This is a genomic window from Bdellovibrio sp. GT3 (genome assembly GCF_037996765.1).
In the GTDB taxonomy this organism is placed as follows: domain Bacteria; phylum Bdellovibrionota; class Bdellovibrionia; order Bdellovibrionales; family Bdellovibrionaceae; genus Bdellovibrio.
Map to the genome: position 1 here is coordinate 342359 of NZ_JBBNAD010000004.1, position 112079 is coordinate 454437.

General features: G+C 47.3%; 117 protein-coding genes (2 of these 117 running past the window's edge). 44 read left to right on the plus strand and 73 right to left on the minus strand.

Annotated features, from left to right (window positions below):
* The 4 genes from AAAA73_RS03280 to AAAA73_RS03295 all read left to right on the plus strand — a co-directional run.
* On the plus strand, positions 1-44 hold the final stretch of the coding sequence (locus AAAA73_RS03280; RefSeq protein WP_340596735.1) for a hypothetical protein. Its footprint begins 577 nt before the window's first position; 44 of the gene's 621 nt are visible here — the last part of the coding sequence; the start codon falls outside the window, past its left edge; the stop codon is at positions 42-44.
* Between the two features lie 39 nt (positions 45-83).
* On the plus strand, positions 84-1292 hold the full coding sequence (locus AAAA73_RS03285) for an RDD family protein (protein ID WP_340596736.1): 1209 nt from the start codon (positions 84-86) through the stop codon (positions 1290-1292).
* Positions 1289-2230: a rhomboid family intramembrane serine protease gene (locus AAAA73_RS03290; protein ID WP_340596738.1), complete on the plus strand. Its 942-nt coding sequence runs from the start codon at positions 1289-1291 to the stop codon at positions 2228-2230. Before AAAA73_RS03285 ends, AAAA73_RS03290 begins: the two co-directional genes overlap by 4 nt.
* A gap of 110 nt (positions 2231-2340) precedes the next feature.
* Entirely contained in the window at positions 2341-3219 is an 879-nt protein-coding gene (locus tag AAAA73_RS03295; protein WP_340596739.1) for an endonuclease I family protein, read from the plus strand.
* Positions 3220-3304: 85 nt separating this feature from the next.
* Here AAAA73_RS03295 and AAAA73_RS03300 read toward each other — a convergent pair whose 3' ends face one another.
* Positions 3305-3829 carry a transposase gene (locus AAAA73_RS03300; protein WP_340596740.1) on the minus strand — a complete coding sequence of 175 codons (525 nt, stop codon included), beginning with the start codon at positions 3827-3829 and terminating at the stop codon, positions 3305-3307.
* 492 nt (positions 3830-4321) lie between these two features.
* Here AAAA73_RS03300 and AAAA73_RS03305 point away from each other — a divergent pair, with 492 nt between their 5' ends.
* The gene (locus AAAA73_RS03305; protein ID WP_340596741.1) at positions 4322-4684 is read left to right on the plus strand and encodes a hypothetical protein; all 363 of its coding nucleotides are present in this window, start codon (positions 4322-4324) and stop codon (positions 4682-4684) included.
* Between the two features lie 8 nt (positions 4685-4692).
* Here the strand turns inward: AAAA73_RS03305 and AAAA73_RS03310 are convergent, their stop codons facing one another.
* The 4 genes from AAAA73_RS03310 to AAAA73_RS03325 all read right to left on the minus strand — a co-directional run bounded on the left by AAAA73_RS03310 (position 4693) and on the right by AAAA73_RS03325 (position 7346).
* Positions 4693-5394: a hypothetical protein gene (locus AAAA73_RS03310; protein WP_340596742.1), complete on the minus strand. Its 702-nt coding sequence runs from the start codon at positions 5392-5394 to the stop codon at positions 4693-4695.
* Positions 5394-6188 (minus strand): hypothetical protein, encoded by a 795-nt coding sequence (locus AAAA73_RS03315; RefSeq protein WP_340596743.1) that lies wholly within the window; start codon positions 6186-6188, stop codon positions 5394-5396. Before AAAA73_RS03315 ends, AAAA73_RS03310 begins: the two co-directional genes overlap by 1 nt.
* A 134-nt stretch (positions 6189-6322) precedes the next feature.
* Positions 6323-6781: a hypothetical protein gene (locus AAAA73_RS03320; protein ID WP_340596744.1), complete on the minus strand. Its 459-nt coding sequence runs from the start codon at positions 6779-6781 to the stop codon at positions 6323-6325.
* A 130-nt stretch (positions 6782-6911) separates the two neighbouring features.
* On the minus strand, positions 6912-7346 hold the full coding sequence (locus AAAA73_RS03325; protein WP_340596745.1) for a hypothetical protein: 435 nt from the start codon (positions 7344-7346) through the stop codon (positions 6912-6914).
* A gap of 204 nt (positions 7347-7550) precedes the next feature.
* Between AAAA73_RS03325 and AAAA73_RS03330 the strand changes: the two genes are divergently transcribed.
* The 3 genes from AAAA73_RS03330 to AAAA73_RS03340 all read left to right on the plus strand — a co-directional run bounded on the left by AAAA73_RS03330 (position 7551) and on the right by AAAA73_RS03340 (position 9375).
* Positions 7551-8213: a hypothetical protein gene (locus AAAA73_RS03330; RefSeq protein WP_340596746.1), complete on the plus strand. Its 663-nt coding sequence runs from the start codon at positions 7551-7553 to the stop codon at positions 8211-8213.
* Between the two features lie 306 nt (positions 8214-8519).
* On the plus strand, positions 8520-8831 hold the full coding sequence (locus AAAA73_RS03335; RefSeq protein ID WP_340596747.1) for an RNA recognition motif domain-containing protein: 312 nt from the start codon (positions 8520-8522) through the stop codon (positions 8829-8831).
* A gap of 73 nt (positions 8832-8904) precedes the next feature.
* Positions 8905-9375: an FKBP-type peptidyl-prolyl cis-trans isomerase gene (locus AAAA73_RS03340; RefSeq protein WP_340596748.1), complete on the plus strand. Its 471-nt coding sequence runs from the start codon at positions 8905-8907 to the stop codon at positions 9373-9375.
* Positions 9376-9484: 109 nt separating this feature from the next.
* Here AAAA73_RS03340 and AAAA73_RS03345 read toward each other — a convergent pair whose 3' ends face one another.
* From AAAA73_RS03345 to AAAA73_RS03355, 3 genes are all read right to left on the minus strand, one after another.
* On the minus strand, positions 9485-12436 hold the full coding sequence (locus AAAA73_RS03345; protein ID WP_340596749.1) for a proline dehydrogenase family protein: 2952 nt from the start codon (positions 12434-12436) through the stop codon (positions 9485-9487).
* A 101-nt stretch (positions 12437-12537) separates the two neighbouring features.
* The gene (locus tag AAAA73_RS03350) at positions 12538-13125 is read right to left on the minus strand and encodes a fumarylacetoacetate hydrolase family protein (protein WP_340596750.1); all 588 of its coding nucleotides are present in this window, start codon (positions 13123-13125) and stop codon (positions 12538-12540) included.
* The gene (locus AAAA73_RS03355; RefSeq protein WP_340596751.1) at positions 13122-13613 is read right to left on the minus strand and encodes a phosphoglycerate mutase family protein; all 492 of its coding nucleotides are present in this window, start codon (positions 13611-13613) and stop codon (positions 13122-13124) included. Before AAAA73_RS03355 ends, AAAA73_RS03350 begins: the two co-directional genes overlap by 4 nt.
* 87 nt (positions 13614-13700) lie before the next feature.
* Between AAAA73_RS03355 and AAAA73_RS03360 the strand changes: the two genes are divergently transcribed.
* The gene (locus AAAA73_RS03360; RefSeq protein ID WP_340596752.1) at positions 13701-14600 is read left to right on the plus strand and encodes an Hsp33 family molecular chaperone HslO; all 900 of its coding nucleotides are present in this window, start codon (positions 13701-13703) and stop codon (positions 14598-14600) included.
* A gap of 241 nt (positions 14601-14841) precedes the next feature.
* Here AAAA73_RS03360 and AAAA73_RS03365 read toward each other — a convergent pair whose 3' ends face one another.
* Positions 14842-15813: an HNH endonuclease gene (locus tag AAAA73_RS03365; RefSeq protein ID WP_340596753.1), complete on the minus strand. Its 972-nt coding sequence runs from the start codon at positions 15811-15813 to the stop codon at positions 14842-14844.
* A gap of 526 nt (positions 15814-16339) precedes the next feature.
* Between AAAA73_RS03365 and AAAA73_RS03370 the strand changes: the two genes are divergently transcribed.
* Positions 16340-17569: a hypothetical protein gene (locus tag AAAA73_RS03370; RefSeq protein ID WP_340596754.1), complete on the plus strand. Its 1230-nt coding sequence runs from the start codon at positions 16340-16342 to the stop codon at positions 17567-17569.
* 201 nt (positions 17570-17770) lie between these two features.
* Entirely contained in the window at positions 17771-18907 is a 1137-nt protein-coding gene (locus AAAA73_RS03375) for a sensor histidine kinase (RefSeq protein WP_340596755.1), read from the plus strand.
* Between the two features lie 83 nt (positions 18908-18990).
* On the opposite strand, the gene AAAA73_RS03380 is transcribed toward AAAA73_RS03375, so the two are convergent.
* The 3 genes from AAAA73_RS03380 to AAAA73_RS03390 all read right to left on the minus strand — a co-directional run bounded on the left by AAAA73_RS03380 (position 18991) and on the right by AAAA73_RS03390 (position 21468).
* Positions 18991-19905, minus strand: coding sequence for a hypothetical protein (locus AAAA73_RS03380; RefSeq protein WP_340596756.1), 915 nt, complete (start codon positions 19903-19905; stop codon positions 18991-18993).
* A complete protein-coding gene (locus AAAA73_RS03385; RefSeq protein ID WP_340596757.1) occupies positions 19905-20369 on the minus strand; it encodes a hypothetical protein in 465 nt (154 codons plus the stop codon). Before AAAA73_RS03385 ends, AAAA73_RS03380 begins: the two co-directional genes overlap by 1 nt.
* Before the next feature lie 103 nt (positions 20370-20472).
* Positions 20473-21468, minus strand: a complete 996-nt coding sequence (locus AAAA73_RS03390; protein WP_340596758.1) for an isocitrate/isopropylmalate dehydrogenase family protein — start codon at positions 21466-21468, stop codon at positions 20473-20475.
* A 311-nt stretch (positions 21469-21779) separates the two neighbouring features.
* On the opposite strand from AAAA73_RS03390, the gene AAAA73_RS03395 reads away from it, so the two are divergent.
* The 3 genes from AAAA73_RS03395 to AAAA73_RS03405 all read left to right on the plus strand — a co-directional run bounded on the left by AAAA73_RS03395 (position 21780) and on the right by AAAA73_RS03405 (position 23188).
* Entirely contained in the window at positions 21780-22412 is a 633-nt protein-coding gene (locus AAAA73_RS03395; RefSeq protein WP_340596759.1) for a matrixin family metalloprotease, read from the plus strand.
* A 111-nt stretch (positions 22413-22523) separates the two neighbouring features.
* Positions 22524-22766, plus strand: a complete 243-nt coding sequence (locus AAAA73_RS03400; RefSeq protein ID WP_340596760.1) for a hypothetical protein — start codon at positions 22524-22526, stop codon at positions 22764-22766.
* 113 nt (positions 22767-22879) lie between these two features.
* Positions 22880-23188, plus strand: coding sequence for a helix-turn-helix transcriptional regulator (locus AAAA73_RS03405; protein ID WP_340596762.1), 309 nt, complete (start codon positions 22880-22882; stop codon positions 23186-23188).
* A 27-nt stretch (positions 23189-23215) separates the two neighbouring features.
* Here the strand turns inward: AAAA73_RS03405 and AAAA73_RS03410 are convergent, their stop codons facing one another.
* The 3 genes from AAAA73_RS03410 to AAAA73_RS03420 form a co-directional block, all read right to left on the minus strand.
* A complete protein-coding gene (locus AAAA73_RS03410) occupies positions 23216-24499 on the minus strand; it encodes an Hsp20/alpha crystallin family protein (RefSeq protein WP_340596763.1) in 1284 nt (427 codons plus the stop codon).
* Positions 24500-24531: 32 nt separating this feature from the next.
* Positions 24532-24858, minus strand: a complete 327-nt coding sequence (locus AAAA73_RS03415) for a hypothetical protein (protein ID WP_340596764.1) — start codon at positions 24856-24858, stop codon at positions 24532-24534.
* A 223-nt stretch (positions 24859-25081) separates the two neighbouring features.
* Positions 25082-25396, minus strand: coding sequence for a hypothetical protein (locus tag AAAA73_RS03420; protein WP_340597531.1), 315 nt, complete (start codon positions 25394-25396; stop codon positions 25082-25084).
* 183 nt (positions 25397-25579) lie between these two features.
* Here AAAA73_RS03420 and AAAA73_RS03425 point away from each other — a divergent pair, with 183 nt between their 5' ends.
* Entirely contained in the window at positions 25580-26437 is an 858-nt protein-coding gene (locus AAAA73_RS03425) for a PBECR2 nuclease fold domain-containing protein (protein ID WP_340596765.1), read from the plus strand.
* A 4-nt stretch (positions 26438-26441) separates the two neighbouring features.
* Entirely contained in the window at positions 26442-27611 is a 1170-nt protein-coding gene (locus AAAA73_RS03430) for an MFS transporter (protein ID WP_340596766.1), read from the plus strand.
* A gap of 63 nt (positions 27612-27674) precedes the next feature.
* On the opposite strand, the gene AAAA73_RS03435 is transcribed toward AAAA73_RS03430, so the two are convergent.
* From AAAA73_RS03435 to lnt, 7 genes are all read right to left on the minus strand, one after another.
* Positions 27675-28427, minus strand: a complete 753-nt coding sequence (locus AAAA73_RS03435; protein ID WP_340596767.1) for a hypothetical protein — start codon at positions 28425-28427, stop codon at positions 27675-27677.
* Between the two features lie 271 nt (positions 28428-28698).
* On the minus strand, positions 28699-29751 hold the full coding sequence (locus tag AAAA73_RS03440; protein ID WP_340596768.1) for a hypothetical protein: 1053 nt from the start codon (positions 29749-29751) through the stop codon (positions 28699-28701).
* A gap of 311 nt (positions 29752-30062) precedes the next feature.
* Positions 30063-31817: a hypothetical protein gene (locus AAAA73_RS03445; RefSeq protein WP_340596769.1), complete on the minus strand. Its 1755-nt coding sequence runs from the start codon at positions 31815-31817 to the stop codon at positions 30063-30065.
* 96 nt (positions 31818-31913) lie between these two features.
* The gene (locus tag AAAA73_RS03450) at positions 31914-32417 is read right to left on the minus strand and encodes a hypothetical protein (RefSeq protein WP_340596770.1); all 504 of its coding nucleotides are present in this window, start codon (positions 32415-32417) and stop codon (positions 31914-31916) included.
* Positions 32418-32611: 194 nt separating this feature from the next.
* On the minus strand, positions 32612-34048 hold the full coding sequence (locus AAAA73_RS03455) for a lipase maturation factor family protein (RefSeq protein WP_340596771.1): 1437 nt from the start codon (positions 34046-34048) through the stop codon (positions 32612-32614).
* 17 nt (positions 34049-34065) lie between these two features.
* Positions 34066-36399: an endonuclease MutS2 gene (locus AAAA73_RS03460; protein WP_340596772.1), complete on the minus strand. Its 2334-nt coding sequence runs from the start codon at positions 36397-36399 to the stop codon at positions 34066-34068.
* Complete coding sequence (lnt, locus tag AAAA73_RS03465; protein ID WP_340596773.1) at positions 36377-37993, minus strand: apolipoprotein N-acyltransferase; 1617 nt, start codon at positions 37991-37993, stop codon at positions 36377-36379. Before lnt ends, AAAA73_RS03460 begins: the two co-directional genes overlap by 23 nt.
* A 33-nt stretch (positions 37994-38026) precedes the next feature.
* Between lnt and AAAA73_RS03470 the strand changes: the two genes are divergently transcribed.
* The gene (locus AAAA73_RS03470) at positions 38027-38866 is read left to right on the plus strand and encodes a hypothetical protein (protein ID WP_340596774.1); all 840 of its coding nucleotides are present in this window, start codon (positions 38027-38029) and stop codon (positions 38864-38866) included.
* Between the two features lie 39 nt (positions 38867-38905).
* Here AAAA73_RS03470 and AAAA73_RS03475 read toward each other — a convergent pair whose 3' ends face one another.
* From AAAA73_RS03475 to clpS, 5 genes are all read right to left on the minus strand, one after another.
* Positions 38906-40273, minus strand: coding sequence for a S8 family peptidase (locus AAAA73_RS03475; RefSeq protein WP_340596775.1), 1368 nt, complete (start codon positions 40271-40273; stop codon positions 38906-38908).
* Positions 40274-40371: 98 nt separating this feature from the next.
* Entirely contained in the window at positions 40372-42459 is a 2088-nt protein-coding gene (locus AAAA73_RS03480) for a transglycosylase SLT domain-containing protein (RefSeq protein WP_340596776.1), read from the minus strand.
* Positions 42460-42506: 47 nt separating this feature from the next.
* Positions 42507-43406, minus strand: a complete 900-nt coding sequence (htpX, locus tag AAAA73_RS03485) for a protease HtpX (protein ID WP_340596777.1) — start codon at positions 43404-43406, stop codon at positions 42507-42509.
* Positions 43407-43507: 101 nt separating this feature from the next.
* On the minus strand, positions 43508-45838 hold the full coding sequence (gene clpA, locus AAAA73_RS03490) for an ATP-dependent Clp protease ATP-binding subunit ClpA (RefSeq protein WP_340596778.1): 2331 nt from the start codon (positions 45836-45838) through the stop codon (positions 43508-43510).
* Positions 45835-46179: an ATP-dependent Clp protease adapter ClpS gene (gene clpS, locus AAAA73_RS03495; RefSeq protein ID WP_340596779.1), complete on the minus strand. Its 345-nt coding sequence runs from the start codon at positions 46177-46179 to the stop codon at positions 45835-45837. The genes clpA and clpS overlap by 4 nt, the downstream gene beginning before the upstream one ends.
* A 260-nt stretch (positions 46180-46439) precedes the next feature.
* Here clpS and AAAA73_RS03500 point away from each other — a divergent pair, with 260 nt between their 5' ends.
* From AAAA73_RS03500 to dnaJ, 3 genes are all read left to right on the plus strand, one after another.
* On the plus strand, positions 46440-47024 hold the full coding sequence (locus tag AAAA73_RS03500; protein ID WP_340596780.1) for a type IV pilin protein: 585 nt from the start codon (positions 46440-46442) through the stop codon (positions 47022-47024).
* 12 nt (positions 47025-47036) lie between these two features.
* Positions 47037-47738, plus strand: a complete 702-nt coding sequence (locus tag AAAA73_RS03505; protein ID WP_340596781.1) for a hypothetical protein — start codon at positions 47037-47039, stop codon at positions 47736-47738.
* A 153-nt stretch (positions 47739-47891) separates the two neighbouring features.
* Entirely contained in the window at positions 47892-48989 is a 1098-nt protein-coding gene (gene dnaJ / locus AAAA73_RS03510) for a molecular chaperone DnaJ (RefSeq protein ID WP_340596782.1), read from the plus strand.
* A 6-nt stretch (positions 48990-48995) separates the two neighbouring features.
* On the opposite strand, the gene AAAA73_RS03515 is transcribed toward dnaJ, so the two are convergent.
* A complete protein-coding gene (locus AAAA73_RS03515; RefSeq protein ID WP_340596783.1) occupies positions 48996-49343 on the minus strand; it encodes a hypothetical protein in 348 nt (115 codons plus the stop codon).
* A gap of 184 nt (positions 49344-49527) precedes the next feature.
* Here AAAA73_RS03515 and AAAA73_RS03520 point away from each other — a divergent pair, with 184 nt between their 5' ends.
* The 3 genes from AAAA73_RS03520 to AAAA73_RS03530 all read left to right on the plus strand — a co-directional run bounded on the left by AAAA73_RS03520 (position 49528) and on the right by AAAA73_RS03530 (position 51339).
* Positions 49528-49734, plus strand: coding sequence for a hypothetical protein (locus tag AAAA73_RS03520; protein WP_340596784.1), 207 nt, complete (start codon positions 49528-49530; stop codon positions 49732-49734).
* A gap of 143 nt (positions 49735-49877) precedes the next feature.
* On the plus strand, positions 49878-50333 hold the full coding sequence (locus tag AAAA73_RS03525) for an LEA type 2 family protein (protein ID WP_340596785.1): 456 nt from the start codon (positions 49878-49880) through the stop codon (positions 50331-50333).
* 334 nt (positions 50334-50667) lie between these two features.
* The gene (locus AAAA73_RS03530) at positions 50668-51339 is read left to right on the plus strand and encodes a DUF222 domain-containing protein (protein ID WP_340596786.1); all 672 of its coding nucleotides are present in this window, start codon (positions 50668-50670) and stop codon (positions 51337-51339) included.
* 44 nt (positions 51340-51383) lie between these two features.
* Here the strand turns inward: AAAA73_RS03530 and AAAA73_RS03535 are convergent, their stop codons facing one another.
* The gene (locus AAAA73_RS03535; protein ID WP_340596787.1) at positions 51384-51740 is read right to left on the minus strand and encodes a zinc ribbon domain-containing protein YjdM; all 357 of its coding nucleotides are present in this window, start codon (positions 51738-51740) and stop codon (positions 51384-51386) included.
* A gap of 127 nt (positions 51741-51867) precedes the next feature.
* Between AAAA73_RS03535 and AAAA73_RS03540 the strand changes: the two genes are divergently transcribed.
* Both AAAA73_RS03540 and AAAA73_RS03545 read left to right on the plus strand, forming a co-directional pair.
* Complete coding sequence (locus AAAA73_RS03540) at positions 51868-52329, plus strand: hypothetical protein (protein WP_340596788.1); 462 nt, start codon at positions 51868-51870, stop codon at positions 52327-52329.
* A 66-nt stretch (positions 52330-52395) separates the two neighbouring features.
* Entirely contained in the window at positions 52396-52788 is a 393-nt protein-coding gene (locus tag AAAA73_RS03545) for a group II truncated hemoglobin (RefSeq protein WP_340596789.1), read from the plus strand.
* 9 nt (positions 52789-52797) lie between these two features.
* On the opposite strand, the gene AAAA73_RS03550 is transcribed toward AAAA73_RS03545, so the two are convergent.
* From AAAA73_RS03550 to AAAA73_RS03580, 7 genes are all read right to left on the minus strand, one after another.
* Positions 52798-54162, minus strand: coding sequence for an APC family permease (locus tag AAAA73_RS03550; RefSeq protein ID WP_340596790.1), 1365 nt, complete (start codon positions 54160-54162; stop codon positions 52798-52800).
* A gap of 12 nt (positions 54163-54174) precedes the next feature.
* Positions 54175-54801, minus strand: coding sequence for a uridine kinase (udk, locus tag AAAA73_RS03555; RefSeq protein ID WP_340596791.1), 627 nt, complete (start codon positions 54799-54801; stop codon positions 54175-54177).
* A 6-nt stretch (positions 54802-54807) separates the two neighbouring features.
* Positions 54808-55440, minus strand: coding sequence for a uracil phosphoribosyltransferase (upp, locus tag AAAA73_RS03560; RefSeq protein WP_340596792.1), 633 nt, complete (start codon positions 55438-55440; stop codon positions 54808-54810).
* A 20-nt stretch (positions 55441-55460) separates the two neighbouring features.
* The gene (locus AAAA73_RS03565; protein ID WP_340596793.1) at positions 55461-56675 is read right to left on the minus strand and encodes a DUF1688 family protein; all 1215 of its coding nucleotides are present in this window, start codon (positions 56673-56675) and stop codon (positions 55461-55463) included.
* On the minus strand, positions 56662-57924 hold the full coding sequence (locus AAAA73_RS03570) for a GTP cyclohydrolase II (protein WP_340596794.1): 1263 nt from the start codon (positions 57922-57924) through the stop codon (positions 56662-56664). The genes AAAA73_RS03565 and AAAA73_RS03570 overlap by 14 nt, the downstream gene beginning before the upstream one ends.
* A complete protein-coding gene (mmsA, locus tag AAAA73_RS03575) occupies positions 57924-59399 on the minus strand; it encodes a CoA-acylating methylmalonate-semialdehyde dehydrogenase (RefSeq protein WP_340596795.1) in 1476 nt (491 codons plus the stop codon). Before mmsA ends, AAAA73_RS03570 begins: the two co-directional genes overlap by 1 nt.
* A gap of 87 nt (positions 59400-59486) precedes the next feature.
* On the minus strand, positions 59487-59816 hold the full coding sequence (locus AAAA73_RS03580; protein WP_340596796.1) for a DUF1904 domain-containing protein: 330 nt from the start codon (positions 59814-59816) through the stop codon (positions 59487-59489).
* A 109-nt stretch (positions 59817-59925) separates the two neighbouring features.
* On the opposite strand from AAAA73_RS03580, the gene AAAA73_RS03585 reads away from it, so the two are divergent.
* A complete protein-coding gene (locus AAAA73_RS03585; RefSeq protein WP_340596797.1) occupies positions 59926-61383 on the plus strand; it encodes a methyl-accepting chemotaxis protein in 1458 nt (485 codons plus the stop codon).
* Here AAAA73_RS03585 and AAAA73_RS03590 read toward each other — a convergent pair.
* A complete protein-coding gene (locus AAAA73_RS03590; protein ID WP_340596798.1) occupies positions 61380-61928 on the minus strand; it encodes a DUF924 family protein in 549 nt (182 codons plus the stop codon). The two genes, AAAA73_RS03585 and AAAA73_RS03590, sit on opposite strands and share 4 nt — an antisense overlap.
* A gap of 86 nt (positions 61929-62014) precedes the next feature.
* Between AAAA73_RS03590 and AAAA73_RS03595 the strand changes: the two genes are divergently transcribed.
* Positions 62015-62458 (plus strand): DUF2127 domain-containing protein, encoded by a 444-nt coding sequence (locus AAAA73_RS03595; protein WP_340596799.1) that lies wholly within the window; start codon positions 62015-62017, stop codon positions 62456-62458.
* Positions 62459-62536: 78 nt separating this feature from the next.
* On the opposite strand, the gene AAAA73_RS03600 is transcribed toward AAAA73_RS03595, so the two are convergent.
* On the minus strand, positions 62537-62968 hold the full coding sequence (locus AAAA73_RS03600; RefSeq protein WP_340596800.1) for a hypothetical protein: 432 nt from the start codon (positions 62966-62968) through the stop codon (positions 62537-62539).
* 219 nt (positions 62969-63187) lie between these two features.
* Here AAAA73_RS03600 and AAAA73_RS03605 point away from each other — a divergent pair, with 219 nt between their 5' ends.
* Genes AAAA73_RS03605 through AAAA73_RS03615 form a run of 3 tightly spaced genes read left to right on the plus strand, consistent with a single transcriptional unit; the run spans position 63188 to position 66167 of the window.
* Complete coding sequence (locus AAAA73_RS03605) at positions 63188-63628, plus strand: MarR family winged helix-turn-helix transcriptional regulator (protein ID WP_340596801.1); 441 nt, start codon at positions 63188-63190, stop codon at positions 63626-63628.
* A gap of 36 nt (positions 63629-63664) precedes the next feature.
* Positions 63665-64423, plus strand: a complete 759-nt coding sequence (locus AAAA73_RS03610) for a hypothetical protein (protein WP_340596802.1) — start codon at positions 63665-63667, stop codon at positions 64421-64423.
* On the plus strand, positions 64401-66167 hold the full coding sequence (locus AAAA73_RS03615; RefSeq protein ID WP_340596803.1) for a S8 family serine peptidase: 1767 nt from the start codon (positions 64401-64403) through the stop codon (positions 66165-66167). Before AAAA73_RS03610 ends, AAAA73_RS03615 begins: the two co-directional genes overlap by 23 nt.
* A 30-nt stretch (positions 66168-66197) precedes the next feature.
* On the opposite strand, the gene AAAA73_RS03620 is transcribed toward AAAA73_RS03615, so the two are convergent.
* Complete coding sequence (locus AAAA73_RS03620) at positions 66198-66515, minus strand: hypothetical protein (RefSeq protein ID WP_340596804.1); 318 nt, start codon at positions 66513-66515, stop codon at positions 66198-66200.
* A 247-nt stretch (positions 66516-66762) separates the two neighbouring features.
* On the opposite strand from AAAA73_RS03620, the gene AAAA73_RS03625 reads away from it, so the two are divergent.
* Positions 66763-67476: a hypothetical protein gene (locus AAAA73_RS03625; protein WP_340596805.1), complete on the plus strand. Its 714-nt coding sequence runs from the start codon at positions 66763-66765 to the stop codon at positions 67474-67476.
* Between the two features lie 57 nt (positions 67477-67533).
* Here the strand turns inward: AAAA73_RS03625 and AAAA73_RS03630 are convergent, their stop codons facing one another.
* From AAAA73_RS03630 to AAAA73_RS03645, 4 genes are all read right to left on the minus strand, one after another.
* Positions 67534-69117, minus strand: coding sequence for a hypothetical protein (locus AAAA73_RS03630; protein WP_340596806.1), 1584 nt, complete (start codon positions 69115-69117; stop codon positions 67534-67536).
* Between the two features lie 115 nt (positions 69118-69232).
* Positions 69233-70783 (minus strand): sensor histidine kinase, encoded by a 1551-nt coding sequence (locus AAAA73_RS03635; RefSeq protein WP_340596807.1) that lies wholly within the window; start codon positions 70781-70783, stop codon positions 69233-69235.
* Positions 70780-71460 carry a response regulator transcription factor gene (locus AAAA73_RS03640; RefSeq protein WP_340596808.1) on the minus strand — a complete coding sequence of 227 codons (681 nt, stop codon included), beginning with the start codon at positions 71458-71460 and terminating at the stop codon, positions 70780-70782. Before AAAA73_RS03640 ends, AAAA73_RS03635 begins: the two co-directional genes overlap by 4 nt.
* 159 nt (positions 71461-71619) lie before the next feature.
* Positions 71620-72057, minus strand: a complete 438-nt coding sequence (locus AAAA73_RS03645) for a hypothetical protein (protein ID WP_340596809.1) — start codon at positions 72055-72057, stop codon at positions 71620-71622.
* Between the two features lie 268 nt (positions 72058-72325).
* On the opposite strand from AAAA73_RS03645, the gene AAAA73_RS03650 reads away from it, so the two are divergent.
* A complete protein-coding gene (locus AAAA73_RS03650; protein ID WP_340596810.1) occupies positions 72326-72595 on the plus strand; it encodes a KH domain-containing protein in 270 nt (89 codons plus the stop codon).
* A 99-nt stretch (positions 72596-72694) separates the two neighbouring features.
* Here AAAA73_RS03650 and AAAA73_RS03655 read toward each other — a convergent pair whose 3' ends face one another.
* The gene (locus AAAA73_RS03655) at positions 72695-73231 is read right to left on the minus strand and encodes a Dps family protein (protein ID WP_340596811.1); all 537 of its coding nucleotides are present in this window, start codon (positions 73229-73231) and stop codon (positions 72695-72697) included.
* A gap of 114 nt (positions 73232-73345) precedes the next feature.
* A complete protein-coding gene (locus AAAA73_RS03660; RefSeq protein ID WP_340596812.1) occupies positions 73346-74299 on the minus strand; it encodes a hydrogen peroxide-inducible genes activator in 954 nt (317 codons plus the stop codon).
* A 54-nt stretch (positions 74300-74353) separates the two neighbouring features.
* Between AAAA73_RS03660 and AAAA73_RS03665 the strand changes: the two genes are divergently transcribed.
* The gene (locus tag AAAA73_RS03665) at positions 74354-75016 is read left to right on the plus strand and encodes a protein-L-isoaspartate O-methyltransferase family protein (protein WP_340596813.1); all 663 of its coding nucleotides are present in this window, start codon (positions 74354-74356) and stop codon (positions 75014-75016) included.
* A 3-nt stretch (positions 75017-75019) separates the two neighbouring features.
* On the opposite strand, the gene AAAA73_RS03670 is transcribed toward AAAA73_RS03665, so the two are convergent.
* The 4 genes from AAAA73_RS03670 to AAAA73_RS03685 all read right to left on the minus strand — a co-directional run bounded on the left by AAAA73_RS03670 (position 75020) and on the right by AAAA73_RS03685 (position 78461).
* Positions 75020-75328, minus strand: a complete 309-nt coding sequence (locus AAAA73_RS03670; RefSeq protein WP_340596814.1) for a transcriptional regulator — start codon at positions 75326-75328, stop codon at positions 75020-75022.
* A gap of 5 nt (positions 75329-75333) precedes the next feature.
* Positions 75334-76650, minus strand: a complete 1317-nt coding sequence (locus AAAA73_RS03675) for an OmpA family protein (RefSeq protein WP_340596815.1) — start codon at positions 76648-76650, stop codon at positions 75334-75336.
* Between the two features lie 177 nt (positions 76651-76827).
* Positions 76828-77439 (minus strand): Crp/Fnr family transcriptional regulator, encoded by a 612-nt coding sequence (locus AAAA73_RS03680; protein WP_340596816.1) that lies wholly within the window; start codon positions 77437-77439, stop codon positions 76828-76830.
* 2 nt (positions 77440-77441) lie between these two features.
* The gene (locus AAAA73_RS03685) at positions 77442-78461 is read right to left on the minus strand and encodes a hypothetical protein (protein WP_340596817.1); all 1020 of its coding nucleotides are present in this window, start codon (positions 78459-78461) and stop codon (positions 77442-77444) included.
* Between the two features lie 134 nt (positions 78462-78595).
* Here AAAA73_RS03685 and AAAA73_RS03690 point away from each other — a divergent pair, with 134 nt between their 5' ends.
* A complete protein-coding gene (locus tag AAAA73_RS03690; RefSeq protein ID WP_340596818.1) occupies positions 78596-79465 on the plus strand; it encodes an HNH endonuclease family protein in 870 nt (289 codons plus the stop codon).
* A 63-nt stretch (positions 79466-79528) separates the two neighbouring features.
* Positions 79529-80815 carry a putative Na+/H+ antiporter gene (locus tag AAAA73_RS03695; protein ID WP_340596819.1) on the plus strand — a complete coding sequence of 429 codons (1287 nt, stop codon included), beginning with the start codon at positions 79529-79531 and terminating at the stop codon, positions 80813-80815.
* A 70-nt stretch (positions 80816-80885) separates the two neighbouring features.
* Here AAAA73_RS03695 and AAAA73_RS03700 read toward each other — a convergent pair whose 3' ends face one another.
* The 4 genes from AAAA73_RS03700 to AAAA73_RS03715 all read right to left on the minus strand — a co-directional run bounded on the left by AAAA73_RS03700 (position 80886) and on the right by AAAA73_RS03715 (position 83764).
* Positions 80886-81110: a hypothetical protein gene (locus AAAA73_RS03700; RefSeq protein ID WP_340596820.1), complete on the minus strand. Its 225-nt coding sequence runs from the start codon at positions 81108-81110 to the stop codon at positions 80886-80888.
* An 87-nt stretch (positions 81111-81197) separates the two neighbouring features.
* Positions 81198-82658, minus strand: a complete 1461-nt coding sequence (locus AAAA73_RS03705) for a sensor histidine kinase (protein ID WP_340596821.1) — start codon at positions 82656-82658, stop codon at positions 81198-81200.
* Positions 82636-83319, minus strand: a complete 684-nt coding sequence (locus AAAA73_RS03710; protein ID WP_340596822.1) for a response regulator transcription factor — start codon at positions 83317-83319, stop codon at positions 82636-82638. Before AAAA73_RS03710 ends, AAAA73_RS03705 begins: the two co-directional genes overlap by 23 nt.
* A gap of 61 nt (positions 83320-83380) precedes the next feature.
* A complete protein-coding gene (locus AAAA73_RS03715; protein ID WP_340596823.1) occupies positions 83381-83764 on the minus strand; it encodes a hypothetical protein in 384 nt (127 codons plus the stop codon).
* 224 nt (positions 83765-83988) lie between these two features.
* Here AAAA73_RS03715 and AAAA73_RS03720 point away from each other — a divergent pair, with 224 nt between their 5' ends.
* The 3 genes from AAAA73_RS03720 (at position 83989) to pdxH (ending at position 85828) form a co-directional block, all read left to right on the plus strand.
* Complete coding sequence (locus AAAA73_RS03720) at positions 83989-84384, plus strand: response regulator transcription factor (protein ID WP_340596824.1); 396 nt, start codon at positions 83989-83991, stop codon at positions 84382-84384.
* A gap of 145 nt (positions 84385-84529) precedes the next feature.
* The gene (locus AAAA73_RS03725) at positions 84530-85231 is read left to right on the plus strand and encodes an FKBP-type peptidyl-prolyl cis-trans isomerase (RefSeq protein ID WP_340596825.1); all 702 of its coding nucleotides are present in this window, start codon (positions 84530-84532) and stop codon (positions 85229-85231) included.
* A gap of 9 nt (positions 85232-85240) precedes the next feature.
* Positions 85241-85828, plus strand: a complete 588-nt coding sequence (gene pdxH, locus AAAA73_RS03730; RefSeq protein ID WP_340596826.1) for a pyridoxamine 5'-phosphate oxidase — start codon at positions 85241-85243, stop codon at positions 85826-85828.
* A gap of 14 nt (positions 85829-85842) precedes the next feature.
* Here pdxH and AAAA73_RS03735 read toward each other — a convergent pair whose 3' ends face one another.
* The 6 genes from AAAA73_RS03735 to AAAA73_RS03760 all read right to left on the minus strand — a co-directional run bounded on the left by AAAA73_RS03735 (position 85843) and on the right by AAAA73_RS03760 (position 89371).
* Positions 85843-86478, minus strand: coding sequence for a hypothetical protein (locus AAAA73_RS03735; protein ID WP_340596827.1), 636 nt, complete (start codon positions 86476-86478; stop codon positions 85843-85845).
* Between the two features lie 99 nt (positions 86479-86577).
* A complete protein-coding gene (locus tag AAAA73_RS03740; protein ID WP_340596828.1) occupies positions 86578-86787 on the minus strand; it encodes a hypothetical protein in 210 nt (69 codons plus the stop codon).
* Between the two features lie 134 nt (positions 86788-86921).
* On the minus strand, positions 86922-87521 hold the full coding sequence (locus AAAA73_RS03745; RefSeq protein ID WP_340596829.1) for a GNAT family N-acetyltransferase: 600 nt from the start codon (positions 87519-87521) through the stop codon (positions 86922-86924).
* Positions 87493-87804 (minus strand): hypothetical protein, encoded by a 312-nt coding sequence (locus AAAA73_RS03750; RefSeq protein ID WP_340596830.1) that lies wholly within the window; start codon positions 87802-87804, stop codon positions 87493-87495. The genes AAAA73_RS03745 and AAAA73_RS03750 overlap by 29 nt, the downstream gene beginning before the upstream one ends.
* An 88-nt stretch (positions 87805-87892) precedes the next feature.
* Complete coding sequence (apaG, locus tag AAAA73_RS03755; RefSeq protein WP_340596831.1) at positions 87893-88282, minus strand: Co2+/Mg2+ efflux protein ApaG; 390 nt, start codon at positions 88280-88282, stop codon at positions 87893-87895.
* Positions 88283-88339: 57 nt separating this feature from the next.
* Positions 88340-89371: an endonuclease/exonuclease/phosphatase family protein gene (locus AAAA73_RS03760; RefSeq protein ID WP_340596832.1), complete on the minus strand. Its 1032-nt coding sequence runs from the start codon at positions 89369-89371 to the stop codon at positions 88340-88342.
* A gap of 52 nt (positions 89372-89423) precedes the next feature.
* On the opposite strand from AAAA73_RS03760, the gene AAAA73_RS03765 reads away from it, so the two are divergent.
* Positions 89424-90959: a M17 family metallopeptidase gene (locus AAAA73_RS03765; RefSeq protein ID WP_340596833.1), complete on the plus strand. Its 1536-nt coding sequence runs from the start codon at positions 89424-89426 to the stop codon at positions 90957-90959.
* A gap of 103 nt (positions 90960-91062) precedes the next feature.
* Here AAAA73_RS03765 and AAAA73_RS03770 read toward each other — a convergent pair whose 3' ends face one another.
* The 6 genes from AAAA73_RS03770 to AAAA73_RS03795 form a co-directional block, all read right to left on the minus strand.
* On the minus strand, positions 91063-91389 hold the full coding sequence (locus tag AAAA73_RS03770; RefSeq protein ID WP_340596834.1) for a hypothetical protein: 327 nt from the start codon (positions 91387-91389) through the stop codon (positions 91063-91065).
* A gap of 37 nt (positions 91390-91426) precedes the next feature.
* Positions 91427-91753, minus strand: a complete 327-nt coding sequence (locus AAAA73_RS03775) for a hypothetical protein (RefSeq protein ID WP_340596835.1) — start codon at positions 91751-91753, stop codon at positions 91427-91429.
* Positions 91753-93111, minus strand: a complete 1359-nt coding sequence (locus tag AAAA73_RS03780; protein WP_340596837.1) for a hypothetical protein — start codon at positions 93109-93111, stop codon at positions 91753-91755. Before AAAA73_RS03780 ends, AAAA73_RS03775 begins: the two co-directional genes overlap by 1 nt.
* A gap of 133 nt (positions 93112-93244) precedes the next feature.
* Positions 93245-93598, minus strand: coding sequence for a hypothetical protein (locus AAAA73_RS03785; protein WP_340596839.1), 354 nt, complete (start codon positions 93596-93598; stop codon positions 93245-93247).
* Positions 93599-94323: 725 nt separating this feature from the next.
* Entirely contained in the window at positions 94324-95733 is a 1410-nt protein-coding gene (locus tag AAAA73_RS03790) for a hypothetical protein (protein WP_340596840.1), read from the minus strand.
* Positions 95733-96338, minus strand: coding sequence for a DUF502 domain-containing protein (locus AAAA73_RS03795; RefSeq protein WP_340596841.1), 606 nt, complete (start codon positions 96336-96338; stop codon positions 95733-95735). Before AAAA73_RS03795 ends, AAAA73_RS03790 begins: the two co-directional genes overlap by 1 nt.
* Positions 96339-96503: 165 nt before the next feature.
* Here AAAA73_RS03795 and AAAA73_RS03800 point away from each other — a divergent pair, with 165 nt between their 5' ends.
* The 3 genes from AAAA73_RS03800 (at position 96504) to AAAA73_RS03810 (ending at position 100351) form a co-directional block, all read left to right on the plus strand.
* Complete coding sequence (locus AAAA73_RS03800) at positions 96504-98414, plus strand: S8 family serine peptidase (protein ID WP_340596842.1); 1911 nt, start codon at positions 96504-96506, stop codon at positions 98412-98414.
* 120 nt (positions 98415-98534) lie between these two features.
* Positions 98535-99311 (plus strand): SDR family NAD(P)-dependent oxidoreductase, encoded by a 777-nt coding sequence (locus tag AAAA73_RS03805; RefSeq protein ID WP_340596843.1) that lies wholly within the window; start codon positions 98535-98537, stop codon positions 99309-99311.
* 146 nt (positions 99312-99457) lie between these two features.
* Positions 99458-100351 carry a hypothetical protein gene (locus AAAA73_RS03810; protein WP_340596844.1) on the plus strand — a complete coding sequence of 298 codons (894 nt, stop codon included), beginning with the start codon at positions 99458-99460 and terminating at the stop codon, positions 100349-100351.
* A gap of 73 nt (positions 100352-100424) precedes the next feature.
* Here the strand turns inward: AAAA73_RS03810 and mgtE are convergent, their stop codons facing one another.
* From mgtE to AAAA73_RS03830, 4 genes are all read right to left on the minus strand, one after another.
* The gene (gene mgtE / locus AAAA73_RS03815; protein ID WP_340596845.1) at positions 100425-101762 is read right to left on the minus strand and encodes a magnesium transporter; all 1338 of its coding nucleotides are present in this window, start codon (positions 101760-101762) and stop codon (positions 100425-100427) included.
* A 101-nt stretch (positions 101763-101863) separates the two neighbouring features.
* The gene (locus AAAA73_RS03820; RefSeq protein WP_340596846.1) at positions 101864-103732 is read right to left on the minus strand and encodes an ABC transporter ATP-binding protein; all 1869 of its coding nucleotides are present in this window, start codon (positions 103730-103732) and stop codon (positions 101864-101866) included.
* On the minus strand, positions 103725-105512 hold the full coding sequence (locus AAAA73_RS03825; RefSeq protein WP_340596847.1) for an ABC transporter ATP-binding protein: 1788 nt from the start codon (positions 105510-105512) through the stop codon (positions 103725-103727). Before AAAA73_RS03825 ends, AAAA73_RS03820 begins: the two co-directional genes overlap by 8 nt.
* Positions 105509-106135 carry a 2OG-Fe(II) oxygenase gene (locus AAAA73_RS03830; RefSeq protein WP_340596848.1) on the minus strand — a complete coding sequence of 209 codons (627 nt, stop codon included), beginning with the start codon at positions 106133-106135 and terminating at the stop codon, positions 105509-105511. Before AAAA73_RS03830 ends, AAAA73_RS03825 begins: the two co-directional genes overlap by 4 nt.
* 31 nt (positions 106136-106166) lie before the next feature.
* On the opposite strand from AAAA73_RS03830, the gene AAAA73_RS03835 reads away from it, so the two are divergent.
* Positions 106167-107681 carry a flavin monoamine oxidase family protein gene (locus AAAA73_RS03835; protein ID WP_340596849.1) on the plus strand — a complete coding sequence of 505 codons (1515 nt, stop codon included), beginning with the start codon at positions 106167-106169 and terminating at the stop codon, positions 107679-107681.
* Here the strand turns inward: AAAA73_RS03835 and AAAA73_RS03840 are convergent.
* The 3 genes from AAAA73_RS03840 to AAAA73_RS03850 form a co-directional block, all read right to left on the minus strand.
* Entirely contained in the window at positions 107673-108185 is a 513-nt protein-coding gene (locus tag AAAA73_RS03840) for a hypothetical protein (RefSeq protein WP_340596850.1), read from the minus strand. The two genes, AAAA73_RS03835 and AAAA73_RS03840, sit on opposite strands and share 9 nt — an antisense overlap.
* A gap of 1 nt (position 108186) precedes the next feature.
* The gene (locus AAAA73_RS03845; RefSeq protein ID WP_340596851.1) at positions 108187-109893 is read right to left on the minus strand and encodes a hypothetical protein; all 1707 of its coding nucleotides are present in this window, start codon (positions 109891-109893) and stop codon (positions 108187-108189) included.
* 183 nt (positions 109894-110076) lie between these two features.
* A complete protein-coding gene (locus tag AAAA73_RS03850) occupies positions 110077-110931 on the minus strand; it encodes a hypothetical protein (protein ID WP_340596852.1) in 855 nt (284 codons plus the stop codon).
* Positions 110932-111142: 211 nt separating this feature from the next.
* Between AAAA73_RS03850 and AAAA73_RS03855 the strand changes: the two genes are divergently transcribed.
* A complete protein-coding gene (locus tag AAAA73_RS03855; RefSeq protein ID WP_340596853.1) occupies positions 111143-111655 on the plus strand; it encodes a YceI family protein in 513 nt (170 codons plus the stop codon).
* A 3-nt stretch (positions 111656-111658) separates the two neighbouring features.
* Here the strand turns inward: AAAA73_RS03855 and AAAA73_RS03860 are convergent, their stop codons facing one another.
* Positions 111659-112079: the 3' portion of a hypothetical protein gene (locus tag AAAA73_RS03860; protein ID WP_340596854.1), read on the minus strand. 230 nt of this gene lie beyond the right edge of the window; 421 of the gene's 651 nt are visible here — the last part of the coding sequence; its start codon lies beyond the right edge, outside the window; it ends in the stop codon at positions 111659-111661.

Below are 112079 nucleotides of genomic sequence, written 5' to 3' on the forward strand. Positions count from 1 at the left end.
TCGATGCGGATGGCCGTGTTCAGTCTCTGAGATTTGCTCAATAATTCCTTAAGTACACACTGTTTCAAGCCGATACGATCTGTATGTTATTTCCAGATCTGTCGGCTCCAGAAGTCAATAATTCCAAAGAGTTCAAGGCACAGCCTGCGATAGCGTTCCTTATGGATCGTTTCCTGGCATTCATTTTGGACTTTCTTTTGGTGTCTCCCGTAGTCAGCTTGCTGGTTTCGGGACTGGTTCGTCAGGCAAAAACCTTTTTCCTTTTGAATTCCAGATCTGAAGAGGGTGTCATCGCGGCATTGATGTTGTTTGCGGTGGCAGCGACTGCTGTCGTCGTATTGCAAGTGCTGTCATTGTACTTCCTGCAAGCGACGCCCGGTCAGTACTTTCTGCAACTTCGTGTTGTGTCTTACCCATCCACGCAATCAAGACTGACGCTTTCACAGTGTATTGTGCGCTCTGTATCCTGGTGTGGAACTTTCCTGTTGCTGGGGCTTCCGTTTTTGGGCGTGGTCGGTCATCCATTGCGCAGAGCCTTTCATGAAAAGGCCTCTGACACCATCGTCGTCACTCTGAAGAAACAATTTGATTCCGGTCCTTCGTTGCCTGAACAAAGATTGATGACCTCATGGATGCAATTTAGTTTTGCGATGTTCGCATTGGTGGCCTTTGTGGGTCTTGCCAAAAACTATCAGGCTCTGAATGCAGGAGAGTTCCAAACTGCTTCCACCCACGCCGTAACCTGCAAAGAAATTCCTGATAAGGAACTGACCGGTGCACAACGCATGGATGCCGCAGTTTCGCTTTTCCTGTTGAAGGAAATTACTTCTGATTGCCTCAGTCGTGAATCTGAGAATTCATTGTGGAGTGATCCGGTTAATTCCCAATCGATGGCGTATTTTGCGAAGTACCTGCTAAGCGAAGGTCAGGAACGAAAAGACTATTTGAGCAAAGTTTGTGAATCCCGTACGTCCTCCAGCTGCGTGCTGGCTATGTATCTGGATAATCCTGACGACGTACAGCTGGGAGACGCTTCCCATAAACTATGGGTGACCCAGGTTTTGGAAGCCGACCATCTTTACAGTCAAAAAAACTACGAAGGCAGTCTTGAAGTGATTGAAGGTTTGCAGGCTGTGCCAGCACTGCGAGAGGCGATGGATAAAAAGTATGTGCGTTCCATTTGGGCATTGAAGGAAAGTCTTGGTGCCAAGAAAAATGGACGGGTGCCTGCCAGCTCAGATACTTCGGCTGAGTGGATTGAAGGATTCAAAGAAAAGTACGGTGTCAGATGATCATTCCGTGCCCCGAGGATCTGAAGCAGGTTCAGCGCTTTCCATTGACCATGACCTTGGTTGCTTTGAATGTGTTTATTTTTATTCTGATCTTCAGTGGCGCGCGTATGGATATCTCCGACAGTCGCTTATTTGAAATCGAAGGTTTGAATCTAACGGGCCGCCTTTACTATCAATATCTACAATCAATTTCTCCGGATGCCCTGGCGGAAACACCTCACTGGGTGCAGAAGCTTAAAAGTTCCGACTCGGATCAAATGGTGGTGCTGGGTGCCTATGCGCTTCGGGACTCCCGCTTTTTGGAGCAGGGGGATCAGGGCGACTACCGTGGTGATCAGGTTCAAATCCTTCGCTGGAAGGAAGATTTTTCAAAGTTCCGAACCGAATACAAGGAACAGCTCATGTTCCGCTTCGGTCTTAGTTCATCCATGAAAGGTCCGTTGGCCTGGTTGACCTATCAGTTCTCCCATTCGAATTGGTTGCATCTGTTTTCCAATCTGATGTTTTTGGTGGTAATGGGTGCGGCAGTTGAGGCTTTGGCTGGAAGTACCACGATGTTGCTGGTGTATCTTCTGGGAGGCGTGGCCGGGGGCATGGGCTTCCTGTGGTCTCAGGGAGTGGGAACCGTGCCGATGGTGGGTGCCAGTGCCTCTGTCAGTGCTTTGCTGGCGTTTTACTGTGTGGCTGAAGCAAAGGCCCGGGTTCGCTATCTGTTCTTTGTGTCGCCAATGCCTGAACACTATGGTTATATTTACTTACCCACTCTTTTGATAATTCCTCTTTTTTTAGTCGCCGATCTGGCAAGTTTTTGGGCAACGCCTGAAGGTTTGGGGACGGGAGTGGCTTATGCCGCACACTTGGGTGGCAGTCTTTTCGGTATCTTAGCCGGGGTTATCCATCGTTTTGGATTTCTTACTCACCCCAAGTCCTTAACATAACACTGACAGAGTATTTCTTATAGCCCCGTTGACATTTGTCGGGTGGATTTGCGAAAGTGGTCCGCGACAGAGGCTGAATAATCACCCCCTTTACCGAATGGCGGACCCGAATGAAGCTTACTAAGCTCATTAAGTCAGTGATTGTATTAACATCATTGTTTTTCGCAGGTGCTTTAAATGCAGCGCCGGCATCCCAAGCGATTCCATACTATGGAGTCGAGTTCTATCAGGATCTTGCCGCTGGCAAATCAAATGAAGAATTAACCACGAGAATCAAAAACGTCATGCGCAGTTTTCATATCGTGCAGCAAGGCGATTATGATTTGGTTGTGTCTGACTGCCAGGCCCAAAAGGGTTGTTATTGGCATCAACCAATTGGTTACAACCGTGCTCGTGTTTGGTTGATGGGTAAGTTCTATCTGGCTTACGATCAAGCTTCTCACTCCTATTCAGTTAAGGATTTCTACTGCTCCAACTACAAAACTCGCGATGATTTCCGTCGTGGCGAGCCAGGTCCGGATAAAATTCCAGACAACACGGTGATCAACGTTGAGCACACATGGCCACAAAGCCGTTTCAGCCGTCGTTTCCCTAAAGACACGCAAAAATCCGATCTTCACCATCTGTTCCCGACGGATTCACAATTGAATTCGATCCGTGGTAACCAGTGGTTTGGTGAAGTTCATGAAGACACTCAAACTTTGAAATGCCCGGTTTCCCGCTTCGGTGTGGGTGAGGGTGACAGTGATGAAGTGTTTGAACCACCACAGGAGCACAAAGGCCGCGTGGCTCGTGCGTTGTTCTACTTCTCACTTCGTTATGATTTGTACATCCCACCTGACCAGGAAGTTGTTTTGCGCAGATGGAATACCGAAAATCCGCCGGACGCAGAAGAGATCGAAAGAAACAATCAGATCTTCGCGGCTCAGGGTAACAGAAACCCATTCGTGGATTATCCAACGATGGTAGACTCAATCAACGACTTCTAAGCGGTCGTTGAAAAAGGCTCGACTGCTGCGTTGTCGGGCCTTGTCTTCGCTCCAACGTGCCTAGGGCACGCCTATTGGTTCCCGGTTAGGGTGGGGGCCACTCCTGGTAACCCAGTATTCCGATTCTTGGAATCACGCCCAAATCTTTCAGCAAATCTATTGATACATAATTTTTCAGGCTGTGTTTCGCCTTTTCAAGCTGTGCTGTGAAGGGGCGGAAGTCCCAGAATTTCAGTGCGTTCTTTTGGTTGCGGTTGGCGCCGGTCACTTTGAGGGCGATGGCACCAGTCAGTGAGCGAATGAATGGAGCGTAGTTGTTTTTGTTTTTCAGTCGGATCGACAGGTGCAGGTGGTTGCCGCCGTTCGCGAAGGTTTCAATTTTGATCTGATATTTTTGCGCAAACTTGCGGCACAGGGTCTCGATCTGTTTCCAGTTCTTGGCCTTTCTAAAACTCAAAGAGCCAATGGCCTGACTTGATCGCAGTACGACTTGCATCGGTTTTTTCGTGCTCAAAGGACGGCGACATCGGTAGCGCGCTTTTTTAAACAGCGTGCCACCATGAGCATGAGTTGCATGCAGTCGCGGGTCATCGAGACGGAGTTTCTTCATGAACGATGGTATAGTAAAATACTTAAAGCGGGGCAAGTAAGTTGTTGGAAATACTGCGCTATGAGATAGGTTTCGAAGTTGGTGGTTGAAGTTTTACTTGAGGTTTTTGCGAGTTGCTTTTGTGGCAGAAAAACAGGGGCGAATCATGCAAACAGTGTGTTCCTTAAAAAATCTTAAAAAAAGTGGAACAACCCTCTTGCAATGTGTTCAACAACAATGTCTAATTATTTCTACGGGAGGGGTGATACCAAGGAAGGTACTCGGGTGCATGATGTGCTCACCTCTATTTTTTAAAAAGATTATAAAGGCCGGAGTTCACTCCGGCCTTTTTCTTTTCCAAAATCCATCGAAATTCTCCATCTTTAGTACTAAAAAAGTTCCACTGAAAATTTTGAGGGAACGGTATTCATTTGTCTTAAATCATTGAAAGGTGACCCCACGCTGGGCTCTGGTAGGTTTGGTGTTCTCAAATTTCTCGTGGAGGTCGGTCTTATGAAACTATTGGCTGTGGGTTTTCTTGTCTTTGGAATGTCTTCGTTCGCGATGGCGGCGGGGTTGAATTGCAAAAATGAAGCAGCGGGTTATGCGATCACCCAGGTAGTGGCCGAGATGATTAAGACCGAAAAATCCATCTCTTCCTATAAGTTTAAAGCTGAGCGTCCGGTGACTGATGATGCCATTGAACTAAAAGGCGGCAACATCCGCGAGTTCTACAATGTCGACATTCAGCTTTTTGAGGGTCAATCCGAGATCGATGTGGAGCACCCGGCGACTCGTACCGTACGTGTGCAAATTCTAAATACCAACTCGGGCGCTTGTGAACTGGAGAAGGTTTCCAAGTCTGATGGCGAATAGCTTAATATTTAAGCAATTTTGAATACTAAAACATCCGATGAGTCGTGACGCTGGTACTGTAGGCAGATACTGGCTCCGCTTTCGGTGCTTTCTAAAATCACGGGGCGGGTGGTGATACCCAATGGTCCCTCGGTGATTCCTTTAATCCAAATTTCATCTTCAGCACAATGAACCACTTCCGCGAAGGTACCAATGCCTTCAAAGTCGATGGCGCTGCCTTTGGTGATCGCAAACTCCACAACGTGCTCAGGACGAAGCGCCACAACAGGCGCAACCGGTTCTGGGTTGGGTGGAGCTGCTTTGGCTGCGCGAGCAGCTTTTAGTTTTTCATTGAGCTCGCGGTTGACCTGAATTTCGGCATTCAGAACCATTCCAAACAGAGTGAAGTTCATCAACAAGGACAGCACCGTTTGGACGCTGCTGGTTCTCCAGTCCTTTGAGAAAGTCAGGAAGTTATGGGCAATGGTGACTGCCAAAATAACCAGAACGGGGAGCCATGCGGAACTTTTCGCGCGGATCATCAGGTAGCCGACCACGATTTTTGAAATGCGCAGAGCCCATTGCATCGGAGTAGCAGCCATAAGCACGGCACTCAAATAAGCCCAGGACCATTTATGGGGACCTGCCGGCAACATCGCAATACTAATAAAAAAATTTAGAAACGGGGAAAGTAAAAGCAAAACACCGGCAATGCGCAGAAGGCGGTTCATTATCCCACCTCTTTGTGAGATCCCGATTCGCTTTTTTCAGTCTTTTCGGCAAAACGCATCTTAAGAGGCGCCGTTGTGGATGCAGTGGGTGTGACTTGGTCTTTGCGACCACGGCGAACCACGGCATCACTCAGGGCGATGACCAGGCAGATTGCCAACGGGTCAAAGACCGCAACGAAGACCATGATCAGGTACTTCACGACGTTGTCGATTTCCATATTGAAGGCCTTGGAGATGTATATCAAAGGACCGACTTTTTGTTTCTCGTCGATCAATTTGATTTTCGCCTGGGCGATCTCGCCTTCAAGGTTATTAACCTGTGCTTTCAATTGTTGAATCAATGGCTCTGCTTCCGCGCGGGCCTGAAGCTTGCGGGTGATACGGCCCGCCGGGATTTCCTCAATACCGCGATTGATACGATCGATTTCGGCATTGGCAAATCTTTGCTCGTTATGAAGTTTATCGATTTTGATTGTTTCAGCCTCAAGAGTGGAGGCGGAGATCAGGTAGGCATCGGATAAGAATCCGAAGATGCCCATACTGGTGATACCACTTAAAACCACCACGCAGATCACCATATAGGATTTCATGACCAGGTTGATACTTTTCCAGGTTTGGTGAAGGTAAGCCGCAGCCACGAACTTTGCCAGTTCCAGTGCTCCGGCCATCAACCAAACGGCAAGCACCGCGCCGGAGAATAACTTCCCCAAACCCGCAATAGAAAACGCCGCTCCCAAAACGGAAATCGCGATTGCTGAAAGTGCCAAGCCTATAATTACCCAGAGCTGAACCATATGGTTATCTCTTCGGATAAATATGAAGAAAGATTGACGATGATGTTCGTTGAAACGGTCATTGGTCCAGCGGGGAGCTGAGTGCGGGTCTTTAAAACGAAAAAACCCGCTTTCGAGGCGGGTTTTTTGAGTGGCTACTGAGGGTAGGTCCAGTTGTTGTAAGCGTCTAAAAGCTTTCTGTAGTCTTTAGGAAGAAGGCCCTCGTTCAGATCAGCCAGAACATCCTGAACCAAGGAAACATCCATCACGTAGGCTTTGGAGTTTACCAAAAGGCCACGCGCCGTTTTCTTGCGATCCCATGGAGACCAGAATTCCGGATAGCATTTTAGTTTATCGCCCAATTCCAATGTGAATTCACCAACAGTGATTTCGGGATTTTTAGCGATGATGTTTTTGATTGTTTTTACTTGTTCTGCATTCAAAGAAGCGCAGTAGTTGGATCTTTTTTTAGCAGCAGTTCTTTCTTTGTTCGTGTAGTGCAGACGGCGATTCGCCTGGTTCACGAAATCAGAAACAAATTCCTCTGCGGTTACAGACGCGAAGGCTTGGGTTCCAGTAAGTAGAGTTGTAAGGATGAGTGCGAAAATTTTCATCGGGAGTTTCTCCAAATGATCATTTTCTATTTGAGAATTGTCGATTGCTCAAGGAGCCAGGGGAGGACTTGAATCTTTTGCAATAACTTGACGAAAGGGGGCGCCGGCTGGGCCCCGCTTAAGAGGGGACTTATGGGTTCATTACGTCCAAAAGTTTTGAATCCATAGCATCGTGATTGCTGTATCCAAGGTCACGAAGGGTGTCTCTGATCAGATCGATGTCCATCCAGTAAGCCTTGGTGTTCACCAGAACGCCCCATCCCTCACGCTTAAGTGGGGGAAAGAAGATCGGATAGCATTTAAGCTCCGGAGAAAGCTTGGTCCAAAACTCACTTGCGGTTTGTTCCGAGTTTTCACGAACCACAGTTTTGATAGTTTCAATCTGAGTTTGGCTCAAACCTGTGCAGAAGGGTCTTTTTTGAGTGGCAATACGATCCTGGTTAATAAACACCAGGCGGCGGTTCATTTGCGCCACAAACTGGCTGACGAATTCGTCCTGAGAGACAGAAGCCTGCGCCTGCGCGCCGATGATAAGTGTAGTCAGCATCAAAACCAGATACTTCATAAGTGGGACCTCTTGGTTAAAGATATCCCCATTTTTAAGGCACCCGGCTCTGTTCCACAAGGGGTGGGGGGAGACCTTTGAACCTTTTGCAGCCCGGAGCCCAAAAGTGTCACCCTCAACCCATTGAGGTGCAATTTAACAACGGATGAGTGGGAGTCTTTTTAAGGTCAGTGCCGGGTGTTTAAATACCTTTTGGGGGTGGCTATGGAAAAACTGGGGGCCTATCTGAAAACCTGCTTGTTAGCGGCCGCCGGTGTAATATTGCCGGTGATTTTGGTGCTGATGCTGGTGGTGAAAGTCGTTTCAGTAGTGGGGAAAGTCACCTCCCCATTGGCGCAGGGGTTGTCGCCTCGATTCTTTAACGAATATCAATACGCTTCGGAAGTGGTGGCTTTTGGCTTCTTGGTTTTATTGTCGCTGGCTTTGGGGGCTTTTGCGCAAACGAAGGCAGGCCGTGGGATTGGGAATTGGATTGAGAGCACTGTTCTGATGCGCATCCGGGTGTATAGGGCTTTACGGGAATTTGCGGAAAGATTGATCCCTTCGCAGGACGATTTTTTGTTTCAGCCGGCTTTGTTGATTCGTGAAGATGAGATGAATGCTTTGGTGTTCGTCGTCGAAGAGCTTGAAGGCGGGCAGAGTGTGATCTTTACCCCGAGTGCTCCGTCCACTTTTAGCGGTTCTTTGTTTATTGTTCCGACCAAGGATATTAAAAAATTGGATGTGCCGGTCGGTGCTGTCGCAAAAACCTTTTCGCGGTGGGGAGTTGGAACGCAAGAGGTCTTAAAAAAAGGTCAAGGCATCGAATTGCTGCAAGGAACGGAACGGTCGGCAAATCCGGATTCACCGAATTTGCCGATGCATTAGCGGCGATGCCAACATTAGCCAATCTAATGTGGAGTGCAGACTAAAGATATTTTTACTTAAACGTAAAAATTAAAAATGGCTGAAAAATACCAACTTTTCATCGGAATAGATCTATTCGTTCACTGTGCATTTGAGTTCTATCACCTTCGATCTCTGTGAGATCGATCACCGTCGACTTGGAGAATTTAAAACTTAGGTGGATTTTACTAGCCGTGGTAGGGTCCATTTAGTTACTGCTAATTTTGAGTCCATGTTCAATTCTGTTCATTCCCTCCAAATAGCGCTCGTGCCTTTAGGAGGTAATAAATGAGTAAAAAAATATACGTCGGTAATCTGCCTTATTCTGCAAACGATCAGACATTGGCTGATGCTTTCGCTGAATGCGGAAATGTTGATTCTGCAAAAGTAATCACAGATCGTGAAACAGGTCGCAGCAAAGGCTTTGCCTTTGTTGAAATGTCTACTGTTGAAGAAGCTGCTGAAGCTATCAAACGCTTCAATGGCGCTGAACTTGACGGTCGCGCGGTAAGTGTTATGGAAGCAAAACCACAAGCTCCACGCACTGGTGGTGGCGGTGGTTCTCGTGGGGGTTACAACAACTCTCGCCGTTCTTACTAAGACTTTTCAAACTCAGTTTGATTTTAAAACCGGCCTCTAGGGGTCGGTTTTTATTTTTCAAGATAGGATTCCCATGGCTGTACAGGTTATTTCTTTCAACTGTCTTTTGAAAAACAAAACGGGCCAAGTGATCAGCACAACAATCAATCGTGATGTACTAACTTCTCAAGCAAATTCTGACTCGATGTTGAGTGGCCTTTCAAAGGGGCTGCAAAATATTAAAGCAGGCGAGAAAAGAACGATCACTGTGACTGCTGAAGAAGCGTATGGTTTTTATGATCCCAAAAAAGTGATTCTGTTTCCAAAGTCAAAGTTACCCAAGAACATGGTGGTGGGCCAAACGGTTTCCATTGCGGGAAAAAGTGGAGCTATTCGTACTTACAAAATTTTGGAATTCCATGATGGGATGGTCAGCCTAGATGGAAATCACCCCTTGGCAGGTCAAGATCTGATATTTGAAATAGAAGCGATCGATGTGAGAGATGCAACTCCTGAAGAAATCGAAGAGTCTTCGAATGTTGTCTCAAGCCAGCTTTTGCATTAGTTAAATTCGAAAATAAAAAGGCCGATCGATAAGAACGGCCTTTTTATTAGTTTGCTTGCAGTGCAAAACCGATCGGTTCTGCGCCGCATACGTAAATAGGACCTGGCACCTATTCGCCTTCGGCGGGGGCGAAGCCGCGGCGAAGGGTGTTTTCGGTGACGGCTGCGGGTTCCATGTATTGCTTGATATAATCTGGACCGCCGGTTTTTGAACCGATACCAGACATTTTGAAGCCGCCAAATGGATGACGGTCTACCATCGCACCCGTGATACCACGGTTGATGTACAGGTTACCCACTTCGAATTCTTCCTTCACGCGAGCGATGTTGGCAGGGGATCTGGAGAACATACCACCTGTCAGTGCGTACTCTGTGGAGTTTGCGATTTCGATGGCTTGATCCAAGTTTTTCGCGCGGATCACGGCCACAACTGGTCCGAAGACTTCTTGTTGCGCTAATTTTGCGTCGCCTGGAACATCACCGAAGATTGTTGGCGGAACATAGAAACCGTTGTTTGGTGCAGTTCCTTTGAACAACAATTTGTTCGTCTTTTCAGTTTCAGCAATCGTATTCAAGATACGTTCGTGAGCTTCTTGGTCCACAACGGGGCCCATGTAAGCTTTAGGATTTTCTGCAGACTTAACTTCAATTGAACGAGCGGCTTCCACCAAACGCTCTGTGAAACGATCGTAAACTTCATCCAAAACAATCACGCGGCTTGCCGCTGAACATTTTTGACCCGAGAATCCAAACGCGGAGTAAAGAACACCATCAACTGCTTCGTCCAAGTCCGCATCGTTATCGATGATCACGGCGTTTTTACCACCCATCTCGATAATGCATCTCTTAACGTGTTGTTGACCTGGTTGAACCATCGAAGCGCGATTCAAGATGTGAAGACCCACAGCTTTAGAACCTGTGAAAGCGATCGTCGTCGTGAATTTGTGATTCACGATGTATTCGCCAACTTCTTCACCCAAACCTGGCAAGAAGTTGATAACACCTGTTGGGAAACCAGCCTCTTGGATCATTTTCATCAAGCCCCAAGAAACCAAAGAAGATTGCTCTGCAGGTTTCATCACGACTGTATTTCCAGTCACTGCAGCTGCAGTCACCATGCCGGCTAGGATCGCTAATGGGAAGTTCCAAGGAGCGATAACCGCTGTTACGCCACGAGATTTATAGATGTAGTGAGAAAGCTCGCCCGGCAATCCGCCCACGCGAAGTGGTTTTTGCAAAGCGCGCATATCACGAGCGTAGTAACGGCAGAAGTCGATCGCTTCGCCCACGTCACCATCAGCTTCCGCCCATGGTTTACCCACTTCAAGAACTTGAGTCGCGATCAATTGGAAACGATCACGTTGCATAAGATCTGCAAGTTTATCAACCAAAGCAGCGCGATCATTTGCTGGAACGTTTTTCCAAGTTTTGTAAGCAGTTTGTGCCGCCTGCATAGCTTGTTCAGCTTGCTCGATAGTTGCCATGTGAACTTTAGCTACAACTTGTGAGCTTTCAGAAGGATTCACGCGATCAAAGATCTTAGCAGATGTTTGTTCTTTGTTGTTGATCATCAAAGGAACATTCACTGGAAGAGTCGCGCGCAATGAAGCGATCGCCTTTTCCATTTTTTCACGGTCTGCTTTAACAGCGAAATCCAAAAGGGGCTCGTTATAGAACTTGCCTGGTTTTTGCGGGATGATCGCAGATGTCGGAGTCAAACCGGAGGCTGGATCTTTTAAAAGCTCCGCCGTGGTTTTGTTGTCTGCGAATTTTCCACGAAGCCATGATTCATTGGAAGAGTTTTCAAGCAAGCGACGAACAAGGTACGCCATACCTGGGATCAATTCACCGACAGGAGCGTATTCACGCATGCGGTAACCCATCTCGACGATAGTTTTTTTGATTGGCTCTGCCATTCCGTAAAGCATTTGGAATTCCAAAGCGTCTTTAGGGATGTTCAATTGTTCAGCGTAAAGCATACAAGCCGCGATGGTTCTTACGTTATGGGAAGCAAAAGCCGGGCGGATGTGTTTGATGTTTTCCAGGAAGTATTTTGCGCACACTTCGTAGTTCGCATCGGATTCCGCTTTGTTCGTGTAAACCGGTACCGGCCAGCCACGTTGTTCAGCTTCGATAGTTTCGTAGTCCCAGTAAGCGCCCTTAACCAGACGAACCCAGAATGGTGTGCCACGTTTTTTTGCGAAGTCCGTCAACATTTTGCAATCTTCGAAGGAATCACGCAGGTAAGCCTGAATCACGATGCCGAAGAATTTGTAGTTTTTGAATTCGTCTTCGTTGATAAGTTCTGTGAAGGCTTCAAGTGTCAGGTGTTTGACGGAGTACTGCTCCATATCCAAATTAATGAAAACACCTTTTTGCATACCCAAACGGAAAATAGGGCGCATGCGATCTTTTAGGATCTTTTTGGATTCATCCCAAGCAGAGTCTTTGATTTGCGAATAAAGTGCCGTCATTTTCACAGACACGTTTACTTTTGGAATAGCACCTTCGTGATCGCGATCGATCTGCGGAACTTCGTCCCATTTTTCAGCGTCTTTAGCGAGCCAGTTCACAAGCTCGATGCATTTGTTGGAATATTCCTGAGCTTCTTTTTCAGACAAGATCGCCTCGCCCAAAATATCCACTGTGAAAGTCATTTTGTTTTTGCGGGCTTTTTTAAGCACTGGCAAAGCATCATCCGGATTTTCACCGGTGATAAACATTTGCGCCATACCGACAACGTTTTTCTTAATCGCGCCGGCCATCAAGCCCGGAGCCAAAGAACCAAGTCCAAGTCCCACGTTGAATACTGGAGGAAGTTTTCCGCCATCTTCGGCGAAGTATTCTTTCAAGTGGCGAGCAACTTCGTCGCCCGAGTTGATAGAAGGAAGCACGTCCACGAAGCGGAACATGTTGGTTTTGAATTTTTCATTTTTCATACTCCATTCCATGATGGAGCCGTACCAGAAATCTTTGGAGAAGATGGAAGCCTTGGATTGGCTTTCCATGCGTTTCATAATTTCTTCGCCACGAGTGACGATCTTCGATTGGATATCGTTCATAACTTTAGCTTTCTTGTGCCGGCGAAATAGGCCAGCAACTTTACCATGTGAGTGCTGGAATATTTACTCTGTGGCCCAAGAAATTCAAGCTATTTGCAGGGCTATTTGACGCTCCATTGGTGGGTGATTTTTCCCACGATTTCCGCCAATAAAACGTCACCGGGTTTGATCTGACCAACTCCGGCAGGAGTGCCTGTCAAAAGAAGGTCTCCGGCTACCACTGGGAAATGGTGACGCACATAGTCTATCTGTTCTTCAAATGGGAAAATCATCAACGAGGTGTTGCCGTTTTGGCGGAGCTCGCCATTGACGGTCAATTTTATGCCGATGTTGCGAAGCTCATCCAGGTTTTCCACGGGAAAAAAGCGGGACAGCGGGCAGGCTTCAGTAAAACTTTTTGCCAAAGTCCAAGGCTGCCCCTTGGATTTTAGTTTGGATTGCAGTGTACGCTCCGTCAGATCCAACGCCACGCAGGCGGCGGATATTTGTAAGTTCTCGTCAAATTGCAAAGCAATTTCGACTTCGTGGTGCACATCCGTACTCCATTTTGGCAAATGAATCTCTGGGGCTGCGATGGTTGCGCAGCTGCCGGCCTTTAAAAATACCAGGGGTTCTGAAGGAACTTCATTTCCCAGTTCTTTGGCGTGTTCAACATAATTGCGACCGATTGCCCAGATGTTTTGAATCATGGATTGATCCTTTTTAAATCGAGAAATTTATAAAAACCGTCTTTCGCGACTTCAAAACCCACGCACTGGCACGGTGACCAATGGGAAAAGCGGTCCTCGCTTAGATCTGTCTCGCACGGAATTACTGACATGGCTTCAATCACCCAGTCGTAATGGGAGCACAGATAAATCACATCGTTTTTGGATTCAGAGGCTTTTTCCAAAAGTTTGGAGATGCGTTTGCGGAATACTTGAAGGGACTCGTCACCGTGTTGCTCCAAAAGATCCTCCTGGTTTTCCAGAGGGAGTTTGAAATGTTCAGACAACGGGCGAAAGGTGCTGTGGGTGCGTTTGCGCGGCGAAACCCAAAGGTGAGTTGGCTGGGGTATTTCTTTTTTTAGAACCAAATCCAATAAGGTGGAGGCTTGATTGTGGCCCTCGGCCGTCAAATCCGGGTCTCCCGAGAAATCCATGGCTTTTTGGGCGTGGCGAAAAATATAAATCTTCATAATTCTGACTCTGCTATTGAAGCTTGAATTTATGACGCTGCTTTGCTAGTTTCGGCTGTTATTTTCCATCTATTTCAGGAGTTTGTCATGGGTAAAGAACGAGTTCACCGCTATGTCTCCAAAGATCTGACAGTGCGTATCGCCGCAGTTAATGCGACGGAAGTCGTTCGACACATGCAGGATTTGCAGGACACTTATCCATTGGCAACTGTGGCAGTCGGTCGTGGCATGGTGGGTGCTCTTTTGATGGCAGCACAACTTAAAGACGGTCAGCAAGTGGGACTTTTGTTCCGTGGTAATGGACCACTTAGCAGCGTTTATGCTGAAGCCAGCTACGAAGGCCATGTGCGTGGCTACACTCCGAATCCTCACTATCAGCCGGAAAGTTACGAAGGCGGCTTGAGCCTAAAAAAAGCCATCGGTATCGGACTTTTGACAGTGGCTCGTCATCAGCCATTCCAAAAACAACCGTTTCAAGGAACTGTTGAATTGGTCAGCAGCGAAATCGGCGACGATATCGCTCACTACTTGCATCAGTCTCACCAAATTCGTTCTTTGGTTTCTTTGGGCGTTTACCTGGATGCCAACGGCAAAGTGCAATCTGCCGGTGGTGTGCTGATCGAAGTGATGCCGGGTGTGGAAGAAAGCATGGTTGAAAAAATCATCGCCAACTACGAAGGCAAAAAACCAAATATCTCAAAACTATTGAACGAAGGCGCTTCGTGCATGGACCTTGTGGCTCCATTCATGGAAGGCATTCCGTTCGAAGAAATCGAACACAACCAAACTGTCGAGTACTCTTGCCCGTGCACAAAAGCCCGCGTAATGCGCGCCCTTGAAGCAATGGGTGAAGCAGAACTTCAGGACATGTTGGACAAAAAAGAAGAAGTCCACGTGACTTGCCAGGTGTGTGGCAAGCCCTACGATGTGTCTCTGGATGAAGTGGCCGAGCTGAAAAACCTACTTCACCGCGAGTCGATGAATTAGATTTAAAGGGAGCCTTGTGGCTCCTTTTTTTCGCCGCCACAGTGGCGGTGACATCGGCAGCTTGGTTTTTCGATCTGTAACGCCTGATTTGCCATCCTGGCAGATGAGGGCCGCCCGCCCTCATACTCCGGGGAAAGATCACCCATCCGGGGTGATCTTTCATTCACCCGATCGTTTATCAGTCTACAAAAAGGTCGCCCAAAGACGTGGCATGACCATCCGAAATCCCGTTTTCGTTTCGTTAAGATAGATATTTTATTGCTGTTTCTTTGCGATATTTCATTTTGTTGTGTCCCGCGCAAAGGATTTGTAAGTTCTGAAATGAATGATCGCCGCCGGCCCATTGACTGTGTTTGTGATCGATTTGCAGTTTCCAAGAGCTGTTACATTGGCGTCCTGTTTTTGGGTCAATATATTGGCAGCATTTTTGTTCGCCGTGAAGCAGGCGCTTAATCTTTAATGAGGGCCGATTGGCTTCTTTTGCCGCCACTGTGGCGGTGAGCTTTGGCTCGGCCACAATTGAAGTGTTTGAGCTTTGACGACAGGTTGCTTTAGTCGTCACGGGATCAGCATTTTTTGCGGATGATTTGCTTCCGGTTTTTTGAGCGATTACTTTGTCTGCTAAAAATTCAAAAAATTGCCCCAGGTCTGCATTGGAGACTGTATGCGACAGCAGTTCTTGGGCGCGTTTGATTTTAGCAAAGGCCTCCTTGGATAGAGTGAGTTCAAAACGAACACTTGCATCGGCTTGAACTGTTTGTTTCGTGGCTTCAATGACCGGCAAATCAAAAAACTCCGTAACCTGCTGTTGGGATTGGGTGTGATTTTTGTGGCAAAGACTTGCCAAAATTTCTATTTTTTCTTGGGCACTTACTTTTTTGGATTGTGTTTTAAATACTTCCCGCGAAGCCTTTTGCAGCATGGAGATTTGATTGAGTTTGATTTCGCCGCTTTGAATTTTTACTGCGATATCGGGAATTTCTTTAAGCAGGCGAGCGGCATCGATACGTCGTTGCGCGCTTCCCTCAGAGTAGCCGACACCCTGAACCAGATAGTCAAACAAACTTCCAAAGCCCAACTCAAGATAGGTGCGGCGGCAGTCGATTTCTTTAATGGTCAGTAAAACTTCATAGAGCAGGTCGCGCTCTTTTTGCGCCAGCGATTTGATTCTTTGATCTAGTTCGGTTTGGTTTAGCATTTTTAAATTCATCATCGTTGTCTCCTGAATGTGGAGACAACATAACACGGGATTTTATAGGCAATATTTTGGAAGATACCGGAGGTATTGCGAACTCATTCGGTATGTGCGTAATTGCCGTCTGGTGGAGCGATAATTCGAAAAAGCATATTTTAAAAAATAAAAGCCAAATCGCTAATCCTGGCTAAATTGGTGGATTGGTTTTTTCCGTCAATGACTATTTTCTGTGTTTTTCTTTTGTAATTGTCGCGAAATTTAGTCGCCTATTTGAATAAAAAAAGAGAGGTCGGATTTGCATCTGGGACTTTGGCGCTTAAAATCAAGATATCATTCAGCGAATACTAACGGTACCGCCACCGTGGCGGTGAAGCGGTTTTTTTGCCGGCGGTCGGGTGACTGGCAGTACCTTTTAAATAGAGAATAGGGAAATAAGTCATTCAGGAAGGAAGGATCTGCGTAGACAAAATACAGTTTTGAATCTTATTCCTGTCAAAAAACCTGACAGTGGAGGTTTTCAGTTATTAGCACTATAAAGGTGTTTATGAAAACCAATGCGAAGTTTTATTCGGCGTTTCTATTAACAGGCTTTATTCTGATGTATGGAATTGGTTGTTCTTTTAAAAAGGACGGAGCCGAAGAGGATAAAGACCAAAGCGTAGCAACGGCTGAAGAAGTCGCGAATGAGCTTGAGCGTATTAAGCAAGAGGCTTTGAAAAAGCAAACGCTTACGGCGAAGGATTTTGTATTTGAGGTTCGCGAAGGGAAAGCACCAAATCAATATTCGGTTTCCATTAACTATCCGACTGTCGAGGGTGTGGTAGTGTATATTAGCCAGGGTAATGTAATCCCAAATTCGCACTCTGGGATGGTTATCGAGACTGTTGGCGGAAGGTCGTTGAACTTTACTATTACTGCATTTAATAGCGCTGGTGTCATGGTTTTGAATTCTACTGAAATAGTTGAAGTGCCCTTGGATATGGTGATATCTGAACTTTATCCCCTAAGTAAAGATACGAATTTAAAGTTAGGTCGCCTGTACCTAAATGATGAGTCAACATTGCAAACCAACGGCTTCCTCCTATCCATCGAAGCAAACAAAATCTATGCTCGTCCGAAATCAAGAATTATCAATTTCAATTCCGGTGAATCCCTGACTCAAGAATCACAAAAAACCGGAGGTTCCATCACCCTTCGTGCGAAGCATGCCTCTGGCTTTCTATCAATCAACCTAAATGGTGTTGACGGTAAGAATGGTCGGTCAGGTGCAGAGTTGCAATCTATCACTCGAGCCTTTTCGGGTCGTGACGGATTTCCGGGTGAAGACGGTGAGTCAGACGGAGACGGTGATTGCAGTGATGCGTACGATGGAGGTCGGGGCAGCTGTGGCGTAATTAATATTCGCTGCCTTAAACAGCCTACGAATGGCGAAGATGGAGAAGACGGTGAAAACGGTGCGGATGGTGAAAATGGCGCCCGCGGTGGCGACACCGGTAATCTGTTCGTGCAAATTGAAGAGCATGACAGCTTCGCATTGAAGGTTTCATTGAAGCCAGGCCAAGGTGGCAAAGGCGGCGAAGGAGCCCCTGGTAAACCGGGTGGCAAAGGTGGTTCTCCGGGTGATTTGGATGGTTACAAAGTTTGCAAGCCTGCTGTTAAGGGCAAGGATGGTGCCCCTGGGAAATCTGGCAAAACCGGTGGTAAGGGAGCTCCTGGTGGCTGCGGACTAGTAGAGCTTAATGGTCTAAAAAACGCCTTAGTTGAAAAGCCTTAGATATTTCCGAGTACCGCCACGGTGGCGGTATAGTTCCCTATACCAATCTCAAATTGATACGTCATTCACGAAATGGCACCTGTCTATCCTTTGAGCGCCCAAACCCACGGTGGTTTCGGGCGGGGTGGAGCAGTCCTTGCTTTACCATAGGGTATGATAAAACCGTCCCTAAACCTTATTAAACGCAGCTCTTTACCTTGGATGACCGCTTTCATTCTGGTGGTGGCGGCAATTTCAGTTCTGAGCTTCGTTCTGGAAGTGAATAGAGCTCAAGGGTCGGTGGCGCAGTACTTTTCTATCTGGGAAGAGGACATCGCGAAATCCCTTTTAGTAAAGCAGGATTCAACTCTTCTGGATAAGATTCTTGGACAGCTTAAAGAGGTTCACAGTTCAGTTGCCAATGTTTCTGTGAAGCCAACCGAAGGTCTTTGCTCATTTCAGAACAACATTCCAATTACATTGTACTCTTTGCCGGCAGGTCAGGTGCAGGTCTGCTATAGCAGCACGGATCTGGCTTTAAAAACTGTGACTTCCCCGATCTTTTTGATTGGTGTTTTTTTGGGCTTGATGTTTGTGTCCTTCGGTTCCCGCCGTGAACTATTGAATCGCATGCAGGAACAAAAGCTTCAGTCAGAACTTGAGCGTAATAAAGAAATCTCTGAAATTTCCCGTCAAGTCGCTCACGACATTCGCGGCCCATTGATGGCCTTGACCACATTGACTCAGCTTTCCCATGAGATGAGCAATGAAAAGAAAGAACTTCTAAGTCTGGCTGTGGGCAGAATTCGTGGTATCGCCGATGACTTGTTGTTGCGTGGCAGATCAGGTCACGAAAAAAATGAAGTTGCAATAAAGGCAAGTAAACCAGCAGGGGACCAGACGGATATTATTCAAGTCGCAGATCGCCTGTTGAAAGAATATAAGTTTTCTTATCCACAAATCGAATTTACGTGGCATCAGCATGTGAAAGCTGAAAAGTTGCAATTGCCACTGGATGAAATGAAACTGCTTCGTGTATTGGGCAATATTTTGAATAATTCAATTGAAGCAGCCCCTGAATCTGAGGCTTCAGTTAGTATTTCTTTATTGGATCGCGATCAAAACTGGCTTTTACAAGTCATGGATAACGGCAGTGGTATTCCCGAGGAAGTTCTTCCTCAACTTATGAACGAAGGCAAAAGCTTCGGTAAAGAAAACGGCAATGGTTTAGGTTTGTATGATGCCCGCAAAACATTGCAGGCCGTCGGTGGAGATTTGCAAATCCGCTCTCGTGTGGGAGTCGGTACTCAAGTGATCATGGTCATTCCAAAAATCACAGCTCAAATGTCAGTATCATAAAAGGTGCCAGGTCCTAGTTTTCATAAAAGGTGCCAGGTCCTAGTTTTTATCGCAGAGTGATAAGAACTAGGACCTGGCACCTTTTAATTTTCTACTTCAATTCCTAAAACATTCTCAATGGTCTTATCGTAGCGATCTTTCTTTTTGGGCTTACCAGCTCCAGAGTCCTTACGGACTTGGGCGACGTCGACAGAGAATGCTCTGAATACGTCAGCCGTTTTGTCTGCGGCACTCACTTGGAAGTGATATTCTTTGTCCTTGCAGTAAGCGGTTAATTTAACCATTTCGCTTAGCTTATTGGCCGAGTTGATCTGAACTTCAGAAATATTAAGAGTCGTGATTTTTGTTTCCAGGACCGAGTCCGGCTCGCCCTGGATGTTTTCAATGGCGCAGGGGAAAGTGATGATCAGAGGTGTCTTTTCACGCAATGCCAATGTATTTGCCGCTGCAGGCGCCGCCGGTGAAGTCTGTGGGAACTCCAATTTTGTGATCATAAGTCCCCACGGGTTTTCCAGTGTTCTTTCGGTGCTTTCGATTTTAAGGGAGGCATTAACGTAGAGTGTGTTCACACGTCCCGGAGCTTCGCTGATCTGCACTGCCAGAAGGGCGGAGTAATGGCTGCGATCGGTTTGATTCAGCGTCAGTAGAGTGCTTTTTTGGTTCAGGGATTTGCTTTGGATTTTATCGCGCAGGCGTTGGATTTCCTGAATTCGTTTTTCGCGCAACTCCGGCGCCATCAAAAAGGTCAAAGAAGTTTGCGACTGCCAAAAATTATTGGAATCGTAAGTGAAGTATCTTTCCAGGTACTGGCGCAGGAACGTGCCTTTTTCCATCTCGGTAAGCTGGATTGTTTGCGGTTGGGTATTATCGACACCGGCCATGTCCGTGGTGATGGCGACGACTCTGGGATTTGATTTTAATTGCCAGTAAAGGACGCTCACCACTGAGGCCCAGATAACACTCGCTGCAAATAAAATCTGCCAGAGATGTTTTTTCATTACTGGCCCTTTTCAAGGGGCAGAATTTCAATCATTTGATCGCGGTGATATTTCTTATTAGGTCCGTCGTCGACCCATTGGTCGATTTTGTATAGACGGATCTGCGCTTTGCCGCTTTGGAAGTAGCGCTTGTCGGCGCTGCCTTTGGTTTCTTTTAAAAGCGTGGCCGTGCCACTTTGGAAGAAGTCCAACTGCGCCTTCAGTTTGTCGTTTTCCATCTTGGCCATGTCGAGCTCTTTGTTGTCATCAAAGTACATGTTGGCAGCAACAGCGGCGATAACTCCCACGATACCACCCCAGTACATGGCATGAAGCTCCGGGCGTTCGTCGTCAGGTGCAGTCGCAGCTCCGGCAATGGCACCGACGCCCACACCGGTCAGTGTCGTTGCAAGTCGACTTTTTTGATTAGTGGCACAGGCGGAAAAGAGAAAGCATAAACTCAGCAGCAAACAGGATTTTTTCATACCATAATGCTAAGGATGTTTAGGTCTGGAGGAAAGTAAAAAAACAAAGGCCGCTTAAGTTTCCCTTAAGCGGCCTTTGTTTTTATAAAGATAAATTTACGGATTACAGTTTTTGGATGATAGCGTCTGTGAAGGACTGAGTTGTCCCTTTACCGCCCAAGTCACCAGTGCGAGCGTTGATATCAGACAAAGCTGCGATCAAAGCCTTCATGATAGAGTCAGCTTTAGCGCCTTCACCCACGTGTTGCAGCATCATCACTGCAGATTGAAGCAAAGCTGTTGGATTGGCTTTGTTTTGACCAGCGATATCTGGTGCGGAACCGTGAACGGCTTCAAAGATAGCTGCTTTTTCACCGATATTGGCACCTGGGACAACGCCCAATCCACCAACAAGGCCTGCGCAAAGATCAGAAAGAATATCGCCGTACAGGTTCTCAGTAACAATTACGTCGAATTGCTGTGGGCGAGTCACTAGCTGCATGCAGGCGTTATCAACGATAACATCTTTCGTTTGGATGTTTGGATACTGCCAGCCAACTTCCTGAGCGACTTTCAAGAACAAGCCGTCAGACATTTTCATGATGTTGGCTTTATGAACGATCGCCACTTGTTTGCGACCGGTTTTTTGAGCCAGGTCATAAGCGTAGCGCGCGATTCTTTCAGAGCCACGGCGAGTGATGCGTTTGATGCTCTCCGCAGTGTTTTCATCAACCATGCGCTCGATACCAGCGTAAAGGTCCTCAGTATTTTCACGCACGATCGTCAAATTAACGTCAGAAGCGACACACTGAACGCCGGGAAGGGAGCGAACTGGTCTGACATTGGCGTAAAGGTCAAATTTTTGTCTCATCGTCACGTTGATGGACTTGTGGCCACCGCCCACTGGAGTGGTCGTAGGTCCCTTGATCGCCAATTTGTTTTTGTTGATGGAATCAATGGTGTTTTGAGGAAGAAGGTCGCCCAATTTAGCCAAAGCGATTTCGCCGGCTTGGTGCTCTTCATACTCAAATGGAGCATGAACGTGTTTAAGCACGCGGATTACTTGGGACATGATTTCAGGGCCAATGCCATCACCAGGGATTACAGTCAGTTTCATCATAGTTTCGCCTTTCAGAATGAAACAGACTTATCAAGTTTGGGCTCAAACCTCAATAAATTGGTTTTAAAACTCCCCATTTGCGGCGACGGGGTGTCTAAAACTTTTACGACAAATAATCCAGTAAAAACAGATATTTAGCTCTGAAACCCGGGGTTGCCTGTGATCTGGACAGGGGAGTGCCTGTCTCACGCGCCGAATGCCGAAAACTGTAATTATTTAAAAACTATGGAATTTCAACGTGTTATCGGTGTCCCGTCGGTGGAGCAAGGTGGTCCTGACTTTGTAATAGGTAAGGTCAGGAGGACACGCTCATGTTCAGATATATTGGAGTTGCAGCACTTGTGGTTATGGCTTTGTTGTTAGAAGCCTGTGCTCCTAAGTCTCAGAGTGACTGTGGCTTTGTACAAAACGTTTATGGCGAGCGTGTTTCCTGGAAAGCTGACGTTCCAGTGACGATGTACTTGCATGACTCTGTTCCAAATGAATTTATTCCTGCTATCGTTAGTGCCGCTCAGACTTGGGAGCGTAAATCCGGTCGCAGACTCTTTAATATCGTAACGACTCCTCGAGTGAGTGGCCCCAATCAGCCCCGTACCGATGGTAAAAACGTCATCTATTTCATGAATACCTGGGAAACAGAAAAAGCCTCTGAGCAAGCCAGAACCACGATCCTGTGGACGGGTGATCAGATTCGCGAAACAGACATCCGTGTAAATGCCAAAGTTGACCCGGAAACCAGCAAGCCATTCTTTAGCTTCTATTGGAATCAGGGGACGGGCTCTGGTGTGAATATCGAAGCTTTGATTTTGCACGAGATGGGACATGTTTTGGGACTCAAACATAATGACGACGGCGGATCTGTAATGGCGACGTATTTGAAGAACAACGACGATCGCACGGAGCTGTCAGAGCAGGATACAACGGATCTGAAGTGCGAGTACTAGTGACTCGGCTTGTAAAAGTTTTATGTAAGTTAATTTAAGTTGAGAAGTGATTTTTTAGAAATAGACTTTTATGTCGGCGCCTTGAAAGGCGCACAGAATCAGGAGTTCGCGATGAGAGTGATTGGAAAAAACGAAACAGTACAAGTTCAAGAAACTGCGACTACTGAAGCATTCGTTGGATCATTTGCTCCGTCAGAAACTGTTTCTCATACAAGTTATCACGAACTTTCAGATAAACCTGTTCAGGAAGTCGATGCTATCAATCAATTGCATGCTAATCTTGAGATGCTTAATGATATGCAAACTAGATTTAGTTTTGTTATGCGCGAAGTGCGTTATCTTTTGAAGGCCTAAACTCCGTTTAATTCACTCTGAGTAAATAAATACCTATTTTTATATGTCACCAAACACATGTTAGATGACATATAAGAAATTTTCGCATTTGATGTTCTCTAGAGGAGAACTCCATGCAGGACATCATCAAGTCAAATTGTGCACACGTATGTATCCCCACTGGCGGACTTCATCCTGTTGTTCAACGCCAATTTCAAAAATGGGGGCTTACGAAGACCGAAGGTGACATCGGTTTGTTGCTATTGAAGGGACTGAGCTTGCGCGCTATTTCGCAATCTCGTGGAACTTCAGAGACTACTGTTCGACAGCAAGCATTGATTCTATACAAGAAAGCAGCCGTAGAGGGACGTCATCAGTTAGCGGCATTTTTCCTGGAAGATCTTTTGAATCCGTGCCAAGTGCCGAAGTTCGAACTGTCATAAGGGACCGCAAGGTCCCTTTTTTTTTGATTAAGCTTTGCGGTTAAATCCCATGGATGTCATTTTCGGAATCGTATAAACCACCCAGTCCCCATCGCGCTCGCGGGTCATGCCCTCGCTGACGATGGGTTTTTCGAATGCAAACTCCTCACGGAATGTCTGGAAGCTGCTGCTGGTGGTTTTCTTGTTCTCATTTTCAATTTTATCTTTGAAAGAACGCTGGCCGGAAACAGTGGCGCGGTCATTTTGAACCGTCACGCGCACGGAATCCTTTTCGTGCTCAGGGACGAAGGCTCTTAATACGTAATAGTCGGAAGTCTCCTGCATTTGGCTGCCACGATTTTCGACCTTATAAAAAGGATCGTGCTCTTTGCTTTCGTACTTGGCTGCCTGCTTGGAGAACTTTTCACGAGTCACCGCAAGTTCTTTTGCATACATATCCTCTTGGATATTCAATGACTCTTTATTGGCTTCGTTGTTTTTCAAGTAAGTGCTTTGAAAATGCTGATTCTGAGTCTTCAGTTCCTTTTCATAAGCTTTCTTGTTTTGCATGACTCGTTGGCTGTACTGATTATTCAAATTCTTTTCTTTCGAATCCCAGTGCTTTTGTTGCTGCTCATAGTCCTTTTGGAACTCGGTCTCCGAACGGGTCAATTGCTTTTGTTGTTGTTCTTGTTGAATGGCGATTTTCTTTTCGCCAGTGGAGCGTTGTTTCGAGAAGTCCTCTTCCTGATTGGTGCGCAGTTTTGTCTGCGCAAGCTTGCCGCGCTCTATTTCATTTAATAGAGACTTCTCGTTTTGTTCATGGGCGCTATCCAGGCGCTTTTGGCCGAAGGTGTTTACCTCTCGGATGTCTTTATTGTAGCGCTCTTTGGATTTTTGGATTTCGCTGGCCGAACGCTCACTGATGCCGGCTATTTGTTTTTGAGCGTGATCCTGAGTGTCTTTGATTTTTTGATTGGATTCCACTTGAACCGTTTCCAATTGTTCACGACGCTTGTTGCGAGTGTCAGTGACTTTTTGGTCGTAGTCTTTTTGCAGAGTTGCTGTGCGCGCGTTGTAGTTATCTGAAAGGGCAGCGCGCTTCTGGGCGGAATCCTCAACCATTTCCTTTTGGCGGTCGCGGATGTGATTGATCGCAGCCTCATTGGATTCGCGAACGGATTCCTTTTTATCGGCGTAGTATCCACGCAGGTCTTCAAGCTGACCTTCATTTTCCTTGGTGATCTGTTTCTTCTTACGATTGTGCTCGGTCTGAAGTTCAGACAGTTCGGCTTGATTGGATTTGCGTGTGGAATTGTCGATAGATGACATATCCACTAGTGTATCAAAAAGAGGCAGTGGTACTAGGGTCCTGGGTTTTCTTCGGAGGGAATCTGGCCCTTAGGGTTGGGGCACAAGGGTTTCATGCCGCCAGTGCGGCCATAGCAGCGCCAGGTATCGATGTAGGTGATGGTTTCATCGGCTGCGACCGGGTAGAAGGCGCGATACTGTTCAGGATCCAAGGTGCTTTCAACCAGACGAAAGGCGGGTTCGGTGTTCTCGGAAGCGTCTTGTCCTTCCGAAGGCTTGGCGGAGGTGGAGATCTTCAATACGAAGACTCGATACTCAGCTTGTGCAAGCATCGGGATCAGGGAAAAAAAGAAAGCCGATAAGAGACGTCGATATTTCACAATATCCCCTATCGGCTTTGCGGTGGGAAAACATGAAATCAGGATATCATCGGAATTCCGCGTTGCATTATTTTTCGGTGTTGATGTCGATTTAGGACTCTAAGAGATCGACACAAAAATCAAGATCCCGGATTTGTCCTGAAATGTTGGGTAAATTGAATAGGAATTAAACACTTTCCCTCGAGAAAGTGTCATAAAAAAACCGCTTAACTGGAAGCGGCTTTTAGTGAGAGTGCTCGTGATTCGCGCGAACCGTATTTTCCACAATGTGAAAATAGGCGCGGATCAGCATTTGATGGGAGTCTGAGTCCAAAGCCTGCAAATACGCCATTTTTTCAAAATAGGTTTTGCGCGCAATGAGCTCGGTCATCACGTCTTGGACCTTCTTCATCTTATCAAAGCTGTAGAAGTCCTTGTCGTCTGTGACTTCCTTCAGAGCCTTCGCGATGGTTGTGTTATCAAACAGAACATGAACACCCATTGCGGAGTGTGAGAGAAGTGCTTCCATTCGTTCAAGACTTGTCTCTTCAATATTCACCAAGATCGCCTCCTTGCACCTTGGAAAAACCATTTAATGGCACAACATAATTTGAATGTTGGGGAAGAAAATGGAGAGTTGCAAGAGGAAAACGCATGGTCATGACGGGGCTTGTCGTGTCAGATTTTTTTCCTGTTGTTGGCAGGGTGGATTTCTCTCCATAATAGGCAATAAGGAGCCACGATGGCCAAAGCTAAAACTCGTCCTGTTAAGTCAAAATCTATCACTGAAAAAGAATATATCGTCGTCGATGAAAAAGCCGGTCTGATTTTCGAAACCGAAAAGGACCTTTATGGCTACTTTGAAACAGCGATTAAAAAGTTTCAGGATGAGTATCAATCCTACCGCACACCGGATGATTTTACTGACGAAGAGCAAATGGCCCGGGAAAATTATTTGGAGTCCACATTGGATGATCCGGATGAAGTTTGGATGGATAGCGAGTCCATAGAAGATTACGCAGTTTACTATTTCATTCGTGAGTATGAAGAGGGTGCAACGGCCTTTAAGTACATTGCGATCGCGTACATGGTTGAAGAAGAAGAGTATCCCACTTTCGTTTTCATGCATTTCCCAACCCGTGACTCCAACGTTTGGCATCATTACCAAAAAGGTGAGATGGTTTACGACAGAAATTATGCCGAAGCTTCCGCAGGCGCCATCGAAGGTGATGCAATGCTTGAAGGTGATCCTTTGGCTGTGGGTCTTTATCAAGCGATGATGAAGGTGCGCACAGACAAGGACATTGCGCAGGAGCAATTCCAGGACTACGCAGAATTACGTGAGGAAACGATCGAGTCCGCAGATGAAATCTGGAGAAAAACCGATACCGAAGGCCACGTGCTGGTGAGCTTCATCAAGGAGTTCCCGGATCACGAGACGAAGGATCTGGTTTATGTGGCCATCACCCAGGAAGACGACGAAACCAATGTTCACTCATTGCTGTTCTCGTTCCCGACGACGGATGAGGCTTTGGTGGATCGTTACCGACAAGGTGAAAACCTACAGGCCGAGGAAGTAAGCCAGGAATCTTCGCACTAATCCGATGATCTGGCCTTACATTATTCTGTCCTATATCAGTCTGTTCGTTTTTGGCCTGAGCGACAATGTGCGCGGGCCACTATTTCCTGAAATTATGAAAGAGTTTGCGGTGAACGACTCCATGGGATCATGGATGTTCGCCCTGAGTTCTATTTCAGGGTTTCTTGCCAGCTATCTGGCGCGCTTTCTGCTTCGCCGCTTTGATCGCCTTAGTGTTTTGCGCAGCGGGGCGATTGCATTGATTTTTTCTTTGATAGGTCTGGCGACGGCTCCGCACTTTTATGTTTTTCTGTTTTTCTCTCTGACATTCGGGATGAGTCTTGGGATTGTGGGATTGATTCCCAACGTATTGGTGCCGTTGGGCTCAAGCGAAAATCGCAAGCAACAGCTGCTTTCGGGCCTGCACGCGATGTATGGGGTGGCAAGTTTCTGCTCGCCCTTGATTGCAGCTTCTGTGGAGCATGTGACCGGCAGCTGGCGCTGGACATTCGGGATTATCACGGTGGTGCCGTTGGGATTGTTGCTTTATACATTCCACGGCAGTCATGAAAATCTTCATAAAAAGGCCGAGTTTGTTCCGGAAAATCATAAACTAAACAAAGCACGCAATTTCAAGCCCCAGATGTTTTTGGCGTTTATGGTCAGCTTCTGCGTGTGTGCGGAAATCATGGTTTCGTCGCGATTGGCTTTGTTTATGAGACGGGTGATGAACTATGACATGGAGATGTCGGCCTTGTACGTCACTTACTTTTTTGTTGGTATGTTGATCGGCCGAACGTTGTTTGCATTGATTAAACTTCCATTTAGTTTACGTGTGCAGCTTTCGGGAGCAGTAGTGCTGAGTTCAATCTGTATTTATGCCGGAGTTCACTGGAATCCGATTTTTCTTCCGATCACGGGGTTTACGGTGGCTCCATTTTATCCGCTGGCCATCACTTGGATCTCTTCTAAATTTCCCACAGACTTGGATTCGGCGGTTTCCTATATGATGGCAACAGACTCGATGATGCTGGTTGGAATGCATTTGCTAGTGGGGTACTTGACGGATCTTAAAGGCATTGCCTTTGCCATGTTGCTGGGACCATTTTATTGTCTGCTGTCTTTTCTTCTTATCAACAGCTACGAGTACTTCTTTGAGCGACACAAACCTCAAGAGGATTCAAACATCGCCTAAAAGAAAAACGCCAACCGTGGGGGACAGCTGGCGTCTTAGGGGGTTGTTCAAATAAGGTTAAAATTAGAAGCAATAATTTTTAGCCATGTCCTGGTACTGAGTCGTTGTGTAACCAGAGCTTTTATAAGAGTAAAATGGATGAAGCTTTTGCAGAACCGAAGCGCGAGCGGCACCGGAGCTTTCAGTAGCATATGCATTTGGATTGGCCGTGAACATTGGCAACAAGCCGTTGATTTCAGTGATGGCTTTGTTTGTGGATGAGCTATAGGCCGTGATTTTCAAAACATCATAATCACCATTATAATCCTGAAGATTCGCAAGTATGATCACGCGGCCAAAGAAAGACGCCGGTTCACCGTAACCCATTGACAGAGCCAATGCAGAGATCGAAGTCCAATTGATGGATGTGCCCCAGGAAGTGATAAATTTTTTCGCTTGAGTATCATAAAGAGCCAAAGGCACTGCTGAGGAATTCAAGTAAGTGGTGCCGTTGGAGTTCGCATACCATTTCCACATCGAGATATAAGAGGAGCCTGCAGCAAAACCTGTAGGAAGAGTTGTGAGTTTGACCCAAACCAAATCCATACGGTAGCTGCTGCCTTCTGTGTAAGCCATTTGGCGGGCAGCAAGGCCTGCAGTGGAAGTGGAGTTACAAACAGCAAGGGCTTTTTTGTCGGCGTCAGTAGTTGAAGTGATGACTTCACGACTTGCAAAATCAGTTGATTGTGCACCAGATGATCCGCAACCTGTTAGAGCCGCCGCACCTGCAATCAAAAGAACCGTCATTAAACCATTTTTCAAATTAGACATTTTCATAAAGCCCCCGTGCACCTGTTCTACAGATCTATTAAGCAACTGGGATGCCATATTTCATTTAGAAACACGCCATTTAGCACAGCATTTTCAGAGAGTTAGAAGGGGAGTAAGGTGGGGTTTGCTCAGGTCTCATTTGCATACGACGAAGCTGACAAAATAGGGCTGACAGTTTTGAGTGGTGTCTCAGAAAAAAACAAAGCCCAACCACCATGGTTGGGCTTTTAGGGAAACTCCGGTTTTTTCAACCGAGGTTTATTAGATTAATTCAAGATTACATCGCGCAACGGTAGTCTGCTTTATAGTTACCGTTTACCAAGGAAGCCTGGAACGTTACGATATTACCGCTTACAGAGTAACCGGAAGAGATCACGTTGCCAGCAGAGTCTTTGATTACTAAATCAACTTTACCATCGTTGTCTGCATCAATCGGCTTACAGCTTAAGGACACAGATCTTGTCAATGATACCGCAGCGTCACCGGCATTTTTCAAGATCGCAGTATAGTCTGTTGCGCAAACTGAACCTACGATACCACCAGTCATCTGAGCCAGGGAAATCAGTACTGGAGCAGGCTGATTGGAAGTCGTGCAGGAGTTGTCGCCTGGAGACTTAACAATCGTATCAACCATCATGACTTTTTCAGAGCCCAGTCTGGAGCGGACAAGGCTTACAAGGTTTGAAGGTTGAGATTTTGATACATCAAAACCAGTGGTACATTGACCATTACTGCACTCATCCTCATCCGAGATAATAACCACGACAAGGTTGGAATCAGTACGGAAGAATCTGTCTGCTGCTGGCAAGGCAACGTCACGCTCGATAGCACGGTAGATACTATAGATAGGGCGTTCGTCACCATTACCTTTATCACCCAATTTAATAGCGTCAGCCAAAGCAGCCTGTGCTTGTGAAGAGCCATCGGCATTGCTTAAAAAGCGTTTGCCATTCATTAATCTCATTTGTCCGTCACCCCAAGCGGCATTCATGCCACTGGAGTCGGCAGTATTGATACGAGGGTCTGTCGTCGTTAAAGCGACTCTCCAGTCCAAATGATCCACCAAGCCCATGAAGCCATTGATTCTGGATGACATGTTAGCTTGTTCTTCCGCCATCGAACCGGAGTTGTCGACTACGAAAAGAATATCAATTTTGGAATTCTCCTGGATCCTGAAATCCTGAGACAGTCCGCGTGAAGGAATAACTGTATCCGACTGACCTGGACTTGAGGAAGCCAGCGTGGATTGTGTGAAACTCATGTCCTGTGGAGCACAAGCAGATAAAGCAGCTAGAGAGAGAATCGAGATGTATGCATTTGTCTTTTTCATAATTACCCCTATGCCAGACGTTAATGCATCGGTTGTGCCAACCGGAAAGGGCTTAAAATCGTCGCCGCTGTAAAGCTGAGTAACACTGTAAAAAGAGTAGTTAACAATCAGGAAAATTCTCATCTTTTGGAGTCAATGAAACATTCTCGAATGAGACAGTGAGCGAAATTTCCCCAAGGAATTCAACAGGGAACCGTCGAACGATTAACATAAGAATGAAAAATGCGATGGATCCTGTCTCGATTTGGATCATCATCGCATTTTTTCTTTACTTCAAATTTTTGGAAGCGAAGTTATTTAAAATTTTCTGTTTACTTTATTTGCGCTTTTTTCAGGTCATCGTCTGACACCAGAGACCAGGTCTTGCCATTGTTCTCAGAACGCAGAAGAGCGTTGTTAAGATACGGGGACACAAATGACGGTTGTCCCTTTGCATCCTTCACCTGATATGGTGGGTACGGTCTCATGTTGCTGTATTCAACATATATATTGTCTTTGCGATCCACAGTCATCACCTGATACCAGTGTGTGTACTCTGGAGCGTTAGGATACACAAGAACGCGAGCAGGATTCCAGCGGAAGGTTTTCGTTTTTCTGTCGAAGTTTCCGTTCTGATAAACCAGGGCGCCGAAATATTCGAAATCGAAAACCTTTTTGTCATGCATCCACTGGCGATAAATGGTGTGAACTGTGTCGTTCGCATCAATCATCATGGAGATATACGTTTGACTGCCTCCACCCCATACAGGTGAGCTGTAGTTGCTCTTATATCCTGTGTCCACGGTGTTCATCGGGACTTCCTTGCTCCAATCTGCAATGGAATCAGGCTTCAGGGAGTAAGTGGACATGAAGTGAGATCCATGGCCTCCGGAAACAACAATCAAGTTGCCATTCCAGGTGCGAACGATGCCCGGCTGATTGTGAGTGTCGTTGACCGGCCAGGATTTAAGAATCGGCTTTTTACTGACCTTTTTTGTTTTAAGGTCGTATTCAGCAATCCAGATTTCAGAATAGGGCTGATTGTTGGCGTCGGGCTTAGGGATGATCGCACGTCCCGCGGAGTTCATTTTCGGTTTGAATTCACGATTCGCCTCAAGCCAGACAACGAAGTACTTGTTGCCGGAGCGAATGATCTTGGGCGAAGATCCGCTGCGGTAGCCAATCTCCTGGGCGCTAAGGCTTAGGAGTACGGGCTTTTCAGCCTCAAGTTGTCCTTTGGAATTCCTGGAGATTGGTTGCAGGTAAAGTTTTCCGACAGTTCCCAACCAGGAGTAGTCTTTTTCAAAGCCCGGAAGTTTTCCGTCGCTTAAATAGTAAAGCATTGCTGGAGGACCTTGAAGAGGAGCGCGGCTGTGCGGGCGTTCCAAATCATACAACTGTGGAAGTGGACAGTCATTCGTGCCAAGGACTCTGAAGATGCAAGCGGTGTCTTTGGTTCCCACCAAAGGCAGTCCCTGCCAGTTCAGTCCCTTGTCGTCGGAGTACATCATCACATACGAAGTGTCTTTGTTGAAAACAGTGGTTTTCATGCGAAGCACCGTGTACATGCGATCGTTTTTATCAAAGACCGCCATCTTGGGATCCCACAAGATGTCCTGTTTTGATTGCATAATCAAATCAGCAGCTTTGCTGTCGTAAAATGGAAGCAGTTGCTCGGCCATAAACGGGTAGTGAGTCCATGAGTTTTGGCGCAATGTTTGGAAACCATTGGCTACGGGGACAGTTTGCTCGCGGTCGTTGTAACGAAAGTAAGGTCTGTTTTTGGAGTCGAAAGAGGGCGCGGACACAGCATATGATGGTGACCACTTAAAATCATGGCGTTCATGGAATGGCTCCACGAATTCATCCGCCGCGCGCAAGGAAGAAAACTTTTTTGCGGCAAGTACTTCAGCCTTCGGGAAGGGCTTAAGCTTTAAGGTTTCAAATTCCACTTTGTTCGTGGAGGACAGGTCCTGGGTTTCCACTTTTCTGGTGGTTAGATCTGAGTATTGAAGTCCGGAAAAGTATCCAATAAAAAGAGCGATACCAATACTTGCAGCTGTATATCTGGCTTTACTTACGATCACGATCAAAGTCTCCCGATTTGAAACACTTATCGGTTCATTTTGATCGATTTTTAAGTAAAAAGCCCCCTCAAAAGAGTTTTGAGGGGGTCTAGTTATTTATTCATTTGTACTTGTCGGTTCCAGCAAGCGAACAGTCAGGTTGTACACCGAATCACTCTCCGAGGGTGCTTCGAGGTCCTTTGCTAATTGCTCCTGGAAAGTTTTGATCTTTTCCAGTGCATGAGCGTACTGTTCGCGTTTTACCTGGATGGCGATATGCGCCCCATCTGATAAACCGCTGAGATCCCGGCTGTCGATCGTTTCGATCAACTCCGTTCGAGCCTTGACTCGACGTAGAGCCATCTCTTTCATAACCGCACTGCGTGCGTGTTCTGAGAGTGCCAAGTCGATAAAGTACTCTTTCTCTGGTTGAGTCAGATTCAGTCGCTCGGCAAGATTGATCGCCCGTGCCTCTGAAAGTCCCATTTTACGATTCAGAATTTCACTGAGTCGTGAGCTGGGCATTTCCAGATCTCTGGCGAATGCTCTTAGCGAGTAAGACGGATTCTTTTTCTGACGTTTTTCGAGTTCGCGTAAAATAAAGTCCCGATAGTTGTGCATGACTACCTAGCCTTTGGTTTGAATTTCCCCTAAAAACAAGTTTGCGAGATTCCGCGAAAAATCTCCAATTTATTTTTTATTCTGGCTACTCTTGAGACGCGGTCTGAAATTTCACTGTCTAACTTTTTTCAGAGAGAAATTAGCGCGTTTTCACTTAGACAGGTGTCAAAACTTCAGGCAGTAGTTTTGGATACTTAGGGCTCTTCATCACGTTCAAACACAGGCGAGTACATGGAAAAATGATCGCGCTTCCACCAATGTCCGGTGTTTTTTAGCTCTTCCCAGTTGCTGAAATGGTACTGGTACTTCACGAAGCGCATGAATTTGGGGGATTTTCCCTCGAAAGGATCATGTTTAAATAACTCCTGTACCTCAGGGCATTCATCAAGCAGACGAGTCGCAAGATTCTGCAGCCAGAGATTTTCGTTGAATCCCTCGAGAGCCGCGAACCACATTTGCCAATCCAGGCGGGGCTGAAAGGGGGCGATCAAAGTCGGACGATGAGAGAGCTTTGTCGGCTTGTGTTTGAATTCGTACTCGAGCCAGGTATTGTTATCGTTACTGCCTTCAAGCACGATTTCAGGGCGGGTTTTGGTCATGACTGCAAATAACCCGTAAGGATTGGTGATACGGAATGGATAGAGGGCTCGCATCCACGGCAGCATGAAGTCCAAGGACTGACTTTTTTCAAAAGCCGTTTTAAATATCCAAAACAAATTTCCTGGAAGCAAAATGACCAGCACTGCCACAGCTATTTCTGTGGAGACACCTACCGGCAATATCCAGGATGTGTCAGTGAAGATCCAGAACCGGTCAGGAATCACTGACAGGCACATGCCCAATGTGATGAGGTTAAAGAATGCAAAGTTACCACTGAGGATAATCAGTACCTGCAACAGGATCAAAGCCAACGCACCACTGAAGCTTGCCAGGCCCGGAATGAAGATTAAAAATGGCACGGCAATTTCAATCACAAACATGAGTGCGCAGCTAAGCTTTTGCAAAGGCAAAGGAAGTTTGTCAGCAAACCAGGCCAGGGGAGTTGGCAGGGGTTGAGTCCAATAGTGGTAGCGGAGAGCGGTAAGGTTTTTCCAGTCAGGATCCTTGTTGGTTAGTTTAACGAGGCCTGATGAAAACATCAGTTTAAACAGAAGCAGCCAAACCAGTGCGAATATCATGGGGTGGATGGCATAACTTGCATAGGGAATCCACTCGATGGCGAAAGGCGCAAAGAACAGTCCTATGAGCCCCAGTTCCAATAGCAAATTGTCCCATTGATAGGAAAGGAAAACCTGCCCACAGGAGCAAAAAGACAAATACAAAAGCCAACATAGCAGCAACATCCAGCTTTGGCTGAACCCCAACAAAGCCAAGGACGAAGCCAGCATTCCAATAAGGCATGCGGCCTTTAAAGTAAAATCTCCGGAGGCAAGCCAAAACACCGAAGGAAAGTGCCGGATTCGTGAGACGCCCAATTCCTTATCCAGAAGATTAAGCAGATGATCAATGGACAGAATTCCACGGGATCCAAAAAGACCCAGCACCTGTGTGGAAAGAGACAAGAATGCGATGAAATATGACAGAGCGAGGGCCTTGGAGATTACCCAACTACCAAAGAGATAGGATTCCAATAGACCCTCCTAAAAAATCAAGCTTCGCCAATCTCCGCCCACGTGATGCCATCGCCACCGTGTTCAGGAGATCCCGCTTTCCATTTTTTTACATAAACAGAACGAGACAGGTATGTGCGGACGGCCTTTTTCAACGCCTCCGTGCCATGCCCATGAATGATCTTCAGGCGATCTTCGCGGGTGGTGGCAGCCTTGTCCAAAGCAATCTCCAATTCCTGTAGTGCTTCTTCGACGGTTTTGCCGCGTAAATCCAATGTGCGATCCTCGTCGGCCATCGAGGCTGAGAAGCCACCTGAATTTTTTCTTACCAGTTGGGAAGTGGGGTTCTGTGGTTTACCAGGCAGTCTTAAATCCTGCCAGTTTACCTGCAGGCGCACTGAGCCTGACAAAATCAACAGATCCCCTTTGTTGTTCGGTGCACTTTGCACGATGCCGTCCTGATTCAAAGTAGGTACGAACACTTTCGAACCTGGAGGGAATTTTTTTGCAAACTCATCCGCTGTCTGTGGAGCTCCGGCTTGCACGACCGGTTTGGCTTTGACGATTTCAGGAAGCTGATACTTGATTTCCTGAAGAGCCGCGTGCCGCTTGAAAGTTTCTGCCACTTTGGCTTGTGCAATAGCGTCCTCCACTTTGCGTTCAGCTTTCTTCAAAGTGCGTTGCAGCCACTCATCTTTGTCTTTGTTGAATTGCGCAAGCAATCCATCGTACTTGTTTTTGGTTTCGACAGCCTTTTTGGTTTCTTTGCGCAAATGATCCTGAAGAATTGAGATATCACTTTTCAACTGTTCAATCTGTTCAAGGCCTTCCAGGCGTGCGCGCGTGGCTGGTGCCAATACATCCATGGCTCTTTGAACGATGGATTGGGCGACGCCAACACGTTTTGCAGTTTGAATCGCCAAGGAGTCACCAGGTATCCCTGCCAAAAATCCATATGTAGGGCGGCCGGTTTTAGGATCGTATTCCATGCTGCCGTTAAGGACGCGGGAGTTTTCATCCCAGCCGGATTTCAAAGGGCCCAAATGCGACGTTACGATGGCAAAGACATCGTTCGCAGAGAATTCCTCGATGAAGGCACGCGCCAGGGCACTTCCTTCTTCGGGATCTGTGGAGCCACAGATTTCGTCGATTAAGATCAGATTTTGATGGCCTTTGACGGAAGCGGCCTTGCCCAGAATTTTCAAGTGGGCTGCAAATGTGGAGAGTTCCTCGTCAACACTTTGGCTGTCGCCGATCCCGATCAGGACATCTTTAAAAAACGGAATGCGCGAAGTTTCGCTGGCGCAAATAGGAAGTCCGCAGCGAGCCATCTGGGCAGCAAGCCCAATTGATTTTAGCAATACGGTTTTACCGCCGGCATTGGGACCGCTTAAAAGCAGGATGCTTTTTTTGCCATCCAAAAGGACCGTGTTTGAAATAACTTTTTTGCCACTCAGTTGTAGCAGCGGATGGCGCACTTCGATAAGTTCCATTGTGTCTGTGGCGAACTCAATCGGATGTCCGTTGATTTGGTTTGTGAACTGGGCCTGGGAAAAGCGAATATCGCCTTCCTCCATCAAGACACGCGAGCTTTCAATGTCTATCACCTGTGATGAAAGATAGTGAGAAAGCTGGGTTAACAGTCTTTCGATCTCGTCCTCGATTTCCGCTTCAACCTGTCTGAGGCGGTTGTTGGTCGGAATGACTTTTTCGGGCTCAATGAAAACGGTTTGCTTACTTTGTGAAGAACCGTGAATCACGCCAGGAAGTTTGCTTTGCATGCCTGCGCGAACGGGTAGAACCCAACGTCCTTCGCGGGTTGTGACGAATTTATCCTGAATGACGGTTTCCATCTGATGGTCGCGCACCAGGCGATCCAGGGTGTTCTGGACTTCGCGGGCCAGGCGTTCTTTCTCTTTGAACAAGTTGTACAAAGTCTCGCTCGCGTCAGAACGGATTTCTCCGCCGGGAGTCAGGATCTGATCGATGGCTGAAAGAGGTTCTTCCGCATCCATCAGGCTGTCATGCATTCTTTTTGCCCAAGAGTTTTCAATGGGTTCAAGCGCTTCCTTCAAGGCCAGGGCTTCCATGCAGAAGCTGCGAACGTCTTTAATTTCCAGAGTTTTAAGGACGGCTTTCTTTTTCAGACGAGCGATCCATGTTGAATACAGATCCAGGCTCTGCATGTAGGGGCGGAGTCCTTGATTCAGAACTTCAGTGGCATCGGCAATTTCCTGGAAGCTGACATATGCTTCTTCGGCGGAAGACAGCGGCTTGATGTCGAGTACAGCTTCACGGCCCACATCACTTGTGGCGTGGGATTTTATTTTTTCTAAAATTTCAATCCAATCAAGGACGACGAGATCTTGCATTCAGGGCTCCAATTAGAACAATGCCGAAAAGCGCGAGCAGTAAAACGAACCAATCATAGTGGCCCCATTTAACATAGGCGGTGGCTGGTGCATTTTTCAAATACTTTACCGTAAACTGTCCTGTCCACTCTTCATGAAGTGGGGAAGTTTGTTGAAGGTCACCGTTTGCCAGCATCACCGTGCTAATCCCGGTGTTGGTTGAACGAATCAGTGGGCGACGGACTTCAATCCCTCTCGCCAGCGTCATGTACATGTGTTGTAAGGGCTCAAAGGTGCGCCCGAACCAAGAGTCATTTGTAACATTCACCAGAATGTCAGAATTCGCTGCCGCCAAGCCGCGGGAAAAGGCGGGATCCAATCCTTCATAGCAAATCTGACCACCCAGGCGAATGGTGTCGTCTTTGTGATTCCAATTCAGGGCCCGCGGACCTGTGCCGCGTCCAAAGTTTGAAATGAAAGGCAGCCATTTAAGCATGATCGGGAATTTTTCGCTTAACGGAAGATACTCTCCAAACGCCAGAAGGTTCGTCTTCAAATAAGGAGAATCGAGGTTGTTTCCACGTCCATCAATCAGGAACAGGGCATTGAAAGTGGCTTCATCGCGATGCGGATCAACAACCGGGCTGCGCGAGTAGGCCCCGGCCAGAATTGGCTGCTGCAGGTTTACCAGTTCGCGAGCCAGAGTTTGCGAGTGCTTGCGATTTAAGAGGCGTTGATCCAGGTAATCGGGGAAAGCCGTTTCCGGCCAGACAAACAATTCAGTGTCAGGGAACTTTTGTGCAGCTTCCAGAGTCATCGCCGTGAATTTGCGCGTGATGAAGTCCTGGGCGCCACGGCCTTGCTCGGCCTGAATCTTGTCGGAGTTCCCGATGTTGGCTTGAATGATTGTGGCTTTGAATTCGCGATCGAAATGATCCCATGTGCTCTTATGGAAATGGCCACCTGCGACCAAGGCAATCAAAAGTACAAGCAGTGCGGTGATCTGGCCAAAACTGTGAAAAGACTTTTTGAAGCCGACCCAAATTGAAGCCACCCAGGCATTTAGTAGCAAGACTACTGCTGACAAGCCGGCAAAGCCAATCACGTCGGCCCATTGATAGGCCGGAATATGGGCCGCAAGAAGTGTGTAGCCCAAATTCCAATCAAAAATGACCGGCCAGATGCGCTCCAAAAGAGCATGGGACAAGGCGATCGTGAATAAAGTCTGAGTTTGCGAGAGATTGAATTTCTTTTTTAGAAATACTCCCAAAGTGGTCGCCGCAGGAATGTAGAGATGCATGAAAGCACAAAAAAGCAGCAGTGCTGCGAAGGAAATCACCCAAGGCATTGCGCCGAATTCATGCGCTGTGTAGGCAATCCAGTGAAAACCAATTGCTGTCAGAGTGAATTGCGTGCACCAGCCGCTCCAGAAGGCCTTTTTCAGAGGGGCGGAGGAATTATTTCCAGAGACTGAAATCCACAGAGGAGCATAGCAAAACAGCAAAGCCCATGGTGGAAGCGGGATGTAGCTTGTTCCCACCAAAATTCCCGAGAGTAATGCCCAACGTAAATCGATGGCTTTGTGCTTGAATAATTGAACGGCTTTCTTCATCATGGTATTAGTAACACAAAGAATGAGTGAGTCCACGTGAAATTAAAAGTCCGATGCCCAGGTTGTGCTAAATTATACGAAGTTGCGAGTGATGATATTCATTCGGAAACTCCGGTATTTCAGTGCATTTCTTGCGACAACCGTTTTGGTTTCGAATATCCTCCGATGGATCCTGCGAGTGTGCTTACGTTCTTGGTACCTGTGACTGGTATGGCGCCAACTTCTGATGCGCAGCAAAAACAAGTCACGACAGAGGAAATCCTGGAATCCATCACAAAGCCCGCGGTTGAGCCAACAGTGGAGCAAGTGCAAAGCCAGGAAATGAAGTCATGCCCGAAATGCGGCGCTTTGAATGGTCGTCGCGCTCATGAGTGCTATTCTTGCCACGTTTTGTTTGAGCGTTTGGTAGGGCTGCCTCAGGATGCCAGCCTCCGCGCGCAGCCAAGTCTGGTGCGCAAATGGAAAAACGTTTTGGATAATTTTGAAGATGAGAGCCTTCACGAGGCCTTCATCAAAAGTTGTGCGGAACTTGATGCTCATCGTTTTGCGATTTTGAAATACGAAGAAATTAAATCGGCTCAGGGTGGGGATGCACTTTGCGATCAAATGATCGCGCGTATCAACAGCATGATGATGGTGGGTATTTCTCAAAAGCCAACAACCAGAGTTGCCAACCCAGCGCACGCAAATCGTCCCAAGTGGATGAAGTGGGTCTACATCGGTCCATTCGCCGTCAGTGCTGTGTTGATTCTTTGGGGATTGCTAAATCTTGGAAACCGCAATTTGGTCGGCGTGGGCGTGGCATTAGCCTGTATGGCGACCGGTATGATCGTAATGATCCGCGGACGCTTATCACTTTCAGATTTCATGGATTAAAAAGCAAAAAGGCAGTCGGTGAGACTGCCTTTTTTAGTTTTAGAAGCTTTCGTCGTCTGTGGCTTTGGTGCCCAGACGAGTTGGCTTGGGTTTGCCGTTGCCAATCGCATTGATTAAAGAGCGACCAAAGCGGCTGACCTCGCTGGCGGCATGGCCCGCAGGAGCTTCATTCGGATCAGCACCCAACTTTTGCATGCTATCCACATTTACTGTGACCACGCCTGAAGCCGACACGCCCTGATCCAAAATCGTCAAAGCTTTATATAGATTCAACTGACGGGAAGTGCGTGTTTTGGTTGCAAGCTGAGTTTGCGCATCACCTGTTGCCAGGATGTACTTCTTAACATCAGCCGCCGTGAAGGCCTGCTTATTGGCCATAACCAATACTGCTGCACCTGAAACAAAGGCTGTCGCTTGAGAGGTACCGGTCATGTAGCCGTAAGAGTTGCCAGGCAAGCACGAACGAATGTTTTGGCCGGGAGCTGCGATATCCACGGTTTCGACACCATAGTTGGACGAGCTTAGAACCTGAACTGTCGGGTCCAAGGCTGTCACTGAGATGATATTTTTAAGCTTATAGTCTGCAGGGTAGTAATGATGCTCGTCCGAGTTGGAACGCTCATTACCAGCAGCTGCAACGAAAAGAATACCTTTCTTTTCGGCTTCCTTAACAGCGTCGTGCTCTTCTTGAGAGAACTCGGTGCCGCCACCTGAATAGTTGATGATCTTTGCACCCATTTTCACAGCGTAGTTAATTGCCGCAACCGTGTTTTTCAAGTTGTCGGTATTTGGAACTTTAGGATCGTAGTACTTAAGAACCATCAGGCTGACTTCAGGGGAAACACCGGCGATGCCCTTGCCATTGCCAGCTTCAGCACCAATGATACCGGCGATATGTGTGCCATGTCCGTGATTGTCATCCAGCTTGTTGTTGTTGGAAACAAAGTTCCAACCGTGAACGTCATCCACGAAACCGTTGCCATCGTCGTCGATGCCGTTGGTCGCCTTGTCGCGCCCCAAAGCATCTTTGCCAGTTTCACCTGGGTTCATCCAAAGATTTTTGCTTAAGTCTTCGTGATTAACATCAATACCCGTATCAATAACTGCGACCACGATATCCTTGTCACCACGAGTGACGGACCACGCACGTGCCGCATCGGATTTTTTCAAACCCCAAGCCTGGCTGATGGCAGGGTCATTAAACAAAGCACTGGGTTCGTCTTCAACCTTGTCAGTCTGTGAAGTGATCTTGGAATTCTCAAAAAGACGTCCGTCTTTTTTGCTGAACTTGCTGGAGCTCTGCGAACGAGACGGGGAGGAGTCTGAAATATACAGGTAAGTGCCCAATCCACCAAAGAAGATCACGCCGACGGCACCGGATGCTAACAACCACTTGCGAGAAAACATGAAGAGTTCCCCTTTCTCCAAGGGGCTTATCGGCAGATTTACGTCGAGGTGAAGCTAAAACCGCGCTGTCTCACTCTGAGACAGGCGCTTGGTCGGGGTCACTTTTTGAAATTCAATAGTTCTTCAGGAAAACGAGTGGTTTGGGAAGGATGCAGCAGGCGATTGTAGAACACATAATTGCGCATCGTAAGCTTGATATACGCGCGGGTTTCCTCGTAAGGCACTTCCTCGATAAACTCCACGGCATCAGAGCGGAAGCGAGTCTTCAACCAGCCACGGATAGCGGAGTCATTGGCGTTGTAGCCTGAAACTGCCAGAATGTACTGATTGTCGTACTTCTTCATCAGATTTTTAAGTTCAAAGGCCCCCAAGGGGATATTGATCTCTGGTTTGTACAGGTCTAAGGCTTCTTTGTACTGAAGGCCATAGGTGCTGGCCAGATTCTTAGAAACGCTTGGCAAGAGTTGCATCAATCCAAAGGCATCCACAGGGCTGCGGGCTTCCGGGTCGAACGCTGATTCCTGACGAATGATTCCGTAAATGAACTCCTGAGGAATACCACTCTTCGTGGAAGCTGCAGCCACGATATCGCCGTAGGGCTGAGGGAATAAAAGTTCCGGATGGTCGTTAAGCAGGCGATCTTTAACCTCTGGTTGCAGGGAACCCAGTGTCGAGAAAAGCGGGAGATAAAGTCCCGCACGAGCGTAACCCGAGAACATTGTCAGCCATGTTGTTTCGTCAGTGACATTTTCTTTTTTAAGATCATCAGAAGCCTGGTTCAGGGCTTTTTCTGCAAATTTCTTTTCGTTCACTGTGATCAGCCACTCAATTTGCAGGCGCAGGCGGCCTTGCAATTCATTTATACCTAACACTGTGGCATTGGCTGAATTTTGAGAGCTGGCTTTGATGGCTGGATATTCGCGATTCAACTCACGATAGGCCATCATGCCATAATAACCCAAAGGATCTTCTTTAATCAGGCTTTCCAGCTCGGTTGTGGATTCAGTAGCTTTACCTTGGTTCTTGAGTGACCGGCCCAACCAGAACTTCGCTTTCATCTTGTCAGATGAATCTTTGACAGTATCACGCATTTGCTCAAGGTTTTTAGAGGCCTCGTCAAAGCGTTGCAGCTTGTAGTAGTTCCAGGATTTCATCCATGCGAGCTTATCGCGCAAGCCAGCCTGACTGACCGGTTGCTTGTAACTTTCCTCGTAGAACTCCAGAGCTTTTTCGAAGTTCCCTTTTTCCTCTTCGATGCGACCTTTGATAAAATAAACTTCATCCATCGGATACAAGCCACGAAGTTCGCGGTTGGTTGCTGTCAAAGTTTTATAAGCGAGCGTGGTTTGATCTTCAGTCCACAATGTCTTGGCCAACAAAACTTGAGCGTCGTGGTATCGTGCCAGAGCTTTGCGGTCCTTTTTGTTTGCCAGATATTGTTTCTTTGTGGTGTTCGAAAGCTCCGTCGTAGCATTGACGTAGTCCTGCTTGCGCTGGGCCACCTTGTAGGTCATGCGAACATTTTTGGTTGCTTGAAACTTGTCTTCGTTGCTGGCTTCTTTGTTGGATAGGATTTTACGATAAGTCGCCAATGCCGGGTCAAATTCACGATTAAAGCGTTGATCCATGGCAACCGCACTTAAATCCTTAAACTCCGGAGCAGGATTTAAACGGGGAGAGTTCGCATACAGCTGCTCTTGAGCTTCCGTGATAAGCTCTGGAGATTGTAGTTTCTGAGCGTTCTCCAAAGCCTTTAAGAGGTAGTCCTCTTTTTTCTTTTTATTGGTTTCAACGGCCGCTTTGGCCAGATAGGCCTCGGCATCATCCTTTAGGTCGGTCGTTGCGGCAGAAGCTTTTAGTTTGATATCAGCAAAAAGTTCCGCGTACCACGGATTGATAGTCTCAGGCAGCGGATTTAGTTTTACCTCAGACGCGCAGACTTCATAAGCGCGTAGTAGTGCCAGATCATGAATAGGCAGCTCGTGAAGGCTTGATAACTGTTTATAGTTATCGCATGCCACTTTGGGGTCTGATTTCTTTTTGGTGTTTGCTTCCAGGTAAAGTCGAACCCATTCAGGATTATCCTGGGGGATCAATCTTTTTTCAAAGCGAGTGTCTTGGCGCGAAGTGGTCGCGCAACCCATAAGAACTGATAAAAATGAGAGGGTAATAAAAAAACGAGGCATGAATTAAGCTTAAGCCGTTCATGCCTCGTGTGCAAAGGATTAGAAAATTACAGACGACCACCGCGTTGAAGCGCTTCGATGCGAACCTCAAGCGGTGGATGAGTCATCATAAGTCCAGCGATGCCGCCTTTGTCGCGGTTGGAGATCATCAGCGTTGCTGTCTGACCTTCTTCTGGTGGAATTGGCAGGTCATAAACGGAACGAAGCTTTTGCAAAGCTGCGATCATGTTTTCGCGAGAGGAGTATTTTGCGCCACCAGCGTCAGCACGGAATTCTCTTTTGCGAGAATAGTAGTTCACCACAAATGATCCCAGGAATGTGAATGCGATATCACCAATGATAACGCAGGCAAAGTGCACGATGCCGCGCATTTTCTCGTCCACGTTTTGCGCAATCAAATTTGCCAGGATACGGGAGAAGAACATCGCAAAGGCATTTACGATACCTTGGATCAAGGTCATGGTAACCATGTCACCATTCGCGATATGTGCCACTTCGTGACCAAGCACGCCTTCAAGCTCTTTTTCGTTCATTCTTTGCAGCAATCCTGTGGAAACCGCTACCAAAGATTTACTTTTCGAAGGACCTGTTGCGAATGCGTTGATGTCTGGAGATTCATAAATCCCGACTTCCGGCATTTTTGGAAGTTGCGCGCGACGAGCCAGATCGTGAACTGTGTTCACAAGGTGACGAAGCTCTGGATTTGAGTTGTTTGGTTCAATGATTTTTACACCATGGAACATCTTTGCCATCCATTTGGACATCAGCAAAGAAATGAAAGCGCCGCCCATACCCCAAACAAGACAGAATGCCATCATGAATGGAAGGTAACTGTTCAAACCGGTCAAGCCCAATACGCGGCTTACGATCGACCAGACGATACCGATGGTCACGATAACCATAACGTTCGTCAGTACAAATAATCCGATTCTTTTGAAAAATGCCATTTTTATAACTCCTTTAAGAGACATGTTAATTTTGATGTCTCTCCAGGAATTGTCAATAGGGGCACCTCTTCAAATCTGTTAAGAAGAGGTGCTAAAAACGACTAGGTTGTAACTGGCTGTTTTTGATTTTTTTGGCCCGTGCCGCCATTCGGTGTGGTGCTAAATTGGAACCGCAAAACGTCCTTATCCAGATCCACATTGACACGTCCACCATCCATAAGGCGACCGAATAAAAGTTCATCAACCAGAGCTTTCTTCAAGTGTTCGTCCACAGTTCTTGCCAACGGACGGGCACCATAAACCTTGTCGAATCCTTTTCTCATCAACCACTTGATGACATCCTGAGAAACATTGAGTTCCACTTTTTTCTGCAGCAATACCATTTTCAGTTCGTCGACAAATTTCTGAGTGATTTTTAAAATCATGTCATCAGAAAGATCGCGGAAGGAAACAACGGCATCCAATCGGTTAATGAACTCTGGCGCAAAGGCTTTTTTGATCGCATCCATGGAAAGGCCGCTGCGGCTTTCTTCCACGAAACCGATTGTTCCTCGTGCAGTTTCTGCGGCACCAGCGTTGGAGGTCATGACGATGACGGCATTCTTGAAGTCAGCAACGCGACCGTTGCTGTCCGTCAAGCGACCCGCATCCATCACTTGCAGAAGGATGTTGTTGATATCCGGATGCGCTTTTTCGATCTCATCCAGTAGTAGTACACAGTAAGGGTGTTTGGAGACGGCTTCCGTCAACAAACCACCTTCTTCATAGCCCACGTATCCCGGAGGCGCACCGACCAGTCTTGAAACCGCGTGTTTCTCCATGTACTCACTCATGTCGAAGCGTTCAAAGTGAACGCCCATGATCTGCGCCAGCTGACGGCATACTTCAGTTTTACCGACACCGGTCGGGCCAGTGAACAGGAAGCTGCCAATCGGTTTATTGGGACGGCCCAAACCACTGCGTGCGAATTTGATGCTCGCAACGAGGCGGTCGATGGCCTCGTCCTGACCAAAGATCAGTGCTTTGAGTTTCTTATCCAAATCGCGTAACTGAGTTTTTTCAGTCGAAGAAATGGTCGCGATTGGAAGGTTGGTCATTTTGGCAATAGTCTCTTCGATTTCGCCGATATCGATAGTCAGTTCTTTGTCTGTGTTATCTTTTAAACGGAAATGCGATCCTGCTTCGTCCAGGACGTCGATAGCTTTGTCGGGCAGAAGTTTTCCGTGAATATGCTTTTGCGACAATTCGACGGCAGATCGTAAGGCCGCATCTGTGTATTTCACATGATGAAAGTCCTCGTAAGCCTTGCGCAATCCAGTCAGAATCTTGATGCAGTCTTCGTTGGTCGGCTCGTTGATGTCGATCTTTTGGAAACGACGATTCAAGGCACGATCCTTTTCGAAGTACTGACGGTATTCCTGGTGAGTGGTGGAGCCGATACAGCTGATTTCACCATTCGCCAAGGCGGGTTTTAATAAATTCGAAGCATCCATCGAGCCACCGCTGGTAGCTCCGGCGCCGACGATTGTGTGGATTTCGTCAATGAACAAGATCGTGTGGGGACGTTTGGCGATTTCTTTGACGACGGCTTTTAGGCGTCCTTCAAAATCACCCCTGAATTTGGTGCCAGCAAGCAAGCCGCCCAAATCCAAGGAATAAATCACGGCGGATTTTAATTTTTCAGGAACATCGCCGTTGACTATTTTCTGAGCAAGGCCTTCTGCCACCGCTGTTTTACCAACACCGGGTTCGCCGATCAAAAGAGGATTGTTCTTAGTGCGACGACACAGGACCTGAATCGTTCTTTCGATCACATCCTCGCGGCCAATAAGTGGATCGAGTTTTCCGGATTTGGCTTTTTCGTTCAAGTTCACGCAGAAACTTTCAAGGGGAGATCCGCGACCTTCCTCGAAGGATTCCTGATTGAAGTCCGTTGAACGTGGAGCTGCTGACGGAGGGGAGTCGTGCTCTTTTCCGTCTTTGGTAATTCCATGTGAAACATAATTGATGATGTCGAACTGGGTCAGTCCCTGACGGGCCAGTGCAAATGTCGCATGGGAATCTTGTTCGTAGAACAAAGAAATTAAAAGACTGCCTTCGCTGATTTGATTGCGGCCAGCACTTTTCATCTGAATGGCGGCCCGTTGAATCAAGCGGTGACAGGCCAGCGTGAATTCCGGATTCCAGGAATCAAAACCACCATAGGAACCTAATTGTTCATCTGTGATTTGTGGGATGCCGACCTTCAGGTGTTCGCGCAAGTCCGTGCGAAGTCGTTGCACGTTGACCGCGCAGGCTTCCAGGATTTCAACCATCACCGGAGATTCTGAAAGAACCAGCAGGATGTGCTCCAGGGTTACGAACTCGTGGCGATGACGTTTTGCCAGCTCGGTGGCTTCTGCTAACTTTCGTTCTAGCTCGCGGCTCATCATGGTTCCTCCTCCAGTGTGCTCTTAAGGGGATTCTGATTAAGTTGTGCGAATTGGTTGACCTGCATCACTTTCATCTCAGCTATTTCCAGACTGAAGACTCCTGCAACACCGGCACCTTTCTTATGTACATCTAACATTATTTTCGTGGCTTCTTCTTCTGATTTCGCGAAGAACCGACGCAATACAAGAACGACGAAGTCCATAGGGGTATAGTCGTCATTAAGAAGAATGACCTTGTACATCTTCGGAGTGTCTAGTTTTGGGACGAGCTGGACCCCGGCTTCGCCGTCGGGAGATCCATATGGATAGTTGTTGTTCCGATTACCGTTTTCATCAGCCATGGGTTTATTCTACTCCTTGTCTCACATTGAGCACGAATTTGATGGAGGCAAGTCTAGTGGATTTAAAAAAGCTGGAGATTGGTCGTGTCTCATTTGCAGGTATAGCTCATGTTGAATCCCAAAACAAAACTTCGTTTCCTTGTAGTCACTTTGGTGAAGATCCCTTGATTTCATTATTCAGTTTTGACACACTTATGTCGATAAGCATTAGGTCAGTTTAAGTAAACGGAATTTTTTAAAAGACTAAATGGAGGTCTTCAGTGAAAAGAACTACTAGAACGTCACAGGCGGGTTTCTCCCTAGTGGAGTTGATGGTCGTCGTGGCGATTATCGGGGTGTTGGCATCAATCGCAGTGCCAGCAGTTAATAAGTACATCGCGAAAGCGCGTCAGTCAGAAGCAAAGACAAACTTGGCTTCGTTGTATACTTCAGAGAAAGCATTCTTCTCCGAGTATACGACTTACGATTCTCGTTTCCAAGCGATTGGCTATTCTCCTGAAGGTCAACTTCGTTACAATGTTGGCTTTTCAGCAGCACACACAATTGCGACAGCAGCAGCGAACGGTTTTGCAACACCTGTAACAGTTGCAGCAACAAATACTGGTACATTTTGTTTAGGTATTGCGGTTGCAATGCCAACGAATGGTACGGGCCCTGGCTGCAAAATGCTAGCTCCAGCGAATGGTACGGCAACAATTTCCGCATTGCCTGCAACTGCCGGAACTGGCAATACGTTTCGAGCAGCAGCGGCAGCAGTTATTCATAGTAGCAGCGGTGCTCCAATTGATCAGTGGACTATGACTGATATGAAAGTGCTTTCAAATACAGTAAATGGTATTCCATAGTTTGAAGAAATCATGAGCGTGGTGAGTTTATATTCGTCATGTTTAAAGTCAAAAATCCCAAGCATCCTGCTTGGGATTTTTGCGTTTGTATTAGTTGTTGGAACTCAGCAAACAGCAGTTATTCCTGTAAAAAATGTACAAGCAAAGTACATCGCCCCTCCACAAATGTTGGAGAGATTTGCCTTCGGCTACGCTGAAGTAATGGCAGACACAATCTGGATTCGAGCAGTTCAAGACATGGACTACTGTGATGAGGTTTCCGGAAAAGTTGGCGAAGTCTCAATTTGTGCCAATGATTCCTGGCTGTACAAGATGATCGATACAATCACGAACCTGTCGCCAAAATTTCGCGCGCCCTATGCAGTGGGTTCATTAGCGCTGACGATCTTGATCACCGATGTTGACGGTGCGACAAAAATTTTTGAAAAAGCAGTGAAAGAGTTTCCAACAGATTGGCCTATTCTCTACCGCGCGGCCTATCACTATATGTACGAAGTGAAAGACAACAAACGTGCAGCAGAACTTCTGATCCAGGCAGCAGATCATGGAGCACCTCCATGGACTCGGACTCTGGCGGGACGGTTGTACTCTGACTCCGGCAACCTTGATCTTGCAAAAAGCCTCCTTCAAAACATGAAGGACACAAACCAAGACGAGCACCTCATCAAACGCCTCGAAGACAAGATCCGCAGCATGGATCCTCAGTTTAAATAGCTCTCGCTTAACGCAAGTCGTCCGCAGGGCCTCTAAGTGCCCATTTTAAATCAATAATTCCTCTTTTTTGCATTCCGCGTTTGACGAATCCTAACAAAGCACCATATTTTTAATCGTTAATTCATAGCGCATATTGTTGAAAATGGACGAGTCATGGCCAAACGAGATTTTTACGAAATTCTAGGTGTCGAAAAAGGCGCCGATCAGGACACAATCAAAAAAGCGTATCGTAAGATGGCGATGCAGTACCATCCGGATAAAAATCCCGGCAACAAAGAGGCAGAGGAAAAATTCAAAGAAGCTGCCGGTGCCTACGAAGTTCTAAGTGATACACAAAAACGCGCGCAATATGATCGCTTCGGCCACGATGCATTCACTGGCCGCGGTGGTGGCGGTGGATTCCAGGATACGGAAGACATTTTCTCGCACTTCGGTGATATTTTCGGTGATTTGTTCGGTGGCGGTGGTCAACGTCAGCAGCGTCGCAATCGCAATGAACCGCGCCGCGGTTCTGATCTTCGCTACGTCACTGAGATCAATCTAAAGGATGTGATCTCGGGCCTTGAAAAAGAAATTGAATTCGATACCGATGAAAATTGCAAAGTCTGCAACGGCTCTGGGGCAGAGAAGGGTTCTCACCCGGAAACCTGCCACACTTGTGGTGGTTCAGGTCAGGTTGTGCGCTCGCAAGGTTTCTTTGCCATGGCTTCGACATGCCCAACCTGCCATGGTCAAGGCACTGTCGTAAAGAATCCATGCAAACCCTGCAAAGGCAAAGGGCGCACCAGCGTTCATAAAAAGATCCGCTTGAACATTCCTCCAGGTGTCGACACAGGAACTCGTTTGCGTGTGGCGACTGAAGGTGAGGGCGGTTACATGGGTGGCCAGCCGGGTGACCTTTATGTTGAGATTCGCGTAAAGCCTCACAACAAATTCGAACGTCGCGGTGATGACTTGATTGGCGAAATTTCTGTTCCTTACATCCAGATGCTTTTGGGTGGCGAGGTCGAAGTGCCAACGGTAACCGGCAAAGCAAACGTGGAAATCCCCAAGGGCTGTGAAAATGGCGATAACGTGAAACTTTCAGGTGAAGGCCTGCCTTCACTGCGCGGCAACCGTCGCGGTGATATTTACTATCATGTCAGCGTTGAGTTCCCGGATAAGCTTGGTAAAGAAGAAGAAAAACTTCTTCGTGAAATTGCCAAAGAAAAAGGCCTGAAAGTCAGCGGCGGCAAAAAGCTGTTCGGCTAGTTTTACCTAGTGCGGGTTCTCAGGATGGACCCGCATTCTGTTCATGTCGTGGGTTTCGTGAAATTCAGTGTAGCTCGGAACCACGCGTCCCCCATCTGATTCAAACCGCATTTCAGCCGCACGTATCTCACTTAAAGAGTGGCTGCGGTCTTCTTCTTCCATAACAGCGGCATGCAGGCGTCCTTCGGCATCTTTCGGAGAGATGTGATATTTCTCGGCCAGAAGATCAATGACGGCTTCTGCACTCTCATTCAGTGAGTTGAGCTCCTCGTCCGTAATTCTGTCCCAGCGGCGATGAACCGCTGACGTCACAGCATCCCAGTTTGAATCTTGGCTTTCTCTTGATTTGTCCATAACCACCTCGTTCTTATTCTACTCTTTTTGGGGCTCATGGAGTGTCTGTATTTCCTCATATCTATTGCGAGTTGTCTCCGATGTGACTGGGCAAAGTAAGTGAATTGCACCCACCATCGTCCGGTCGGTGGTTCACACGCCTTAAACAGGCATAAAATAAAGCTGCACGATAGAGGAGGCAGTTATGGCAACACGCGAGAATAAACAAGCAAGCAGTAGTCGTGAATCAGTCAACCGTGAACGGGATAGCTCTTTCCGGGCTGATAAAAAAGCTGGCAGCGAAAAAGTGGAACGCGAAGCGCGCACTGATGTTACGAAAAAAGGAACAGATAACTTACACTCTTCCAGAAAATCTGGGAGCCGTATGAGTGAAGATGAAGATGTTTTCTAGGGGCCGCGAACCAGCTTCCCATTGGGAAGCGCCATGCAGTCCCGACCAAGGGAGCCGATTCCAGAACTGAAGGACTTGGGCTCCCTTGGTGCATCTTGACTAAAGAGAAATCAGCTGACAGGGTGGATCCAGCAGAGGTGCGTATGAAGTATTTCGTGATCTTGATTATGGCGATTTCATTGAGTGGTTGCAGTTACTTTAAGGATCGTTATGGGCAAAAACCGGAAATTGATCTGGCAAACATTTACTTCCAAAACACCACACCTCTATCGACAACCATGGTCTTTGTTTTGAGTGTTAAGAATCCCAATAAAATTGATCTTAAAGTCGAAGAGTTGACCTATGAGGTTCAGCTGGATCAAAAAGAATTTGCCAAAGCCACGACAGATAAACTGATCACGATTCCAGCGGGGCAGACTTCTCAAGTGGAACTACCATTGCCGGTGAGCTTCCTAAAAGCGATTGATGGCATCACTAAAGTTTTAAGCGGGCAGGATGTGGGTTATGAAATTCTGGGTGAAGCTAAAGTTTCAGGAATCAGATTGCCGTTTAACGAAAAAGGCCAATTCAATATGAATGGCCTTACTAAAAAAGAATAAAATGGGAAGCCGGGATTCGTTTCACACCCGCTGCGGTGGTGGGGGCTTCGTCTGAGTAAAATACGCGGCGAACGAACCAGCAATTATTTGTAATAAAATTTCATTTGCGGGTGTTTTCAGCGTGCACCACAGAGCTAACATTCAAATAAAATTTCCACATCGCGACCGTTGATGTTGGTTGTAAAATCACGCAGCCGTGGGTCTTTTAGAGTGTTTTAAATCCGATTCACAAGCGTTCTTCCATTGTGTTCTGGTCTTATAAAAGACCCAAATTCTGGTCCCAAAAAGTCGTGATATGGTTCCTTCAATTCCATACCCGCTACGGAGGTAAGAAATGAAGGACACTGCTTTTAAAATTGGTTACTTGTCGAATGTCGATTTGCTTGCGCGCTTCGGAAAGCTGGTGCAGACCGAGCGAAAGATCATGCACCTGGTATTGGAGTGCATCGCAGAAATAGATGCGCGAAAGTTATACTTGGAGAAGGCCTATCCAAGTCTTTATGAGTTTTTGATCGAAGCATTTGGATATAGCCCCTCGGCCGCCATCAGACGAATCGAAGCAGCGCGCCTTTTGCGTGAAGTTCCGGAGGTGGCGCAAAAGATCGAAAGTGGTTCTTTGAACTTATCACAGCTGTCGAAATTCCAGCAGGCCGTGCGAACTGTTCAAAAAATAGAAGATCGAAAATTAGATGTTCAAGAAAAGATAGAACTTTTGAGCCGCATTGAGAGCACCACTCAACAGCAAACCGAAGTGATTTTATGTCAGGCTTTGTCCTTGCCCATCATTGTAGAGAATAAACAGAAAATCCACGGAGACGAATCCGTCACGCTGACGATCACATTTAGCAAAGAGCAAATGGCGGTCTTAAAGCGGGCTCAGGATTTAATTGCTCATGCCGTGCCGGCTAAAGACTGGAGTGAGGCTTTGACTTATTTGGCGCAAAAAGAAGTGCGCCGTCGAATCGTTCACACCCGCTGCGGTGGTGATCTGGAAAAGATGGCCTAAAAGAAATGCCCCCGGTTGAGTTCCGGGGGGGCTATTTGTTTTAGCTAGGCTTTTTTTACGAATTCTGATTTTAAGTTCATCGCGCCGAAGCCGTCGATTTTGCAGGAAATATCATGACCATCGCCGCCATCTTGCAGGCGAATGTTTTTTACTTTGGTTCCCACTTTAACTACGGAAGAGGAACCTTTGATTTTCAAATCTTTTACGACAACAACAGTGTCGCCATCTTGAAGAACATTTCCATTGGCGTCTTTAATAACATGGGCTGCATTGTCTTCGCTGATTTCGGCGGCTGCAGATTGCGCCGTCCACTCATTGGAGCACTCAGGGCAAATCCAAAGATTGCCATCTTCATAGATATTTTCGGAACCACATTGCGGGCATTTGTTTTCAGTACTCATAAAAGCAATGTTAAACATTACGAGTTGATGGGCAAGCTATTAATCTTTCAGGATTGTAAAATTGGCGCATTGATCGAAGCTTGCAGTTTAACATGATGAGCGGTTAAGTGATTTTAAAGGAGATTATATGAAAGCGTTTTTGATTCTATTGGCTACTTTAAGTGTAACGGCTCAAGTGAATGCGGGCGAGATCGTTCTTGAAACAAACAATCACCTTTATCCGATTCCAGGTCGTGGTACGAGTTGTACGGCGATGAATGCCGGGCGTGAACAGGATCTGTCAGCACCTCATGTGAGCATTTCTGAACTTTATGTGACCAACAAAACTTCACAAAACTTCTATCCAACTCGTTTGACTTTCACAACGGGCGACACGGGCTACGTTTGTTCGTACACGGGGCAAGTTTTGGCTGATTTGGGCCTTGCGAAAAATATCCAACCGGGGCAGAGAGCGCAGACATTCTGCAACATGAAGTGTGGAGCCGTTCCTTTTGGGCAAATGGCGAAACCAGGCTATCTGACTGTTTACGGTCATATGAGCGATGGGCAAACTGTGGAAGCCACAGCTGAAATTGAAGTGATGAACTAGTTGCGTCCAATGCGTTAAAATAGTAGTTTCACCGCCGAGTTCCTCTAATGGGAGTGCGGTGAAGCTATGTCTCAAGAACAGAAAATGTACGAAATGATCGGCGGTGAGCCGGTCCTTAGAAAAGTCTGCCAACGTTTTTACGAAATTATGGCGACCTTGCCTGAAGCCAAAGGGATTCTGGAAATGCATCCAGAAAATCTGCGGGGTTCAGAAGAAAAACTCTTTATGTTTCTGTCTGGCTGGTTGGGGGGCCCTAACCTATTCCAGGAGCGCTTCGGACATCCACGTCTGCGTGCGCGACACCTGCCTTTTTCAATCGGAAAATCAGAGCGCGATCAATGGATGCTTTGCATGGTTATGGCATTTGAAGATGTGGGCATTCAAGAGCCCATTCGCAGCGAGCTGTTACACTCGCTTTTGAATTTGGCTGATCATATGAGAAACAAACCCGAGGCCTAAAACCGAACTTTACAAAGTGACAGTCTTTGGCAGGCGCAGGGATCTTTTCTTTTGGAAGTAGTAAACCGGAACACCCAGCACGATAATAAACAGACCCCAAAGACTTTCTTGTGGGCTTGTCATCAGTGTATTAATCAGTAACAAAACTGCCACTATTAAAAACACCACCGGCACCACCGGATATCCCAGGGCTTTGTAAGGGCGGGGTGCGTTCGGCATGGTCTTTCTGAATTTGAATACAGATGAAGTTACCAGCGCATAGAAAATCCAGGAAGCAAAGATCACGTAGTCTGTCAGCTGATCAAAGGATCCCGTCAGTGCAAGGGCGATGGACAAAGCTGCTTGAACCAAAATGGCGATATATGGAGATTCAGATTTTGGATGAAGCTTGGCCAATGCCGGCAGGAACAATCCGTCCTTAGCCATTGCGTAAGGCACGCGGGCGTTGGTCAGAATAGAACCATTCATTGCTCCGATGGCTGAAAACATCATGGCGATTCCCAAAAATAAAATACCAGAAGGCCCCATGAAAGTTTCAGCAACTTTGGCTGCCACTGGCAATGCATTAGGATGAGTCTTAGAGCTGGAAGTCAGGACTTCATTAAACGGCAGTGCATAGAAATAGCAATAGTGAATGGCGCCGTATAGGCCCAGAATCACCAATACGCCCAACCCCAAAGCCAAGGGAATGTTGCGGGAAGGATTCTTAATTTCTCCTGCGACCATGGGCATATTGTTCCAACCATCATAAGCCCACAGAGCTGCCAGCAGGGCTGCCCCAAATGCACTGAATCCTGGGAATACGGAACCCGAAGCCATAATGTTTTCGTTGCTGCCAGTGGTGGAGGAAATCAGAACGCCGCCAATAATAAATAACAACATGGCGATTTTTAGGAAGGTCATGAAGCTCGCCAAGCGTCCATTCAGTTTGACGTTCATGCAGTTAAGGCCAGAAAAGAAAACAATCAGCACGATCGCAAATCCCTTCAATCCGCCCATCCACTCCAGATTCATAATGGGAGCTGCAAATGTTGCTGTTCCCACTGCATAGGCTGCGATGGTCCCAGGTGCTCCCACCCAAAAGCGCATCCAACCATAAAGATACGCAGGCATCTCGCCAAAGGCTTCTTTTAAATAAACGTATTCACCGCCAGCGCGGGGAAAAAGAATTCCGATTTCTGCGTAGGTCAAGGCTCCGGCCAAGGAAAGCAATCCAGCCACAACATAAGCTATCAGAACCCAGGTAGCAGAACCCAGGTACTGAGACATGATCGCTGCCTTTAAAAAGACCCCCGTGCCCAGGATGGTTCCCACCACCAAGGAAAATACGGGAATAAATCCTAAAGTTCGATGCATTTCATTTTGTGGTGTCATAAACCGCTTTCTCTAGATGTTAAACTTCGTTGCCAAGTGCAGGCGAACCTGTGCCAGGGCCCGGTGATAGTCTTCATGGTCCTTTATAATCCTATGAGCGTGGGCCTTGGAAGGCTCTACAAACATATTGTGCATGGGGCGGACTTGGAGGTCGAATTGTTTCTGAACTCCCTCAGGAGTGCGGCCTCGTTCTTGAACATCGCGTTGCAGACGGCGTTCAAACCGAATGAACTCAGGAGTGTCAAAATAGATGGCTTCATCCAATTCGGCCCGAACTTCGGGGGAGTGTAAAATCAGAATTCCATCCACGAGGACAATGCGGGTGGGGTGTTTACTTTCTGTTTCAATTTTGCGAGTGTGTGTGACGAAATCATAAATTGGTACAGACAGGGCTTTGCCATCTTTCAAAGTGCGAAGGCCCTGCGCCAGTAGAGGGAAATCCAGGCTGTCCGGGTGATCGAAATTAACAGAACCTCCATCGCCGTCAAAACGTGCTGATTGATCGTGGTAGTAGTTATCCTGATACAGGATACTACAGTGGTCCTTGCCCAGCAGGTTTTGCAGCTCCCGGGCGAAAAATGTTTTCCCGGAGCCGCTGCCGCCAGCCACGCCAATGATGTGAGGTCGTTGTGAGTTCATGCGCACCTACTTAGTTTGAAAAAGTCTGTCTCCGGCATCGCCCAGGCCCGGAATCAAATATCCCATATCATTCATCTCGGTTTCAATATCCAAAGTCAATATTTCGACATCAGGATGAAAATGTTGGATTTTTTGAAGGCCTTTTTCGCTGACCAGAATACTAAGAACCTTGATTTTACCCACGCCATAGCTTTTCAAGCGGTCGATGCAGGCCATAATGGTGTCAGCTGTGGCAATCAAGGGATCGCACAAAAACACTTCTTTGCCCAATACATCAGGGGGCATTTTGAAATAGTACTCCACCGTGTTGTTGATAAATTTGTCCCGGTAAATTCCGATGAAACCTGTGCTGGCGAAAGGAAGCATTGAAAGGGCCGCATCCAGCATTCCGTTTCCGGCGCGCATCACTGACACCACGATAGGTGGGTTGCTGATGCGATAAGCCGTGGCTTGGGCCATCGGTGTCTCGATGTTGACCTTTTCCATTTGGGACCAATCCTTCATGGCTTCGTAAACCAGAATTTTCGTAACCTCTTTAACGAGCTCACGGAAGTCATGGGAGTAGGTGTTACGATCTCTCAGGTAACCCAATTTGTGTCGTAATAGCGGGTGATTGATAACTTTCATACGTGTTTGCATTTAAAAAACCTCAGAATAAATTAAAAAACAGTTCCATCACTTTGAATGCGCAGGGGAGGGGATCCGTCGGCGCGTTTGTCTTTGGCCGCTTTGCGACCCGCCCACCAGGTGCCCCCTTCAAGAACTTTTGCCAATGGAAATTCGGTGGAGTCTTTTTTAAGTTCTCGTTGCACAGCCTGGCCAATTCGATCCAGCAAACTCACTGTCAAACCACGCCACTCGATGACGATTTCAGAGTCAGGAGTGTGGATTTCTTCAGCCATTGAGGGATCTTTCAAAGTGATCAGCCCCAGATCCAACAGCAGGCCGCCATTGCGATACTCCGCAAGACCGGTCAGTTGATCGATGTCCGTCAATTTAAAACCAGCCTCCATCAAAGGTTCCATCAAGGAATAGGTCATCCACTGGGATAGTTTATGGAACGAAGCCATTCCTCCGGAAATCTTTGGATACTTCCAGGTATCCCCAAGGTTGACGCCATTCATTTGCATGCGACCCGGCCAGATATCACCAAGTCCATCAAGGACTGCGCGCAAAAGCTGCGGCCCGGTGACGGTTTTGCCATATTTTGCATCCAGGTAGTCGACCATGCTGCCAGGTCGTCCCAACGGGAAAATGTCTTTTTTCTCTGAGACGGCCTTGCCTAAGTTGTGCAAAAGCTGCAGACGTCCCTCGACGCCAACCAGTGGATTCCGAGAGGATACTTGAAATATCTTGCACAGAGCTTCGCGGCTTAAGGTTCTAAGGCCCAGATCGGTCGCCTGAAGCGGTTCATCCAGATCATCAGAAAGATAACCAATAATAAATAAGTAATAGCTGGCAATCCCCAAGCCCTCGGAGCGCTGAAAGATTTTGCCGGTGCTTTCTTCTTTGAATGACCAGATATTGCCGGCTCCGGCATCAAGGAGAACAGAAGGAATGACCAGGTCCAATTTAATACGGGCCTGCTCCATCGGATCCAAATGTTGAATGCGCTTACGCAACCAAGAGGCACGATCAACGTGCCCAGCCTTGAAGTGCCCCCAACGTGAATGGAAGGGGATATCAAGTTCCGGATAGTTTTCACGAATGACCTGTAGGACGTAGTTGACCACACCGTTCATCTTTTCCGGATGATAGTTGAAGTGAGTCTGACCTTTTTGCGTCAGCTCCAGGATTTGCTCAGCACTGTGGCGAACGGCTTGTGGAGAGAGAAGAAAATCCACGCCCTCCATTGCATAACTAACGTTGCTCATCGATACCTCTTCCTTGCACCATGGCCAGTTCGTGAACGGATTTCTGCATGCCCTGACTAAAGTATCCGGCGGCTTTCTTGGCTTCAATTTCGACCTGGGCATCGGCAGGAATTAGGTAGTCGGGAATTGAAATTCGATTCACGACCGAGATACCACTTTTAACAATGGCATCGTATTTCATGTTGCTCATCGAATGCAGATTGTGAATTTTTGTAATTCCAAAGAAGTTTAAAATATCCGGCATCAACTCCTGGAAACGGGCATCCTCAACTCCCGCGACACATTCTGTGCGATGGAAGTAAGTGGCAGCAGAGTCTCCGCCAACTTGGCGTTTTCGGGCATTGTAAACCAGGAACTTGGTCACTTCGCCAAGGGCACGACCTTCCTTGCGGTAGTAGGCGATGATACCAACTCCACCTCGTTGAGCGGTACGGGCCGCATCCTCGATGCCGTAAATCAAATAGGGACGGCATGTGCAAATATCAGATCCAAAAACATCGGAACCATTGCATTCATCATGCACCCGGCAAGTCAGTTCGATTTCGGGATTTGCCAGATCCTTGGGATCACCAAAAATATAGACAGTCGTGGATCCGATAGGTGGCAGCATCACTTTCAAATCCGGGCGTGTCACCAACTCTGGGAACATGCCGCCAGTTTCCTGAAACAGAATTTTGCGCAAATCACCTTCATCGACGTTCAGGCGTTTGGCAATACCGGGCAGGTACCATACCGGTTCAATGGCGACCTTGGTTACTTTGACGTCTTTGTTTTCTGTGATTATTTTGCCGTCAATTTTCAGACGACCTTTTTCCAAGGCTTCTGTGATCTCGGGAATTTGCAGGCGAGCCTGAGTGACGGCAATAGTTGGGCGCACATCGTAGCCACAACCGTATGCTTCCTGAAAATGTGCCGGGATGTCAAAACCCCACGGATCCAGTGACACGATTTTGTCAGGGTCATACCAAGAAGGAAAAGGTCCGATCTTCACAGGGCTTTCAGTGTTGTGCAAGTCTGGACGATGATTGGTAGAGTAGCGACCTTGGGCCACAGATAAAGCCCGGTAGACCGTGTAGCTGCCGCTATGTGTGCCGATGGCATTGCGTTTTTTCGAATCCGTCAAAGAGCCCACGACGGGACCGCGTTCCTTGGAGGATTTGGCGCCCCATTTGATCGGCAGGCTTTCTTTAAACACATGGCTGGAGTGAGAAGTTAAAACAACGTGAGGTGATCTTTTCAGTTCATTCATTATGACATCCAATTATTGTCGTGTTGTTGGTCCCATTTGACTGTGACTTTTTTTAAGTTTGACCAAAAATCCAAAGAAGAAGTTCCGGTTATGTCGCCATGACCGAATTTGGATTGATTGATACCGCCGAAAGAGAATGGTTCCCGTGGGACGGGGACGCCCACATTCACTCCGACCATTCCGGTGCTTGCCATAGAAATCACTTTTTCGGCCAATGCGCCGGAAGAAGTGAAAACCGAACAGGCATTGCCCATCAGTGAAGAGTTCTCGATTCTCATGGCTTCTGAAATATCTTTGCAGCGAACGATACAAAGAACCGGTCCAAAGAGTTCAAGTTTGGAAATTTCCTGATGTGGCGACACGTAATCCAGAATTGTAGGGCCAATCCAGTTGCCTTGCTCCATACCTGGGGGCGGGGAGGCCTTTCTGCCATCGAGAAGAATTTTTGCACCCTCGGCGACTGCGTTTGCAATTTGATCATGCAGGAATTTGACTTGCGCCTTGCTGATGATCGCTCCCATGTCTTTGCCAAGTTCCAGGGAGCTTGCACGGTCGATAATTTTTTGAATGTGGTGACGAACCTCACCAACCGCGAGCACAACAGCCGCGGCCATGCAGCGTTGACCTGCGCATCCGGTGAAGGAGTCACTGATCCCGATGCCAGCAATTTCTGGATTTGCATCTGGAAGCAAGACAATATGATTTTTTGCTCCGCCAAGGGCGAGAATGCGTTTGCCGGCTTTAGTGCCACGCTCGTAGACCGCGCGGGCCACTGGTGTTGAACCGACAAAAGAAAGAGCCTGGACATCCGGGTGATCCAGAAGGGACTGCGCCACTTCGGCACCGCCTTGCAGAACTTGAAAGATGCCATCCGGAAGACCGGCTTCCTGCAGTGATTGGGCAATCTTCATCGAAGTCAGCGGTGTCTTTTCAGAGGGCTTCCAAATATAGGCATTGCCCAGGGCGAGTGCCGTTGGAATTGTCCAGAAGGGAACCATCGCTGGGAAGTTGAAAGGCGTGATACTGGCCACAACTCCCACAGGCATTCTGCGATACTCACAGCTTACACCCCGGGAAACTTCCAGCTTTCCGCCGACATCCAGATTTTGCAAAGATGTTGCAAATTCCAGAACCTCGATGCCTTTCATCAAACCGGCTTTTCCTTCCGCAAAAGTTTTGCCAGACTCTGAACTTTTTAAATGAGAAATTTCATCGATGTCGCGCAATAGAATTTGACGAAGCTGGAATAGAACTTTCGTACGCTCTTTAATAGGTGTCGCGGCCCATTCTTTCTGAGCTCTGCGTGCGTCTGCGATGGCAGTTTGAACCTCTTCAGAGGAAGATTGGTGAACTTCGCCAATCAAGGCCCCATTGTGCGGGGAGTGAATAGAAATTTTAGAACCCGTTCCAGCTTTGAATTTTCCAGAGACAAAATTCAAAACAGGAATGGGCGAAAGAGGAATCTTAACGCTCATAATCCGACCTTTATTACGTAAGTTTTAAAGACCTGACTTTATTGAAGAGCGGTAAGAATTATCAAATTAAGAAAGATTCATTAGCAATTAGAAATGACTGCCGTTTTCGTAGTAATTCTTTTTTTCGAGAGGAATAAAGATAACGGCGATATCATCTTGAGGACATAGTGCTTTTACTTTTTCAGTGATGATCATTGCACTTTTATCTTGCACCTCTTGGGACCTTTGAAACCAAAGAACCTCAACGAAGGGATACTCACCACCGCTTTGGCCTTTAATGAAATATTGAGTGTTGATGAGTTCAAATGAGAAATTGTCCTCACTTGTTTCCATCGAAGGTGCCAGTTGCTGTGGTAAGGTCTGGCTTAAATTCGCAACTTGCTCAGCTTTCATTCCGCGAAAACGTATATGTGGCATATGTATGATCTCCTGAATAGAAAATATGGAACAAACTCAGTTTCGAATCAAGCTTGTTAAGCCCCGGGTGGAAACACCCGATCATTTTAGCGTTAATTTGGAGGCTGAAATGAGTGTACGTATATGGAATGGGCGAAGTTATCGCTATAAAACACTGGCATTGTTAATTGCAGCGCTGGTTCCCCTATGGGCGATTGTGTTGTTTTATTTGATGCCGATGGTTCGCGACAACATGTACGAGGATCGCAAGGTCATGTTACACAATACCGTTGATCTCGCCTCCAATACAATCCAACGATACTACAAGCAGTTCGAGGATAAGAAGATCACCGAAGAAGAGGCGCAAAAGCTGGCGCTTGCGGCGATCTCTGAGTATCGCTATGCCGGCAGTGAATATTTTTGGATCAACGATTTTGGCCCGAATGTGTTGATGCATCCAATTAAGCCAGAGTTGGATGGTAAAGATGCCGGCGGGATCAAGGATCCTAACGGAGTGCATTTGTTCAAAGAGTTTGCGTTGATGGCGCAAACACCTGCGGCGGAAGGTTTCGTGAATTATATGTGGCCGAAACCAGGCTCGCCTCATCCGGTTCCTAAAATAAGTTTCGTCAGACAATTCAAACCTTGGAAATGGGTGGTTGGAACTGGCGTCTATGTGGATGACGTTGAAAAAATGGTCGCGGCAGTGCGCTTGAAAGTCATGATCGGATTCGGTCTGGCTTCGTTCATCGCCTTTGCGGTTTTTGCGATGTTTTCAAATAAATTGATGAAGTTCTTAACTCGTACGGTTGTTGATACCAGCGATGCCAGCAAGCAAGTGAAGGAAGCATCAAACATGCTTTCCAGTGCCGGTCAGAACGTGGCGCAAGGATCCGTTGAGTCGGCTGCAAAAATTGAAGACACGCTGGGTGCGGTGCGTACGCTGAGCGAAGTGGTTGGTGCCAATCAGGAGCGCGCAAACCAGGCTGCGAGTCTTGCGCAAAGTTCGGAGCAAGGGGCTGCCACGGGCGCTGATGAGATTCGTCGTCTGATGGAATCCATTACGGCCATGTCCAAGATCTCTGAGGAAATCACTTCGGCGATGGACATCATTGATGACATCGCATTTCAGACAAATCTACTGGCCTTGAATGCAGCGGTGGAAGCTGCCCGGGCCGGGGAGCAGGGTCGTGGTTTCGCCGTGGTGGCGGATGCAGTTCGTACACTTTCGTTAAAATCTGCGGAAGCGGCCAAGGAAGTAAAAGCGGTTGTGACCAGCAACGTGAATCAAACAAGGATTTCTCTGGATCTGGCACAAAAGAGTGATGAAGTCTTAAATGAGATCGTCAGTTCTGTGAAAAAAGTCAGCATCCTGAACAAGGAAATCGCAGATACCACTCGTGACCAAACAGAAGGAATTCAATCCATCTACAAATCGATGGAGGGGTTGGAAAGACAAACTCAGGCGTTCTCGGCTGCGGCAGAGGAAACGGCTGCGACTTCAGAAGAAATGTCTGCCCAAGCCAGCAACCTTGAGTTGATGGTCAATAATATCGCTGTGGAAGTCGTGGGTAAAAAGGCCGCCTAAAAGGTGGCCGAGCCCGGCATTTTCAAGTAAGCCAGCTCTTCTTTGGTTGAAGGCCGTCCCAATATTTCATTGCGATAGGGGTAGCGGCCGAACCTGTCGATAAGGATCTTGTGTTCCAGTTCATACTCCAGGGAGTTTTCAAGGCCCTGTTGAGAGAATAAACGTACAGCCTCTTGGTGTATCAGATCTGATTCACTGTGCATGAATGGCATATACAGGAAGACTCGTTCGTCACGATCCAGTTTTTGATCGTCCCCGGTTGCAATCGCCTCCTGTGAGAGGGCCAAAGCGAGGCCGTCGTTTTTAAAGGCCTCCGGGGTATCTCTGAAAATGTTACGAGAGAATTGGTCCAGAACAATAACTTCAGCCAGACGCCCGCGAGGCGTTGCTCGCCAGCGAAATGTCTCGCATCGTTCTACTTTTCTGTAGGTTCCCAAAAACTTTTGAAGAATCTCCCGGTCCAGGTCAGGCTTTTTAGCAAACCAGAGTTCGGGATTTAGCTCTTCAAACCAGAAATTGAGAACGCGTGAAGCTTCTGCATCCATGGATTGATAGTACAAATTTTAAAATCAGTTCGCACTTGTGTAGCTTCTTCCTTGTCAAAATACGCGGATACAGGCAGCGTGATGCTATGAGTGGAATTAAATTGATTGCTTCCATCGAGGCCGTCAAGGGCATCGCGGTGCTTTTTGTCAGTATCGGAATTCTAAGTTTGATGGGACAGGACATTCAAAGAGTGGGTGTGCAGGTCTCCCATTACCTCGGAGTGGAGCACAATCATTTTTATAAGTCGATATTCACTGCGCTGAAGGAACACAGTCAAATACTCCGGCAGCTGGCTCTGTTGGCATTGGCGTATTCAGCATTGCGATTTGTCGAGGCCTATGGATTGTGGAATGAACGCAGTTGGGCTGAGTGGTTGGCAATTGTTTCCGGGGGCATTTATCTGCCATTTGAGATCTTGAAGCTCATCGAGGGTTTTGCCTGGTGGAAAGTGGGCATCACGGTAGTGAATGTCCTGATTGTCGCTTACTTGATTTATTTTAAAATTCGCCGGGACCGGCTTTTAAAATGACACGGCCGACCTTATGAGGGTCGGCCCAAAGTATTTGGTTTGAGGGGAACCGCTGACCTTGTTTGTGTCAGCGAGGTCTTAGTTAAACCACTGACCTTGGTAGTTTTGTGGATAACATGCCCATTGACCGTAAGAATTGATTTTATACCCGAAGAAAGCCACACCGTTTTGACCGCGGTATTGAGTACAACCAGCCTCCGGCAAGCAAGTTCCATTCACCAGAACATAACCTGATTGACCGTTACAAGTTGGAGTGCCAGTCGTAGTTGTTGTGCTGTAAGTACCAGCCACACACATATTAGTAGAGTAGTCATAACCAAAGTTTGCAGCGTAACCCATGCTAGTACATTGAGCTGTTGGCAAGCAGCCTTTATTAGTTACGTAAGCGTATCCAGTTCCGCAGGAGTTAGCTGCAGTATTAGATGAACCGGAAGAATTGCTCTTAGAGCAATTGGCCAAGAATAATGTCATACCCATCAAAAGAACCGTAAGAATTGTTTTCGTTTTCATATCATCCCTCTTTGTTAAAAAAACGTCTCACTTGGGTAATACTCAAGGTCCGTGCCATCCGGGGCCACCCAATGCCTGCGTTTATTTTGATCTGAGTGTCTCGATTTGGAACATCGGCCAAGTCGGACGAAAAATGTTAGACAGTCGTTAGTTCCCGAATTCCACAATCCTGCAACATTTAGGGTCTAGAATTTCTTTATAAGCACTGGAGAGGAATTTATGACAGAGGATATGCAATTACATATATTACTGAGCAAGCTGACGATTGATTTTGAAACGGCTCTGGAAGAGTTCTTTCAGGAGTACAAACTAACCACCACTAGATTCATCATTCTGAACCTTCTTTATAATAGTCCCGATGGGATGACTCCAACAGAGACAGCCAAGGCGGTGGGGGTTACCAATGCGACGATTTCAGCCATCATCTCGAATTTGAAACAGGTCGGATGGATTGATTCCCGTCAAAAGTTGGGGGACAGTCGTTCATACAGCATTGTTTTGTCAGACTCAGGTCTGGAACTAATGAATAAAGTCCTGCCAGTTTATAATCAAAACATCAGTCAAATGTGGTCCCAGTTCAGTAGCGATGAGAAACGGAATTTAGGGAACTTAATGACTCGAGTCAGTCAGCTGGTCGGGGTCATGAGCAAGAACAATTAACTCGAGTTATCAAATGGTTATACCGATAAGATACCTATGAAAAAGGGTCTTATTGTTTTAGGAATCGCACTTGTGGCGGCCTTTCTGTTTCGGGAAGGTCAGCGTGAAGGCGTATCGACCCTGGCTAAAAACACTGGCAAGTCTCTGGATGTTCAAACGGAGAAGCTTTCGAATCTCGACAATAATACGAACGTGAGCAGTCCATCTCAACAGGCGGTGGCAGTGCAGCCGTCGCCATCACAAACTGTCGCCGAAGAAGACCCGGCTCAGATGCAGTCTCGGGAAATTGTTCCGCGTGAACTGGCACGTCCTCAAGCTCATCCTAAATTCGCAAAACCTGATTCCGGGGATTTAAAAGGAAATTATCTTTTTAGAAGTTCCTCTTGGAAAGTATGGACGGGGGTTCGTGCGGTTCCAAAAGTAAATGTGGAGCCAGGTGATGAGGTTGTGGGGCTGGCTGCGGGTTATGCGATAATCAGGGATTCTGCAATGCTCGGTGACGAGAGAAACTTTTCGCTGGCAGCTCCTATGGTGGTCTTTAACGAAAACGCCGGAAAAGTGGGCGTCATTCCTGGCCGGGTTGAAGTGAAGTTGAAGGATGCAAGACAGATTGGTCAGATTGAAAAGGAATACGGACTGAATGTTGTAAACCGATTCCCCCATCTCCGCCTGTTTTTTGTTACATCGTCATTACAGAATTTCGATTTAAGCAAACTGGTTACTTTTTTAAAAAAAGACAAGCGTGTTGAAAAAGCTGATTTAGAGATTGTGAGTGGCAACCGTGTTAAGAACTAAAAAGATTCTATCAGCTTTCCTTCTGGCTTTAAGCAGCGTGACTTTGAGTACGTTGCTGGTGAACTGCAATGGCAGCGGTTTTGAGCTGGCCGACTCGTGCTTTAATGATGGCGGTGACCCGTTGTTTTCTTATGCGTGGCACTTGGCTAACTGTGGGCAAAAAGGCCTGTCCAAAAATGGTGGAACCAGTGGCGTGGATTTAAATTTGCGTGCGACGTGGTCTGCGGGGATATTGGGGAATGGCGTAAAGGTTCGTGTGTCAGATGATGGTCTTCAGCATATTCATGAGGACCTCAGCCCAAATTTTCAAACTGTACAACTTAGATCTCGGGACTATACCACGGGGAGTCCCTATGATTTCGCGACAGCTGCGCCACATGATTGTCCGAATGCCGATCCAGCTTTATCTGCTTATGATGATCACGGAACTGCAGTTTCCGGGCTTATTGCCGCAGCCGGTGGCAATGGGGTGGGGTCGCGCGGAGTGGCTCCAAAAGCGCAATTAAGTATTGCAAATCTTTTAAGCTGTGCCGTGACTCAAGACAATGCGATGATTCTTGATCAGGCCACTGGCACGGACTTCGATGTTCTGAATATGAGTTGGGGCGTGGATCAGAACTCGTTGCCAGAAGTATATGCTGCTTATGAAACTCAATTGGAGACAGCTGTGACCAGCTATCGCAGCGGCAAAGGTGCGATTCTGGTGAAGGCGGCGGGAAATTTCTTTACGACTGAATGCCATCATACGGCATCCGATGACAATTCAAGCAGTACTTGTGTTGGTAATTCGAATTTGGACGGGGACAATACAAACCCATACCAAATCCTGGTGGCGGCTTTGAACGCCAAAGGTTATGCTTCCAGCTATTCTTCGCCCGGTGCGAACATTTGGATTTCGGGCTTTGGTGGGGAGTTCGGTTATACGAATCCCGCGATGGTGACGACAGATCGCTCCGGTTGCAGTAATGGATTTTCCTACACTGGAAGCTCGACGACAGTTCCTTTTCAGAATGGAAGTTCGCCAAATACAAATTGTAATTATACGGCGACTTTCAACGGAACATCTTCGGCTGCGCCGACGGTATCTGGTGTCGCAGCGTTGTTGTTGGAAGCCAACCCCAACCTGACTTGGCGGGATGTGAAATACATTTTGGCAAAAACGGCCGTGCCTATGGACTACGTGACAACGGGTTCAATTTCTCATCCATTGGGGACGTCGGTTCCGTCGGGCTATTCTTGGGAGTTGCCTTGGAAGACCAATAGTGCCGGATTTAAGTTTCACAACTGGTATGGTTTCGGCAAAGTAAACGTGGATGCAGCTGTTGCCATGGCAAGATCCTATAGCACTTCACTGGGCACTTACTTCGAGAGTCCTTGGTTGTCATTTATGGGGTTGAGTTTGGATATTCCTGCGGGGAGTGCTGCTGGTGTGACCGATACCCGAAGCATTACAGTGGGCACCGATCAGGATGTAAAAATTGAAAGCGTACAAATTCGTCTTCAGGTCACGCACACGGATTTATCAAAAGTGGCTATTGAGTTAACTTCTCCGTCGGGCATGCGTAGTATCATCGTAAACATGCACAACACTCTGACGACTGTTGCGAACTATAATAATGAAGTCTTTCTGTCGAATGCCTTTTATCAAGAGCGTTCCTCTGGATTGTGGACGATCAAACTGGTTAATGCCAGTGGAACCGGTACACTGACAAGCTGGGGAATCAGATTCACCGGCGTGAAGTAAAAAAAAAGGCCCCGGATGGGGCCTTTCGCTTTATTGAACTCCTGCTGATTCGCGTGGAGGTCTTTCTCCTCTACCAGGACCACCAAAGCGAGTCGGTGGTTCAATGCCTTTTTCCTTTAAACAAGCATCCATGGCAGTTCTTTGCTCTTCAGTGGGGGCTGTCGGTCTTTGGCCGGGCTCGGGGCGTTCCATACCCGCAGCTTCGGCGCAGGCTTGAAACGCGGCTCTTTGTTCGGCGCTGGGGCCGCCGCCGCGAGGTCTTTCGGATTGTTGAGCCAGGGCAAAGGATGTCGAGTGCAGTGTGATAATGGATGCAGCGGTCATGAGGATCTTTTTGGAAATTTTCATAATATCTCCCTTTTTGGATTTTGAAATTAGGGGGCTTTGCGAGTCCCTCAACTCGGGCCCCATATGTTAATGCTAGGGGGGGATTGTTGAAGGACCGTGGAGATCATCATTATTTTTGATTTGCTCGACTAACGGGTCTCAAAATGAGACGTGGAATTTCCTGGGATATTGCAAGAAATAGCGAATTCTATTTAGGAAATTCCCAAAATTAGCCGATGACGTTAGTGCAGCCCGGGGGGAAGAACGTATGAAATCTATTAAAAAAATTCTGGTAGCAAGTGGTACTGTGGTGGCATTGGCTGCTGTCGCGGTAAGCTTTCAAAACTGTGCTCCGGGTGCTTCTGAAGATGGAGCAAGCAATACAGTTGCAGCGGACGGCTATTCTGGAGATATCTATTATCCATCCAGTGGCAGTCCGATTGTGTTGACGGCCGGTCAAAACATCACTCTTAAAATTTCCAAGCCTGCCAATTTAAGCGATCTTAGCAGCTATTATTGGGTAATCTATGATACGTCGGTTACGGCTGCGTACATCGGAACAATCACGCAAAGTGGAAGTTACTTCTATGTGTCTTTGCAGGTTAAGTCTGATTTGAGCTCTCAAAAGGATTTGCGCATCTATTTGTATAATCCAACCACGAAATCTTATCTTGACGGCAACGGCGTTAAAATCAGCCTTCGTCCTTCTGTAAGCAATCCCTATTCTTCAGACTACGTCACAGAGGTTTGCAGTTTGAAGCAGAACTCTGCACCTACATTCTCTTTGAACAAGGCCGCAGCGTCTTCGTCAGCTCTTTACATCTTTGATAACGGGGCGGGTGTTGGTAATACATCTTGCAGCATTGGTGGCGTGGCTTATAACTGCCTTGCGCCATCATCGTGGCCAAGCAACTGGACATCGTCCACGTTTACGGTTCAGGCCTACAATCGTTGCGGTGTCGCCCGAACTCAGTCTTTCTAATTTCTTTTGTTATATTCAAAATGCAAAAAAGCCCTCGTAAGAGGGCTTTTTTCGTTTCTATCTGCCGGTTCCCATTATGACCGATGTTCCGGTCAGTGTTGTCGAGCTTGTCGGGGCGGGTACTACTCCGGGGATGGTGATGCCGCTGTTGTAGGTGTTTGTATACGGCGAAGTATAGGTGTTTAAATAGCTGCTGGGTAAAGTGTAACCACTGGATGTGGATCCCATAATGACCCCGCCGGGCAAAGTGGTGGTGGCTGTGGTAAGACCGGTCGGGGAAATATAAGTTGAGCCCGTGTTGTAAAGACCGGTGTTTCCATAAACACCGCTGTAGGATTGCATCATGCTCATTTGATAGTTCAGCATCGCCATCTGTTGTTGCATTGATGCCATCGCAGAATATTGCGAGTTCATCCCACTCATACCGTACATACTGTTCATGCCATTCATACCGTTCATTCCATACATCATTGATGGATTCAGGCCCATCATCGAATTCATCCCAGACATGCCATTCATCCCGTACGGAGAACCCATGCCGGTGTAAATTCCACCACTCATCATTCCGTACATGGAGTTCATGCCGGTCATCCCATTCATCGCACCCATCATGCCCTGGCCGCCCATCATCGAGTTCCCGCAACCAAACCCGCCTTGGCCGGAACCGCTGCTTAAAGCGCCGTACATTCCCTGCATCATATAGGGATATCCGAAGCTTGCCTGAGTGGGGTAACCGAGATTTGCGTTGGCATCTGTGACCATTTGATTGGTCTTGTATCCCGCATACATGGATGCAGCACCTGTCACCACATTCGCAACCAGACTTGCTGTGTTTGATTGAGGTTGTTGATAGTTGTAGTTGTTATTCTTTGCCATACACTCCGTGCAAACAGTGCCCTCTGTGGATTCGTCTTGGCGGGCATCCTGAATATCCTCTTGCAGGCGTTCAATCTGGTGATTCAAATCTTCGATGTCTGATTGAATTTTGGTCGATTGAATTGAGTTGGTTCTATAGCTGGCAATGGCCGATTTACATGTGGAGGTTCTGGCGCGGGAACCGTTGGCGCGATATGTGGAATTATCACAAACAGAAGTCAACACCGCTCCGGCGCGACCGGCATCGCAGTACTTTTTCCACTCCGCTGAAGTGAACACCTGCACGGGCAGCATATTGTCATTGGCTCCGCGGGATTCCGATCGTTGACGACGGGGAGGACGCATTCCTTTTCCTTGGGGGGGCGCCGGACGATCAGACTCGGCCATTTCTGATGATTCATCATCTGAAAATTCCAAACCGGATTCATCAATATCGCCAGTGACCGCGGGCTCCTGGTTATCATTTTGGGGTTCACTGACATATTCAGAACAGCGGCGGGAGCTATCCATGTGGGCCATCAGAACTTCAGCATATTCCTCAGAGAGGTTGTTCGTGATATCAGACTTCGCGCGTTTTAATTCACGGTCAAATTTCTTCTTTTCGGACTTTTTCTCGCTGATCTCTTGTTTTAGTTCGCTGATCTCAAGACGCAATTCCTGAATCTCATCCGATTCGGAACTCATCGCCTGGGCCGGACGTTGTTGGTAGGAACAGCCCTGATTAGCACCCCAGTAGCCTGTGCCCATCATCGTGGGACTCATCATTTGTGCCCACGAGGGGATTGCTGTAAGAGAGAGAGTTGCAATGAGGATCCTGAAGAACATAATGCCCGCCTTTGTATATCACTAAGGTAGCGGGCAAGTGTTTAAAGACTGTGGACTAGGATTTAGGAAACCAAAATGAAACACGTCCACCCGAAATGTGACTCTCATTCGGGGACAGGACAAGGTTTTCCGCTTTCAGTTCGCCACCGTGAAGCTGAATGATTTCTCGCATGATCACGGAGCCAATGCCGACAGAGATTCGTTTGCCTGACGAACCATCTGATAAACTGCGGCTGGCTTTTTTGTGACCAAATTCTTTGAGTGAAGACTCCGAAAATCCAGGTCCGTCATCCGTGATGGAAAGATTCAGTTTGGGGCCACCGTTGGTGATACTAATATGCACCTCTCCCTTGGCAAAGGAGGAGGAGTTTTCAAACGCATTTCTTAGCAGGCGGTCCACCAGCTTTGATGAACCCATGACGTTTGCCTTGGAGGCATCCAAGGTGCTTTCGATTTTGAATTTCAAATTTGGATAACGGTTCTTAAAGACCGTCACCTGGTCCTGTACGCGTTCCAGTAAGTTGATCTCCTCGGTGCCTGCTGAATATTTTGGTTCGGTGATTTGTGCCAGGAACAACAAATCCTCAACCAGTTTTCCAAAGTATTCCACTTCCGAAAAACACAAGGAAACAATTTCCTGACGTTTCTCAGGCGCAAGTCGACCTTCGCCGACCTCCAGCGTTTCCAGAAAGGTCTGCAAAGAGGCCAGGGGAGTGCGCAAGTCGTGTGCGAGATCCTGCAGAAGTTGACGGCGGGCCTGATCGGCCTTGCGTAAACTTTCAACCATGCTTTCCACATCGCCGGCCATTTGATTGAAGGCTTGAACCAGTGGTCCCAATTCCTCCAATTTTTTTGTGGGCATACGTGCTGACAGATTGCCATGACGAAGTTCATTCAGAACATGGAAGGCTTCGTTGGCGCGATCGCGATAGCGGGAGAATTGGTAAAGCAAAGCCACACCCACCGAGATCAAAGTAAACACAATCAAAAAGCCAATTGTGATGAAGAGGGGATTTTTCCGACCCATGTTTGGTGGCGGAGGAGGAGCACCTTTGTGCGGTGGAGGAGGTCCCATTTCACCAGGATGTGGTCCTCTAAAGTCACCAGGACCGCCCGGTCCACCCGGAGGAGGTGGTTGGTCGCCCATAGGAGCACCGAAACCAGGCGGCGGACGAAAACGATGGACGAAGTAGACATCGGCAAACTTCGTTTTTGCGACTTCAATTTTGGGAGGTCCAAAATTGGACTCGCCGAAGCGAACGGATTTATCCTGGGACATGGTCTTAAGATCTGAATCATTCAAAGCTCGGGGTAAAACAACTTCTCCGTTGACCAGGCTTTTTCCAGTTCTATCGACGATATCAAAACGCAAAAAGTTATCCGAAGTGTTGCTATCCTGAAGCTTTCTAAAAGCAACCAGGGGGTCGTTATCCAGTTGTTGATAAACGTTGCGGAACAAATGGTTGGGAGGTCGCACAAATTGGACCTGGGAGGGTTTGTCCAAATAGGAAACCAGCCATGTGGAGCCAAATGCCATAAAGATAAAAACGATGATGATTGAAACAAAGATAAAATAGTTTCTACCAAACAAGGAGCGGGTGATCATGCCAATTTCTCCAGACGGTAACCTTGTCCATAGACGGAGTTGATTTTCACATTCTGAATACCGTTCTTGGTAAGTTTGGAACGAATGTGGCTGATATGGGAGTCAACGGTACGGTCAAAGAGTTCCTCTCCCGATGACAAACTGGCGATCAGCTTTTCCCGGGAGATAATTGTTTCGGGATTTTCAAAGAATACGCGCAGGATCTCAAACTCACGACGATTTAGATTCACCAGGCCGTCTTCGGTTTTTAGAACCTGCTGATTTTTAATCAGGGTTAAGCCAGCAAAACGCAACAAATCCAAAGTGGGCTTGCGGTCATTGAGTTGATTCTTGATCCGTACCATGATTTCTTTTTGGCCGAATGGTTTACGGATGTAATCGTTGGCACCATGCTCAAATCCACGAACGACACTTTCCTCGTCCGTGCGAGCAGTAAGGAACATGATCGGAGTTTGAATGCCTTCACTACGCAACCATTCACAGAACTCATAGCCATTTCCATCCGGAAGATTTACGTCCAGCAAAAATAAATCGATGCCCGGTTGAGTTTTGAAAATCTCACGACCAGCTGCCAATGATTTGGCCCAATGAACTTGAAATTGATCAAGCTCAAGCTGCATTTGAATTGCTTTGCCCAGTATAGGGTCATCTTCAAGAAGAAAAATTTGTACAGCCATAATCACTCTCTAAGGTATCAAAATATACCCGTACCATTAAGTTCCATTTTGCAGCAGGATTATGGAGTGAGTGTGGAGCTGGACCTTTGTCTCACTTCGAGACAATTGTGAAAAGAGAAACCAAGTCGGACCTTGGCTCCTCTTTTGATTGGATAATGTCTATGGTCTCAAATCGTCCAGGCATTTCATTGCCGGGTCACGTTGTTCTGGATTCAGAATGTCAAAGAAGACCTTCATCTGGAAGTCACCCATCAATTTACCCATTGCGATGGCTTTTGAGCCCACATCAGCCTGTGCTGCGGCTCCGTCTTCTTTAGTTGAAGTCGCGCTGCTGAATGTCTTTTTCATATCTGACAATGACTTTCTAAGGTCGGTGCGCATGGCTTTGCGTTGGTCATTGAACTCCAGGAAGGCGTCACGAAGTGCCATCTGTTGCTCTTCAGTCGCCTTTACGGCTTTACAGGAGGCCGGTGCTTCAGGCTTCTTGTAGATGATTGTATCCACCATAGATACTGTAAGTTCCTGAGGTGTAGTCGCCATGGAAATGGCTGGAGTCACGAGTGCTGCAATGACAGCCAGTTGAGTAAGCTTTTTCATTAATTGAATCCTCCTATTTATGTTGGAGTCTCGATTCAAGACAATATTCGGTAAAAAGAAAAGACGAACTCGTGTTTTTTGTTGAATTGAATAGGGCAGAAATGCGGTAAACTGTGACTAGTCAAATTCTTGTATATCCCCGAGTTTGACTCGCGTTTACACAACGAATGTTGTGAAACAAGTTCTGGGCTAGGAAAGTTTTCTTCCAGTTGCGGAGTGACAAAATTTAAGTACAATTCATTTTGTATCGGGACTTAAGGGAGTATTTGTGACAGTCGAGCAACAATTGAACGAAGCACGTCAACGTATTGGATCCATCATGGCAACGGTAGTTAAAGAAATGACTTCTTGTAAAGAGAATGTGGAAGTCACTTTTTCTTGCGGGGAGAAAACTACGATATACAAAGTCGACCTTCCGCAAGAGTATCGCGGTAAGTTGATTGGGGCTCAGGGTAAGAATATTTCGTCCTTAAGAAATATACTGGGCGCGATGGCGGGGAATCATGGGTTCCGCGCAATTATTGAGCTGGTGGTTTAAGTCTTAATTAAGACGGCATCGGCGAAAATCGAAAATGGAAGTTTTAAAAACACAAAAGGCACCTTATGGGTGCCTTTTGTGTTTTTAAAAGCAGCAAACCTAGGAGAGATGACTGCGAATCATCCAAGCTGCTTTTTCGTGGAAGCTGATCAAGTCTTCGTACAGAGTCACAGCACTGGTTTCCTCTTCTTGCTCCGCTGTTTCAAGGCGGGCTTTGTAGAGCTCTGCAAGTGTGGTGTGATCGGCTGTTAGTATATCGATCATTTTTGTAGCACTGAGTTTTTCATCAGTGCACTCTTCCACATCAGCTAATTTTTTAAAGGCTTGAAAACTGCCGGGCGCTGGCGACTTCATGGCGCGCAACACTTCTGCGGAGCGATCCACATACTCGGCAATTTGTTCGTATTGTTTTTCGAATAGTTTATGCAGTGAAAAGAACAAAGGACCCTCAACATTCCAATGAAAGTTTTGGGTTTTTAGTTGTAGTAGATAAAGATCAGCCAGAGTTTTCTTCAATTCACCCACCGTGCCGGTTTGGGTGCTTTTATCTGAATCCTTCTGTGAGCCTTTCGCAGTGGCTTTATTGAAGGTATGAACTGTGCCGGCTGAAGTTTCTTTTTGTGCTCCGTATTTCATAATTTCCTCCTAGGGCAAAACCAGGTGACGTCCATAGGATAGGCCTTTGAAAGCTAAATGAAAAATCTTCTTTTGCTATGGCGTATATAGGCTAAAACTATGTGTTGTGTGGCACTAGCTGCGATGGCCTAAAGGATTGTCGACCTTGAACTGCTGCTTTGATTTTTGTAGAGGAACATCTTTCGGCAACGCTGTGATGATGGTTTCGATCAGTGCCTTCAAAAGCGCTTTGCGCTGAAAGTGAGGGCCATGCAGCAGGCTGACTTCCCGAGTGGGAATGGGTGCAGTGAATGGCTTTAAGCGCTTCTTGTCACGCACATCATCAGTCGCGAGCAAGGGAAGCAGGGTAAAACCGTCGCCTTGGTCAACGAGCTTTTTCAAAGTTTCCAGGCTGCCGCCTTCAAAGGAAAAATTCGTGGTCACGTTTTCATTTTTTCTGTTTTTGCAAAGCCCCAGGCTTTGTTCCCGAAAACAATGTCCTTCGCTGAGCAATAACATTTCATTTAAGGACAGATCTGATTCGTCGACATGTTTTTTTTGTAACAAAGGATGCTGAGGAGAGAAGTACGCTGTGAACGGTTCATAGAAAAGCACTTTCGAGGCGATATTGATATCATCAATGGGCGTTACCGCGATTCCTATGTCCAGGGAGTTGTTGCGAATTTTCTCCACAAGTAGCTGCGTTTCCATCTCGTCGATCACCAGATGCACATCTGGGAATTTACTCATGAATTTATTCAGAAACAGCGGCAGTAAATAGGGAGCCAATGTGGGTATTATGCCGATGCGCAAAGTTCCACTGATAGCGCCTTTGTTTTCAGCGACGATCTCGCGAAGATGCTGCGAACTTTGAACTACAATTCTTGCTTGTTGCAGTACCAACTCTCCCACCTGAGTAGGACGCACGGGTTGTTTTGTGCGGTCAAACAAAATGACATTGAGTTCGTCTTCTAGCTTTTGAATCTGCATGCTAAGTGTAGGTTGTGTAACGTGACACTGAACAGCCGCTTGGCTAAAACTCCCGGTATCACCAACAGCTAAAATGTATTCAAGTTGTGTAAGTGTCATGAGTAAAGAGTGCACTTGCTCAATAGGGCGCGCAAGGGAAATAAGGATCTAAGGATGGAACAATATCAGGATTTGCTGCTAAAAAGATCTCTGCCATTGTCTGAACAGGTTGTTGAGGCTTACTACCGACACCCAAGACACTTGTTTGTACCAGAATATACATTGCAAGAAGCTTACGAGGATATTCCTTTGCTGCTGTATAAAAAGGGAACCTTCGTTTCCACGATTTCTCAACCCAGCTTCGTGATGCGAATTCTTGATATGCTTCAGCTGGCACCTGGCCAAAAAGTTTTTGAACTGGGAGCAGGCTCCGGTTGGAATACCGCTTTGATTTCTTATATCGTGGGACCGGAAGGTAAAGTCGTCAGCACGGAAATTATTCCCGAGGTGGCTGATCGTGCTCGTGGCATTTTGGATCAGATGCGTATCACCAACGTCAAAGTCCTAACGGGTGATGGGTTTGAAGGGTACCAAGCTGAGGCACCTTATGACCGCGTGATCTTCACAGCCGGTTCCTTTGAGTTACCTCAGGGTATATTTGAACAACTCAAAGAAGATGGATTGATGATTTTCGTAAAAAAGCAGGAAAAAAAGAATGACATGCTTCAATTGATCAAAAAGGTTCAAGGGCAAATGCAGATTCTGAATTCCATTCCCTGTTCGTTTGTCACTGTGAATCGCTCTGGCGAGTCCCGCCTTCAAGACGGGACCCTGTAGACTTTAATGTTTAGGAGTTATGTCGGGACGAGTGTCCGGATCCTTAGGGGATAGCTCCATGATCCGTTCCTCTTTTTCCTTATCGGGAGTTGGTGTCGTCTCTTCGGGTTCATCATAAAGGTGGTAGCGCGAGGCAATTTCTGCAAATCTCTCGCTGGCATCCTCAATGCGCATTCCGACCTTTTTCTCCAAAAGATCGACAATCCTGTTGGAGTTACCCCGAGTGCTTTCCAACTCACTTTCAGTAAGCTCATGCCATTTTTCCATGAGCTCTCTTTTTAAATCCTGCCAAGCATTTCCCGGTGTAACCATGATGTCTACTCCTGAATTTTAGGTTCGATAACCAAGTCGATACGACGGTTTTGTGCACGACCTGCAGCAGTGTTGTTGCTGCCGATAGGTTTTTCATCACCCAACCCAATAGCGTCAACTCCGGTAGCTGGCGTTCCGTTGGCGATCAATTGTTTTTGCACGGCTTGAGCGCGTTTCTCGGAGATGCGCATGTTGACGTCGTTGCTACCTGTGGAATCTGTATGACCTTGAACTTCAATTTTGGATGTTGGGATTTCCTCCAAAACTGATTCAACTTTGGTTAGCAATGCTTTGTTGCTGGCCGAAAGGTTTGCGCTGCCGGAAGGGAAGTTCAAGCCTTTCAGGCGTACTGTGACTTTGCCGTCTTGTGCGAAGACTTCGGCATCCTTGGCGTTCAACTCACTGCGGATTCTGGTCGCTGTTGCTGCTGCGGCTTCTGTGGAGCGTGCCGATTGCAATTGTTTTTCAGCGGCTGTGAGTTCGCGGGATTGAGTGGACGTCTCTGTGCGCAAGCTGGAAATTTGACGTTGTTGTTTTTCAGTTTGCAACACCAGTGCCTCAGTATTTCCGGCATTTACTTTAACCATCACTTCAGCCAGGTGATCTGAGGCTTTGGTTGCATTGGACGCTGAACGCGTAATGCCCGTGGTATTGCGAGGATCAGCTGCAATGAGTTTCATGGTCTCGTTGTATTGTCCTCGTGCCAGGCCCAATGAGCGGGGAGCCTTTTCAGAGGCCTTGTCTTTTTCAGCAGCTTCAATTGTGCTCTTCGCACCGCCCAGGTAACGCTTTTCCACAGAATCGCGTTCCAACTGACGATAGGATGCCACGAGATCAGAGCCTCGTTTGTCGGCGGCCTTCAAACTTCCTTTTTCAATATCGGAAGTCATGTTTTCAAGTTTGCTTTCCAGTTTTTTCCATTCTTTTGGGTACATTTCAGGTGCATTGGCAGCCAAGGCGCCTGAACGTGCATCCACAATCGGTCCGATGGACTTGCGTGCAATGTCAGACTTTGTGGTTCCTTCTTGCAGCCAGCCTCTGGAGTAAGAAACCTGTTCCAGGATATCTGAAGCTTTGTCTTTGTCTGCGATGCCTTCTTTGGCTTTCGCTAGAGCTTTCTCCGCATTTTTGAAGTTGTCAGGGGAAAGGACGTCCATTTGCTTTGAACGGGCTTCATTTAGAAGTTGTTCAGTTTGTGAAATTTCAACCATTGGATCTGAGGTATCAGGTATAGCTGAGTAACTTGGTGGTTTGCTGGCACATCCGATAATTCCGATAACAAAGGCAGATGATATAATCACCTTAGTGCAAAGGGACGACATAATTCCTCCTGTAATAGATATTGGGACTTGTAACCTGCAAACAGGCTAAACCTCCTGTTTTAGAGTCTTCAAGAAAAAGCTGGTTGAAAGTGTCAATAGCTGACGATAGACACCGGACCTTAACAACCTTGGGCGTAATTATTGCGTCGTGGAAATTTAGAAAAGAAAAGAGAGGGACTATTCTTCTTCGGCTTTTGCCAAAAGTAGTTGGCGGTTTTTGATCTGAATGGAGCGGCCCGTGGATTGATCCACGATGCCTTCTTTTTCAAAATTCGCCAGAGTGCGAATCACTGTTTCGGGAGTGGTCCCAGCCCATTGTGCGATTTCTTTTCTGGTCCAATTCTGTTGCGGGAAATTGTCTTGTAAAAACAAAATAGCATCGGCAACTCGGGCGGCGGCGTCTTTATCCATCTGACCGGTCCATTTGGCCTCAGCCAAACGCAAGTCACGGGAGAGGTATTCCAAAAACTGCATGGCCGCTTCCGGGTGATTGCGGAAAAGTGCCAGAATTTCAACCTTCGGAATAAAGGAAAGAACAGTGTCTTCAACCGCAATCGCCGAAGCATAGTAGTTTTCGCCAGCAAACAGGGCGCGGTAACCGACAAGTCCACCGGGTCCGATCAATCGCAAGGTATGAGCGGAACCACTGGAAGAGGATGAATCCAGTTTGATAAGCCCGGTGTTGATTTTATAAAGCCCGAGTGGCTCGCTGCCAGCTTCAAATATAGTCTGTCCAGCCTTGTAACGCCTAAGTGTCTCGGCTCTATCCAATAAATCCTGAAGTTTCATGATTAACAGCGTACCAAATAGTTTTCAGTTAGCGAATGATTTTTGCTTAAAGCCTTATCTAACAGGACGCTGTCAGAGGGGTGTTGGTATTCGGAGGTATTCAGTCGTTCCGCGGCGGCCCATTCCTCTGCCGTGAAACTCCAGCTGGTCAAAACATTTTGGAAACAGTCTTTGAAATCTGCTTCCAGGCCGGGTGGCAGATTTTGCTTCATGTCCTCAGAGGTTTTGCGTTTGTAGAACCCCAAAAGCACGGCTTTTAGTGTTTTTAACAAGTGCAAGGGCACAGAATTCATGTCGGACATAAGATAATGAAATTCGTTCTTGAACAGATCATCTTCCGAGAGCATGTCATTGATCTGCTGCAGGCTTAGAACATGCAAAAGGTTTTTGCAGAAATGCACTTGTGCCGTGGCGCGGATCGGGTCATGAAAGAAATGATCCGCATGTATCAGATCATGAACAATAAACCCCAAAACATCCCGTCCGTCTTCCACGAAGGAGTCGATTTCATGGGGCTGAATCAGCATGCTGACACAACGCTGTCCCAAGGCTTGCATTTTAAGAACATCGAACGCGGAAGGGATTTCCGTGGTTAAATTCAAATTATAGTGGCCCGTTTGCCACGAGTTTACCGTTCTTTGAACTGAAAAAGGAATCGATCTCCAGCTGCGCGCACAATATGCATCGACAAAATTTGCTTCGGTATCGAGGTGGCTTAAACTTTTGGCTCCTGCCAAGTGAGCCGGCAAAGAGTCGCGAAGCACCGAGATCACTTTGTGACCGGAAATACCTGAACGGGGAGTGTTGGGTAAGGGGAGATTGTGCAGTCCGCCTAAAAAATCCTGTGGACGTCGTAAAAAGCAAAAAACTAAAAGGTAAGTGCACACCATTTCAACATCGCTGAGATGTTTGTTACGCCACAGCGAAATAAACGGCGCAAGAGCAGTGATCGCTTGCTGTGTGTTGTTTTGCAAAAATGTTTCGTCCAATAGACGATGGCGAAATCGCCCTGCTCGTAACATAATTTCTTTTCTAAGTTTCCACGGCTGACCGAATCCTAACACTTATATCCTTGCATTAGGTCTTTGGTCCTTCTTTAATATCTGTATAAGCAAAATAATACAAGACAGGGATGTCTTTTCGAGGGGGCCGTTAGATGATCAGAAAGCTTCTTGCCGGAGCACTTGTATCGATCTGCGCGTTAAATGTTCATGCCGAGATTTCGGATTATGAAGATATAAACGGAAATAACCCACGATTTGACGAATACTACACTGTTTCCACTCAATCACCCACGAACCATCACGAAGCACCTGAAAACAGAATAGATCCATGGGTTGCGGCTCAGGAGCTGTTTGATTCCTCTGCTGTGATCGGAGAGATCAAGGCCGCTGTCATTTCGCTTTTACACTTTGATCATCACAATGAAGATTATGGAAATGTGGGGCAGCCCTACAATCGTAAAAGTCATTTTGGTGGTTGGATTTATCCAAGCCATGATAATTCGTGTTTAAACACACGGGGCTTGGTTTTAGCGCGGGATTCCAGTATTCCGGTGACTATGAATTCCAGTGGTTGTTCCGTGGTCAGCGGGCAATGGGCCGAGCCTTATACTGGCAAAACGGTGACGCAAGCTTCGGAGATTCAAATTGATCACTTTGTGCCGTTGAAAAATGCCTACGTCAGCGGCGCACATAAGTGGAATTATTCAAAACGCTGTTTATATGCAAATTTCATGGGTAATAACTTTCAGCTTCTGGCAACAGACGGGCCTGAGAACATGAGAAAAAGCGATAACACTCCAGAAAGATACATGCCACCCAATCGCGCGTACTCTTGTCAGTATCTGGCGCAGTGGTTGAAAGTGAAATTGATCTGGGATCTGGGTTTGACGCCGCCGGAAAAGCAAATTGTCGAAAATTTGGTTCAACAAAATCATTGTGATCCAAAGCAATTTCAATACACAGTCAGCGAGCTTCAGACGCAAAAGCGACTTATGGCGGATAACGCCAATTTGTGCCACTGAAAATCGGCAACGCGTGTCCGCTTTTTTTAGACACGCCCTGGTTTTGTGAGTAGGATTCTACTCATGACATATACAAATCTAGAACTCATCGGAACGATATTTTTTGCGTTGGCAGTGATTCACACCTTTATGGTGGGTAAAATATTGCATTGGTCTCACAAGTTTCCCAAAGGCTCCATGACCAGCGGTGTTTTGCATTTGCTGGGAGAGATTGAAGCGGTTTTTGCGATTTGGGCCAGTATGTTCATGGTGGTTTATATTGCCATGGAAGGTTGGACGCCAGCGATCACCTATCAGAATTCCCTGAATTTCACCGAACCGTTCTTTATTTTTGCGATCATGGTGGTGTGCTCAACACGTCCGATTTTAACAATTGCCCGTCAGGCCATTCTTGAATTAAGCACGTGGATTCAAAAGATTCTGAAAACACCGGCCGTGACAACGGATCTTGCAGTGGTCTTGATCATGGGTCCTTTGGCGGGAAGCTTTATCACCGAGCCTGCGGCGATGACTGTGACAGCGTTCATGCTAAATGCGATGTTGCAAAAAGAATCCAGCAAATTGATCTATGCATTGATTGCAGTTTTGTTCGTGAACGTTTCTATCGGTGGGGCTTTGACTCCTTTTGCGGCGCCTCCGATCTTGATGGTCGCATCCAAATGGGGCTGGGACTTTAATTATGTATTCACTCACCTTGGCTGGAAGTCGGCAATTGCTGTGGTGATCAATGCGATCGGTTTGGTTCTGATTTTCAAGAATGATTTTAAAGCGAATTGTATCACTCTGCGCGATGTTGAAAACAGAATGGCGGGTGGGCAGAAGTCAATTCCTTGGCAGGTGACTTTGATCCATTTGGCATTCCTTGCGGGCATCGTGGTGACAGGACATCATCAAAATGCCTTCCTTGGGATTTTCCTTTTGTTCTTGGGGGTCGCAGCAGTGACCACTCGTTATCAGGATTCACTTCGTTTGAAGGAAAGTCTTTTGGTTTCATTGTTCCTTGGCGGGATCATTCAATTTGGTGCTTTCCAAAAATGGTGGTTGGCGCCACTCCTGGGTAGAATGAACGACATTGTGCTTTTCAAAGGCGCTACATTGCTGACAGCAATCACCGATAATGCCGCGTTAACTTATCTGGGATCACAAGTGGATTTATCTGATGCCAGTAAGTATGCGTTAGTTGCGGGGGCTTTGGCCGGGGGTGGTTTGACGATCATCGCGAATGCTCCGAATGCTGCAGGTTACTCGGTGCTAAGTCACAAGTTCCCAGGCGGCATCAAGCCATTGAATCTGTTAATCGCAGCGTTGGCTCCAACGGCGGTTGCGATAGTCTGTCTTTGGATGCTTTAGAATTTAGGCAAAAAAAAAGGAACCCCGAGGGGTTCCTTTTTTACTTGGAGCAAAGCTCGAAGTACTCAGACTAGTGAGCAGCTTCTTCTTTTTTCTCTTCAGTTTTTACAGCTTTTTTGCCGTGTTTTTTAGCAGCTTTTTTCTCAGCTTTTACTTCAGCTTTAGTTTCAGCAGCTGGAGCAGCAGCAGTAGTTTCTGCAGGAGCAGCTGGAGCTGCAGCAGCAGGAGCAGTTTGGTTAGCTTGAGCGATAACACCAGCGAATACAACAGACATCAAGATAGTTGCGAATTTCATTGAAACCTCCAAAGGTTCTTTTTGTTTTCCGATATTGGAAACAAAAATAGACTAGCAAACAGAGTTAAATCTGTGATTAAAAGCATATTAAAAGTTTTTAATTTCAAATGAAAATATCGCGCCATTTTTTTCTGGGTGATTGCGGGCACTTAGCTTGGCGTCGTGTAAATTGGCGATCTTTTGTGCGATGGCCAGACCTAGACCAAAGCCTTTTACGCGGTTTTCCACGGACGCGCCTCGCGAGAATCTTTCAAATATAAATGGCAATTTTTCGTCAGGAATTCCCGCGCCATTGTCTTCGACCACAAGTTCTGTTTTCGCGTTCTTCCAAATCAGGGTGATGGTCACGACATCATTGTTGGGTGAATACTTGATCGCATTCTCAATAATATTGAAAACCAAATTCTCAAGAAGATCATTGTCGCCACGAACGGTTTTGCGATCTGCATCGGATTCGTTGTTGATATTAAATTTAAGTTTGATGCCTTTTGAGCTGGCCAGCTTCTCGCAGCGGGTGAGGGCTTCAAAAACCAATTCTTCCAAGGAAATTTCCTGCAGACTTAAGGCATCAAGGCCTGCATCTGCGCGCGCCAGCAGCAACATTTCCTGAACAATGTTTGCAAGACTGTCCACTTCCTGCAACGCACTTTTGGTGTATTGCTCCAGATCGATCTTGTTTTGCGTTTTCAAGAGTTCGATTTCCTGGCGCATGATCGTGAGAGGAGTCAGAAGCTGATGAGAAGCATCTGCAATAAAGCGTTCCTGGGATTGAAAGGCCTGTTCGATCCGATCCAGCATTTCATTCAGTGTGAGAGCCAGTTTTTTGACTTCGTCGTCAGCGACGGGCACGGGAACCCGGCGGGTCAGTTCGCTGGCTTTGATTTCCTTGGCGATATCAATCATGTGAATCACAGGCGCCAAAGCACGGGAAGACAAAAACAATCCCCCCAAGGTGGCAATCAAAAGCACCACGGGAATACCGATTTCCAGAAGTGTCAGACGTTTGCTGATTTGGGTTTCCAGCAAGGTCATCGGGACGGCAATTTGAAGTAAAAGTTGTGGGTTCGTGACGTTATCCAGAGGAAACGAGATCAGGCGATAAGAATCCGCCTCTGCCGATGGGATGTCATGAATATGTTCAATGGTGCGATAAGTGGCCTCTTCGCCGGCCCAGATTCGTTCGAAATCTTTTTTGTACGGGGGATTGAATTCTCCAAAGTTTCCCACGCGAGCCAATACCGCGCCCGAGCTGTGACGTACTTGAATCAATGCTGTTCCCAGTGGGAACGGCAGGATTTTTCCATGATCCAGTCTTAGCGGTGGAAAGTTCAGATCGCCTTTAACCCCGATCTCCACACCCTCGGAAACGTCCACGGAATAATTGAAAAGGGCGTCGTCGAAATCCTGCTGAAGGTTATCGATCGACATTTTAAAAATGACCATGTTGAACAGAATCGTCGTGGCGCCAAAAAACACGACAAAAAACAGGGACAGGCGAACGCGAATGCTGAGTTTCGCAAATAGGTTACGGAGACTCTTTAAGAACATAGCCGGTCCCCACTACGGTATGAAGAAGTCTTTTGTTGAAGGGGGCATCAATTTTTTTGCGCAAAAGATTGATATAGACATCGATCACATTGGATTCGGAATCAAAGTGAATGTCCCAGACGTGCTCTGCAATCGAAACGCGACCCAATGGGCGTTCCGGGTGGCGCATGAAGTACTCAAGCAGCGCAAACTCCTTGGTCGTCAACGAGATATCCTGGCCGGAACGACGGACTTTGCGTTGTAAAAGATCAAGTTCCAGGTCGGCGTATTTTAAAACGTTCGTGATAGCGCCACTTGTCGAGCCTTTACGGCGAAGCAAAGCGCGCACTCGGGCATGAAGTTCATCAAAAGAGTAGGGTTTGGTCAGGTAGTCATCGGCGCCAGCATCAAGGCCGTTCACTTTGTCTTTGGTGGTGGAAAGAGCTGTAACCATCAGAATCGGGCCAGTAAATCCATCGCGGCGGAAGTGCCGGGCCGTATCGATGCCATTCTGATCCGGAAGCATAACATCCAGAATGACCAGGTCGTAGTCGCCTTGAGCCATGTAAGACTCGGCAGATGTACCGCTTTCGGCAATATCAACAGCGTAGCCGACTTCGTTAAGGCCTTTTTTAAGGAAGTTGGCCATTTTTGCCTGATCTTCAACTACGAGTATCCGCATGGTTTCCCCTACTGTGTGGGAAAAAACGTCTCACTTCCACTCGGGGATGGCAAGGGTAATGCTAGATGTCAGGGATTTCACCGAAGTCATACTCGTGCTTTTTTTTAAATCCAGAGGAACTGGATTTTTCGACGCTGAGTATTCTTTTTTCGGAATCGGCGGTGACAGAGACAGGAGAACCTCCGGGTTCCCCGGAGTCCTGCAACTGTTTTAACACAGTGGCGTAAGACGAAATTTTGCGCGGCAGGGTGTAGGCGCCACGGGCTTTGTCGGAGTCAAAGAACACTTCCACTTCGTCGGAAATATCACGGACCACGCGCACTTTGGCCGTGAATGACTCGGACTTCTCCTGAGTCGCCTCGGACTCATAAATACGGGTATTGACCTTCTTGCTTTGGGCATGGCCCGGATCCGATAGAAAAAGGAGAATTATCAAGCTGAGCATAATATGAGTTCCTCTAAGGGTTATTGTGCACGGAATTCGAAGCGTAAGTCCATTCTCCATTGTGGCCTATCTTGTTTTGAGACGGGGGATGGGAGCGGTGCTAAGAGCTTCTAAATAGCCGATTGAATTCAATTTTTAATAAGAAACACTTGCTGATTTGCGCAACGCAGAGCAGACTTTTGTTAAGGGTCTGGATATGGACTCATTTGGAAAATTGGAGCGTAGTGGAATTGGTGCATGTGTTGTTCGTTGATGACGAACCGACACTCCTATCTTTGTTCAAGCAGGAAGTTTCGCGGCAGAGTCCCGCGCTGTCCTTCCATTATCATCTTGTCGCCAATGCTCATGACGTGCTGAAACAGTTGGATGGTTTCGGTAATGCCCCTGTCCTTGTTGTGATTTCAAAAGTAACCACGCCGGAAATGGACGAACTGGCACTTTTGAAGGTTGTGCAAAGAAAGCACCCACGCGCAAAAATTTATATATGTACCGACGTGAATGCGCCCTATGTCCGCAAGGGAAATGAAGAGCATGGGGCTTTGAGATTTATTTCCAAACCGCTGAATTTCAAATCCTTATACGGGGCTATTTCCGAAGACTTCCTGAATCCGCTATTTTAGTTTCTGCTCGTAAGAATCCTTGATGCCAACTTTACAATCCGGAAAGAACGCGCGTGTCAGCACGCATTATCTATTTGAAAATCCAATAAATCGGCGCAAGATGTATTGTCTCAGAAAATGATAACAACCTTGATAGGGAGAAAGAATGAATAAGTTAGTACTTGGAGGCCTTGTTGTTGCAATGGCTCTTACAACTGCTTGCAACAGAAAAGTTAAATTGGACACTGATATCAAAAAGGCGTCCTATGCTATCGGCCAACAAATTGGCGGCAACTTGAAACAACAAAACATCGATTTCGATTCTGACGCTTTGGCGCAGGCTTTGAAAGATGCTTCTGTTGGTAAAAACGAAATGACCAAAGAAGACATGCAAGCAGCGATGATGAAACTTCAAGAGCTTGCGATGAAAAAACAACAAGAAGCAGCTGATACAAATGCTAAATCAGGTAAAGACTTCCTTGAGAAGAACAAATCTGCAGCTAACGTAAAAACAACTGCATCTGGTCTTCAATACATCATGGAAAAAGAAGGCACCGGCGCGATGCCTAAAAAAGAAGACGTAGTTAAAGTTCACTACAAAGGTACTTTGACGAACGGCGAACAATTCGATTCTTCTTATGACCGTGGTCAACCAGCTGAATTCCCAGTTGGTGGCGTTATCCCAGGTTGGACAGAAGCTCTTCAGTTGATGAAAGTTGGCTCTAAAGCAAAACTTTTCATCCCACCAGAACTTGCTTACGGCCCATCAGGTCGCCCAGGTATCCCACCAAATTCAGTTCTAGTATTCGAAGTTGAATTGATGGATATCGTTAAGGCTGACAAGCCAGCTGCAAAAGCTAAAAAATAGTCTGCAATAATGTTTGATCTGACTATTGACCCTTATCTTCATTTCGATCGCCTCCTTAAAGAGGCGACTGAAAAGCAAATCCCGGAGGCGAACGCCATGTCGGTCGCCACCGTGGATGATAGGGGCATTCCCTCTGTGAGAGTTGTCTATCTAAAAGACAGAACTCCAGAGGGTTTTGTTTTTTATGGCAACTATCACAGCCATAAGGGATTGGATCTGGAAGAAAATCCCAATATCTGTTTGAATTTTCATTGGCCAGCTATCTGGCAACAGATTCGCATCACGGGGATGGCAGTTAAAGTGCGCCCTGAAGAAAGCGATGCCTACTGGAAAACCCGTGCTCGCCTTAGTCAAATCGGCGGCTGGGCTTCAAATCAAAGCGAAGAAATTCCTGACTACGATTATCTTGAACGTCGCGTGCGTGAATACGAAAAGCAATTCGAAGGACAGGTGATCCCGCGTCCACCGCATTGGGGAGGATGGTTAGTCATCCCCACCGAAATCGAATTCTGGTTTGGTTTAAATGGTCGATTGCATGAACGCTACATCTACGAAAAAACGGAAGAGGGTTGGAATACCTTCATGCGTTCTCCGTAAAAAATCTCATTAAATTAGTGTCTGGTGTCGTCTTGAAAGCTTTCACCGGAATGCGACTCCGATTGGCGTCGTTGTTCACGACGGGCTTCGCGGGCCGCACGACGAGCGTCTCTTTCCTCGCGGCGATGTTCACGTTCTGAAAAACGTTGCTCACGTCGGGTTCTGCGCCCCTCAACAAAATCCATCAAAAACTCAGCTAATGCGCCATCAAGGCTGGAAGGTCGGGGATGCTCATGTTGTTGCATGCGTTCCTCCTCTTTTTCAGCTGCTTCCTCGGCCGCTTTTTTCTGCGCGTTTACTTTTTTAACTCCCGGCCATTGCTGAGTGAAAATGTACGTGTACCCACCAGCGGTGATTGCCGCCAGAATCAAACCCGCCCAGAGAGTGGCCGTTCCGTAGACGGTGCCCAACTTATCATATTGAAGGGTGGCATCGATCAGTGCCATGAAAAGCCCGCCACAGAAAAAGAATGTGGCGCAGACGCCCAGTAAAACAAGCGTCACGGGTTTGCGCAGTCGCAGAGCAATGTCGTCAATAATTCCGGATTGAATTTTTTTAAGATCGAATCCGCCACCACCGCCTCCACCGCTAAATCCCATGGATTTGGAGCTAATAAACATCGCAATTAAACTGCTCAGTATCTTCATCATGAATGACTCCCGTGCTTTTGAATTTTGAGTTGTGTTATAAGTTCAAGTTTTGGACGGGGGCTTTTCCGAGGGTGCGGTGGAAAAGCCCTCGTGTTTTAATCAACGGCGTGAGCGAAGTATCGCACCTGCCACGAAGCCTACGGCGCATGCGCCAAGGACTGTGGCAGTTGGATGTTTATTCACCAACTCCGTGGATGTATCTACTGCTTGACGAGCACGGTTTTGAATTTCTTTATAACTGCTTTCCCAAAGAGAAGCCGCATCGCGAGCTGCTGATCGGGATTGTGAGTTTAATGCTGGTCCAGCCATAACTAACTCCTTTGTTAGAGGATCAGATCCTGTTTAGATTCTGATCCTCTCCAAGGGGGTTCGCCAGTGAACTTTGGCTAAAATGTTAGCGCACACGCGATCTTCGCGAAGGTGACTTCGACCTTCGGTCTTATTTATTTCTGTTTTGGTGGGAATTTGTACTTAATGCCGTAGTCTTCGCAGGTCGCCGCAAAGTTAATCATATCAAGCCATTTTTTATTTTCGAAAAGACGTTTTGAGCTGAAGCCTTCTTTTTTTAGTCCAATTTTTTTAGCTACTTTTAGGGAGGCTTTATTCGTGGGTTCGATATTAGCTTCAACGCGGTGAAGTCTTAGATCTTTGAAGGCAATTTGCAAAGCAGCGGAGCAGGCTTCTGTGGCAAAACCGTGGTTCCAATAGTTGTTGAAAATGCGGTATCCAAGAATTCCATTTTGCGAAGATGTACGATGAATGTTTCCAATAAAAACTTCGCCAATTAAAAGACCATCGTCCTTCAAGAATACACCAAAGGAGTAAACTCGGTCCAAGGCATGACCGTGCAACTGTTTCTTTAAAAGTGCTTTGAACTTTGCTTTGGTAAGTTCTGAATCAACCCAATTGGTTTCATCAAATTGATTTTGAGGTGGAAGCATACTGCTGTAGGCTTGCGACCAGTTCTCAAAGTCATGAAGTTCCAAAGGACGCAGGATGAGGCGTTTCGTTTTTTTAAACAGAGGCAAAGTTGTCGATTTCATTGCGTACCAGTCTAAGAGGAATGCGCTCCAGGTTGCAATAGTAATAGCTAAGCTTTTGTGGGGCACGCACGATGGCTAAATGAGAGCGATGACCCGTCAGGCGCACTTCAATTTTTACATCTGCATTTATGGGAACAGCCACCATGCGGGGAGTGATAAACGGAGTGAGTTTGTCGTCGACCCAAATTTCAGCACCCTCTTGTTCAGACACCACCATACAGAGGCCCATTTCCTGGTCAGGTTTTTTTGGAACTTTTAAAAGATCACGTAGAGTTTTAAACATGGGCACGGTCTAACACAGGCCGCTTTGCGTTTACCAGAGTGGTTCTGAAAAACTGGACCTTTTTTGCTTAGAAGCAATTGAGGGGCTTTTAGTGAAGGGCGTTTGGAGCCACTAAGTAAAACTCTGGAATATCTACAGAGAAGCTTTGGCCATCTTCGGTGATCATGTGGTAGCGGCCCTTCATGCTTCCCGTCGGGGTGTTCAGGGGGCAGGCACTATCATATTCAAAGGTTTGGCCGGGCTGAATTTTCGGTTGCATGCCGATAACGCCGGGGCCGCGAACTTCCTCTTTTTTTCCAGTGGCGTCAGTGATCTCCCAGTGGCGACTCATCAATTGAGCCGGGGTTGAGCCTTGGTTCGTGATCGCAATTTTATAAGCAAAGAAATGATAGCCCTTTTCCGGGTTGGATTCGGAAGGAACATAAACCACTTTCGCGGTAATTTTAAATTCTGGGACGATCGTTTTCTGCATTGCCATGGTTGCTATATTACTGTGTTCCATAGGGTCGGGCAACGAAAACTGTGCAGACGCAAATTAACGTAGAATGATATTCTCGATTTCGAACACGATAGGATAATGATCAGATGGGATTCTTTGTTTGGCTTCCATCGTTTGTGGGACGCCTCGTTCACTGCCCAATTCGTCTCGGTAACGGAACGCTTTTGCAGAGTCCGCTTTTAAAAGGCCTTGCATCAGCGGTGACAGGAACGCGAAGTCAATCTGGCGACCCTCAGTGCGCGCGCTGCTTTTCACTTGATAAAAAGTGGCCCGCTGTTCAGGAGTTAGGTTGGCCACTTCAAAAACATCTTTAAGTCCCGTGGTGGAGTAGATGTCGCGAAACTCCTCATCGGTATTTAGAATGCCGGCATTGCCGTTGAAATCACCAGCAACCAAAATAGGAATTTGCGGATTGTTTTGCTCAAGTTCGCGGTAGATTTCCAATAGAGTTCGCAGCTCGGCCTGGCGGCGCTCAAAACCATTGGGGTCTATGCGCTCAGGATCCAAGCGGGATTTAAGGTGCGTCAACATGATGATCATGAACGGCTTTTCCTTGTCCTGCTTAAAGAGCCTTAGCTCCACGACATCCCGGGAAAATTTATGACTGGAGGTGACTTTGCCGCCTTTGACCTGATAGCCCTGCGCCAGGCTTTGACGCTCGTGGGGGTAAAGGTAGTTGATGGGGCGGGCTTTGTTGGACAAAAGATCAAAATAGAAAGGAAGCTCTTTGCGAATCAAAAAGCCCACGTCAATATTGCGGTCGGAGTTTCCTTCAATCAAACATGGTGAGTACGCGCTGTTCATAAAGAGTTGGTTGAAGTTTTTCAGGGACTCGAAACCGCCCACCTCGCACAGCATAATGACGTCGGCATTGATTTCCTGAAGGGCTTTGGCGATGTCTTCGCATTTTTTTAGGGATTTATTCTCATATATGGAAATGGACTGACCCTGCCATTGACGCTCATTGTACTTAAGTACCTCGGCGGTTGGCGGCTCATCAAAAAGCAGAAACAGATTCTCTGCATTGAGTAAGCAAAATTTAAGGTTTGTGGTCTCGGTCCACGTCATATTAATATTCTAGGGATTTTAGTCTTAAGCTCAAAGGAAAAGTGAGGAAATCGTGGCGAAAAAGAAGGCAACTGCGCCTAAAGCGTCCGCAAAACTGCAAATCCGTTCATGGATCGAAACATTTGAAATCGGTAAAGAACTTAAAACAAAGAACGAAATGACGGGCTTTGTCTATTTCCTGGGTTCTGAGGACTCCAGCAAGCTGAATGGTTTGATTGATGACCATGCCTTGGCTTGGCAAATGGACACCTTGAAAAAGAACGACAAAGAGTTGGTCTTTTTTGTGGGGGTGCAGGGTCCGGTTTGGATTCTTCGTTCCAAAGGTAAAAATTCCGTGGGCCATGATGGCTTGTTGGATGAGGCAGCCTACACATGGGCTCGCGATCAATTTGGTTCTTTGGTTCCTCACTTTAAGGCAAATCAGCTAAAAGCATTGCGTATCGAGTTCGCTGGGACTGCCAAGGTTCAGGAGATGGGTGCATTGGTTGGTTTGGATATGGCACCATACAACTATCGCCAATTTGTTGACGGCAAACAGCTAGTGGATCTGCCTAAAGTTTCACTTATTAGTTCGGACGATTTTGACAAATCAGTGTTGAAAGAAGCGGCGGCTCGTGCGCGTGCCGTGACTATGGCCCGTCACTTGGTGAACTTGCCTCCGAACGATTTGAATCCGAAATCATACTCTGAACTTGCAGCCAAGAAAATTTCATGGGGCAAGAATCTAAAAATCACGATTTGGGATGAAAAAAAGCTTTCATCCGAAAAAATGGGATTGCATCTGTCTGTAGGGCAGGGGGCAGCTCACGGTCCACGCATGGTTCACTTGAAATACCGTCCAACGAAAAAGTCAGGTCTGAAACCTGTGGCCTTTGTTGGTAAAGGGATCACGTTCGATACTGGTGGCTTGGATATTAAGCCTTCCTCTGCGATGCGTTTGATGAAGAAAGATATGGGCGGCTCAGCTGCAGTTATGGGCTTGGCTTTGTGGGCGGCAGAGTCCCAATATCCAGGTCCATTGGATTTCTATCTGGCGCTGGCTGAAAATGCGGTGGATGCAAATGCCTTCCGTCCAAGTGATATCGTGACAGCTCGTAACGGTATGAAAGTGGAAATCGACAACACCGATGCCGAAGGCCGTTTGGTTTTGGCTGATGTGTTGGATGTGGCTTGCAAACAAAAAGGTTCAGACGATCCAGAATACGTGATCGACGTGGCGACTTTAACCGGCGCTATCAAAGTCGGTTTGGGTGCCGAGATCGCAGGGCTGTTCTCGAATGACGATGATCTTGCGAACGAATTGACCAAAGCCGGTCAACGCGCCGGTGACTTGAACTGGCGCATGCCTTTGTTCGACAAATACTGGGGTGATCTATCGTCGCCATTTGCAGACTGCAAAAACTCTGGCGGCGGTTTCGGTGGAGCCATCACGGCAGCGTTGTTCCTGCAAAAATTTGTAGGCGGCAAGAAGTGGGCTCACTTGGACATCTATGCCTGGGCAGACCGCGCCAGCGGCGCCATCGGCAGCAGCGGCGGCTCCGGCCAAGCCGTCCAATGCCTGATCGAATTCCTAGAATCCCGCGTTTAGGTGCCAGGTCCTACTTACGGACGCACCGCTTCGTTCCAGAGGTACGGACTTACCTTCTCCAAAAAAAAACCCCGGTCTCATCGACCGTGGTTTTTTTATCTAGCTATTTTACGAAATCCTCTCGAATCATATCTCCATTCGACATATCAGGAACTGTGCTTGCACCTTCAACATCAACTGCGTGATATTCGTTATCATAGAAAAATATGTCGACATATGCCCGGGGCTTGCGCCCCTTGATTTGCCACAAGATTGTCAAATTCTCACTAACCATAAAGACATTGTCGTACAAGCAATGCCCCGTGCCTCGATTTTTCCAATGATCCAAAAGAACCAGATAGCCATTTGGGGTTTTCATGATCGTTCTGATTCTGTGAATAAATGTAATAGAGTTGCCGTTTGCAGTTAGCATATTGTTTTTAGTTTCCATGGTTACAGCCTTCCGTTCCAAGTGCGTCTAATTTTCATTATTTGACGAAGTACTCACGAACTACTTTTCCCGTTTTCATGTCGATGACATTGCTGAAACCATCCCAATCTACCGCTCGATATTCGTCATTATTGTGAACGATAGAGGTGTAACACTTTTGTTTGGCACCTTGGATTTGCCATTGAATTTCGAGGCTCTTGTTGATTTTGTAAACGTTGTTCCAAATGTTGTATCCCATGCCTGATTTCACCCAAAATTTCAAGAGTACGATAGCTCCATCCTCGGTCTCTATGATCTCTTCAATGTCGTGAAGAAAGGTTATCGTTAGATCGTTTTCTGAAATCGAATTTTTGGAAATTTTCATTATCTTACTCTCCCATCAATTTTCGAAGGTCGCCCGAAGTATTCTGGTGTGATGTTTCCCTTTATTAAATACTGACTACTGAATCGGGAACTACTCGAATTAAAACTTGGGGCAACTCGCCCTTTGTACAATACTGTGCCGGCCGGTAATTTATTAAGTTCTAAAGTGTGCGTCGGAATAAAAGGGAGTGCCAGTTTATCTTGTATTTCCTTGGCAGTTAGGCCTTTGATTTCTCTTGTTTCAGTGATCCACTTTCCCATAGAGTTTTTTTCAGTTTCATTGAAGGCTCGTGAAAATGTACCAGCTGGTATGACATCGCTAGTAGTGAATTCATAAACTTTTGTGCCGGGTTTGAAAGCGTCTTGGGCGTAGCCCAACTCTCTGTTGATTTCTTCTGCTGTTCTGACTTTTACCGAGTGCAGTGTTTTGTTGAGAGTCCCCGGTAAATGCCCCAGCTTTTCTGCGCGTTGTAGAAGGCGAGCCCCGGCGATAGCGAAGGAACCAATTGCCGGAGTTAAGGCGCCAATAACGGCCCAAGTTCTTTCCGAATTGGAAAGAGGACGGCTTTCCAATAAAGATTTTCCAGTAAGAGCTTCGTAAATATCCCTTGGCCAACCAATTGGGCTAAAACCAACTGCAATGTCTAACGCCGCTTTTACAAGCTCCTTGGATGCAGCAGTTAGTTTGAACGCCTCTTTCAACTCACCACGGTGTGCAGTTTCGTGGGAAAGTGATTGTAGAGTTTTGGCTTCCGCAAGCAGTCTTTGAGATTCGGGCTTTGCGCTACCATTAATTGACTCATGGGCCTCGGCCATTTTTTTGTTGAGCTGATTCTGAAGTTTTGCGAAAGTCGTACCTTGCCCATAAGTGCTGCCTTCTTCATAGGTCCAATTGGGTGCGCCTTGAAATTTCCAGAATTCCTGACCGTAGCCTTTTTCAGCGCAGGTGTATGTGCCGGCACATTCCAACAGGCCTTTGACTGTCAGAAGTTTGCCTTCCGGTGTTTTGACGAAGTTGTCAGTATCAAAGCCGAAATGTTGAGAGGAGGGTTTGTCGGCACCATGAAATCCATGGTCGCGACTTTCCCAGTCAGAGCGGTCAAAGTCTCCATTTTCGTGTTGGTCGCCACGGTCGTGGTCGGGAGGGCCATCGTCATCATAGTCCCCACGGCCATCATCACCGCTGTCATCACAACCAGAACCAACGCAGTTGCCATCATCATAGCCGTCGTAGTCTTCGCCGGGAGTGACGACATCAGGTGGATCATCGGAAAAATCGAAATCAAGATTGGCTTGGGCGGCACCAGAAAAGCAGATTTGAAAAGCTAAAACATATTTCAGCAGGGTCTTAAAAAACATAAAGGGCTCCTTTGCAGGAACCCCTTATTTCATGGAGCAGGCCATAGGTTTTTTAGCTCTACGGCTATACATTGAATTTGAGAGACGGGCTGTACGGAGTGTCGGACAGCTTTCTAGGAACTAAGAATCTGCGCTAGAGGCGTTCGCAAGTGGGTTCGGCGCGGCAGCTGGAGGCGAAAGAGCCCTCAATACAGGCGTTGCTTGCAATCGCGGCGGCTTCAACGCGGCTCTCGGCTTTTCCTTGGAATGTTTTACCCCAAGTCGAATCTTTCAGGACGCAAACCCAACCCCTGCTTTGTTCGGGGGCTCCGTATTCCAGTCGTTCTAATCTTTGTGAAAGTTGATAAACTTTGGATTCCAACTGATAAACCCGTCGTTGCAAATCCTGATCGCCGCGCATGTCTCCACGAGATTGAGCGACTGAGGGCATTGCGATCAACAAAGTCGCCATGGAAACAAAAACAGCAAAAGTACGTCGCATAAACATAAGAACCCCCAGTGGTTTAAAAGTGCCTTCAACAGCGAAGGTGAAAACCTCTAAAGCAATAGGGATGCCAATTCAAACAGGGCCATTGTGACCCTGTTTGAAGGAAGTGAAATTACGATATCACTTTAAATTGCGGAGTAGGGTGACAGGACAGACACCAGCCTTGCAGCACAAGCGGTAGACTTCCTTGCGGGACACGGATGGCGATAGCAATCCGTTAATAAGATTTAAAGTCTCCATCGAGACGACAGAGATTTTGCATTCGGTTCCAGAGATCAGCTGCACTAGGCTCACGGGCACCTCCAACTTTTATAGGTTAGAAAGCTCTTCGGCAGATATCCAAGATTTTGAAAGTCATTCTCGTTTATGAAAGCCCATTGAGAACCTAACGACAACTGACTGAGAAAAGGCCCCGCTAAAGGTCTGGTGTATGCGTTTTGCGCATATTCGGATTCTTATTATGCGTTGGAGATATTGGCTAAGAATGCCGTATATTGGTCAAATGAAAGGAGGCATTAGGAATGCTTAAGCTACTAGAAACAATCAAAGCTAAAATGACTTTGAACTTGAACGAAAAAGAAAATTCGACGCTTTTATCTTGTCTTGCAAATCTGCACTAATAGACATCTCTTATTTGGCGCACGGTAAACTTCGCGCCGATTCAAAACACCAGAAATAAATCCCACTTATCACGTGTAAAATAAATCCTGGTGTTCTTTAAAGCTCTACTTAAACCCGAATAGTTTTTGTGACTTGATTGCAGAAACCACTTTCTGCGGAACGAACTGCTCCCAGCGTGAATCCCCGGATTCGATCATCTTTATCACGTCGCTGGAGTGCAGGTAGTCTGCAGTTTCATCACAGCCTGACACATCTACGATCTGTTTGCTTTCCACGAAGTAAGCGTAGATGTGGCGCAGGTGAGCCTTCGGAAAAAAGCTCTTGGTGGTCATGCATAGATCCGGAGTCTTGTGAGGATAAACGTACACTTTGGTTTTTTGCTCCAAAAGTTTACCCAAGCCCTCAAGCAAGCCGCCCTCCAGGTTCTTATAGTGCGACTCTTCAAACAGTTTTTCCAGATGACTGGCGCCGATGATCAAAGCCATCAGGTTTTGATTGTAACGGCGGATAAATCTTTTCAGCATATAGAACAAACGGAAATTTGAAATCATCACATGGTAACCGAGGCTGGTCAGAACCTCCACGCGCGCCAAAAAGTCAGACTCGTTCACATGGCCGTCAGTGGTCAGATTGTGCATTGTCAATTCCATGACGGGCAGGACTTCCAAATCCTTGCCTTCCATGTTTTTCACGTCCGCCTTCATTTGCGTAATGCCTTTTTGGATGACGTCAATGTGCGTGCTTGTGACTGGGCGGAATGTGCCTCGTTGAATCAACAGGGATTTGCCATAGACCGCGTCAGCGACATTCAGGATTTCGTTCTTTGGTGAGAACATAATCGCTTCAGCCAAACCACGGCGTACCAACTCCAGGTTCATCAGGCGATTGTCGAAGTGGGCAACGGCCGGGCCGTTGAATTTGATCACATCGATAACGACTTGGCCTTCTTTCAGATTTTCAACCAGACTTGGGACAAAGGAGTCCGTGTCGGCCAAACCATAGAAAGCGCAAAACAGCAAATTCACACCCAGAATACCCAAGGACTCCTGTTGTTGCAGACGGTGACGATCCAGCATGCGCACATGCAGGATGATTTCGTTTGCCGGGCCCCCTGGGGTTGCCTGAAAGCGCACGCCCATCCAGCCATGGGATTGCTTGTTGGAGCTCACTGATGCAGTTGCGACCGTTGAAGCAAATGAAAAGAAACAGGTGCTGCCACCGCGGGGAGCACTCAGGCGCTCAATCAGGAGTTTGTATTCATGATCGAGCATTTTCTCAAGGCGAGGTTCGCAGACATAGCGGCCATTGGCTTCGCGGCCGTAGATTTCATCGCTGACAATCATGTCATAGGCAGAAATGGTTTTGGCGATGGTCTGAGAGGCTTTTCCCGCCTGAAAGAAATGACGGGCGACTTCCTGGCCGGCACCAATTTCAGCAAAGGCCCCATAACGACTTAGATCGTTGTTGATTTTCAAAGCTTTACTGACAGTCGTTGCGCAGGAAGCATCAGTCATTACTTATCTCCTTCATGCTTTTCAGCCTTTACCCAGCCTGTAATGGCAAGACTCATGGCTTTTTCGATCGGAATATCAATTGGTGTGATGCGATTGCGAGGCACCAGCAATGTGAAGCCCCCCAAGCCGTAGCTCATAGGAATATAAACTGAAACCTTTTCGTTGGCTTGGGCGTGGATCGCCGGAATATCCGTGAAGTGCTCACGAGTGACCAAACCCATGGCGCGAATGCCGTTGTCATTGATATCGACCAAAACCACGGTCTGCATGCCGCCACCGGGACCTGCACCTTTGGAGAACATATTCATCAGGTCGCGCAGAGGGCTGTAAACCGCTTTGATTAACGGAACCTGAGTAAGTCTTTGTTCAAGCTTATGGAAGAGCCCCGCAGCAAGGAGGTTGTTCAACAGGAAGCCCAGGATGAAGATCAGTACAATCGTCAGCAAAAAGCCCAGGCCTGGAATGTAAACCGGCATGAACTGGCGGAGAGTATCGCCCAGGATGCTGTCCACAATAGAAACGCCGGCATAGATGATATAAATCGTCAGCGCGATCGGAAGGAAGGTTACGAGACCTTGCAAGAAAATTTTCTGAAGCTGTTTCATAGCTGGATGGTGTCCTTGTCTCCGAATGTATCGGTAAAAAATTAATATCAGCTTAGTGTAATGGCATCAAGGTCTTACGCTTGTCTCAAAATAGGTCACTATTTTTTGCTCATTATTCCTGGACCCGCAGCCGAATAGATATTGTTCAATTTCTAAGGAGAAACCGTGAAACGCATTGTAATAGGTTTCATAGCTTTGACTCTTACATTCGCAGGGACAGCGTTCGCACAAATGTCGACCGTCGTTCCGGGTGAATATATCGTTAAGGTGCGCAACAGCTCTACGGGTGTAAACCAGCAGGGTGTTCGTGCGCGACTTGCGCAAAGAGTCACTATGAGAGGCGCCTACAGTAAGCTAGGTATGTATCACGTTTCAGTCCGTTCTTTAGCTTCAGCCGCCGAAGAGGTTGCTGATCTTAAAAATGACCCGGATATCGAATATGTGGAGCCAAATTACGTTTGGTCTACATCCGGGACTGTGGCCAGTGAAACCGCTACGCAAGGGTGGTCGCTGCAGCAGCTCTTCAATATGAATTCGATCTTGATGGGGGCAAACGCCTACAGCCAGACTTATATGTCTTCGGCACCCATTATCTCGGCCAATATTCAATTGACGAGTGCTTGGTCGCAATCCAGTTCTTTGGCTTCCAACTCAGGAAAAGTTGTCGTTGCAGTCGTGGATTCAGGTTTGGATACCACTCACACCGTATTTAAAGCCTATAAAGCGGATGGTACCGGTGGTTCAGGTGCACTCTGGGTGAATGCTGCTGAAGCTAATGGTGTTCCGGGCGTTGATGACGACGGAAATGGCTTTGTCGATGATATCAATGGCTGGAACTTTACTAATAACTCTCCCAATGTGATGGATGACAACAATCACGGTACCCACGTTGCCGGGATTGTAATTGGTGCGGGACTTAATATATTTCAACGTCCTTTGCCAGAATCCAAAATCATCATCATGCCAGTGAAATCCCTGAAAGCGGATGGCTCGGGTACAACGGCATATGCAATTAGAGCGATTGATTACGCTGTGGATAACGGTGCCCAAGTGATCAACAACTCATGGGGTGGTGCAAACTATTCCAGAGCTTTGTTGGATTCATTAGCGGCTGCTTATAACAAAGGCATTCTGATTGTGAATGCAGCAGGTAACTATAACAGTAATAACGACAGCCTGCCGATGTATCCGGCAAACTATGATTTGCCAAGTGCAGTATCTGTGGCATCTGTGGATATCAACGATGTTCGATCTGACTTTTCAAACTTCGGTCGCAATACCGTTCACATTGCTTCGCCGGGTGAGGATATTCTAAGTACGATTCCTGGTGGTGGTTATAAATACATGTCAGGAACATCGATGGCGGCACCTTTGGTTGCTGGCGTAGCAGCTCTGGCATTGCGTGAAGAGCCTCAGTTGACGGGTTATCAAATTAAACAAAAACTTTTCCAAAGTGCCGACGTGATCTCGGGCCTTGCGAACTATGTAGCAACAAGTGCTCGCGTGGATTCAGGTCAGTTGATTCAAACTGTTCTGGCCAGCCATGGCGAACAGGCTTCACAGCCAGCTTTGGATGTATCACGCTTCCCAGCTTCTGAAGGGGCAGCAGGTGCGGCCGGCGGTTGCGGAACTATCACGACAGCGATCAACAATGGCCCTGGTGCCGGTGGTGCCAATCCAACTGCGGGTGTGGTGCTGGGTCTGATGATGATCCCGATGGCAGTTTGGTTCATCCTTCGTCAGCGTGCGATGGAAAGTGACCCAAGAAACAAACGTCGTCACGAGCGCTTCAAAATGCAGTCGCAAATCAAAGTAATGGTCGGCGATCGCGAGCTTGTTGGTTCGATGAATACGATCTCTCAAGGTGGTTTGTCTTTCAACACCGATCAGGCATTGGAAAAAGGCGGTATCGTCACCATGCGAATCGCAAGCCCGGATGGAAACGAAATCATCGAGGTGCAGGGTCAGGTTGTATGGAGCGAAGCGAACCAATCCTACGGGGTGCAATTCGCCAACGCGAAACAGGGAACTCTGGCTATGATCCAACAGTGGACTTCGAACCTGGTAAGATCGTAGGCCCAGACCTGCTCTAAAAAATAGAATCAACCTCAAGGGCTCCTGAATAAGGAGCCCTTTTTTTTATTTTGCGCGCGCTCACGTTCCTTGATGAAATAAGACATAAATTTGGAGGGCGTTATGAGCTCATGGGATCTGCAGGGAAAAACGGCTGTTGTTTGTGGGGCCTCACAAGGTATTGGCGCGGCGACGGCGCAATTATTGGCCCAGCGTGGAGCTCGCGTAATTGCCTTGGCTCGCAACGAAGAAAAGCTAAAGGCACTGTTGGCATCGATTCCAGGAGAGGGGCACAAATATTTTGCCGTGGATCTGGCAGACACGGCGGAGCTTAAAAAGTTAATTCCAAAAATCTCGCAGGAAAAGATTCATATTCTGGTAAACAATTCGGGAGGTCCCAAAGGTGGGCCGTTGTTGGAAGTCTCTATCGAGGAGTTTGATGCGCCGATAAAGGCCCATCTGCATGCTGCGCATTTGCTGGTACAAGCAGTGGTGCCATTTATGAAATCCGTAAACTACGGTCGAATCGTCAATATTATTTCGACCTCGGTTAAAAATCCGATTCCGGGTTTGGGAGTTTCCAATACCGTTCGTGGTGCCATGGCAAGTTGGTCCAAAACTTTGGCGGGAGAGCTGGGGCCTTTTGGCATCACCGTCAATAATATGCTTCCGGGATATATCCGTACGGGGCGCATTGAATCTCTGATGGGGGCGGCGGCGCAAAAAACCGGAAATAGTATCGAGGAAGTCGAAGAGCAATGGATTAAGACTATTCCCGCTGGAAGAATCGGGGACCCAAGGGAGGCGGCAGAGGGCATTGCCTTCTTGGTGAGTCCGGCTGCATCCTATATTAATGGTATTAATCTGCCGGTGGATGGTGGTCGCACTCCATCCTTGTGAGTGCCCTGAAACGTCACCGGGTGACGTTGGGTGACCTAAAGAAATTCTCAGTTCAAAACAGTTCCAGCTGAGTCCATCAAAACAATGGAGTGGATCTTGCTTAGTAAGGGGTGGAAGTAATTTTCGCCTTTTAAAAGGAGACCACTATGAAGCTATCTAAACTACTTGCTACAGCCGTTTTGATGAGTCTTGCTGCTTGTGCAGTTAAAGATGATAAGGCCAGCCGAGTCGCTCTTCGTGGTGGTGATACAACGCCTAAAGGTGAGGTTTCGGCTGACTTGACGGTCGGTGGTCAGCCAGGTCAGATCATGGTGACGGGAGCGATCGTTAAGTACGACGCTGATAAAGTAAATTATGAAGAGCCTTCCGATAAACTAAGCTTAAATCCTTCAATCAAAACAACATATATTACCGGTATTTCTGCTGACGGAAAAATTGCAGAAGTGGATGCTGATTTCAAGCCCATGTTGAATTTGACCAAGTCAGAATCAGTCCTTAAAGAAGTGGAGGCTGATACTTCTTATGCTGTTCTGGGTTGTGCAGACGATCAGGTCGACGCGACCTTTACCAACGGTCTGACATTGAAGGACGGCGCAGCTAAATCTGCTGATTCCACTTTGGATAAAGTATCCACTGCGACAACGGCAAAAGTTGTATTCGTTTGTGGTGATTTGAAAACTACAGCAATGGCTTTGGCAATCAAAGCAGATACACTGGTTTTGAATAATGCAAGAATCATCAGCACAGCACAAGCGGGTGTTGTTGATATTGGAGCCAACAAACTGGTATTGATTGGCGAAAGCACGATTCAAACAATCGGGCAGGATGCGGCTGCGAATGTTGTTCCTGCAGCGGCCATTGAGTTTAACGTGACTAAAGAATTGTCTGGCGACGGCACTCTGGTTATTTCCAGCAAGGGTGGCGATATCAAATCAGGAGCTGCGAAATCTACAATCGGTACAAGCGATCAGCAAAAAGCCAAAGACCAACAAGAAGAGCAGGAGCTTTCTGGTAAAATGGCTTTGGATACAACTCGCTAGTTTTCAGAGCTAATTTTAAAATAAAAAAAGGCGTCTTCAAAAGACGCCTTTTTAATTTTGGGCCTTGGGAAGTTTATAGCAAAGCACCCGCAAGGACGAATGAAGCGACCGAGAAGTAAATAATTAATCCTGTCACGTCCACCAATGTTGCCACGGCTGGAGCAGAAGCTGAAGCCGGGTCAAATCCAATCTTTTTAAGCAGGAACGGAAGCATGGAGCCGGAGATAGTTCCCCACAGAACAATACCAATCAAACTGATCATGACCGTTACAGCAACCAATACATAGTGAGGACCGTATAAGGCTTCGCGCGTAGGCCAAACCAAGATTCGGAACAGACCGACAAGACCCAAACACACACCCAGCGCAAGACCGGCCATCAATTCGCGGCCCAGAACACGCCACCAGTCACGCAGGCGCACCTCGCCCAGGGCCATCGCACGAATAATCAACGTCGAAGCCTGAGAGCCGGAGTTACCACCGGAGCTGATAATCAAAGGAATGAACAATGCCAAAACCACCGCGCGTTCGATTTCGGTTTGGAAGTAACCCATGGCAGTCGCGGTGAACATCTCGCCCAGGAATAGAACCAACAACCAACCCGCACGTTTTTTAATCATCTCAAACATCGAGATTTTCATGTACGGAGCATCCAGGGATTCCACACCACCCAGTTTGTGGATGTCTTCAGTGGTCTCTTCCTGAATGGCGGTCGCCACGTCATCGAACGTAACGATACCTTTCATGATGCCTTGCTCGTCGACAACGGGCAGGGCCATCAAATCATGCTGGGAGAAAATACGACCGATTTCCTCTTGGTCCATATCTGGTGGAACCTTCAGAACTTCGGTTTGCATGATTTCAGAAATACGTGTGCCGGCCGCGGCCGAGAAGATTTCACGGAAAGAAATCACGCCCAAAAGCTTTTGGTCGGAATCAAGAACATAGGCATAGTAGATGGACTCAACGTGAGTTTTAGCCTGAATACGCAGATAGCTAATGGCTTCATCGACACTCATCTCCGCGCGCAGACGCACGAAACGGGTGCTCATCAAGCCCCCGGCAGCGTCCTCGGCATAGGCTAGCAGGGCGATCACTTCACGTTTGGTTTGTGGGTCCAGCAAAGACAGCAGGTCTTCTTTGTGCTCGGCACCCATTTCCTGAATTAAATCGGCAACGTCATCGGGAGCAAGCAAACGCACCCAGGAACGTTTCTCAAGATGAGACGCTTCAGAAATCAATTCGGCCTGGTCGTGGGTCGGGAGGTTTAGAAACAGCTCTTCGGCATCAGTTCTTGGAAGCTCCTTGAACTTTTCACGACGCTCATCCGGGGTCAATGAGGACCATTGATCGGTTAGACTGATCACGGAGTTTTCATCTAGTGTTTCATCGAGGGTTTGGTTGCTATCCATGCCCACCTCATTTGCTGATGTCTGTTTTTGTCGTGTCCACAGAGGAGTACTCTAATACATCGGACGCGGCAAACTTTTAATTGAGGGGGCCGCAGATTTATTTACACGAGTTCGGTCTTTTTAAATCGAGGCAGAATTTCCTGCGTCGGTCCCAGCTCAACAATTTCCCCGCTCTGTAACCATAAAATTCTATCACACTTGGCTAAAGTGGATAAACGGTGAGCAATGATGATCTGTGTACGATCAGCGAAAAACTCTTCGGTGGCACGAACCAGGATCTCTTCGGACTGTGGATCCACAGAGCTGGTTGCTTCGTCCATGATAACTATGGGAGCTTGTTGTAAAAGGCAGCGAGCCATACACAATAACTGGCGCTCACCGAGGGACAGATTTTTACCCCGTTCCTCGATTCTCATTTCCAGACCCAAGGCCTGTCCTTGCACCCATTCCAGCAGACCCACTTTTTTCAGGACTTCCTGCAAAGCAGAGTCGGAGTGATGACCCTCGATGTCCAGATTGAAACGCAGTGAGCCCTGAAACAAAATAGGTTCCTGGGAAATGAAGGCCATGGATTGGCGATACAAATTCAAATCGACACCGTGATCGGTTTCATGAATTTTTGGAGCATTGCCATTGATAGTGATCTGTCCTTTGGAAATGGGATACAGATGAAACAACGCCTGAATAAGGCTGGATTTGCCGGAGCCTGTGCGACCGACGATGCCCAGTCGTTCGCCAGCTTTGACTTCAAAATTCAGATTTTTCAAAACCCAAGGGAGGTCGTCGCGATACCGGAAGGACAAATCAGTGACTTCAACCGAAGCGCTGCGATTTTCCGTCAGTCGTCGGTGACTCAAATACTTTTCAACACTCGCAGCATAAACGGGGTGACCCGTGGCAAAGTTTGCAGTCGACGGCAGGTAATTGCCTTTCTCGATTTCCATGCGCATGTATTGATCCAGGCGTTCGACACCGATCATCGCCTCTTCGAATTGTGTCAACCACTCAAAGAACATCTGAACAGTATTTCCGGACAAGGTGATGAATGTAAAAGCCACGCCGACCGCACCAATGCTGGCCCAGCCTTTTTCAATCATGAAATAAGAGGCCACACCGGTGATAAGTAAAAGCACGGCGGTCATGCTGTTCATTTGAAATGAAAAGCTGATCAACTGTTTTGTTGTATACAGCTTTTGTTCCAGGAAATAGCTGTCCAGACTTTCAAAGCGTTCAGTGAAGGACTTTTGCCGACGGAAGGAGCGAATGGTGGAGGCGCCCTGCGTGGTTTCAGCAAAGTGTGCGATGCTTGGCGAGCGGCTGGCCGAAAGTTCACGGCGGGCTTTGCGCAATTTTTCCTGATTCAGTTTGTAGACGAAGAAATTCAATATCCCGATAAATGCGACCAGGATCAGGAAGATCGGATTTGCCACTGTGATCAGGATCGTCATCATGATCAGATCAAAAATGATGGATAGAAACTCGGCCAAGGGGCCGCCGAATAGACGAAACACGTTGCCATAGTCGCTTGAAAAGCGCGTGATAATACGTCCCGCGGGAGTGTTGTCGTAAAAACTCATCGGCAGGCGCGACGTACGCAGGGTCACTTCGTCGTAGAAGCTGGAAATGGCCTTGGCCGATAAACGTGAAAATCCCACTCGGAATATCAACGTCATAAAGAAACCAGATATGGCCATTGTTAAAAGCAAGGCGATGATTTGGGTCGAGCTTAAACTGGAAACCGGTGAGGTTTTGCCAACCAGGCTGTCGACCCAATAGCCGATGACGTTGGTGTTCGCCAAGAGCAATCCACGTCCGATAATGCCCAGGACCAGGCACAAGCCAATGCGATACAGGAAGGGCGCATAAGCAAAGTGTAAAGTTTCAAAAATGGTTTTGTTATAGCCACCTTCTTTTTTAACTTCGCCATCGGAAAAGTATTTGGGCTTGTTGACGGGATTGCGATTAGCCACGGGAGCCTTCACTTTCTTTTTGGGCGGTGGCTTCTTTGGCAACCGTGGTTGTGTACTCGCGGAACTTCTCATTGCGTGCCAGAAGCTCTTCGAAAGTTCCCTGATCAATGATGCGTCCTTCTTCCAGGAACAGAATGCGATCAACGCGATTTAAGGCCGACAGACGGTGAGTGACCAGCAATCGGGTGCGATTCGCCCAAGCCCCCATCAGAAGAGATTCAAAAAGTTTATGTTCGGTATCGACGTCCACAGCACTAAGACAGTCATCCAGCAACATGATCGGGGCATTGTGAAAATGAACCCGCGCCAAACTGACGCGTTGGCGTTGACCGCCCGACAGGTTCACACCACGCTCGCCAATTTCAGTGCCCAGGCCTTTTTCAACTCGTTCGGTGCTCAGTTCAAATTGAGCAAGCTTCAAGGATTCCTCAACCATGTTGTCACGGTCAGGATCGATGTCATAAAGGAAGGCCACGTTTTCGCGTAAAGTGGCGCTCATGATAAAGCCCTCTTGGGGAACGTAGGCAAAGTTCTCCCGAACTGAGTTGGGCTCTTGCTGAAGCGCATTCAGCGAACCGATGCGGTAGCTGTGAAAATGAGCGCCAGTTTCGCGAAGCAAGGACAGCAACAGCAAAGATTTACCAGAGCCCACTTCGCCGACAACGGCCACGAATTCTCCATCCTTGATGTTGAAATTCATATTTTTCAGAATATGGCGACTGCCAATTCGTAAATTCAAGCCTTGGACCTGCAAAGCAAACTTTTCATCCAGCGCCGCTTGTTCAGACGGAACCTCACCGGTGTCGGCCGTTTGGTTATTCTGGGTGGAGAAGAACTCTTCCAGACGTTTCAATGAAGTCCAAGAATCGAATGCAAAGGTGAAGAACCAGGGCATCTGACGGAAGGGGCGAGTCAGGAAGATACCCACAATCCATAGCAGCGCCAAAAGCTCACCACTGGTCATGGTGTGCTTGGAATACAAAATCAGGGAACCCAAAGTCACTACGTTCAGAATAAAGGTGATGGACGATGAGATGGCATTCATGATTTGACCGTTGGTTACCATCAAAACGCGATTTCTGGTTTCAACTTCCCTTTTGGCAAAAATGCCGGCTTCAAAATGATGAATCCAGCCCAGAATACGAATGGTGCGGATGTTTTGAATCCACTCATTCACCAGACCGATACGTTCTGCTGCCAGTTGCTTGAAGTTGAAGAAAAAGCGCGATTGGCGAAAAGCCAAAAAAGAATTCACGCAAGTAATGCCGATCATGACCGTGACCGTCGGCCACAAAGGAATATCAAAAAGCAAAGAGATCGCAAAAGGCGAAATCAACAATGGGAATAAAGTCGATGCTCCTGCGGGAAGTGTTTGATCCAGGAAAACCGTGGCGCCTTGAACGTCCGTCGCGTAAAGAGAGACAATTTCCCCCACAGGGCGATGGCTCATCGTATCCACACGCAGATTCAGAGTCTTTGCGTAAAGTCGTTCCGCAAACACGCGCTGCATGTGCAAAGCTTCCTTCGCGCTCAGATAGTTCGTCAGCTGACTCAGAGCCAGGGAGCCCAGGACACACAGGAAAGCTGAAAGAATAAACCACAGCGGAGAGCTGACCTGGAAAAGATGAAGTTTGGTTTCGACACCCGTCAGTTGATCGATGAATTCTTTTTGAAAGAAAGGTCCCAGGATTCCAAAAACCGCTGCGAACAACGAACACGCCAGAATAATCAGACGGGCATAGGGTCGTGTGAAGACGACTTCAAAAAATAAAGATCTCATAACGCATCATCCCTAAACCAGCCTGTTAAACTCAGACGGGGAGTGAAGCTCTTTTCCACCTGGTGCGGGAAAAGATCGCTTCTAAAAAATATCAGTTGTCCCAAGCGGGGCTCGACACGGGCCAGAAGCTCCTCGGGGTTATTTGGATTGTACAGGCTTAGCTCGCCGCCATTTTCTTTTTGCCAGTCCTCATTGAGATACAGCACGAAAGTAATTTTGCGGTGGCTGGCGCCACGGGGATTGTCGATGTGCTTTTCATAACCCGCCTGCGGTGGATAAAAAGCAAAATGACTTTCCACACGTTTTAGTCCCATAAAGAAAAAACGATTCAACTCTTCACGAATTGTTTCCAGGCACAGTAAAAACTGCTTCTGAACTGGCGAGTTGCCGGCATCGAGCCATAGCGTATAGTCACCGCGAATTTCAGAGGCGGTTAATTTGTTGCCGGTCGGTCCGATGGAAGCCTTGGTCAACTCTCCGTCGCTGTAGAGTTTTTGACACTCTTGGGCGAGTTGTTTGCAGAAATCAGAAGCAAAGACCTCTGAGGAGAGGGCCCAGTTATTTTCCGCCAATTTCTCGAAGGAATCAGTTAAAGATGAGAGATTGATTTGCTTCTGTTCCAAAGTGTTGCCATTCTATTCAGGTGAGGGATTGATGGCAAAAAGTTCTTTAAATCGTCGCGAGTTTTTAAAAATTTCTGCGCTGAGTTCAAGCGGCTTCTTTGTTTCGGGGGCATTATCAGGTTGTACCAGCCTGGATCGCCTTTTTACCGGTGACAAACGCAATCTCGACGGTGAAGTGGTGATTTTAGGAGCGGGCGCCGCTGGTCTTGCTGCGGCATACACTTTAAAGAAAAACAAAGTTCCCTTCCGCCTATTTGAAGGCTCCTCACGTCTGGGCGGCCGTGTGCAAACGGTTTCCGTTTATCCTCAAGGGGAACCATTGGCAGAACTTGGCGCCGAGTTCTTTGAGGAATCTCATCGCACAGTTTTCACTCTGGCCAAGGAATTCAGCCTGAACACTGTTCAACTGAAAACCACCAAAGGTTTGGAAGCTCACGTATTTCGCTTCGACGGTCGCACCTATCGGGTTCAGGATATTCTGCCAAAATTGAAAACCCTGACAGCACCAATACGCCGTGTCCGCGCGGATCTTTTCCGCAATTCCGAGGTGACGCTCACATACCGCAATGCCAATGTGTATGACCGGGCGGAATATTATGACAGTCTTTCATTGAAGGATCTTTTGAACTCGTGGGCCGGTGAGGTCGATCCGGTTATTTTGAAGTTGATCGAGAGCCAGGCCGTGGCGCGATTCGGAGTGGATGCGGACGAGCAGTCTTCTTTGCATTTTCTAAATACCCTGGATTCAGAGGGCAGTTCCTTGCTGAGCGGCAGAAACACTTATCGTCTTGAGGGCGGTCTGACCAACTTCATGCAGTTGATGGGTGCGCGTGTGGCCGGTGTCATTCCGGATAGCAGTGTAAAAATGAATCATGCCTTGGTGGAGATCTCGGAAAAAGAGGGTGTCTTCACTTTGAGTTTTCAAACACCCGAAGGACGTCAGCAATATCAAACTCGCAATGTCATCTGCACTTTGCCGTTCACAAAACTTCGTGAAGTCAGAAACATTCAGTCGCTGGATTTTTCTGAACCCAAAAAGGCAGCGCTGACTAATTTGAATTATGCCACTCACAGCAAAGGTGTGCTGGGTTTCGAAAACCCATTCTGGACGAAAAAGCATGGCGCGATGGCAGCTAATTTGGGGAATTTCACGGGCGATTACCTGACCCAAAAATTTTGGGATAGTGGACGGGAACAAAGTGGCACACGAGGTCTGTTAAGTTATTCCCGTGCCGGCAAATCCGGTTTGCAGGCCGGTAGTGCAGCAGAGAAGCAAGCACTTGCTGATCTGGAATTGTTCTACAGGGATTTACCGGAAAACGTCCGAGTTCACCAGATGGTGAACTGGAAAAATCGTCCGTGGGCAGGTGGCTCCATGGCGTATTATTCAAAAGGTCAGTACATGAAATTCAGAGGAGCGGCCGGGGAGCCTGAGTACGGTAATCGCTTTTTATTTGCAGGGGAGCACACGAGCCTGAAATTCCCGGGCACCTTGAACGGTGCCCTAGAGACGGGAATCCTGGCAGCCAATTCGATATCAGTTTAGCTTAACTGTTAAAACAGCGGATTCACCTTTGGAGGCGATGAAGCTGTCGACATCGGATTTGTTAATCGCGCTGACTTTGTTTTGCAGGCGGTTGGCAGTCTTGGACATCCCTTGTGGAGATGTGCCATCAGCATTTACCCACGAGTAGTTTTGTTGTGGGGATACCACGAACACTACAATGTTATATGAAGGGCGGAAGCCCTCTTTTTCAACCTGCACCTGTGGCAGAGTGACTTTGTCGCCGGTGATGTAAACCGTGCGGGATTCTTTGACCTGGGAAATATTCAACTGAGATGGATCTGTGGAGATGAAAGGTCTGGAGCCCACAGCATAAAGAACTGTCAGGTATTGACCTTTGTAGTTTCCAAGTTGCGTGACTTCAATCGAAGGCACTGCTTCCAATTTCGCAGCTCTTGCGGATTTGGAGGACAGTGAACCTGTCATCAAGCCCAGGCCAATAATCAAAGTCAGTGCATTGATAGCGGCTAGTTTAAAAGATTTCATACTAAAGTGCTCCTGCTTTCGCGTAATCCAGGTACATGACTAAGTGACCTTTTGGATCCATAACGACGCGGTTAATGTCGAGTTTAATTCCTAAAATTTCTGGAGGAAGTGGGAACGCGCCTGGGATGGCCTCGTCCTTATTCTTCCAGCCGGCGCATTGTTCACGAAGTTTGTCTTTGATTCCTTCGCGAACTTTACCTTTAAGAAGCTTGCCAGCAAGTGAGAAGTATTTGTCGTCCATCGCCAGGGTTTCCGGGTCAATGGAGTACAGCACCAGCTGCATGCCGCTCTTATCCGCCATTTGGCGCAATTTTGCAATGATATCAAAATCCACTACGATCTTTTCTTTCAGGAAAATTGAATCCGGCTTGTTTTCAACCGAGACGCGCAATTTAACGAAGGTTTCGTTGCCCTTTAGCGGCATAGCTACTGGCGCTTTTACATAATCAATCAATGGGGCTGCCATCATTCTCAAAGTGGAACCATCAGACATGGCGATGCGTTCAAAATTACGGCGTTCAAAGGAAAGTTGCATGATGCGGTTAATGAGGCCGCGATCCAGGCTTAATCCGATGTCATAGTTGGTTTGAGGGATAAGTCCCCAAGTGACCGCGCCGCGGGATTTATCAATAGGGCGTGGCGTGCTGCGAGGATTGATCGGGTCTTCTGCATAGGCTCCCAAATCAACATTCAAGGACTCTTTCAGTCCGATATTTTGTAAACGCAGGCCCCATTTGAAATCAGGGCGGTTGTCGTTGGGTTCTTTGCCTGGAGGCACCATGTTTTGGACCTGATCCAGATTGCCGGTCAAAAGCTGTTTGGCTTTTTCATTCAGCATCGCTGGCAATTGGTTGCGCGCAAAGTTACCCAGGTTCTCGCGTACTGAAGTCAGGATCGCGGGAGCCTGCTCCACGAACAATTTGTCGATTTCAGCGTTGTTCAGCAAAAACTTTTTGCCGTTAATTTCGATCGCGAATGTTGGAACCAATAGTTTTTTATACTCAAGTGAAACCGGGATCGAGTTCAAATTGTTTTCAACTTCCAGGGCTTCAAACTCCAGATGTCCATAGGCGTTCATGCGCAGATAAAAAGGCAGACGGATTTTCAGCGGGTTTTTCTCATCACCAGCAGCAAGGCTGACATCTTCCGCACCGATTTTGCCCAGGAACTCGTTATCAACATCCCAGACTTTGACGGAGTTGGTGCCAATAGTCAGATGTTTGACTTCCAGTTCGATGGCAAGGATTGCGCCTTCGCGCTTACCCAGTTTTTCCATCAAGGCGCGATCAGTCACCAGGGAGAAGCGCGAAAAATTTGCGACGAAACCGGATTCTCCGATTTCAATAGTCGGGCGATGGTCATTCAAAGAAAACCCCACCAGCCACTTCGTCAGCAAGTCACGCACTTGCTTGTACATGTTAACTGCGTCGCCATTTTCCTTGGCATAGTCGTCAGGATTGATGGGCTTTTCAAAAGTATAGGACAGAGCAGGGAAGTACCCCTCATCCAATTTGACACCCAAATTACCCAGAATTTTTGACAGCTTCGTATCGAAAAGTTTCATCCCACGATTGGTCACATGCAACTGAACGGCGTTGTTCAGAAGGTGCTCCTGGGTCATGTACGGGTCTGCATCCATGGCCTGGGCCTGAAGGCTGGTGACCCCCATGAGCAGCGGAAGTAATAGTTTTGATGACTTACGAAGCACGCGTGACCCCTTGGGTAGAAAGTTCTGCCCTGGGCATTGCAAAGGCAGTACCGACTCAAATGAAATAGGTTGGAGTTCCCCGGGGATTTCGCCCGAAAGACTGACAAAGGCCTGAACGAGTGGGTAAAAAAGAAAAAGCCCCGCGAGGTGCAGGGCTTTTTGGATTTTGCGTCTTTTAGTGAATTAGAAATTCCAGCCGTAACCCGCGCGGAGAATCATCTGAGTAGCGGAAGAGGTGTTGTTATCCGGGAACATGGCATAGTCGAACTGAATCGGCACGAACGTGCGCTTGTCCAGATGCCAGTCCACTCCGAAAGAACCTACCACCGTCTGGTTTGTCGAGATTTTGGAAGTGTCCAATACGTTGGAGGATTTTTGCATTGCAAACAGGAAGCCCAAACCGCCGCCCACTGTGAAGTCCATGGAGGACGTGCGGAAGACCGTGTAGCGAATCAATGCATTAAGGCCCAAGTAACCAAGTTCTGCCGTACAATTGGAACCCGCAGTACAAGTACCACCAGAAAATCCAGAGGGAGCTTTCCCAGACACATTCAACGATTCATAACCAACCAAAGCTTTCACGCTGATGTTTTTGTCCAGGTACGTTTGATAAAAACCATTCACATTGAAACTGGTGCCCGTCATGGTCATACCGGAAGTTGAGGACTTCACATCCATGGAGCTATTGGCCATACCAGCGATAACACCCCAGGCTCTTTTGCCAGAGCTGGAGCTTGCACGGCTGTTCACTTCATTCGGAGCGGCACTCATGCGACCTTGAAAGCGTTGCAGGGACTGGCCTGCGGCAGCGGCGCCTTTGGAGACCGTTGCGATGGCGCGGCCACCTTGAACTTTTGAAACTTGAATCAACCCACGCTTTTTACCACTGCTGTCGATCGAGAAAAATTGATCGCCAACGAGGGCTGTGTCACCTTCAAGATCGATCAGGGCTTTGCCGCCAGAGACTTTTAAAATCTTTGCTGCGTTCGCGGTGAGTGAAAGGCATAGAAGTATCAGGGTGGTTGCTAGTGTTTTCATACGGGCTCTATCGACACAATTTGGGATTATCTTAATGTCTGGACGAAGCTCCGTGTTCCATCTCATTCTGAGAATCCTCGAATGGGAGCGGGCCTTCAAAGGAGCTGGCCTCTTGTCCGGGGGTGCCCTAAGCAGATTTTTTGACTCCAAGGGGTGCAACTTCCCGGTAAGCTGTGTATGATTTTATTTCCAATTGTTAAATGGGGGATAAATGAAATCGGTTATTGCAGCAGCAGTGGTGATGTTCGGTGTTTCAGGTGCCTTTGCCCAATCCGTAGTGATTGACGTGACTTTGAATCCGATGGGGGATTTCAAGGCGAAAACAAATCAAGTTAAAGGAACGGCGCAAGTGAACGGAGACGAGGTTTCCGCTCAAAACATCCTGGTCAATATGAAGAGTTTGAAGACGGGTGTCGAGTTGCGCGACAAGCATACACAAAAATATCTGGAAACAGACAAACATCCAATCGCTTACCTTATCTCAGCAAAAGGCAAGGGCGGCAAAGGTGTTGGTAAAATCAAAGTTAAAGGTATCGAAAAAGACATCGCAGGAACTTACAAAGTTGAAGGCGGTTTGTTGAAGGCTGAGTTTGAAGTGAATGCTTCTGATTTTGGTATCAAGGATATCAATTACATGGGCGTGGGCACGGAAGACATTGTGAAACTTCACGTTGAAGTTCCGGTGGGTGCAGCAGCTCCAGCAAAAGCCAAAGCTGCAAAGTAGCTATTAGAATCGGTAATTGACGCCGATTTTCCACATATAGGCTCCTTCATCGAGGGGGCCTATCGCTTGATAAAAATCCCAATCCGTAAATAGACGCAAGGACATGTCAGCAAGAATTGCCACATTTGTGGCCTTGGCCGCAGAAGAGCTGACTCCGCTGCCTGAAGGTAAATCCAGATTGCGGTGATAAATAAACGCGGAACCTCCCAGGTTCACTTGATCTGTCAGTTTCCAAAATGCTCTGGGTGTTAAACCATAAATCTTGAATGACTCTCGCTCCATTTTGATGTCGTTGTCGAAAGGACCGCTGTTGGCGCGTCCTGATCCCAACACTGCCCCAATGCTCCAGCCCCATTGCGCGCGTTCGAACTCTCTTTCAATCACGATGCCGGCACCGTTAAGACTCATGTTGGACGATTGAGTT

Coding starts and splice junctions, on each gene's coding strand:
- AAAA73_RS03785 (WP_340596839.1), bottom strand. CDS start 93,598: ATGTTTATGCGACGTACTTTTGCTGTTTTTGTTTCCATGGCGACTTTG.
- AAAA73_RS03740 (WP_340596828.1), bottom strand. CDS start 86,787: ATGGCTGGACCAGCATTAAACTCACAATCCCGATCAGCAGCTCGCGAT.
- AAAA73_RS03775 (WP_340596835.1), bottom strand. CDS start 91,753: ATGAAAATTTCCAAAAATTCGATTTCAGAAAACGATCTAACGATAACC.
- AAAA73_RS03605 (WP_340596801.1), top strand. CDS start 63,188: ATGACAGAGGATATGCAATTACATATATTACTGAGCAAGCTGACGATT.
- AAAA73_RS03690 (WP_340596818.1), top strand. CDS start 78,596: ATGATCAGAAAGCTTCTTGCCGGAGCACTTGTATCGATCTGCGCGTTA.
- AAAA73_RS03810 (WP_340596844.1), top strand. CDS start 99,458: ATGAAGCTATCTAAACTACTTGCTACAGCCGTTTTGATGAGTCTTGCT.
- AAAA73_RS03685 (WP_340596817.1), bottom strand. CDS start 78,461: ATGTTACGAGCAGGGCGATTTCGCCATCGTCTATTGGACGAAACATTT.
- lnt (WP_340596773.1), bottom strand. CDS start 37,993: ATGATGAAGAAAGCCGTTCAATTATTCAAGCACAAAGCCATCGATTTA.
- AAAA73_RS03550 (WP_340596790.1), bottom strand. CDS start 54,162: ATGACACCACAAAATGAAATGCATCGAACTTTAGGATTTATTCCCGTA.
- AAAA73_RS03370 (WP_340596754.1), top strand. CDS start 16,340: ATGAAAACCAATGCGAAGTTTTATTCGGCGTTTCTATTAACAGGCTTT.
- AAAA73_RS03635 (WP_340596807.1), bottom strand. CDS start 70,783: ATGATCACCCGCTCCTTGTTTGGTAGAAACTATTTTATCTTTGTTTCA.
- AAAA73_RS03325 (WP_340596745.1), bottom strand. CDS start 7,346: ATGAAGTATCTGGTTTTGATGCTGACTACACTTATCATCGGCGCGCAG.
- AAAA73_RS03435 (WP_340596767.1), bottom strand. CDS start 28,427: ATGAAAATGTCTAATTTGAAAAATGGTTTAATGACGGTTCTTTTGATT.
- AAAA73_RS03525 (WP_340596785.1), top strand. CDS start 49,878: ATGAAGTATTTCGTGATCTTGATTATGGCGATTTCATTGAGTGGTTGC.
- AAAA73_RS03795 (WP_340596841.1), bottom strand. CDS start 96,338: ATGAAACAGCTTCAGAAAATTTTCTTGCAAGGTCTCGTAACCTTCCTT.
- AAAA73_RS03695 (WP_340596819.1), top strand. CDS start 79,529: ATGACATATACAAATCTAGAACTCATCGGAACGATATTTTTTGCGTTG.
- AAAA73_RS03705 (WP_340596821.1), bottom strand. CDS start 82,658: ATGTTCTTAAAGAGTCTCCGTAACCTATTTGCGAAACTCAGCATTCGC.
- AAAA73_RS03825 (WP_340596847.1), bottom strand. CDS start 105,512: ATGAGATCTTTATTTTTTGAAGTCGTCTTCACACGACCCTATGCCCGT.
- AAAA73_RS03565 (WP_340596793.1), bottom strand. CDS start 56,675: ATGAGCAACGTTAGTTATGCAATGGAGGGCGTGGATTTTCTTCTCTCT.
- AAAA73_RS03660 (WP_340596812.1), bottom strand. CDS start 74,299: ATGACACTTACACAACTTGAATACATTTTAGCTGTTGGTGATACCGGG.
- AAAA73_RS03375 (WP_340596755.1), top strand. CDS start 17,771: ATGACCGCTTTCATTCTGGTGGTGGCGGCAATTTCAGTTCTGAGCTTC.
- AAAA73_RS03450 (WP_340596770.1), bottom strand. CDS start 32,417: ATGCACAACTATCGGGACTTTATTTTACGCGAACTCGAAAAACGTCAG.
- AAAA73_RS03570 (WP_340596794.1), bottom strand. CDS start 57,924: ATGAATGAACTGAAAAGATCACCTCACGTTGTTTTAACTTCTCACTCC.
- AAAA73_RS03405 (WP_340596762.1), top strand. CDS start 22,880: ATGCAGGACATCATCAAGTCAAATTGTGCACACGTATGTATCCCCACT.
- AAAA73_RS03610 (WP_340596802.1), top strand. CDS start 63,665: ATGAAAAAGGGTCTTATTGTTTTAGGAATCGCACTTGTGGCGGCCTTT.
- AAAA73_RS03735 (WP_340596827.1), bottom strand. CDS start 86,478: ATGATGAAGATACTGAGCAGTTTAATTGCGATGTTTATTAGCTCCAAA.
- AAAA73_RS03540 (WP_340596788.1), top strand. CDS start 51,868: ATGAAAGCGTTTTTGATTCTATTGGCTACTTTAAGTGTAACGGCTCAA.
- AAAA73_RS03515 (WP_340596783.1), bottom strand. CDS start 49,343: ATGGACAAATCAAGAGAAAGCCAAGATTCAAACTGGGATGCTGTGACG.
- AAAA73_RS03300 (WP_340596740.1), bottom strand. CDS start 3,829: ATGAAGAAACTCCGTCTCGATGACCCGCGACTGCATGCAACTCATGCT.
- AAAA73_RS03535 (WP_340596787.1), bottom strand. CDS start 51,740: ATGAGTACTGAAAACAAATGCCCGCAATGTGGTTCCGAAAATATCTAT.
- AAAA73_RS03410 (WP_340596763.1), bottom strand. CDS start 24,499: ATGTCATCTATCGACAATTCCACACGCAAATCCAATCAAGCCGAACTG.
- AAAA73_RS03850 (WP_340596852.1), bottom strand. CDS start 110,931: ATGAAAACACTAGCAACCACCCTGATACTTCTATGCCTTTCACTCACC.
- mgtE (WP_340596845.1), bottom strand. CDS start 101,762: ATGGATAGCAACCAAACCCTCGATGAAACACTAGATGAAAACTCCGTG.
- AAAA73_RS03835 (WP_340596849.1), top strand. CDS start 106,167: ATGGCAAAAAGTTCTTTAAATCGTCGCGAGTTTTTAAAAATTTCTGCG.
- AAAA73_RS03400 (WP_340596760.1), top strand. CDS start 22,524: ATGAGAGTGATTGGAAAAAACGAAACAGTACAAGTTCAAGAAACTGCG.
- AAAA73_RS03330 (WP_340596746.1), top strand. CDS start 7,551: ATGGAAAAACTGGGGGCCTATCTGAAAACCTGCTTGTTAGCGGCCGCC.
- AAAA73_RS03805 (WP_340596843.1), top strand. CDS start 98,535: ATGAGCTCATGGGATCTGCAGGGAAAAACGGCTGTTGTTTGTGGGGCC.
- AAAA73_RS03600 (WP_340596800.1), bottom strand. CDS start 62,968: ATGAAAACGAAAACAATTCTTACGGTTCTTTTGATGGGTATGACATTA.
- AAAA73_RS03580 (WP_340596796.1), bottom strand. CDS start 59,816: ATGCCACATATACGTTTTCGCGGAATGAAAGCTGAGCAAGTTGCGAAT.
- AAAA73_RS03350 (WP_340596750.1), bottom strand. CDS start 13,125: ATGATTCAAAACATCTGGGCAATCGGTCGCAATTATGTTGAACACGCC.
- AAAA73_RS03395 (WP_340596759.1), top strand. CDS start 21,780: ATGTTCAGATATATTGGAGTTGCAGCACTTGTGGTTATGGCTTTGTTG.
- AAAA73_RS03670 (WP_340596814.1), bottom strand. CDS start 75,328: ATGGTTACACCGGGAAATGCTTGGCAGGATTTAAAAAGAGAGCTCATG.
- AAAA73_RS03355 (WP_340596751.1), bottom strand. CDS start 13,613: ATGAAGATTTATATTTTTCGCCACGCCCAAAAAGCCATGGATTTCTCG.
- AAAA73_RS03295 (WP_340596739.1), top strand. CDS start 2,341: ATGAAGCTTACTAAGCTCATTAAGTCAGTGATTGTATTAACATCATTG.
- AAAA73_RS03390 (WP_340596758.1), bottom strand. CDS start 21,468: ATGATGAAACTGACTGTAATCCCTGGTGATGGCATTGGCCCTGAAATC.
- mmsA (WP_340596795.1), bottom strand. CDS start 59,399: ATGAGCGTTAAGATTCCTCTTTCGCCCATTCCTGTTTTGAATTTTGTC.
- clpA (WP_340596778.1), bottom strand. CDS start 45,838: ATGATGAGCCGCGAGCTAGAACGAAAGTTAGCAGAAGCCACCGAGCTG.
- AAAA73_RS03315 (WP_340596743.1), bottom strand. CDS start 6,188: ATGGTTCAGCTCTGGGTAATTATAGGCTTGGCACTTTCAGCAATCGCG.
- upp (WP_340596792.1), bottom strand. CDS start 55,440: ATGCAAACACGTATGAAAGTTATCAATCACCCGCTATTACGACACAAA.
- AAAA73_RS03380 (WP_340596756.1), bottom strand. CDS start 19,905: ATGAAAAAACATCTCTGGCAGATTTTATTTGCAGCGAGTGTTATCTGG.
- AAAA73_RS03770 (WP_340596834.1), bottom strand. CDS start 91,389: ATGGAAACTAAAAACAATATGCTAACTGCAAACGGCAACTCTATTACA.
- AAAA73_RS03545 (WP_340596789.1), top strand. CDS start 52,396: ATGTCTCAAGAACAGAAAATGTACGAAATGATCGGCGGTGAGCCGGTC.
- AAAA73_RS03725 (WP_340596825.1), top strand. CDS start 84,530: ATGAATAAGTTAGTACTTGGAGGCCTTGTTGTTGCAATGGCTCTTACA.
- AAAA73_RS03750 (WP_340596830.1), bottom strand. CDS start 87,804: ATGTTTAAAACTCTACGTGATCTTTTAAAAGTTCCAAAAAAACCTGAC.
- AAAA73_RS03595 (WP_340596799.1), top strand. CDS start 62,015: ATGAGTGGAATTAAATTGATTGCTTCCATCGAGGCCGTCAAGGGCATC.
- AAAA73_RS03590 (WP_340596798.1), bottom strand. CDS start 61,928: ATGGATGCAGAAGCTTCACGCGTTCTCAATTTCTGGTTTGAAGAGCTA.
- clpS (WP_340596779.1), bottom strand. CDS start 46,179: ATGGCTGATGAAAACGGTAATCGGAACAACAACTATCCATATGGATCT.
- AAAA73_RS03640 (WP_340596808.1), bottom strand. CDS start 71,460: ATGGCTGTACAAATTTTTCTTCTTGAAGATGACCCTATACTGGGCAAA.
- AAAA73_RS03715 (WP_340596823.1), bottom strand. CDS start 83,764: ATGCTCAGCTTGATAATTCTCCTTTTTCTATCGGATCCGGGCCATGCC.
- AAAA73_RS03340 (WP_340596748.1), top strand. CDS start 8,905: ATGGCTGTACAGGTTATTTCTTTCAACTGTCTTTTGAAAAACAAAACG.
- AAAA73_RS03645 (WP_340596809.1), bottom strand. CDS start 72,057: ATGAAAAAGCTTACTCAACTGGCTGTCATTGCAGCACTCGTGACTCCA.
- AAAA73_RS03290 (WP_340596738.1), top strand. CDS start 1,289: ATGATCATTCCGTGCCCCGAGGATCTGAAGCAGGTTCAGCGCTTTCCA.
- AAAA73_RS03425 (WP_340596765.1), top strand. CDS start 25,580: ATGGCCAAAGCTAAAACTCGTCCTGTTAAGTCAAAATCTATCACTGAA.
- AAAA73_RS03620 (WP_340596804.1), bottom strand. CDS start 66,515: ATGAAAATTTCCAAAAAGATCCTCATGACCGCTGCATCCATTATCACA.
- AAAA73_RS03780 (WP_340596837.1), bottom strand. CDS start 93,111: ATGTTTTTTAAGACCCTGCTGAAATATGTTTTAGCTTTTCAAATCTGC.
- apaG (WP_340596831.1), bottom strand. CDS start 88,282: ATGGCAATGCAGAAAACGATCGTCCCAGAATTTAAAATTACCGCGAAA.
- AAAA73_RS03520 (WP_340596784.1), top strand. CDS start 49,528: ATGGCAACACGCGAGAATAAACAAGCAAGCAGTAGTCGTGAATCAGTC.
- AAAA73_RS03840 (WP_340596850.1), bottom strand. CDS start 108,185: ATGAAATCTTTTAAACTAGCCGCTATCAATGCACTGACTTTGATTATT.
- htpX (WP_340596777.1), bottom strand. CDS start 43,406: ATGGCATTTTTCAAAAGAATCGGATTATTTGTACTGACGAACGTTATG.
- AAAA73_RS03760 (WP_340596832.1), bottom strand. CDS start 89,371: ATGACGTGGACCGAGACCACAAACCTTAAATTTTGCTTACTCAATGCA.
- AAAA73_RS03745 (WP_340596829.1), bottom strand. CDS start 87,521: ATGAAATCGACAACTTTGCCTCTGTTTAAAAAAACGAAACGCCTCATC.
- AAAA73_RS03630 (WP_340596806.1), bottom strand. CDS start 69,117: ATGATGAGTCCCACGATGATGGGCACAGGCTACTGGGGTGCTAATCAG.
- AAAA73_RS03665 (WP_340596813.1), top strand. CDS start 74,354: ATGGAACAATATCAGGATTTGCTGCTAAAAAGATCTCTGCCATTGTCT.
- pdxH (WP_340596826.1), top strand. CDS start 85,241: ATGTTTGATCTGACTATTGACCCTTATCTTCATTTCGATCGCCTCCTT.
- AAAA73_RS03710 (WP_340596822.1), bottom strand. CDS start 83,319: ATGCGGATACTCGTAGTTGAAGATCAGGCAAAAATGGCCAACTTCCTT.
- AAAA73_RS03505 (WP_340596781.1), top strand. CDS start 47,037: ATGAGCGTGGTGAGTTTATATTCGTCATGTTTAAAGTCAAAAATCCCA.
- AAAA73_RS03680 (WP_340596816.1), bottom strand. CDS start 77,439: ATGAAACTTCAGGATTTATTGGATAGAGCCGAGACACTTAGGCGTTAC.
- AAAA73_RS03385 (WP_340596757.1), bottom strand. CDS start 20,369: ATGAAAAAATCCTGTTTGCTGCTGAGTTTATGCTTTCTCTTTTCCGCC.
- AAAA73_RS03360 (WP_340596752.1), top strand. CDS start 13,701: ATGGGTAAAGAACGAGTTCACCGCTATGTCTCCAAAGATCTGACAGTG.
- AAAA73_RS03625 (WP_340596805.1), top strand. CDS start 66,763: ATGAAATCTATTAAAAAAATTCTGGTAGCAAGTGGTACTGTGGTGGCA.
- AAAA73_RS03440 (WP_340596768.1), bottom strand. CDS start 29,751: ATGAAAAAGACAAATGCATACATCTCGATTCTCTCTCTAGCTGCTTTA.
- AAAA73_RS03460 (WP_340596772.1), bottom strand. CDS start 36,399: ATGCAAGATCTCGTCGTCCTTGATTGGATTGAAATTTTAGAAAAAATA.
- AAAA73_RS03530 (WP_340596786.1), top strand. CDS start 50,668: ATGAAGGACACTGCTTTTAAAATTGGTTACTTGTCGAATGTCGATTTG.
- AAAA73_RS03480 (WP_340596776.1), bottom strand. CDS start 42,459: ATGCCTCGTTTTTTTATTACCCTCTCATTTTTATCAGTTCTTATGGGT.
- AAAA73_RS03675 (WP_340596815.1), bottom strand. CDS start 76,650: ATGTCGTCCCTTTGCACTAAGGTGATTATATCATCTGCCTTTGTTATC.
- udk (WP_340596791.1), bottom strand. CDS start 54,801: ATGAACTCACAACGACCTCACATCATTGGCGTGGCTGGCGGCAGCGGC.
- AAAA73_RS03345 (WP_340596749.1), bottom strand. CDS start 12,436: ATGAACGATATCCAATCGAAGATCGTCACTCGTGGCGAAGAAATTATG.
- AAAA73_RS03475 (WP_340596775.1), bottom strand. CDS start 40,273: ATGTTTTCTCGCAAGTGGTTGTTAGCATCCGGTGCCGTCGGCGTGATC.
- AAAA73_RS03365 (WP_340596753.1), bottom strand. CDS start 15,813: ATGATGAATTTAAAAATGCTAAACCAAACCGAACTAGATCAAAGAATC.
- AAAA73_RS03585 (WP_340596797.1), top strand. CDS start 59,926: ATGAGTGTACGTATATGGAATGGGCGAAGTTATCGCTATAAAACACTG.
- AAAA73_RS03320 (WP_340596744.1), bottom strand. CDS start 6,781: ATGAAAATTTTCGCACTCATCCTTACAACTCTACTTACTGGAACCCAA.
- AAAA73_RS03285 (WP_340596736.1), top strand. CDS start 84: ATGTTATTTCCAGATCTGTCGGCTCCAGAAGTCAATAATTCCAAAGAG.
- AAAA73_RS03855 (WP_340596853.1), top strand. CDS start 111,143: ATGAAATCGGTTATTGCAGCAGCAGTGGTGATGTTCGGTGTTTCAGGT.
- AAAA73_RS03655 (WP_340596811.1), bottom strand. CDS start 73,231: ATGAAATACGGAGCACAAAAAGAAACTTCAGCCGGCACAGTTCATACC.
- AAAA73_RS03335 (WP_340596747.1), top strand. CDS start 8,520: ATGAGTAAAAAAATATACGTCGGTAATCTGCCTTATTCTGCAAACGAT.
- dnaJ (WP_340596782.1), top strand. CDS start 47,892: ATGGCCAAACGAGATTTTTACGAAATTCTAGGTGTCGAAAAAGGCGCC.
- AAAA73_RS03305 (WP_340596741.1), top strand. CDS start 4,322: ATGAAACTATTGGCTGTGGGTTTTCTTGTCTTTGGAATGTCTTCGTTC.
- AAAA73_RS03310 (WP_340596742.1), bottom strand. CDS start 5,394: ATGAACCGCCTTCTGCGCATTGCCGGTGTTTTGCTTTTACTTTCCCCG.
- AAAA73_RS03430 (WP_340596766.1), top strand. CDS start 26,442: ATGATCTGGCCTTACATTATTCTGTCCTATATCAGTCTGTTCGTTTTT.
- AAAA73_RS03700 (WP_340596820.1), bottom strand. CDS start 81,110: ATGAAATTCGCAACTATCTTGATGTCTGTTGTATTCGCTGGTGTTATC.
- AAAA73_RS03790 (WP_340596840.1), bottom strand. CDS start 95,733: ATGACTGATGCTTCCTGCGCAACGACTGTCAGTAAAGCTTTGAAAATC.